General features: G+C 45.1%; 79 protein-coding genes and 1 pseudogene (2 of these 80 running past the window's edge). 42 read left to right on the top strand and 38 right to left on the bottom strand.

Going from position 1 to position 115,343, the window contains the following annotated elements:
• On the bottom strand, nt 1-107 hold the 5' portion of the coding sequence (locus tag ACFOEK_RS20400; RefSeq protein WP_386723336.1) for a DUF1653 domain-containing protein. The gene continues 136 nt to the left of window position 1, outside the view; the window shows 107 of its 243 coding nt (coding positions 1-107); the start codon lies at nt 105-107; its stop codon lies beyond the left edge, outside the window.
• Between the two features lie 184 nt (nt 108-291).
• On the opposite strand from ACFOEK_RS20400, the gene ybaK reads away from it, so the two are divergent.
• From ybaK to ACFOEK_RS20385, 3 genes are all read left to right on the top strand, one after another.
• Nucleotides 292-756: a Cys-tRNA(Pro) deacylase gene (gene ybaK / locus ACFOEK_RS20395; protein ID WP_386723335.1), complete on the top strand. Its 465-nt coding sequence runs from the start codon at nt 292-294 to the stop codon at nt 754-756.
• A 78-nt stretch (nt 757-834) separates the two neighbouring features.
• Entirely contained in the window at nt 835-1,914 is a 1,080-nt protein-coding gene (locus ACFOEK_RS20390) for a mechanosensitive ion channel family protein (protein ID WP_386723334.1), read from the top strand.
• A complete protein-coding gene (locus ACFOEK_RS20385) occupies nt 1,914-2,273 on the top strand; it encodes a translation initiation factor Sui1 (protein ID WP_386723333.1) in 360 nt (119 codons plus the stop codon). The genes ACFOEK_RS20390 and ACFOEK_RS20385 overlap by 1 nt, the downstream gene beginning before the upstream one ends.
• Before the next feature lie 27 nt (nt 2,274-2,300).
• Here the strand turns inward: ACFOEK_RS20385 and mnmC are convergent, their stop codons facing one another.
• The 5 genes from mnmC to ACFOEK_RS20360 form a co-directional block, all read right to left on the bottom strand.
• On the bottom strand, nt 2,301-4,316 hold the full coding sequence (mnmC, locus tag ACFOEK_RS20380; RefSeq protein ID WP_386723332.1) for a bifunctional tRNA (5-methylaminomethyl-2-thiouridine)(34)-methyltransferase MnmD/FAD-dependent 5-carboxymethylaminomethyl-2-thiouridine(34) oxidoreductase MnmC: 2,016 nt from the start codon (nt 4,314-4,316) through the stop codon (nt 2,301-2,303).
• A 178-nt stretch (nt 4,317-4,494) separates the two neighbouring features.
• Nucleotides 4,495-5,040, bottom strand: coding sequence for a peptidylprolyl isomerase (locus ACFOEK_RS20375; protein ID WP_386723414.1), 546 nt, complete (start codon nt 5,038-5,040; stop codon nt 4,495-4,497).
• 159 nt (nt 5,041-5,199) lie between these two features.
• Nucleotides 5,200-5,880, bottom strand: a complete 681-nt coding sequence (locus tag ACFOEK_RS20370) for a TIGR04211 family SH3 domain-containing protein (RefSeq protein ID WP_386723331.1) — start codon at nt 5,878-5,880, stop codon at nt 5,200-5,202.
• A gap of 60 nt (nt 5,881-5,940) precedes the next feature.
• Nucleotides 5,941-6,240, bottom strand: coding sequence for a YciI family protein (locus tag ACFOEK_RS20365; protein ID WP_386723330.1), 300 nt, complete (start codon nt 6,238-6,240; stop codon nt 5,941-5,943).
• A gap of 75 nt (nt 6,241-6,315) precedes the next feature.
• Complete coding sequence (locus tag ACFOEK_RS20360) at nt 6,316-6,891, bottom strand: septation protein A (RefSeq protein WP_386723329.1); 576 nt, start codon at nt 6,889-6,891, stop codon at nt 6,316-6,318.
• A gap of 115 nt (nt 6,892-7,006) precedes the next feature.
• Between ACFOEK_RS20360 and ACFOEK_RS20355 the strand changes: the two genes are divergently transcribed.
• The 6 genes from ACFOEK_RS20355 (at nt 7,007) to rluB (ending at nt 13,617) form a co-directional block, all read left to right on the top strand.
• On the top strand, nt 7,007-7,900 hold the full coding sequence (locus ACFOEK_RS20355) for a PHP domain-containing protein (protein WP_386723328.1): 894 nt from the start codon (nt 7,007-7,009) through the stop codon (nt 7,898-7,900).
• Between the two features lie 161 nt (nt 7,901-8,061).
• A complete protein-coding gene (locus tag ACFOEK_RS20350; RefSeq protein ID WP_386723327.1) occupies nt 8,062-8,682 on the top strand; it encodes an L-threonylcarbamoyladenylate synthase in 621 nt (206 codons plus the stop codon).
• A gap of 188 nt (nt 8,683-8,870) precedes the next feature.
• Entirely contained in the window at nt 8,871-10,079 is a 1,209-nt protein-coding gene (locus ACFOEK_RS20345) for a tryptophan--tRNA ligase (protein ID WP_386723326.1), read from the top strand.
• A gap of 123 nt (nt 10,080-10,202) precedes the next feature.
• The gene (locus ACFOEK_RS20340; RefSeq protein WP_386723325.1) at nt 10,203-11,240 is read left to right on the top strand and encodes a segregation and condensation protein A; all 1,038 of its coding nucleotides are present in this window, start codon (nt 10,203-10,205) and stop codon (nt 11,238-11,240) included.
• Entirely contained in the window at nt 11,230-12,717 is a 1,488-nt protein-coding gene (scpB, locus tag ACFOEK_RS20335) for an SMC-Scp complex subunit ScpB (protein WP_386723324.1), read from the top strand. The genes ACFOEK_RS20340 and scpB overlap by 11 nt, the downstream gene beginning before the upstream one ends.
• A gap of 57 nt (nt 12,718-12,774) precedes the next feature.
• Nucleotides 12,775-13,617: a 23S rRNA pseudouridine(2605) synthase RluB gene (rluB, locus tag ACFOEK_RS20330; protein WP_386723323.1), complete on the top strand. Its 843-nt coding sequence runs from the start codon at nt 12,775-12,777 to the stop codon at nt 13,615-13,617.
• Nucleotides 13,618-13,697: 80 nt separating this feature from the next.
• Here the strand turns inward: rluB and ACFOEK_RS20325 are convergent, their stop codons facing one another.
• The 6 genes from ACFOEK_RS20325 to ACFOEK_RS20300 form a co-directional block, all read right to left on the bottom strand.
• Nucleotides 13,698-14,633, bottom strand: a complete 936-nt coding sequence (locus tag ACFOEK_RS20325) for a GGDEF domain-containing protein (protein ID WP_386723322.1) — start codon at nt 14,631-14,633, stop codon at nt 13,698-13,700.
• Nucleotides 14,634-14,879: 246 nt separating this feature from the next.
• Nucleotides 14,880-15,632 carry a substrate-binding periplasmic protein gene (locus ACFOEK_RS20320; protein WP_386723321.1) on the bottom strand — a complete coding sequence of 251 codons (753 nt, stop codon included), beginning with the start codon at nt 15,630-15,632 and terminating at the stop codon, nt 14,880-14,882.
• A 122-nt stretch (nt 15,633-15,754) separates the two neighbouring features.
• The gene (locus tag ACFOEK_RS20315; protein WP_386723320.1) at nt 15,755-16,495 is read right to left on the bottom strand and encodes a YciK family oxidoreductase; all 741 of its coding nucleotides are present in this window, start codon (nt 16,493-16,495) and stop codon (nt 15,755-15,757) included.
• Between the two features lie 70 nt (nt 16,496-16,565).
• Nucleotides 16,566-17,216, bottom strand: a complete 651-nt coding sequence (locus tag ACFOEK_RS20310; protein WP_386723319.1) for an HAD family hydrolase — start codon at nt 17,214-17,216, stop codon at nt 16,566-16,568.
• A 10-nt stretch (nt 17,217-17,226) separates the two neighbouring features.
• Nucleotides 17,227-17,943 (bottom strand): bifunctional 2-polyprenyl-6-hydroxyphenol methylase/3-demethylubiquinol 3-O-methyltransferase UbiG, encoded by a 717-nt coding sequence (ubiG, locus tag ACFOEK_RS20305; RefSeq protein ID WP_386723318.1) that lies wholly within the window; start codon nt 17,941-17,943, stop codon nt 17,227-17,229.
• A gap of 51 nt (nt 17,944-17,994) precedes the next feature.
• Entirely contained in the window at nt 17,995-19,320 is a 1,326-nt protein-coding gene (locus tag ACFOEK_RS20300; RefSeq protein WP_386723317.1) for a TRZ/ATZ family hydrolase, read from the bottom strand.
• Between the two features lie 337 nt (nt 19,321-19,657).
• Here ACFOEK_RS20300 and gyrA point away from each other — a divergent pair, with 337 nt between their 5' ends.
• The 9 genes from gyrA (at nt 19,658) to ACFOEK_RS20255 (ending at nt 32,320) form a co-directional block, all read left to right on the top strand.
• The gene (gene gyrA, locus ACFOEK_RS20295; RefSeq protein ID WP_386723316.1) at nt 19,658-22,294 is read left to right on the top strand and encodes a DNA gyrase subunit A; all 2,637 of its coding nucleotides are present in this window, start codon (nt 19,658-19,660) and stop codon (nt 22,292-22,294) included.
• Between the two features lie 92 nt (nt 22,295-22,386).
• Nucleotides 22,387-23,466 carry a 3-phosphoserine/phosphohydroxythreonine transaminase gene (serC, locus tag ACFOEK_RS20290; RefSeq protein WP_386723315.1) on the top strand — a complete coding sequence of 360 codons (1,080 nt, stop codon included), beginning with the start codon at nt 22,387-22,389 and terminating at the stop codon, nt 23,464-23,466.
• Between the two features lie 116 nt (nt 23,467-23,582).
• Nucleotides 23,583-24,674, top strand: coding sequence for a prephenate dehydratase (pheA, locus tag ACFOEK_RS20285; protein ID WP_386723314.1), 1,092 nt, complete (start codon nt 23,583-23,585; stop codon nt 24,672-24,674).
• Nucleotides 24,675-24,715: 41 nt separating this feature from the next.
• Nucleotides 24,716-25,837: a histidinol-phosphate transaminase gene (gene hisC, locus ACFOEK_RS20280; RefSeq protein ID WP_386723313.1), complete on the top strand. Its 1,122-nt coding sequence runs from the start codon at nt 24,716-24,718 to the stop codon at nt 25,835-25,837.
• Nucleotides 25,830-28,067, top strand: coding sequence for a bifunctional prephenate dehydrogenase/3-phosphoshikimate 1-carboxyvinyltransferase (locus ACFOEK_RS20275; protein WP_386723312.1), 2,238 nt, complete (start codon nt 25,830-25,832; stop codon nt 28,065-28,067). The genes hisC and ACFOEK_RS20275 overlap by 8 nt, the downstream gene beginning before the upstream one ends.
• Before the next feature lie 67 nt (nt 28,068-28,134).
• Nucleotides 28,135-28,812 carry a (d)CMP kinase gene (gene cmk / locus ACFOEK_RS20270; protein WP_386723311.1) on the top strand — a complete coding sequence of 226 codons (678 nt, stop codon included), beginning with the start codon at nt 28,135-28,137 and terminating at the stop codon, nt 28,810-28,812.
• 136 nt (nt 28,813-28,948) lie between these two features.
• On the top strand, nt 28,949-30,625 hold the full coding sequence (gene rpsA / locus ACFOEK_RS20265; RefSeq protein ID WP_386723310.1) for a 30S ribosomal protein S1: 1,677 nt from the start codon (nt 28,949-28,951) through the stop codon (nt 30,623-30,625).
• 175 nt (nt 30,626-30,800) lie between these two features.
• Nucleotides 30,801-31,856, top strand: coding sequence for an amidoligase family protein (locus ACFOEK_RS20260; RefSeq protein WP_386723309.1), 1,056 nt, complete (start codon nt 30,801-30,803; stop codon nt 31,854-31,856).
• Nucleotides 31,857-31,867: 11 nt separating this feature from the next.
• Nucleotides 31,868-32,320, top strand: a complete 453-nt coding sequence (locus ACFOEK_RS20255) for a YqaA family protein (RefSeq protein ID WP_386723308.1) — start codon at nt 31,868-31,870, stop codon at nt 32,318-32,320.
• Between the two features lie 14 nt (nt 32,321-32,334).
• Here the strand turns inward: ACFOEK_RS20255 and ACFOEK_RS20250 are convergent, their stop codons facing one another.
• A complete protein-coding gene (locus tag ACFOEK_RS20250) occupies nt 32,335-33,291 on the bottom strand; it encodes an alpha/beta fold hydrolase (RefSeq protein ID WP_386723307.1) in 957 nt (318 codons plus the stop codon).
• 118 nt (nt 33,292-33,409) lie between these two features.
• Here ACFOEK_RS20250 and ACFOEK_RS20245 point away from each other — a divergent pair, with 118 nt between their 5' ends.
• A complete protein-coding gene (locus tag ACFOEK_RS20245; protein WP_386723306.1) occupies nt 33,410-33,547 on the top strand; it encodes a hypothetical protein in 138 nt (45 codons plus the stop codon).
• On the opposite strand, the gene ACFOEK_RS20240 is transcribed toward ACFOEK_RS20245, so the two are convergent.
• From ACFOEK_RS20240 to ACFOEK_RS20230, 3 genes are all read right to left on the bottom strand, one after another.
• Nucleotides 33,540-33,965: an SRPBCC family protein gene (locus tag ACFOEK_RS20240; RefSeq protein WP_386723305.1), complete on the bottom strand. Its 426-nt coding sequence runs from the start codon at nt 33,963-33,965 to the stop codon at nt 33,540-33,542. The genes ACFOEK_RS20245 and ACFOEK_RS20240 overlap by 8 nt on opposite strands.
• A gap of 168 nt (nt 33,966-34,133) precedes the next feature.
• On the bottom strand, nt 34,134-35,681 hold the full coding sequence (locus ACFOEK_RS20235) for an SPOR domain-containing protein (RefSeq protein ID WP_386723304.1): 1,548 nt from the start codon (nt 35,679-35,681) through the stop codon (nt 34,134-34,136).
• Between the two features lie 15 nt (nt 35,682-35,696).
• Nucleotides 35,697-38,258: a hypothetical protein gene (locus ACFOEK_RS20230; protein WP_386723303.1), complete on the bottom strand. Its 2,562-nt coding sequence runs from the start codon at nt 38,256-38,258 to the stop codon at nt 35,697-35,699.
• A gap of 416 nt (nt 38,259-38,674) precedes the next feature.
• Here ACFOEK_RS20230 and ACFOEK_RS20225 point away from each other — a divergent pair, with 416 nt between their 5' ends.
• From ACFOEK_RS20225 to ACFOEK_RS20210, 4 genes are all read left to right on the top strand, one after another.
• Nucleotides 38,675-39,385, top strand: coding sequence for a SapC family protein (locus tag ACFOEK_RS20225; protein ID WP_386723302.1), 711 nt, complete (start codon nt 38,675-38,677; stop codon nt 39,383-39,385).
• A gap of 96 nt (nt 39,386-39,481) precedes the next feature.
• A complete protein-coding gene (locus ACFOEK_RS20220) occupies nt 39,482-63,067 on the top strand; it encodes a leukotoxin LktA family filamentous adhesin (RefSeq protein WP_386723301.1) in 23,586 nt (7,861 codons plus the stop codon).
• On the top strand, nt 63,068-64,732 hold the full coding sequence (locus tag ACFOEK_RS20215) for a ShlB/FhaC/HecB family hemolysin secretion/activation protein (protein ID WP_386723300.1): 1,665 nt from the start codon (nt 63,068-63,070) through the stop codon (nt 64,730-64,732). It abuts the gene before it with no gap.
• Between the two features lie 298 nt (nt 64,733-65,030).
• Entirely contained in the window at nt 65,031-66,071 is a 1,041-nt protein-coding gene (locus ACFOEK_RS20210; protein ID WP_386723299.1) for a radical SAM/SPASM domain-containing protein, read from the top strand.
• A gap of 101 nt (nt 66,072-66,172) precedes the next feature.
• Here the strand turns inward: ACFOEK_RS20210 and ACFOEK_RS20205 are convergent, their stop codons facing one another.
• Nucleotides 66,173-67,072 carry an alpha/beta hydrolase family protein gene (locus ACFOEK_RS20205; RefSeq protein ID WP_386723298.1) on the bottom strand — a complete coding sequence of 300 codons (900 nt, stop codon included), beginning with the start codon at nt 67,070-67,072 and terminating at the stop codon, nt 66,173-66,175.
• Nucleotides 67,073-67,101: 29 nt separating this feature from the next.
• Nucleotides 67,102-67,896, bottom strand: a complete 795-nt coding sequence (locus tag ACFOEK_RS20200; RefSeq protein ID WP_386723297.1) for a crotonase/enoyl-CoA hydratase family protein — start codon at nt 67,894-67,896, stop codon at nt 67,102-67,104.
• Between the two features lie 276 nt (nt 67,897-68,172).
• Here ACFOEK_RS20200 and ACFOEK_RS20195 point away from each other — a divergent pair, with 276 nt between their 5' ends.
• Nucleotides 68,173-68,757, top strand: coding sequence for a TetR/AcrR family transcriptional regulator (locus tag ACFOEK_RS20195; protein WP_386723296.1), 585 nt, complete (start codon nt 68,173-68,175; stop codon nt 68,755-68,757).
• A 92-nt stretch (nt 68,758-68,849) separates the two neighbouring features.
• On the opposite strand, the gene ACFOEK_RS20190 is transcribed toward ACFOEK_RS20195, so the two are convergent.
• Nucleotides 68,850-69,803: a hypothetical protein gene (locus tag ACFOEK_RS20190; RefSeq protein ID WP_386723295.1), complete on the bottom strand. Its 954-nt coding sequence runs from the start codon at nt 69,801-69,803 to the stop codon at nt 68,850-68,852.
• A 608-nt stretch (nt 69,804-70,411) separates the two neighbouring features.
• Here ACFOEK_RS20190 and ACFOEK_RS20185 point away from each other — a divergent pair.
• The 3 genes from ACFOEK_RS20185 (at nt 70,412) to ACFOEK_RS20175 (ending at nt 74,809) form a co-directional block, all read left to right on the top strand.
• Nucleotides 70,412-73,570, top strand: coding sequence for a hypothetical protein (locus ACFOEK_RS20185; RefSeq protein ID WP_386723294.1), 3,159 nt, complete (start codon nt 70,412-70,414; stop codon nt 73,568-73,570).
• A 154-nt stretch (nt 73,571-73,724) separates the two neighbouring features.
• Nucleotides 73,725-74,285, top strand: coding sequence for a sugar O-acetyltransferase (locus ACFOEK_RS20180; RefSeq protein WP_386723293.1), 561 nt, complete (start codon nt 73,725-73,727; stop codon nt 74,283-74,285).
• 23 nt (nt 74,286-74,308) lie between these two features.
• A complete protein-coding gene (locus ACFOEK_RS20175) occupies nt 74,309-74,809 on the top strand; it encodes a YqiA/YcfP family alpha/beta fold hydrolase (protein ID WP_386723292.1) in 501 nt (166 codons plus the stop codon).
• Between the two features lie 191 nt (nt 74,810-75,000).
• Here the strand turns inward: ACFOEK_RS20175 and ACFOEK_RS20170 are convergent, their stop codons facing one another.
• The gene (locus tag ACFOEK_RS20170) at nt 75,001-75,801 is read right to left on the bottom strand and encodes an ion transporter (RefSeq protein ID WP_386723291.1); all 801 of its coding nucleotides are present in this window, start codon (nt 75,799-75,801) and stop codon (nt 75,001-75,003) included.
• A gap of 206 nt (nt 75,802-76,007) precedes the next feature.
• On the opposite strand from ACFOEK_RS20170, the gene ACFOEK_RS20165 reads away from it, so the two are divergent.
• A complete protein-coding gene (locus ACFOEK_RS20165) occupies nt 76,008-77,153 on the top strand; it encodes a GNAT family N-acetyltransferase (protein ID WP_386723290.1) in 1,146 nt (381 codons plus the stop codon).
• A gap of 37 nt (nt 77,154-77,190) precedes the next feature.
• Here ACFOEK_RS20165 and ACFOEK_RS20160 read toward each other — a convergent pair whose 3' ends face one another.
• From ACFOEK_RS20160 to ACFOEK_RS20150, 3 genes are all read right to left on the bottom strand, one after another.
• Nucleotides 77,191-78,546: a DUF1329 domain-containing protein gene (locus tag ACFOEK_RS20160; protein WP_386723289.1), complete on the bottom strand. Its 1,356-nt coding sequence runs from the start codon at nt 78,544-78,546 to the stop codon at nt 77,191-77,193.
• Nucleotides 78,539-80,251, bottom strand: coding sequence for a diguanylate cyclase (locus ACFOEK_RS20155; protein WP_386723288.1), 1,713 nt, complete (start codon nt 80,249-80,251; stop codon nt 78,539-78,541). Before ACFOEK_RS20155 ends, ACFOEK_RS20160 begins: the two co-directional genes overlap by 8 nt.
• A 130-nt stretch (nt 80,252-80,381) precedes the next feature.
• Nucleotides 80,382-80,957 carry a TetR/AcrR family transcriptional regulator gene (locus tag ACFOEK_RS20150; RefSeq protein WP_386723287.1) on the bottom strand — a complete coding sequence of 192 codons (576 nt, stop codon included), beginning with the start codon at nt 80,955-80,957 and terminating at the stop codon, nt 80,382-80,384.
• Nucleotides 80,958-81,136: 179 nt separating this feature from the next.
• Here ACFOEK_RS20150 and ACFOEK_RS20145 point away from each other — a divergent pair, with 179 nt between their 5' ends.
• Nucleotides 81,137-82,411 (top strand): serine hydrolase domain-containing protein, encoded by a 1,275-nt coding sequence (locus ACFOEK_RS20145; protein WP_386723286.1) that lies wholly within the window; start codon nt 81,137-81,139, stop codon nt 82,409-82,411.
• Between the two features lie 77 nt (nt 82,412-82,488).
• On the opposite strand, the gene ACFOEK_RS20140 is transcribed toward ACFOEK_RS20145, so the two are convergent.
• From ACFOEK_RS20140 to ACFOEK_RS20110, 7 genes are read right to left on the bottom strand one after another with little or no spacing between them, the layout of a single operon-like run.
• Nucleotides 82,489-83,745: a transglycosylase SLT domain-containing protein gene (locus ACFOEK_RS20140; protein ID WP_386723285.1), complete on the bottom strand. Its 1,257-nt coding sequence runs from the start codon at nt 83,743-83,745 to the stop codon at nt 82,489-82,491.
• A gap of 35 nt (nt 83,746-83,780) precedes the next feature.
• Entirely contained in the window at nt 83,781-85,526 is a 1,746-nt protein-coding gene (locus tag ACFOEK_RS20135; RefSeq protein ID WP_386723284.1) for a BatD family protein, read from the bottom strand.
• Between the two features lie 27 nt (nt 85,527-85,553).
• Nucleotides 85,554-87,653: a vWA domain-containing protein gene (locus ACFOEK_RS20130; RefSeq protein WP_386723283.1), complete on the bottom strand. Its 2,100-nt coding sequence runs from the start codon at nt 87,651-87,653 to the stop codon at nt 85,554-85,556.
• Nucleotides 87,653-88,711 (bottom strand): VWA domain-containing protein, encoded by a 1,059-nt coding sequence (locus ACFOEK_RS20125; RefSeq protein ID WP_386723282.1) that lies wholly within the window; start codon nt 88,709-88,711, stop codon nt 87,653-87,655. The genes ACFOEK_RS20130 and ACFOEK_RS20125 overlap by 1 nt, the downstream gene beginning before the upstream one ends.
• Complete coding sequence (locus ACFOEK_RS20120) at nt 88,708-89,253, bottom strand: DUF4381 domain-containing protein (RefSeq protein WP_386723281.1); 546 nt, start codon at nt 89,251-89,253, stop codon at nt 88,708-88,710. The genes ACFOEK_RS20125 and ACFOEK_RS20120 overlap by 4 nt, the downstream gene beginning before the upstream one ends.
• Nucleotides 89,253-90,374, bottom strand: a complete 1,122-nt coding sequence (locus ACFOEK_RS20115) for a DUF58 domain-containing protein (protein ID WP_386723280.1) — start codon at nt 90,372-90,374, stop codon at nt 89,253-89,255. The genes ACFOEK_RS20120 and ACFOEK_RS20115 overlap by 1 nt, the downstream gene beginning before the upstream one ends.
• A 15-nt stretch (nt 90,375-90,389) precedes the next feature.
• A complete protein-coding gene (locus ACFOEK_RS20110; RefSeq protein WP_386723279.1) occupies nt 90,390-91,346 on the bottom strand; it encodes an AAA family ATPase in 957 nt (318 codons plus the stop codon).
• Nucleotides 91,347-91,617: 271 nt separating this feature from the next.
• On the opposite strand from ACFOEK_RS20110, the gene ACFOEK_RS20105 reads away from it, so the two are divergent.
• The 10 genes and pseudogenes from ACFOEK_RS20105 to ACFOEK_RS20060 all read left to right on the top strand — a co-directional run bounded on the left by ACFOEK_RS20105 (nt 91,618) and on the right by ACFOEK_RS20060 (nt 101,465).
• Complete coding sequence (locus ACFOEK_RS20105; RefSeq protein WP_386723278.1) at nt 91,618-96,411, top strand: NAD-glutamate dehydrogenase; 4,794 nt, start codon at nt 91,618-91,620, stop codon at nt 96,409-96,411.
• 55 nt (nt 96,412-96,466) lie between these two features.
• Entirely contained in the window at nt 96,467-96,694 is a 228-nt protein-coding gene (locus tag ACFOEK_RS20100) for a DUF2835 domain-containing protein (protein WP_386723277.1), read from the top strand.
• A 155-nt stretch (nt 96,695-96,849) separates the two neighbouring features.
• On the top strand, nt 96,850-97,896 hold the full coding sequence (locus ACFOEK_RS20095) for a quinone-dependent dihydroorotate dehydrogenase (RefSeq protein ID WP_386723276.1): 1,047 nt from the start codon (nt 96,850-96,852) through the stop codon (nt 97,894-97,896).
• A gap of 76 nt (nt 97,897-97,972) precedes the next feature.
• A complete protein-coding gene (locus tag ACFOEK_RS20090) occupies nt 97,973-98,215 on the top strand; it encodes a hypothetical protein (protein ID WP_386723275.1) in 243 nt (80 codons plus the stop codon).
• A 122-nt stretch (nt 98,216-98,337) separates the two neighbouring features.
• Nucleotides 98,338-98,589 (top strand): hypothetical protein, encoded by a 252-nt coding sequence (locus ACFOEK_RS20085; protein WP_386723274.1) that lies wholly within the window; start codon nt 98,338-98,340, stop codon nt 98,587-98,589.
• 36 nt (nt 98,590-98,625) lie between these two features.
• Nucleotides 98,626-98,886, top strand: a pseudogene (locus ACFOEK_RS20080) (2OG-Fe(II) oxygenase); the annotation flags it as partial.
• 113 nt (nt 98,887-98,999) lie between these two features.
• Nucleotides 99,000-99,407: a hypothetical protein gene (locus ACFOEK_RS20075; RefSeq protein ID WP_386723273.1), complete on the top strand. Its 408-nt coding sequence runs from the start codon at nt 99,000-99,002 to the stop codon at nt 99,405-99,407.
• A gap of 32 nt (nt 99,408-99,439) precedes the next feature.
• On the top strand, nt 99,440-100,246 hold the full coding sequence (locus ACFOEK_RS20070; protein WP_386723272.1) for a substrate-binding periplasmic protein: 807 nt from the start codon (nt 99,440-99,442) through the stop codon (nt 100,244-100,246).
• A gap of 81 nt (nt 100,247-100,327) precedes the next feature.
• Complete coding sequence (locus tag ACFOEK_RS20065; protein ID WP_386723271.1) at nt 100,328-100,741, top strand: PaaI family thioesterase; 414 nt, start codon at nt 100,328-100,330, stop codon at nt 100,739-100,741.
• A gap of 115 nt (nt 100,742-100,856) precedes the next feature.
• The gene (locus ACFOEK_RS20060; protein ID WP_386723270.1) at nt 100,857-101,465 is read left to right on the top strand and encodes a MarC family protein; all 609 of its coding nucleotides are present in this window, start codon (nt 100,857-100,859) and stop codon (nt 101,463-101,465) included.
• 79 nt (nt 101,466-101,544) lie between these two features.
• On the opposite strand, the gene ACFOEK_RS20055 is transcribed toward ACFOEK_RS20060, so the two are convergent.
• The 6 genes from ACFOEK_RS20055 to ACFOEK_RS20030 form a co-directional block, all read right to left on the bottom strand.
• Nucleotides 101,545-103,707 (bottom strand): TRAP transporter large permease subunit, encoded by a 2,163-nt coding sequence (locus ACFOEK_RS20055; RefSeq protein WP_386723269.1) that lies wholly within the window; start codon nt 103,705-103,707, stop codon nt 101,545-101,547.
• Complete coding sequence (locus tag ACFOEK_RS20050) at nt 103,704-104,852, bottom strand: putative solute-binding protein (protein ID WP_386723268.1); 1,149 nt, start codon at nt 104,850-104,852, stop codon at nt 103,704-103,706. The genes ACFOEK_RS20055 and ACFOEK_RS20050 overlap by 4 nt, the downstream gene beginning before the upstream one ends.
• Before the next feature lie 223 nt (nt 104,853-105,075).
• Nucleotides 105,076-106,296: an OmpA family protein gene (locus ACFOEK_RS20045; protein ID WP_386723267.1), complete on the bottom strand. Its 1,221-nt coding sequence runs from the start codon at nt 106,294-106,296 to the stop codon at nt 105,076-105,078.
• A 198-nt stretch (nt 106,297-106,494) separates the two neighbouring features.
• Entirely contained in the window at nt 106,495-108,204 is a 1,710-nt protein-coding gene (locus ACFOEK_RS20040; RefSeq protein WP_386723266.1) for a putative 2-aminoethylphosphonate ABC transporter permease subunit, read from the bottom strand.
• A 19-nt stretch (nt 108,205-108,223) separates the two neighbouring features.
• Nucleotides 108,224-109,489: an ABC transporter ATP-binding protein gene (locus ACFOEK_RS20035; protein ID WP_386723265.1), complete on the bottom strand. Its 1,266-nt coding sequence runs from the start codon at nt 109,487-109,489 to the stop codon at nt 108,224-108,226.
• Nucleotides 109,490-109,644: 155 nt separating this feature from the next.
• A complete protein-coding gene (locus ACFOEK_RS20030) occupies nt 109,645-110,712 on the bottom strand; it encodes a putative 2-aminoethylphosphonate ABC transporter substrate-binding protein (protein ID WP_386723264.1) in 1,068 nt (355 codons plus the stop codon).
• Between the two features lie 566 nt (nt 110,713-111,278).
• On the opposite strand from ACFOEK_RS20030, the gene ACFOEK_RS20025 reads away from it, so the two are divergent.
• The 3 genes from ACFOEK_RS20025 (at nt 111,279) to ACFOEK_RS20015 (ending at nt 114,228) form a co-directional block, all read left to right on the top strand.
• Nucleotides 111,279-111,857, top strand: coding sequence for a hypothetical protein (locus ACFOEK_RS20025; RefSeq protein WP_386723263.1), 579 nt, complete (start codon nt 111,279-111,281; stop codon nt 111,855-111,857).
• 133 nt (nt 111,858-111,990) lie between these two features.
• Complete coding sequence (locus ACFOEK_RS20020) at nt 111,991-112,749, top strand: substrate-binding periplasmic protein (protein ID WP_386723262.1); 759 nt, start codon at nt 111,991-111,993, stop codon at nt 112,747-112,749.
• Between the two features lie 225 nt (nt 112,750-112,974).
• Nucleotides 112,975-114,228 (top strand): hypothetical protein, encoded by a 1,254-nt coding sequence (locus ACFOEK_RS20015; RefSeq protein WP_386723261.1) that lies wholly within the window; start codon nt 112,975-112,977, stop codon nt 114,226-114,228.
• Here ACFOEK_RS20015 and ACFOEK_RS20010 read toward each other — a convergent pair.
• Together ACFOEK_RS20010 and ACFOEK_RS20005 are read right to left on the bottom strand one after the other, a co-directional pair.
• Nucleotides 114,216-114,929 carry a UTRA domain-containing protein gene (locus tag ACFOEK_RS20010; protein WP_386723260.1) on the bottom strand — a complete coding sequence of 238 codons (714 nt, stop codon included), beginning with the start codon at nt 114,927-114,929 and terminating at the stop codon, nt 114,216-114,218. The genes ACFOEK_RS20015 and ACFOEK_RS20010 overlap by 13 nt on opposite strands.
• Before the next feature lie 108 nt (nt 114,930-115,037).
• Nucleotides 115,038-115,343, bottom strand: the final stretch of a protein-coding gene (locus tag ACFOEK_RS20005) for a TIGR03364 family FAD-dependent oxidoreductase (protein WP_386723259.1). It continues 825 nt past the right edge of the window; 306 of the gene's 1,131 nt are visible here — the last part of the coding sequence; its start codon lies off the right edge, out of view; it ends in the stop codon at nt 115,038-115,040.

The following is a 115,343-nucleotide window of genomic DNA, read 5'->3' as shown; positions in this document are numbered from 1 at the left end:
TCACTGTGCTGAGCGGTTCCGAAAACTCGATACTGAGGGCCTTTGTAGTGTTGATAAAGTCCTGGTGAAACTTGATGGTGGCCTTCAGGAAGTGGTAATTCATTCATTTGGAGATCCCGTCTATAAGAAGCTGATTTGGAATTTTTGGCTATTGTAGCCTTCTATGAAAGCAGAACCTACGAATTCAGCTATGACTTCCTTATAATGCGAGCTCTTGTATGGCGGTATTAAATTGTCAGCTGGGCTGGCGAGTGGATTCTGGTTTTTAGTAGTAACAGTTAGGTTAAGGATATGACCCCAGCAATTAATGCAGCAAAGAAAGCAAAAATTTCGTTTCAGACTCACCAATATGAGCATGACAGCACTGCTGAATCTTATGGTGAGGAAGCCGCAGAGAAACTCGGTATATCTTCAAATCGTGTTTTTAAAACGTTGTTAGCGGAAGTTGATAAAGAATTGGTTGTGGCTGTGTTACCAGTAAGCCATTTGTTGAATTTGAAACGATGTGCTGCTGCCTTCAAAGGCAAGAAAGCGGTGATGGCTAATCCTCAGGATGCGGAAAGAGCAACAGGCTATGTAGTTGGCGGCATCAGTCCGTTAGGTCAGAAGAAACGTCTGAAGATGGTTATCGATGAATCTGCCCAGACGTTCGAAAGTATTTACGTGAGTGCCGGACGCCGAGGATTAGAAATTGAACTGTCTGCGGGCGATCTGGCTAAGCTAACCGGTGCCATTTTTTCCAGTGTCTGTGCTTAACTTTAAATGTTCCTAGTTAGAGAATAGGTTTGATCATTACAGCAGTTTTTGTAATGCCTTTTTATTGATGGAGTTTACATGGACGTTTTTACTAATTATTTTGAGATCGCGCGTGACTTCCTACCGATGTTATTCGGAATTGCGTTGGTCTTTCTTTTGCTCTCTTTAGCGAACTGGTTTTTCTTGGGCAAACGCTTAAGGTTGGGGGCTGAAGCTAAATTACCTCGTCAGTTATTGATGATGCTGCTTAGCATAAGTGCTGTATTAGCCATCATCTTATTGCTGCCTATGTCTGATTCTACTCGCGGTCAGGTGTTAAGCTTGTTAGGGGTGGTGTTCACGGGTGTAATCGCACTGTCTTCGACTACCTTTGTGGCTAATGCCATGTCTGGTTTGTTACTTCGTCTGGTTAATAGCTATAAACCGGGCGATTTTATTCGAATCAATGGCAGCTTTGGTCGAGTGACTGAGCGTGGTTTATTCCATACAGAAATTCAAACAGAAGATCGTGACTTAACGACGTTCCCAAATCTCTATCTGATTTCTAATCCGGTCACGGTTGTCCATAGCTCGGGTACCATTATTACCGTTGAACTGTCTCTAGGTTACGATGTGGCAACCTCGAAAATTGAACCGCTATTACAGGAAGCGGCCATTGATACTGGGCTAACCGATCCGTTTGTATTGGTTACCAATCTTGGTGACTTTTCTGTGGGCTACAAAGTGGCGGGCTTTTTAACGGATGTGGGCCAGCTGGTGACGGTACGTTCATTACTTCGAAAAAATGTAATGTCGATTCTTCACCGTAATGGAGTCGAAATTGTTTCGCCGGGCTTTATGAATCAACGAGCGTTAGATCCTAAACAAAAAGTGATGCCCAAAGGTCGAAGCAAATCAGAGTCGCGTGAAGAGTTGGATGCAACGCCGGAAAGTTTGATGTTTGAGAAGGCTGAAGGTGTCTCGGAGCTTGAACGACTTCGACAGCATCGTCAGGAACTTACCGACCAGCTGAATGCATTGGAAGAAATTAAGTCAAAGCTTACTGATGCAGAAGCAATTGAAAAACTGGATAATCAGCTAAGTACGATCAAGCTGGAAACCAATCGTACGCAACAAGCGATCGATCTAATCAAATCTAAGTCAAAAGAGGCGTCTTAATGGCACGACAGAAAAACTCCAAGCTGGTTTTTTCAACAGAATTTGGACGAGCTTGTCCCGAATGTGGTCAACCGGTAGAACAGTGCATTTGCGGACAGGACGATGGTATACCAGAAGGCGATGGTATTGTTCGTGTTAGCCGGGAAACTAAAGGGCGTAAAGGAAAAGGTGTGACTTTGGTGACGGGCGTGCCGGTTGCAAAAGATGAGCTTAAAAAGCTGGCTAAAGAACTTAAACAGAAGTGCGGCACGGGTGGTGCCTTGAAAGATTGTGTAATTGAAATTCAAGGTGATCAGCGCGATCTATTGGTTGAGCTTCTCAAAGCGAAAGGTTTTCAGGTTAAAAAAGCAGGAGGCTGATAATCTCGCCTCCTTGTCTTTCAATGGTTAGAATTTTTTCTTTATCAGGCCGCTGATGGTAAAACGGCTAGGGTTGAGAGCATCCACTAAATCTTGTGTTAGCGGCAGTGGTGCACTCTCAATCAAAGCACACAACATCTCAGAGCAAAGAGGAATGGTTGTCAGTCCTTTTGAGCCATGTCCGAGATTCACGTACAGCCCTTGATGATAACGTCCTGATTCCTGATAGGGCCATTTCCGGTCTTTTCTTAATTGCTGATATTGTTCAATCATGGCGTGGTGATCATTGAGCATACCCACAACCGGTAGGCGGTCGTTGGTAATACATCGAACAGACGCTCTCCCCGAAACCTCAGACTCATCCAGCTCATGCAGTGATTCAAACTCGTTAGAGATACTTGCAAGCTTGGAAAGGTTGGTTTGTACATCTTCTGAGCGATAATCCATTGCTGAATCTTTCAGGTCAAACGTAGCACCGAAGTTGAGCATGTTTTGGTCGCAAGGCGTCACATAAGAGTCAGAGCAAATAACCGTGTTGGGTGTTTTAACGGATGGTATTGATGCGGTCTTAACTTGGCTCACTTGACCGCGAATCGGAGTTAACGGCAGGTGTTCTGCTTGAGTAAACTGATTGCTTTCCCAGGCACTGGCAAGAACAACGATGTCTGCTGAAAGTGGAGAGTTTGTAGGCTCACCTTGGGTGTGAACGATCCATTTTTGATCGGTTTCTTCCAAAGAGCTGACTTTGGTATTACAGATGACATCAATGTTCGGGTGATCGAGTAATGCCCGGCAGGCTGCTGCTGGATTGACCCAGCCAGAATCTGGATAGAATAGGGCTGAGTAATCTGTGTTTAGTTTAACGCCGGTAATTTGATGGGCTTCTTCCAAAGGCAGTGCTTTATTAAATCCAGTACCTTGGTATTTTTGCTCGACTCGGCTTAACTTTTCGGACTCTTTCTCTGATTGTGCAAGCTGAAGTAAGCCCGCTTGTTGCCAGATATTCGTATCAGAAAACGCTTGCTTATAGTGCTGAACGGCATACTGAAAAGAGGCCAGATAAAAGCTGTCTTCCTTCGTTTCCTGAACCGAAGGCTTTGTGTATAAAACCCCTTGGTAATTGCCTGAAGCACCAGAGGCAACGGTTTTGCCTTGCTCCAGAACGGTTACCTTCCAGCCGCGCTTTGCTAATCCATTTGCTGTATGAGCTCCGGATAATCCCGCTCCAATAATTAGGGCTGTTTTCTGGGATTTGTTTGAAAGTCCTTCTGTTGGGTATTGAAACCACACGTCCGTATTGGCTGGGGTATTATTAGTTATGGCGGCTTCAATTCCAGAAGAGAACTGCCCTTGCAACATGTCCCGTTTGCGACCAAACCCTTTTGCTTTTTTGTAGTTAAAACCGTGATTTGTTAATAGGTCTTTAACCAGGCGTGCAGCGGTAAAGGTAGCAAAGGTTGTATTGGTGCCACTGAGTCGTTGAATTTGCTCGAATAAGTGATCAGACCACATTTCCGGGTTCTTTGATGGAGCAAACCCATCCAGAAACCATGCATCCACCTGTGCATTGATTTTGGAAAAGGAGTCTGCTGCATCGCCAAAGGCAATGATTAAGCGAATTCTAGGTGTGATCATCAGGGTTTGAAGCCCTGTACAGACTTTGGGATAGGCTTCCAGTAGAGGCTCTGACCACTCTTTTAATTCGGGCCAAACGTCTAACGCTTTCTTTAGGTCGTGAGGTGTAAGAGGGAATTTCTCGGTTGAGATAAATACCAGCTCGTGTTCGCTGTTCGATAAATACTGTTGCCAGAGCTGGCAACAGGCTAAGAAGTTTAAACCCGTACCGAAGCCGGTTTCAGCCACTACAAAGCTGGTGTGAGTTTTCTCTTGTGCCAGTGCTTCAAAGCGTTCAGGCAGCTGATTGTGTTGTAAGAAAACATGCCTTGTTTCATCCAGCCCGCCAACTTTGGAAAAGTAAACGTCATCAAATTGAGTGGAGCAGGGAGTTCCTGATTCGTCCCAGATTAAATCAGCATGTTGCATAAGGCACTTCTTAACTATCGAATGGAAGCGCGATTATAAGACTGGACGCCGTGAAAGAAAATGAGAGTTAAAAGGCGGCGGGTAAAGGAAGCGCAATACTATGGCCGTGACACTTGAGAGTAGCGAAGAGCGAGTGGGGGTTGAAGATTCAGGCCCCACTCATTTTTCGAGACTGACCTTAAGAGTCTGCTGGTGCAGACGCGTCTACTGTAGCTGCTTCTTCGATGACTTGATAAGCACGCTCAATCACGATGTCCGAAACAGGTACGTTTTGATGACCTGATTTAGAAGTGGTTGGCTGTTGTGAGATTTGGTCAACCACTGACAGGCTATCATCCGTTACTTTCCCGAAAACAGCGTAGCCGTAGGTGCGGGTGCTCTTGCCTTTATGATCTAAAAATAGGTTATCAACGCTATTGATAAAGAACTGTGATGTTGCGCTGTTGATGGCTTGTGTACGAGCCATTGCAATGGTGCCACGAGTGTTGCTAAGGCCGTTGGTAGCTTCATTTTCAATCGGTTGATTCGTCGCTTTGCGAGACATGGATTGAGTAAAGCCACCCGTTTGAATCATAAAGTTAGGGATAACACGGTGGAAAATTACGCCGTTATAGAAACCGTCGTTAACGTACTTTAAGAAGTTCTCAACGGTTTTCGGTGCTTTGTCTGAGTACAGCTCGATGGTGATGTCACCCTTGTTGGTTTCAAGGACAACCGTTGGCATGGTGTCTGAGTAAGTTACGAAAGATGCTGCCGTAAGAGCAAGTGCTGTAATAAAACGAGATGCGTGTTGTTTGAATAGTTTCATACCAATTCCAATCTTAATAAATAACGAACAGTAAAAAGCCGAACGAGAAGTTCGGCTAATAATAAAAAGTTAAGGTTAGAGGCCTGAGTTACCCCAGCCTGAGTCTTTACGCTTACGAGTGGCAATGATCCAGCCTAAACAGGTAAATACAAACGCAATGGACGCACCTGTTAACCACATGCTTTTCGTTCTGTCGTTTTGAAGGCGTAGGTTATCCGCTTCTAGAAGATCAATTTTGTTTTTTAAGAGCTGAGTGCTTTCAGTCAGCTTGCGATTGTCTTCATTGAGCTTGATGGCGTTCGCTGAAATTTCAGTGATGCGCTTCAATTCAGACGATAATTCAGCGTTTTCATTTTCCAGAATCACAACAGACTTTTGCAATTCACTCTTACTACCAGACAGCTCACTGCGTCGGGTGTTCAGCTCTTTGTTCTCGGCGGCTAATTTGGCCAGCTGTGCTTCTGCAGCTGCAAGTTTAATACTTGCCACTGGCTCATAACTCAGATATTGGCTCTGAATCCAGCCCTCAATGCCTCTGGACGTAACGACTTTGGTGTACTTTTCGTCTTCTGAGACCTCAAGAACATTGAGTTTTGATCCCGTTTTCAGCCCCTTGTGAACAATTCGAAAGCTTGTGCCTTGACCACTGCGCAGAGGGACATACAGGGTATCTCTAATGTAGGCTGTTTGTGCTGCTGCAAAATCCATAGCCAACATTGAGCCAGCTAGGGTTAGAATTTTTATAAGTTGTTTCATTGCTTTTGTGCCTTTTCCATATGCCAGGTGATCACTAAAACGATCAACTTTGAGTTTCCATTAAGGCAGTACTTTCTTAAAAGGTTTAACCATTACTGATTGATATACACCCGCAGATACATAAGGATCTGCATCAGCCCAAGTCTGAGCTGCTTCCAAACTGTCAAATTCAGCAATTACCAAACTGCCTGAAAAACCGTTTTCACCTGGATCTTCAGAATCAATGGCAGGATGTGGCCCTGCAACTAAAAGTCGGCCTTGCGCTTTCAACTCTTCTAAACGTGCAAGGTGGGCTGGTCTGGCTTCCTTACGAAGAGGAAGACTATTTTCAATATCCTGACTAATAATTGCGTAATACATATAACAAGCTTTCCTTAAAAATTAAAGTTTTGCGCCAAAAAAACGAGATGGATCATAAAAGTAGGCGATAGATTATTAATCTAGTTTGTCTGCATTGGCTTCTTTGCTAGGTAGTTCTTTAAGGTCTTTCATGTGTCGAGTCATATAGATACCTTGAAGAATTACAAATATGAAGGTCATTCCAAGCAGACCGAACAGTTTGAAATTAACCCAAGTGTCTTCGCTGAAGTTATAAGCAACGTATAAATTTACTGCACCAGCAATGATGAAGAATGCTACCCAAGAGAGGTTAAGGTTTTTCCAGACAGGCTTTGGTAATTCAACATTGCCGGACATCATCATTTCGATAATGGTACGTTTTCCTATGAATTGGCTGCCAAGGAAGGCTAGAGCGAACAACCAGTTAACCAGAGTAGGTTTCCATTGAATGAAGGTCTTATCATTTAACGCGATGGTTAATCCCCCCAAAACCAGTACAAGAACCAATGTCACGATGTGCATTTTTTCAACGGTTTTGGTCTTAATCCAGGTATACAAAATTTGAAGGGCAGTTGCTGGAATCAGTATGGCCGTCGCAAGGATAATATCGTTGGTATACTTATAGACAGCAAAGAAAATTACAATAGGGAAGAAGTCGATCAGAAATTTCATAGTAACGGCACACAGCTTTATTAAAGTATGGATGATGAAACAGTTAGCCTGAAAATCAGGTTGATGGCAAAATGATAAAGGTTTTTAACTGGAAGTGAAGGGGTTAACCGCTGAAATGCAGCAGTTTCGACATAATATTGATTTGCATTGCCATACGAATGTCTCCGATGGTGCACTATCTCCAGCGGAACTGATTGATTTGGCTAAGCAAAATAGCATTGAGGTGTTGGCCGTTTCTGATCATGACACGCTGAATGGTTATCGCAAATGCAAACCGTTAGCAGATGAGGCAGGAATTACGTTAATTCCTGCCGCAGAGTTTTCTGCTCGAATTGATAAAATAAATGTTCACTTGGTGGCTCTAGGTGTCGATGTTGAGCATCCAGCGATGATAAAGGCGGAAGCCTTTCAGGATGCAATTCGAGCGCAGCGGGCTGAAACGATTTCTGCCAAGTTAGAAAAACACCTTGGCTTAACGGATGTTCTTCAGCGAGTGCAAGACATTGCAAATGGAAGTGTGATAGGTCGTCCTCATTTTGCCAAGTTGTTAGTTGATAGTGGTGTAGTTCCTGATTTCGAAAAGGCGTTCGGCAAATACCTTGGCGCTGGAAAAATTGGCGATATAAAACTGATTTGGCCAAACGTTGGTGATGTCATTGAATGCATCCATGAAGCCGGAGGTAAAGCCGTTTTGGCTCATCCAATGAAGTATAAAATGACCAAAACGAAATTATCTCGTTTGATGGATGATTTTTGGGACATGGATGGTGATGCCATTGAAGTGGTGAGTAGTCGTCAAACCAAAGACGATACGGGATGGTTGTTGAGACAAATCCAGAAGCGAGATATGCAGGCCTCTTTTGGCAGTGACTTCCATGCTGCCGCCAGTTGGTCTGATTTGGGAATGTTCAGTCATATACCTGAGGTTGGGCTAGACTTTGTTCATAACAGTTTACTGAAAGAGCCAAAAGCGCTTTCTCAAATTCAGCCGATGGCAGAAACGCAATAATAAGTCTGTCCAATAAGGCATACATCAATATAACTAACTAATTTTAATGTATATTCTGTTTGTACATGTTATTTCTTTTGAATAATCCAGATGTTGTTATGTGATTGTTGATTCCAAAAGATAACGGTATTGAACATTAATGTACTTCACGAGTAGACAGAATGACCCAGTTCTTTCAGATTCACCCCGATAATCCTCAGAAGCGTTTAATTACGCAGACGGCTGAAATTTTGAAAAAAGGCGGGGTGGTGGTGTATCCCACTGAATCCGGCTATGCATTAGGTTGTCACTTAGGGGATAAAAAGGCGCTTGATCGTATCCGCATGATTCGTCGTCTCGATGATAAGCATAACTTTACACTCATGTGTAAAGACTTATCTGATATCGCGACTTATGCTCGTGTTGATAATGATATGTATCGAGTACTAAAAGCTCATACGCCAGGGCCTTATACTTTCATCTTGCGAGCCACTCGTGACGTCCCGAGGCGAGTGCTTCACCCTAAGCGTAAAACCATCGGTATCCGTGTTTCTCAAAACCTGATTTGTCATGAGATGTTGATGGCCTTTGATGAACCTTTGATCTCGACCACGCTGATTCTCCCCAATGAAGATATGCCAATGACTGATCCCTATGATATTCGAGACACCATTGGCAATCAGGTGGACTTAATTATTGATGGCGGTTTTTGTGGCTTTGAAGCGACTTCCGTGGTCGATATGTCAGACGATGAAGTTCAAATTATTCGGGAAGGCGCCGGAGATCTAAGTTCATTTCAATAGGCTTATGAAAAAGCCGTAATAAATTCTAATGTATTCCCCAGAAAACTCATGATTCCAAATAGATAATCGCGCTATAATGCGCGCTTTATTTATTTTGGTACCAAAATTTTGAGTTGTTTTAGTCATGATTTTGGCATTATTAGAAGAGTGAAAAACTCTACGATTAGCTGTTAAAGGAGTTAAACACGGTGGACTCGCAACGCCGCATCTTGTCAGGTATGAGACCTACGGGTCGTCTGCATTTAGGTCATTACCATGGTGTATTGAAAAATTGGGTAAACCTGCAGCACAACTACGACTGCTTTTTCTTTGTCGCCGATTGGCATGCATTAACTACGCACTATGCAGATCCTAGCGACATTGAGCATCATACTTGGGATATGGTTATTGACTGGTTGGCTGCGGGAGTAAATCCTGGTTCATCCACTATGTTTATCCAATCGAAGGTTCCAGAGCATGCAGAGCTGCATTTGTTGTTGTCTATGATGACACCATTAAGCTGGTTGGAACGTGTTCCTAGTTATAAGGATCAGCAAGAGAAACTTAAAGACAGAGATCTGTCTACCTATGGTTTCCTTGGCTATCCATTGCTGCAGAGCGCTGACATTTTGATGTATCGCGCCGGTCAGGTACCGGTGGGTGAAGATCAGGTGTCACACATCGAATTGACGCGTGAGCTAGCTCGTCGTTTCAATCATATCTATGGTCGTGAACCTGGCTTTGAAGATATGGCGGAAGCTGCCATTAAAAAGATGGGCAAAAAGGCGGCTAAGCTATACAAGTCCATGAGAAAGAGTTTCATGGAGCAAGGTGATACGGAAGCACTTGCTAAAGGCCGTGCATTACTGGACGATCAGCAAAACATCACCTTGGGTGATAAAGAACGCTTACTTGGTTATTTGGAAGGCAGCGGCAAGGTTATTTTACCTGAACCGCAAGCTCTGCTTACCCCGGAGTCTAAAATGCCTGGTTTGGACGGACAGAAAATGTCCAAGTCGTATAACAATACGATTGCTCTGCGTGAAGAGTCTTCAGTGGTTGAAGAAAAGATCAAACGCATGATGACCGATCCTCAGCGAGTTCGTTTGACTGATCCGGGCGATCCTGAGAAGTGTCCTGTTTGGCAGCTTCATGAAGTCTATTCTGATGAAGATGTAAAAGATTGGGTACAGAAAGGGTGTCGTTCTGCTGGCATTGGTTGTTTGGATTGTAAGAAACCGATCATTGAATCAGTACTAAAAGAGCAAGCGCCAATTCATGAGCGTGCAATGGAATATGAAAACAACCCTCAATTAGTGAAAAACATCATTAAAGAGGGCAGTGAGAAGGCTCGCGAAGAAGCGCGTGCGACTTTGATTGAAGTGCGCGATGCAATGGCGCTTTCATACCGTAGTTAATCAATTTATTGAACCTAAAGCACTCTAGGTCGGCAGTTATTGCTTTCTAGGGTGTTTTTCTTTTTTAAAATTGTATTCAATTGATGTATTGATCAATGATTGTTGGGAAACAATAGGAATACTATGTCCGACCTACCTGAATCTATCGAGCAAGTAGAAGAGCTATCAGAGACCGAATTAGTCTCTGAGACTTCTGCAGGTCAGTCAGTTGCGGCTGATTCTGCTCAATCTGATGTGCCAAGTCAGCAACAGCTGCCTTTAGCGAAGGTAGGTGGACAGCCTGTTACTGAACTTCCTCAAGATCTATATATCCCGCCTGAAGCTCTCGAAGTGTTTCTTGACGCGTTCGAAGGGCCACTTGATCTTCTGCTTTATCTGATTCGCAAACAGAATATCGATATTCTGGACATCAATATTAGTCAAATCACGGCCCAATACATGGAATATGTGGAGCTGATGAAGGTGACCCGTTTTGAGTTGGCGGCTGAATATTTGGTGATGGCGGCGATGTTAGCGGAAATTAAATCCCGTAGTTTATTGCCGAGACACAATGAAGATATAGAAGAAGAGGAAGACCCTAGAGCTGAATTGATTCGTCGCTTGCAGGAGTATGAGCGTTTCAAAGTGGCTGCAGAAAATCTGGATGATATTCCAAGAGTGGGTCGAGAGGTGATTACGGCCCCGGTTCGGGATGACGAATTTGAACATGTAAAACAACATCCGGATGTTGATTTACGTGAAGTCTTACTTGCGATGTCGGATGTATTGAAACGGGCGGAAATGTTTGAACATCACCATATTTCTCGTGAGGTTTTGTCGACGCGTGAACGGATGTCTCAGGTGTTAAATCAGCTGAAATTTGGTCAATTGGTTTCTTTTAAGGCCTTATTCAGTGCTGACGAAGGGAAGATGGGAGTTGTGGTGACTTTCCTTGCGATCATGGAGTTGGTTAAAGAATCGTTAGTAGAGTTGTCGCAAGCCAATGTGTTTGGAGAGATTCATGTTCGTGCCAAGCAAAATGTAATGGAAGACGAGTCTTCTTTGGATGTGGATTCTGGCGCAGAAATGGAAGCGGTGACTGAAGTCTATGATTCTGATAGCGATATTTCAGAAGATGGCGATGTTGCATTGGAAAGACAGGACGATATCGATGACGAATAAAATCACGGCGAAGCTATTGGAGCAGATTATCGAGGGTGCACTTTTAGTCTCAGGTAAGGCCATTACGATATCTGATGTGAAAGGCTATTTTGGTGAGGATGATATTGTTCCTCATACGACGGATATTCGTGCGGCTTTTCAAAAACTGGCGAAACGTTATAAGTCACGTGGTATAGAATTAAAAGAAGTCGCTTCTGGTTATCGTTTTCAAGTGGCGGAGCAAGTGGCTCCGTATGTTATTAAGCAGTGGGAAGAAAAGCCTCAGAAATATTCTCGTGCGTTATTAGAAACCTTGGCTCTGATCGCTTACCGGCAGCCAATCACACGTGGTGATATTGAAGATATTCGTGGAGTCTCGGTAAGCAGTAATATTGTTCGGACGTTACTTGAGCGCGAATGGGTTCGAGTGGTAGGGCATAAAGATGTGCCTGGTCGACCGGCGCTTTATGCTACTACCAGTAAGTTCCTGGATTACTTTAATCTGAAATCTCTCACTGAGTTGCCTGAGCTTTCTGAGGTTCGGGATCTTGAATCGATTAATCCTGAATTCGACTTTGGTGATGATTATCAGCCACCGATAGCGTCTGACTCAAAAGATGAGGGTGCGGAGTTTGATGGTGAGTCTGCGGATTTGATTCCGGAAACTGAAGAGCCAATTGATGCTTCGATTGAAGAAGTCTCAGAGGCGGATAAAGAAGAAATTCGTTTAGCTAAAGAGGCCGCTCAGAAAGAGAAAGAGCTTCAGCAAGAACTGGCGGCGAGAGAAGAGTTGAAAGACATTGATCGCTTTAATACAGCGTTTGAAAAAATGATTCGTAACCCAGAGGCTCAAAAAGGCAGCGAAGCATCGGATGAGCCTCAATTCCAAAATAGGGGCTTACAAAATGAAAATCTACAGGGTGAGGAATTAGAAGGTCAAGAATCACAAGGTTCTGATATGCCAGGTTGGTGGCTCCAAGCTCAGCAGGCAGAGACGGAAGCGCCTTCTGATGAGTTGAGTGTTGAGTCGTCTCGTTCCGAAGGTGATCTAATAAAAGAATATGAGAATGAGGCTGCTGCTCGTGATAAAGCTCTGGCTGATAAGGGTGAGAGCTTTAAGTCCCGTTTTGCCCAGTGGGCCGATAAGTTAGAAGCTTCTGTCGAGGAACTAGAGCAACAAGAGTTGTTGGCTGATCAAGAATCAATAGACGAAGAGGCTTTAGAGCCACCTGAATTTATATCCGTAGGCGATGACGAAGTAAATCCGGAAGTAGATCAGCAGTTCGGTGCCGAGGTTGATCGAGAAGAGGAAGCTCAGGAGCCGATTGATAACTCGGCAGCAGAGAGTCAATTGACAGAGCGGGCATTTGGTCAGCAGATTTCAGGCGATCAAATGTCTGAAGCAGATATTCAGGCGCTTATTCAGCAGAAATTAGCTGAGCAGGCTGCTATTTTGAATGAGCGTCCTTCAGAAGAGGATTCTGAAGAAAATAACTAGTTTTATAGAAAATTCATATCTGCACGTTGGATAAAGCAGGTATCTAGAGGTTGAGTAATGAAAGAAAGAATACAAAAGGTGTTGAGCCAAATTGGTGTTGGTTCTCGCCGTGAGATAGAGCGATGGATCACTGAAGGGCGTATTAAGGTGGGTGACCAGGTGGCCCAGCTTGGGGATCGTATTGATTCCAGGGATCAGGTATTTGTTGATGATCGTCGCGTCGATTTAAAAGCTTTGGAAGAAGGTCAGTGTCGAGTTCTGATTTATAACAAGCCTGAAGGTGAAGTGTGTACGCGAGATGATCCTGAAGGTCGTCCGACTGTGTTCCAGCGATTACCTAAGATTAAAGGGCAGCGTTGGATCAGTGTTGGTCGTTTGGATGTGAATACGACAGGTTTGTTGCTGTTCACGACGGATGGCGAGCTGGCCAACAAGTTAATGCATCCGTCTACTGGTATTGATCGTGAGTACTTATGCCGTATTCATGGTGAGGTGGATGAGCCAATGGTGAAGCGCTTATTAGAAGGCGTGTTGCTGGATGATGGTAAGGCTCAATTTACCGATGTGGTTCATGGTGGCGGTGAAGGGCGAAACCAATGGTTTTATGTGTGCTTGATGGAAGGTCGTAACCGTGAAGTTCGTCGTTTGTGGGAATCTCAAGGCGTAGAGGTTAATCGCCTGAAGCGTGTTCGTTACGGCTCTGTGTTTATGCCATCGGAATGTAAAGTGGGCACCTGGGTAGAAATGCCAAATAAAGAAGTAAACGAACTTCGTGCTCGTTTGGGGATGTCAAAAATAGCCTTTACGCGTCGAACGCAGCAAGAGAAGCTGGAAATGGGCAGGCGTAAGCGTCAACAGAAACAGGCTCAACGTCGAACGCCAAAGAGAAAACGGTTTTAATTAGTCGTTTTTTCTGGGATAAAAACAAAAAAAGAGTGGCGATGACCACTCTTTTTTTTGTTCTGGATTATTGCTGTGAATTAGCTGTTGCCAGTTAATTCTCCAGATTGGGTTTGGTTTCGCCCTGCAATTTTAGCTTGGTAAAGCGCTTTGTCAGCTCGACCAACCAAGTCTTCCGTCGAATCTGTGCTTCGGCAGCTGGCAACACCTATGCTTGAAGTGACCGTGATCTCAGATTCGCCACATTTTACGGCATGAGCTTCAAGTGCTTGGCGGATGCGTTCTGCAATAATGGTGGCGCCGTTATGATCTGTTTTATTCAGGACTAATAAGAATTCTTCACCGCCATAACGGAACAGTAAATCTGTTTGGCGGCTTGCGTGGTTAATGATCTTCGCTGTTTCCTGAAGGATGATGTCACCTGCACTGTGGCCGTATCGATCATTAACTGCTTTAAAGTGGTCAATATCCAGCATCAGGATCGACATAGGTTGATTGTGGCGCTTAGAGAGTTCTACCTCACGCGCTAGAGTTTCATCCATAGCCGCGCGGTTCCAAGTATTCGTTAGTGGGTCTTTTCGGGCTGCCATAATGGCTGCGCGGTAAGCTAAAGAATTCTTGAGAGGGAAGTACAGTGTGCTGAATAAGCCTTCCAGAATAGTTAACTCTTCTTCGATAAAGCGTTTGGAGCGAGATAGGGTGATTTCGCCCATTGCTTCTGTTTCTGAAGAGAGCTGATAAGTACAGCGGTGCGTGTGCTGCTGACCTAAGCTGACTGTTAAATTGTCTTGATCGCTAATTTGATAAACGATGCCGCCTACCTGAACAACCTGCTGAACTTCTTTATAGAAGATAGTTAGAAGTTTCTCGACATCCAGAGTGGTCTGTAATTGTGCTGTTAGTCTCTGGCGAACTTCCTTTTGGCGCTCTTGTGTTTTTACAAGGTTCGTAAACGCAGAAAAAGATTTTGCATCTTTCAAGGAAACTCGTTGTCTTGGTTGAACTGTTGTAACCATAACTACCTCTGGCTCTTAACAATCTGGTCTAAATCGACGGTCATGAATTTTAGTTAAGGAGGTAACAGCTAAAGATGTGCCAGAATATTTAATGTTAATTAAATCAATAGGTTATTATCATTTTTGGTTGTAGGTGTCGGCTTTGTGATGTTTTGTTGACGCTGAATCAATCGGGCGGCAAATTTTTGCCGTCATGGTTCTGACGCTGAAGGTGGTGTGTTTTTGTAGTGATGGCTTTTTGACTTTTTAGTGTTGGTTATGGGTTAAGTGTTTTTGGATAAGGTGTTCTAGCTGTTTGCTGGTTTTTAATGCAGAGAGTTCTTGATTGAATTTATTTAGGAGTTCTTTGTTGTATGGGCTTTTTTTGGAGATGGCAATAAAGGTTTGTTCTTGTTTAAGTGCAGGATAGGTTGGTTTTAATTCTTGGCTGAGAAGCTTGTGTTCGTGTTTGTTTAGCAGGTATTCGATGACTAGTTGATCTCCGATCATAAAATCAAGACGGTCGAGTCGTAACATCTCTAAACCTTGGAGATAGTGATTGATAAAGAATAGTCGTATGTTTGGGTTGTTAGATAAGCTTAAACGAGTGGAGGTGCTTCGAATTAGTCCTATTCTTTGGTCTGATAGGCTGTCTAGTGAGTCATAAGTTAGATTTCTGGTGGAATGTTGGTATAGCAGGATGTCGGAGGTAATGAGATTGTCTGTGTAGATAAGGTGTTTTTCTCGTTCTTTGGTCTGATAGAGAGCTGAAATAATGTCGGCTTTTCCTTCTTTGGCTTCGGACAGGGCTCTGGCAAAAGGTTTGATTTTGAATGTAGGTAAAAAGTCGCTGTCTTTAAGTGCTAATTGAATAATCTCTCCGGTAATGCCATACAGCGGTGGCTGATTGGTGAAATAGGGTGGAAATTGAGCACCTACGACTGTGATTTCAATCTTTTCTGCAAAACAGAGGGAGGGTGCAAAAACTAAAAAGCATGATAGAAGTAGATGCTTGGTCATATAGAAGTTTAGCCATATTCAATTTAGACGGCTTCTATTGAAGCCTTTGGTTCAGTCTAGAAGAATATGGCTTTTCTATCTGCTTCAATAGCTTGAATTAATGCTATTGAGAGCTGTTTCTCTTATTGTGCGTTCAGTTGTTGGCCTGTGGTGCCAATGCTGTCGTCGCTCATTAGATAGAGGTATACGTTCATGATGTCTTCAGGGGATGGGTTGTCATTTGGGTTTTCACCAGGATATGCCCAAGCTCTCATTTGTGTTTTGGTTGCGCCAGGGTTGATTGAGTTAACGCGAACTTGTGACATTCCTGAAAGCTCGTCAGCAAGGGTTTCCATAAGTCCTTCGGTAGCAAATTTTGATGCCGCATAGGCGCCCCAGTGTGCTCTGCCTTTTCGCCCTACACTTGATGAGGTGAGGGCAATTGATGCAGGTTTGTCGTGTTGCATAAGTGGCAACATGGCTTGAGTCATCATGAAAGAGCCATTAACGTTGATATGCATTACTTTCATCCATACGGAAGGGTCATATGACTGAATCGGTGATCGCACGCCAAGAATGCTTGCGTTGTTCAGTAGGCCGTCGATGGTGCCAAATTCTTGTTCAACAAGGGCAGCCAGTTCTTCGTATTGTTCCGGTTGGGCGAATTCCAGATCAAGTGGGCATATTGCGGGTTCAGGATAGCCGGCCTTTACGATTTCATCGTAAACAGGGTTGAGCGTTTTCTCTTTGCGTCCATGAAGAAGTACGGTAGCGCCGTGCTTTGCGTATGTTAAGGCAGCTGCGCGGCCTATGCCTGCTGCTGAGCCAGTAACTAAGATCTTTTTGCCTGATAAGCAATTTTCTGGGGCGGTGTAGTCAAACATAGGGTTATTAAATCTCAATCAAATTGTTGGCGCATTATAGCTAAGATTAGAGGCTCTATCTAAGGGGTTCTTAGAGTAGTGTTAATAGATCACTTGGTGTGTTGAGTATGTGAGTGGCGTTCCATTGTTGGGGGTTATCTCCTGGTTGCAGGTAGCCCCAATTTGCAACAGCGCTCGGCATCTTGGCGTTATGGGCGGCCTCAATGTCTCTTTGGTGATCTCCAATATAAAGGCATTCTTCGTTTGCAATTGATAGTGTATTGCTGCAAATGTTGAGTCCTTCAGGGTTTGGCTTGATTTCAGATACGTCATCCCGAGTGATGCCAATAGCAATCTGTGCAATAGGATTGATCTGAGGTTCAATGTGTTGGTAGAAGCGTCGCCCTTTATTGGTAATGATTCCAATCGGGATTTGTTTGTTGGATAGCTCTCTGAGCAATGTTTCTACTTCATGAAATAGCGGACAGCTTTTGTGAACTTCGATGTCGTAAAGTTCTAGAAATCGATTGCACAGTATCTGATGCTTGTCTGAATTTGCTGGGACTTTCAGGCACTTTTCAATCATAACTGCGGCGCCATTAGAGGCCCAGCTTCGAACGTGCTCAAGACTGGGTGCTGGAAGGTTGGTTTCGCTTGCTAGTTGAGCAAGGATTGAATGGAAATGGACGGCTGAGTCCAGTAGGGTGCCGTCCAGATCGAATAATATGGCTTTATACGTCATCGAGAAGAGTCTAATTATCCAGCGTTGTATGAACCATGTAGTTTACATCGACATCGCTCGAAAGCTTGTAGTCTTTGGTTAATGGGTTGTAGGTTAATCCAACTGATTCGTGGGCTTTTAGTTGGGCTTGGCGTGTCCATCGAATTAATTCTGATGGCTTTATGAATTTCTTAAATTCATGTGTGCCTTTAGGCAGCATCTGTAATATGTATTCTGCGCCAACGATGGCAAATAAGAAGGATTTAGGGTTGCGATTTAGTGTCGAAAAGAAGACGTGTCCGCCGGGCTTAACAAGTCTGGCGCAAGCTTGAATAACTGAAGATGGATCTGGAACGTGCTCCAGCATCTCCATACAGGTAACGATGTCGAAACTCTGAGGTTGCTCTTCTGCTAACTGTTCAACAGGAACCTGCTTATAATTTACGTTATCTACGCCCATTTCCAGAGCATGAAGCTGAGCTACCGAAAGCGGTGCTTCGCCCATATCAATGCCGGTAACGTCTGCACCGCGTCTTGCCATGGATTCGGCTAGAATTCCGCCACCACAGCCAACATCAAGCACTCGTTTACCATTAAGAGGTGCTTTTTCGTCGATGAAATTCAAACGAAGTGGGTTGATTTCGTGTAGAGGTTTGAATTCGCTGTTTGGATCCCACCAACGGCTTGCGAGGGCTTCAAACTTTGCGATTTCTTCTCTATCTACATTTAATGGTGTCTGTTGGCTCATTCTACTTCCTGAGGCATGTATTTAAATTGTTTTCTTCGCTGGCAGATTTGATCAGGATGCTGATCGAGACGCCTGTATTTGTTCTTTCCAATTATTTGCTTTTTGAAGGATTTCGCGCGTATCCATTCGAGTCAGTTGGCGATCTCGGACTAATAAATTGCCTTCAGACCACACGTTAGTGATTTGATCGCTTCGGGCGGTGTATACAATTTGTGAAATTGGATCATAAACGGGCTGGCAGTGTAAGTGAGACAAATCAATGGCGATGATGTCTGCGAGTTTACCTTGTTCTAAACTGCCGGTTCTAGAATCAATATTGAGTGCTTTGGCGCCGTTAATGGTTGCGGCTTTCAAGGCTTCAATTGCGCTTAATGCAGTGGCGTCTGAATCGACGGCTTTCGCAAGCATGGCTGCAGTTCTTAGTTCACTGAGCATGTCTAGGTCGTTGTTACTGGCTGCGCCGTCTGTGCCTAATGAGATGTTGATGTTCTTTGCTTGAGCTTTGTTGATGGGGGCAAAGCCGCTGGCCAGTTTAAGGTTGGACTCAGGGCAGTGAACAATGTGAGCTCCGCTTTCAGCAACCATCTTAATGTCGTCGTCATTCAGAGCGGTCATATGGACGCATTGAGTGTTATGGTTTAGTGCTCCAAGCTGGTTTAGGCGTGCAACAGGCCGTGAGTTGTGTTCTTTTTCTGCTTCATCAACTTCAAACTGTGTTTCATGAAGATGAACTTGGATCGCGCAGCCTGTTTCTTGTTGTAGCTTGATGCACTCTTTAAACGTGTTGTCTGACACGGTATAAGGGGCGTGTGGGCCTGCTGCAATAGTGATTCTTGGATGCTCTGAGTATTGAGCGAGTAGCTTTCGGGTCTTTTCTATGTATTCTTCCGGACCACTTCCCCAGTTGGTTGGGAATTCCAGGATTGGTGTACAAAGTTGCGCCTTGATACCGGATGTTTCAATCACTTCCGCAGCGGCTTCAGGGAAAAAATACATATCACTGAAGGTGGTGGTGCCGGATAGCAGCATCTCGGCAATAGCTAGTTCGGTTCCGTCTTTAACAAAAGCGTGACTTACCCATTGGCCTTCGGCTGGCCAAATGTGCTCATTTAGCCATGTCATTAAAGGAAGGTCATCGGCCATGCCTCTGAATAAGGTCATGGCTGCGTGATTATGGGTGTTAATGAAGCCAGGAATTAGTGCGTGTTGATCGAGTGTGATTCGTTCTATGTCTGGATATTTCTCTCGAGCAGATTCGGTGGGAAGAATATCATGAATTGTCTCGCCTGCTATGATGAGGCTGTGGTTTTCAAGAGCATATGGGGCGGTATATTGAATTATCCATTGTGCTTCAAGCGCTTGTAGTGTGCTTGTCATGATATTTGATTCCTTGACTCGTAAGTCTTTTGGCTACTGACTTTGTTCTTTCTTTATTCAAAAAGAATCGCTGCGATATTGTCTACCATTAAGTGATGTTTTTCTATAAAAAACAGCTTGCTTGGTGTATGATTTCGATCTTATTTTCAGACAGTTAACTTCCCATTTTATGGAAACTTCTGATCAGGCGTTGCGGATTGCGCATGTCCTAGCTGTTGTTATTGAGTTTTCAGAGCCCGATATTTAAAAGAATGAATAGTGGTTCTGAATTCAACATGATTTTAGTCGCTGACACATAAAGTGCGCATACTGTGTGACGACAAGGGAATTAGGTTATATGGTTGAATTTGCCAAACAAGTAAGCAATATCAATATTGAGGAAGAGTTGCAGCAGTCGTATTTAGACTATGCAATGAGTGTTATCGTTGGTCGAGCTTTGCCCGACGTACGAGATGGTTTGAAGCCAGTGCATCGTCGAGTGCTATTCGCGATGAATGTGCTTGGTAACGATTGGAATAAACCTTATAAAAAATCTGCACGTGTTGTAGGTGATGTGATCGGTAAATATCACCCGCATGGTGATTCTGCTGTATACGACACTATTGTGCGGATGGCGCAGCCTTTCTCAATGCGCTACATGCTTGTCGATGGGCAAGGAAACTTCGGTTCGATTGATGGCGACGCAGCTGCTGCGATGCGTTATACCGAAGTTCGAATGAATAAGATTGCACATGCAATTCAGGCAGATCTTGAGAAAGAGACTGTCGATTATGTACCAAACTATGATGGTACAGAACAAATTCCAGAGGTGATGCCAACTCGCATACCAAACTTGTTGGTTAACGGCTCTTCAGGTATCGCGGTTGGTATGGCAACGAACATTCCTCCGCACAACCTAACAGAAGTAATTAGTGGTTGTTTGGCGTTAATTGAAAATCCAGAGCTTGATGTAGATGCCTTAATGGAATACATCCCTGGTCCTGATTTTCCTACGGGTGCTTATATTAATGGCCGTGCAGGGATTATTCAGGCATACCGCACTGGCCGTGGCCGCATTTATATGCGCGCGCGTCATCATGTTGAAGAAGATTCTAAAACAGGTCGTGAGACCATTGTTTTCACCGAAATCCCTTACATGGTTAACAAAGCTCGCTTGATTGAAAAAATCGCCGAGCTTGTAAAAGATAAGAAGATTGAAGGTATTTCTGAACTTCGTGATGAATCAGATAAAGACGGTCTTCGTATTGCGGTTGATCTTAAGCGTGGTGAGAATGCGGATGTTGTTGTAAATAACTTATTCTCTCAGACACCGCTTGAAAATGTGTTTGGTATCAATACCGTTGCACTGGTAGATGGTCAGCCAAAAACACTAAATCTTAAAGAGTTGCTTGAAGCCTTTATTCAGCATAGGCGTGAAGTAGTCACTCGTCGAACTATCTATGAGCTACGTAAAGCGCGTGAGCGTGGTCATGTCTTAGAGGGCTTGGCTGTAGCGCTTGCGAACATTGATCCGGTCATCGAAACCATTAAGAAATCCGACACAGCTGCCGTGGCTAAAGAGCGTTTGATTGAGACGCCTTGGTTACCTGGCAATGTTTTGGATATGTTAGAGCGTGCTGGATCGGATGCGTGTCGCCCAGAAGAACTTCCGGAAAAATACGGTTTGAGAGATGGTAAATATCATCTTTCACCAGAGCAGGCTCAAGCAATTCTTGAATTGCGTCTACATCGCTTGACTGGTCTAGAGCACGAAAAACTGATCAATGAGTACAAAGAGAAAATTGATCTGATTGCTGAGTTGTTGGAAATTCTTGGCAGTCGCGAACGTTTGATGGAAGTAATTCGCGAAGAGCTTGAAGCCATCGTCGAAGAGTACGGAGATGAGCGTCGCTCTGAAATTATCGCTTCTCGTCAGGATTTGACCGTCGCTGACCTTATTCCTGAAGAAGAGATGGTGGTGACCATTTCTCATGGTGGTTACGCGAAAACTCAACCGCTGGATTCTTATCAGGCTCAGAGGCGTGGTGGTAAAGGTAAGTCTGCCACGGATATGAAGGATGAAGACTATATCGAGCACTTATTGGTGGTTAACTCTCATGAAACCATCATGCTCTTTACTGATAAGGGTAAGGTGTACTGGTTGACCGTCTTCGAAATTCCTTCTGGAAGTCGACAAGCCAAAGGGCGTCCAATCGTCAACCTATTGCCTTTGGATGAAGATGAAAAGGTTTCTACGATTCTTCCTGTACGTGAATATGTTGAGGGGCACTATGTATTCATGGCTACCCAACGCGGTATTGTTAAAAAGGTAGATTTGACAGCATTTGCTCGTCAGCGTAGTTCAGGTCTGATCGCGGTTGAACTTCAGGATGATGATCGTCTGATTGGTGCGGCGATTACTGATGGTGAACGTGACATTATGTTGTCGGCGAACACGGGTAAAGTGGTGCGTTTCAGTGAGTCTGATGTTCGTGCTATGGGCCGTACTGCACGTGGTGTTCGTGGTATTAAGATGCCAGAAGATGCCCGTGTGATTTCACTTATTATTCCTGATGAGGAAGGTTATGTTTTAACCGCCAGTGAGCGTGGTTATGGTAAGCGTACGCGTGTTGATGACTTCCCAACGTACAACCGTGGCAGTCAGGGCGTAATTGGGATGCAGACTACGGAACGTAATGGTGAGATGGTTGGTGCAACCCTTATCCATGACAGTGATGAGATGATGTTAATCAGCGATCAAGGGACTCTTGTACGTACTCGTATCGATGAAGTTTCAGTATTGGGTCGTAATACTCAAGGTGTTCGCCTGATTAACCTGTCTGAAGGTGAGCGTTTGGTGCGTGTTGAGCGTATTGCAGAACCTGAAGAGCAAGAGGGTGATCTTGAGGACGAAGCTGTTGATGGTGAATCTTTGCCTGCAACTGATAGTTCTGTAGAAGGATCCACTGATCAAGGCGATGCTCCTCAGGAGTAATTGTTTGAGCCTGTCGAATTTCGGCAGGCTTTTCTCTCCTTTATACGAACCTCTTTTTAGTAACTCGTTTTAAATTATTTGCTGGAATTCTAATGGCTAGAGCATTTAACTTTTGTGCAGGCCCGGCAGCGTTGCCGGAAGAAGTGCTATTTCAAGCGCAAGAAGAAATCGCGAACTGGAAAGGTGTGGGTTGTTCCGTAATGGAAATGAGCCACCGAAGTAAAGAGTTTGTATCTATTGCAGAAGAAGCAACTCAGGACTTTAGAGATTTGCTTGCCATCAGTGATGACTATGAAGTCTTGTTCTTACAGGGTGGGGCAAGTTCACAGTTCAGCATGGTGCCGCTAAACTTATTGGGTGATAAAACCTCTGCGGATTATGTAAATACAGGGCAGTGGTCGAAGAAAGCTATTGCTGAAGCCAAGCGTTACTGTGATGTGAATGTGGTCGCTAGCAGTGAAGAGCAAAACTTTTCAACGGTACCTGATTTCGGTCAGTGGAATTTGTCGAAAGATGCGGCTTACCTGCATTACACACCGAATGAAACCATCGGTGGTGTTGAGTTTGATTATATTCCTGAGGTGGATGTGCCTCTGGTTGCGGATTACTCGTCGAGCATTTTGTCAGAGCCTTTGGATGTTAATAAATTTGGTTTGATATATGCCGGAGCTCAAAAGAACATCGGTCCTGCTGGTTTAACCATTGTTGTCGTGCGTAAAGATCTGCTTGGTAAAGCTAAGAGCTTTGCACCTGCAATGTTTGACTATCAAGTGCATGCGAAAGCGGGGTCTATGAATAATACTCCACCTACCTACGCATGGTATTTATCTGGCTTAGTCTTTAAGTGGCTGAAGCGCCAGGGTGGATTGAAAGCCGTAGCAGAGATTAATCAGCGTAAAGCAGAAAAATTATACGGCTATATTGATGCCAGTGATTTCTATTCAAATCCTGTGGAGCCAAGATATCGTTCTCGTATGAATGTGCCTTTTGTTTTGGCCAACAGTGATCTTGATGCTAAATTCCTTCAAAAAGCAGATGAGGCGCGTTTGCTTAATTTGGCTGGTCACCGTTCTGTGGGTGGAATGCGTGCAAGTATTTACAACGCTGTTCCTGAGCGTGCAGTGGATGCGCTAATTGAGTTTATGAAGTCCTTCGAAAAAGAGTATGCATAACAGCAAGGGTTAGCTTCTGAAGCATTCTGTCTGAATTAGACGGGGTTTTATTATTGGGAGCTAAACTGGGAAGTGAATAGATAGCTTCCGTTAATGATAAAGACAAGGTATTTAAGGTGTCTACAGAAAAAGAATTACTCTCACTTAGAGATCAGATTGATTCACTGGATAAGCAGATTCTTAAGTTGATCAGCGATCGTGCAGGGTGTGCGCAGCGGGTGGCTGAAGTTAAGACGGCTGCTGGGGCAGATTCTACTCAGTTCTACCGTCCTGAGCGTGAAGCGCAAGTATTGCGTAAAATTATGGATTTGAATGAAGGGCCGCTTGACGATGAAGAAATGGCTCGTTTGTTCCGTGAAATCATGTCTGCTTGTCTTGCCTTGGAAGACCCTGTCAAAGTTGCTTTTCTAGGGCCTGAAGGCACCTTTACTCAAGAAGCCGCATTGAAGCATTTTGGTCATTCGGCGGTTACCGTTCCTATGTCTGCGATTGATGAAGTTTTCCGTGAAGTGGCTGCAGGTTCGGTTGCTTATGGTGTAGTTCCGGTTGAGAACAGCACAGAAGGCGTTATTAATCATACGCTTGATAACTTTATGGACAGCAATATCCATATTTGTGGTGAGGTGGTTCTTCGTATCCATCATCACCTTCTAATGAGTGATGTAACCAAAGAAGATAAGATTTCTCGCATTTATTCGCACGCTCAGTCGTTGGCTCAGTGTCGTAAATGGTTAGATGCAAATTACCCTCATGCTGAGCGAGTGGCCGTAAGTAGTAATGCTGAGGCAGCTAAACACGTTCGTGGTGAGTGGAATGCGGCTGCTATTGCCGGCGAAACGGCGGCAAATTTATATGGCCTCAAAAAACTGTCTGAAAAAATCGAAGATCAGCCAGATAACTCGACTCGTTTCTTGATTATTGGTAGTCATCCAGTGCCTGAAAGTGGCGACGATAAGACGTCGATTCTGGTTTCAATGCGTAATAAGCCGGGTGCTTTGCATGATTTACTTGAGCCGTTCCATCGTTTAGGTATCGACTTGACTCGAGTTGAGACGAGACCGTCTAAGTCTGGTGCTTGGAATTATGTATTCTTCATTGATTTCAAAGGGCATGCTACTGATGAGTTGATTCAGACAGCGCTTAAAGATGTTGGTGAGCGAGCAACTGATCTGAAGATTCTAGGCTCTTATCCATGCGGTGTGCTTTAGTCGTTTGATTCTGCTCAGGTAATAAAAGTAAGGGAATTTGAATGTCATCTGGCTTAACTAAACTAATAAATAATGCTGTTCCTGGTGTGGCTAAATTGCATCCCTACCTTCCAGGGAAGCCGGTGGATGAATTAGCAAGAGAGCTAGGGCTGGACCCAAAAGATATTGTTAAGCTGGCCAGTAATGAAAATCCATTAGGGCCATCAAAAGCTGTTTTGACGGCAATTGAAGCTGAGTTATCAGAGCTGACTCGATACCCTGATGGTAATGGTTTTGAGTTGAAGTCAGCACTGTCTGAGCATTTTGCCCTGACGGCAGAACAAATTACTTTAGGTAATGGTTCAAACGATGTGCTTGATCTAATTGCTCGAACCTTTCTTCAGTCAGGTACGAATGCAGTTTTTTCTCAATACGCGTTTGCTGTTTATCCTATTTCAACTCAGGCGGTTGGCGCTGACCTCAATATTGTTCCTGCACGGGATTATGCTCATAACCTAGATGCAATGGCTGCGGCGATTAATGCTCAAACACGAGTGGTATTTCTAGCCAATCCAAATAACCCGACGGGTACTATGTTTGATGTGGCTGAGTTTAAGTCGTTCATGAGCAAAGTGCCTGAGGATGTCGTCGTTGTGCTTGATGAGGCCTATTCTGAGTATGTTTCTGATGAAAATTACCCAGATGGTATTGAGCTCTTGCCTCTGTATCCAAATTTGATCGTAACCCGAACTTTTTCTAAAGCCTATGGCTTGGCTTCGTTGCGGGTTGGTTGGGCGGCGTCTGCACCTGAGATCGCAGATTTGCTTAATAGAGTTCGTCAGCCTTTTAATGTTGATTCATTAGCACTAGCAGCAGCTAAAGCTGCTTTGCAGGATGAAGAGTATTTGGCTGCTAGTAAAGAACTAAATAGTAAGGGGATGGCACAGATAATTCAGGCGCTTGAGGCAAGGGGCCTGGGGTATATTCCAAGTAAAGGTAATTTTATTACCGTTGATTTTGCACGAGAGACTTCAGAAATTAACCAATCTTTCTTAAAGCAAGGGGTAATATTAAGGCCTGTTGCTAATTACGGGATGCCGAATCATCTTAGGGTGAGTATTGGTACTCAGGAAGAAAATCAGCGCTTTATTGATGTTTTGAACGAGATGGAACTTGATGGCTAGCCCGGAAAAAATCATTCAAACATTGCCTGTTGAGAATATTTTTGTTGTTGGTTTGGGGTTGATCGGCGGGTCATTTGCTAAAGCGGTTAAAAAAGCCAATCCTGACCTTCATATCATTGGATTTGATCGTAATCCAGATGAGATGGAAGCAGCACTTAGGTTGGGGGTGATTGATGAAATTGCTCAGGATCTGCCTAGTGGTGCTCAGCGCGCTCATGTGATTATGTTGTCTGTACCGGTAAAAGCTATGAATCCGGTATTGCGTGAAATGCGGGATTTTGTGGCAGATCAAACCATAATTACCGACGTTGGTAGTGTTAAGGGAACAGTGATTGACTCTGTTGCTGATGCGTTTGGTTACTTGCCGCGTTGCTTTGTTCCTGGCCATCCTATTGCTGGGTCTGAAAAGAGTGGGGTGGCATCGGCGGATGCCTCTCTTTTTGTAAAGCATAAAATTATTATTACGCCTCCTCCGGGGGTGTCTTCCAAGGCCGTGAATTCCATAAGGAAACTGTGGGCGTCTACTGGCGCTGAAGTCTTGGCGATGTCTCCTGCGTATCATGATCAGGTGCTTGCTTCCACGAGTCACTTGCCTCATTTGTTGGCTTTTTCGTTAGTAGATACCTTAGCTCGTGAAGATCAGAGCTTGGATATTTTTCGTTATGCGGCGGGTGGTTTTAGGGACTTTACGCGTATTGCAGCCAGCGATCCGACCATGTGGCATGATATCTTTTTAACCAATACGCGCGCAGTGATGCGTTCTCTGGAGCACTTTGAACAGGGTGTGCAGCGGGTTAAAGAAGCTATTTTGAATCAGAATAGCCAGGAAATGCTTGGGATATTTACCCGAGCAAAAGCGGCTAGAGAACATTTTAATCGAATATTAGACGGTACTCCGTACTTAAAACCTATGACTACAAAAAATCTTGAATACCACGTAAAACCGGGTGGGACTGCTCAGGGCTCGATTCGTGTGCCTGGAGATAAGTCCGTTTCTCATCGCTCTATCATGCTAGGTGCGCTAGCGAAGGGCATTACTGAAGTGGAAGGGTTTCTTGAGGGAGAGGATGCATTGTCCACTCTTCAGGCATTCCGCGATATGGGTGTTGTTATCGAAGGCCCTTACGACGGTAAAGTAAAGATTTATGGTGCTGGGTTGCATGGGCTTCAGGCGCCTCCAGGGCCTCTGTATATGGGGAACTCTGGAACCTCTATGCGTTTATTGTGCGGTTTGTTGGCAGGTCAGGATTTTGATGTGACTCTGACGGGTGATGAGTCACTTTCAAAGCGGCCTATGGAGCGAGTCGCCAAGCCTTTGCGTGATATGGGTGCGGTGATAGAGACAGGTGAAGGTGGTCGTCCTCCTGTTAAAATTAAAGGCGGTCAGTCACTCAAAGGTATTCATTATGATTTACCGATGGCGTCTGCTCAGGTTAAATCCTGTGTATTGCTTGCAGGCTTGTACGCGGAAGGTCAAACCAGCACTACTGAGCCTGCGCCGACACGTGATCATACCGAGCGAATGCTAAATGGCTTTGGTTATGAAGTTAAAATAGAAGGTGCGACGGCAACATTACAGTCGGGTGGGTCTTTAACCGCGACCAAGATTGATGTGCCTTCGGATATTTCGTCGGCTGCGTTCTTTATGGTTGCAGCGTCGATAGCACCGGATGCTGATCTTACCATTCGTCATGTTGGAATGAATCCGACTCGTATTGGCGTGATTAATATCTTGAAAGCCATGGGAGCTAATATTGAGCTTCTTAATGAAAAAGAAGTGGGTGGCGAGCCGGTAGCTGACATCCGTGTTCAATCCGCTCAGCTAAAAGGCATTCACATTCCGGAAGATCAGGTTCCATTGGCAATTGATGAATTCCCTGTGCTGTTTATTGCAGCTGCGTGTGCAGAAGGTGAAACGATTTTAACTGGGGCGGAAGAGCTTCGAGTTAAAGAAAGCGATCGTATTCAAGTGATGGCGGATGGCCTGATAGATCTTGGGATTGACGCAAAACCAACGCCAGACGGTATGGTCATTAAAGGTGGTGAGATGGGCTCGGCAACAGTTGTCAGTCACGGTGACCATCGAATTGCTATGTCGTTCACAGTGGCTGGTTTGCGTGCCAAGGGTGATATTGTTATCAAAGGTGCGGAGCATGTCGCTACTTCGTTCCCGAATTTTGTTGAGCTGGCTCAGCAGGTGGGGATGAATATTACGGCTCAGGAAGTCTAAAATTCCGTTATTTAAGAGGCCTCTTAGGAGGTCTTTTTTATAGGTAAATTAGGGAAAGTTAAGAAAGATGTTGAAAGTTCTGACAATTGATGGGCCAAGTGGCAGCGGGAAAGGAACAGTGGCAAAAATTCTGTCCCAGAAGCTGGGCTGGGAGTTGCTGGATAGTGGTGCTTTGTATCGTTTGGTTGCCTTTGGGGCATTGAAGCATGGCATTGAGCTTGATGATGTAGATAAGCTTGCTGAGCTTGCATTAACTCTGGATGTTGAGTTTAAGCTGGAAGAGGGTAATGAGCTTCTTGTTCCTGTATTTGAAGGGGAAAATGTTGCCTCTCAAATTCGCACTGAAAAGTGTGGGGATGCAGCCTCCAAAGTTGCTGCACTAACACCAGTTCGCGATGCTTTACTGGATCGTCAGCGAGCCTTTGCTACTGAGCAAGGTTTGATCGCTGATGGACGAGATATGGGGACGGTTGTTTTCCCTTCGGCGCCAGTCAAAGTCTATTTGTCAGCTTCTGCGGAGGAACGGGCTGAACGGCGCTATAATCAGTTGAAGGCAAGTGGTGAATCTGTTAGTATTGCCGCCATTTTAGACGAGATCAAAGCGCGCGACGACCGGGATATGAACCGCTCTGTGGCGCCATTAAAGCCGGCGAATGATGCTATTGAAATAGACAGTACGCATCTTTCTATCGATGAAGTTGTCAGTCAAATTTCTGATGCGCTCTCTGAAGTAGGCTTGATCTGAACTTCCTGAATATGCCAGAAATTCCAGTCAAGGCATGTATCGGGATTACATAAGCAGACCCATGTAGACTGGTGCATGGTGAGTGGTATGACCGGTTTAGGCTGGGAGTAACCACACTTAAACATTAGGTATAAACATGAGCGAAAGCTTTGCTGAATTATTTGAAGAAAGCCTTAAGTCCGTAGACATGAAACCGGGTTCAATCGTAACCGGTATCATCGTAGACATCACTGGTGACTGGGTAACAGTTCACGCTGGTCTTAAGTCTGAAGGCGTTATTCCTCGTTCTCAATTCGTTAGCGAGAACGGTGACTTCGAACTGAACATTGGTGACGAAGTTCAGGTTGCTCTTGAAGCAGTTGAAGATGGTTGGGGTGAAACTCGTCTATCTCGTGAAAAAGCTAAGCGTGCTGAGTCTTGGATTGAGCTTGAAAAAGCTTACGACGCTGGTGAAATCGTTAAAGGTATCATCAACGGTAAAGTTAAAGGCGGCTTCACAGTTGACGTTAACAGCATCCGTGCATTCCTACCTGGTTCTTTGGTTGATGTTCGTCCAGTTCGCGATACTGCGCACTTGGAAGGCAAAGAGCTAGACTTCAAAGTAATTAAGCTAGATCAGAAGCGTAACAACGTTGTTGTTTCTCGCCGTGCAGTTCTTGAAGCTGAAAACAGTGCAGAGCGTGATGCTCTATTGGCTGAATTGGCTGAAGGTGCAGAAGTTAAAGGTATCGTTAAGAACCTTACTGATTACGGTGCGTTCGTTGATCTTGGTGGTGTTGACGGTCTTCTTCACATCACTGATATGGCTTGGAAGCGTATCAAGCACCCAAGCGAGATCGTAAACGTTGGTGACGAAATCAATGTTAAAGTTCTTAAGTTCGACCGCGATCGTAACCGTGTTTCTCTAGGTCTTAAGCAGCTAGGTGAAGATCCATGGCAAGCAATCACTGACCGTTACCCAGAAGGTGCGAAAGTGACTGCGCGCGTAACTAACCTAACTGACTACGGTTGTTTCGCTGAGCTTGAAGAAGGCGTTGAAGGTCTTGTTCACGTTTCTGAAATGGATTGGACTAACAAGAACATCCACCCATCTAAAGTTGTTCAGGTTGGTGACGAAGTAGATGTTATGGTTCTAGACATCGACGAAGAGCGTCGTCGTATTTCTCTAGGTATCAAGCAGTGTCACACTAACCCATGGGAAAACTTCTCTGGCAACTTCAACAAGGGCGACAAAGTTACTGGTAAGATCAAGTCTATCACTGACTTCGGTATCTTCATTGGCCTTGACGGTGGCATCGACGGTCTAGTTCACCTTTCTGACATCAGCTGGAACGAAGCTGGTGAAGAAGCAGTTCGTGCTTATAAGAAAGGCGACGAAATCGAAACTGTTATCTTGTCTATCGACCCAGAGCGTGAGCGTATCTCTCTAGGTGTTAAGCAGCTAGAAAGCGATCCGTTCGTTGAGTTCGTAGCTGAGAACGACAAAGGTGCAATCGTTAACGGTACTGTTAAAGAAGTTGACGCGAAAGGCGCTGTAGTTGAGCTAGCTGCAGACGTTGAAGCGACTCTTAAAGCTTCTGAGATCAGCAACGATCGCGTTGAAGATGCTCGTAACGTACTGAACGAAGGTGACGCGGTTGAAGCTAAGATCGTAGCTGTAGATCGTAAGAACCGTACTATCAGCCTTTCTATCAAGTCGAAAGACACTGATGATGAAAAAGCAGCGATGAAGAAGATCCGTGATCAGGAGCAAGAGCAATCTGGTCCTACCACTATTGGTGATCTTATCAAGCAGCAGCTTGCTGATCAGTAATAGTTACAAGAGTAGCTGTTACTTAGCAATCGAGAGATTGCAGAAAAAACCCGCGCATGTCGCGGGTTTTTTTATGTCATAAATAACATGCTCTTCAGTACCCCTGGTCACTCTAATGACATAAAGCCTAGCTAGTCTGGTATATGACTTCTATGGGTTTTCTGAGTGAAGCTATATGGATATGCCATCTAATATCCGAACAAGCCAGGGTGACATTCGACGGGTTGGTGTTGAGTTGGAGTTTGTTGGGATTGATTTATTAAGCGCTGCTGAAGCGGTTCGAGATGTATGTGGTGGTGCCATCAACCGGCGTTCTGATTATGAAGTTGCCGTTGATTGCAGTAGTTATGGTTCATTCCGGGTTGAATATGATTCAAACTATTTGAAGCAAGTTCAGAAAGGTACGTCCTTTGAATCAGACGGCATAGTTTCTCGTTTGTTTGGTAATAAGCCTGAAGTTCTTCTGTCGATGGATCGTGATGAACAGATAGAGCCGGGAATCATAGAGAAGCTTCTACGTTCTTTAGCATCATTAGAAGTCGTGTCGCCACCAATTAAAATAACCGAACTCTACACTTTGAATCAGTTAATTACTGGATTACACCGACGAGGTGCCAAAGGAACGCGTAATCAGCCGCTTAGGGCACTAGGGCTGCACTTTAATCCTGAGGTAGTATCAAAGGATGTTAGCAATATTTTACCTGTTCTAAAGGCCTTCTTGTGTCTTTATGATCGTTTATTGGTGTTAGAGAGCGTTGATATTGTTCGAAAGATATATCCATACATACAGCCGTTTCCGCTGGATTATGTGAAACTGGTGATTAATCCCCGATATAATCCGCCGCTGGATATTGTGATTATGGACTATCTCGAATTTAATCCGACACGAAATCGGCCATTGGATTTGTTACCGTTGTTTATGACGATTCTTCCTGACTTGGTGCAACGAAAAGTGGACTCTTCTTTGGTGTCTTCCAGGCCGACCTTTCACTATCGTTTGCCTAATTCAGAGGTGGATGATCCTGCATGGTCTTTGACGGGAGCATGGAATAACTGGGTTATGGTAGAAAAGTTAGCGTATGATGCATCGCTATTGGATAAGTTATGCCGCGCTTACTCTGATCATTTGGAGCGAACTCAGCAATTATCGTCTGCAGGATGGATTCACATACTGGATGCATTAGTGACTCCTTCTGGAGCTATTTCTAATTTTTTACCTATTGGTTCATAAGTTTTATCGAGATGTTTTGGGATTATTTGCTTCTGTTTCTTTCGGCGTTCGGTGCGGCGACTATTTTGCCTTTCTATTCTGAGGTGGTTTTGGTTGGTTTGTTGATTAAATCGCCGGATCAATGGGTAACTTTGTGGTTCGTGGCTTCGCTGGGAAATACCTTGGGTGCCTGGGTTAATTGGTATATTGGTTTGTATTTGCTGCATTATAAAGACTCAAAGTACTTTCCTTTTAAGGGGAGGGCGTTGGATACCGCACAGGCGTGGTTTCAGAAATATGGCGTGTGGTCGTTGTTGATGGCCTGGGCGCCAATCGGCGGTGATGCCATAACTTTTATTGCCGGAGTAATGCGGGTTAAGCTTGGGGTTTTCTTAACTCTGACATTTATTGGTAAGGCGCTTCGATATCTGATTTTGGTGGCAGCAACCCTAGAATTAGGGCTGCTTGAATTGTTGAGTGAATAGCTCTTAAGTCGGATCTATAACTGATGCTTTTCCAGGAACTGTTTGATGGTGTTGGCAGTGAGTTCTGGTGCTTCAAGCATGGGGGCGTGACCCATATTAGACATCATCACTGTATCTGTTTGAGGGCGTTGCTCTTTGATTACTCTTAGGCCATCAGCTGCAAGAATACGATCATCATCACCCCAAACGACCAATAGTGGATTTGGATAGGCTGTCAGTGACTTTTCTATCGGATGGCTAAAAGCTATTTTCCCGTCTTTTACTTTATGAATCTCAAAAGCAATTCTTGAATTAGATTCATAGTGTCGTTGAAAGTCTTCATTTAACGCTCGAATTGCAAAATCAGGCGTTAATGGTTGTTCGAAGAATACTTTCGACATCAGGAGTCTAAACTCCTTTTCGTTCCTCGGTAGAACATATGGATGATGCCCTTGAGCAAACATCTTAAACATTTCGCTGGGTTCAGCTGATTCAATACCTAGTGGGTTCAGTAGCCAAGCAGATAGAGTGTTTTCAGGGTATGTGCTGGCAAAGTGAGCCGCGATGTAACCGCCCATGGAATTTCCTGTGATGTGTAGTTGTTCCACGCCTAATGCTTCCATCATCGACTTAAGTCGCTTTGTTTGATGGTCTACATCGTATTTTGCTGTTTCTAAAATAGTTGATTCACCAAAACCAGGTAAGTCAGGGATGATCAAGCGGTAGTCATTAGAGAAATACTTAGCCATTCTGATCCAGTTATCTTTATTGGCGCCAAAGCCGTGAATCATAAGAATGACAGGGCCGCTACCTGCTTCAAGATATTCAATTTTGTGATCGTTAATTTGAATGCTTTTCTGTTCTAAGCCGGCAATGGCTCGCTCAGCTGAAACTGCCAACGAGAGCTTTGTTTCATCCTTGATACTATAGCTGAGCCCTACTAACACTAACATGAGGGCTATGAGAGAGATAAAGAGAGGTTGCTTTTTCATAATTCGATCTTCTTAAAGGTAAGTTCAGCTCAGGCAAAAAATACGAGAAAAGTATTGAATAATTATACAGTACTGTATATAAATGCAATATTGTTGGCTTTATACAGTGGTGATTCAAATGAGTGTTTCTCTTTCTGGTGATGTAGTTTGTGTTAAGTATCCTTCTGATGCGGGTGAATTTACTTATTTTTACAAGCTGATTGATAACCAGCTTGTAAAATATAAGCGTTTATATCACGCTGTTTCTGCTATTTGATTTTGTTGAGTCCTGAAGAAATCTGAGATTTTAGGACTTTTGCTAATCCCGTTCCTAACAATGGAATAGGCAATTTCATGTCAAAATCAATGGTATATCTCAGTAGAGTTTTATCATGAGTACTGCTGAAGGTTAGCTTCCCAATATGATTTTTGATTGGGCTACCTTTAGTAATTTTGTATTCAAAATACTGGTTTTCTTGGTAATTCGTTACCGTCTCTTCGAAAGAGGGCAGAGGGCTGGCTACAATTTTTCGAATTGAGCCAAGTCCGTTAGTAATGCCATCTTCTCCATCCTTTGTTCTGACGATTTTTGCGCCGATTAACTTGCCAAAATTTTCATGGTCGCAAATGGCTTGGAATACTTCCGGTAAGCTGGATTCAAACTCTTTCTCAATAAGTATGTGATGTTTTGGCATTTTCCGTTACCTAATTGTTTTTATTGTCATTACCCGAACGATGCCAAAATGTGAGCAATATCTCAATGTTTTAAAAGACAACACGGGTTTAATTTTCTGAGAAAAGATAAAGCAGTGGGAACGAATGATAAAGAAAGTCGCTGAGAGAACTCAGCGACTTAGGTTTGATTACAGTTTTACGTCTTCAATTTCAAAGTCAAAGCTGAAGGTTTCATCGGATGCTGCCGGTGCTGTTTCTTTTGGTGCTGGCGCAGGTGCTTTTTGTACTTCAGGCGCAGAGGCTACGGAATTACGCTTTGGAGCTGATGTTGTACTTGCTGCTAATTGTTTCGGCTCTTGTTGGTTGGTTTTAGTTGGTTGAGCTTTTTCAGTAGCTGCCGTCTTAAGCTCTTGATCTTTAAGCTGAAGTTGCTCTTGAGCTAGCCGATGAGCTTCACGAAGTTTAGTCAATTCCAAAGAGGCTTTCTCTAGATCCATTTGAAGCTTGTTGCGTTCAGCAAGGGCTGTATCTAGCTTTTGTTTGTGAGTTGCGGCCAATTGTTTTTTCTCTTCCTCAAAGCGTAATTGCTCTTCTTGTTTGGCCTTGGCAACAGCTTCGTTGGTGGCTGTTGCATTTTCTTGAAGCGCTTTGTTGTGCGTGCCTTCAAGTTTCTTTTTTAGCTCCGCTGACTGCTGGTCAGCAATTTTCTGTGCTTCAGCTTTGATAGTGGCTTCATCTAAAGAACTTACTTCTTTTTGAAGACTGCTTTTTAAGGTGGTTACAAGATATGAATACTTACTTACCTGATCCTCGAATACCAATTCGGAGTGATCTTCTTTTAGGATATTCGGGAACGCACGGTCCATAGGTTTATGATAGCGAAGCACCACATGTTCCAGGCCTTTGTTGGTATTTTCGTCAATCCAGTTGATCTCTTTCAGTGTGTTCTGGGCACGAGCTAATGCTTTTAATGCCTCTTTCTGGCGGAGTTCAATGGTTTCCATTGCCCGAGGTGTTGACTGAATGGTGTTTGATAGGGTTGTCAGGCGCTTTTGAGCTTCTTTGTATGTGACAGGAAGGGTGTCTTCTGGCAACTCATCGAGTTCTTTTTGAGGATGGCTATAGTATTTTTCTCTGATGACGGAGACTTCAAAGGCTCGTAGGTCATTAAGAACTTTAAGCTTGTCATCTTCAAGACCCTGAAATTGTCCTGTTGTTTCCAGATCTTTAAAGAGTCGTTTTACATCAGACTGCAGTCCTTTGTATTCAGGTTCGAATTTGCTCAAATCCAGACCTTCGATATATTGCTGGTTGTCCAGAATCTCTTTTAGATGCGTGATAATAAGCTGCTTGGTTTTAACGGCTTTTTGAGTGTTGTTATTTGCTTCGGTGGCCTGTTCTTGAATGTCTTTCAAGCTGTAACCTGAATCAAATAAACCTGATTTCTCAGGGTTAAACTCTTTCTGCATTTCCTTTAGCTTAGCGATGTCTTTTTCCGCTTTTTGAAAGAAAAGTTGAGAGTATATAGCAACCTGATCCTGTTCGGCGGCTTTAAACTTTCCTATGGAGCTATCAATGATGGAGCCAACTTGGTCCTGAGCTTGGGCAAGTTGGGCTTTTTCAGCAGCTGACATTGCAGATACAGGTTTAGTTTGTTGGCTACCACAACCCGTAACAGCCAGACCTATGCATACTGACAGAGCAAGTGTTCGAAAATTAGTCGTGCTTAAGTTCATGTTCAATCCTATGAGTTATGGTGCTGGAATGTCGAATGAAACGGTTTGGGCATCTTGGTTTCCACCGAACGGTGAGGTGACTGAGCCGGGTGTGGTTGACTCCCGTTTCATGGCAGCAATTTCCTGGTTTAGATCAAATGTAGGCAGCTGAATGCTAGGGCGTGCTAGATATGCAAAGGTACTGGCTTCTTGGGCCGCTTTTACTTCGATGTCACTTAGGGTGTAGCTTTGTTTTGCAAAGCTTTGGTAACTCTTGTTTGAACCGTACTTAGCAATCATGTCCGGAGTGAAGCCCATGTAGTCCTGAATGGCTTTGTTGGCGGCAATAATTTCTTTGCTGTTTCCTGAGGACTTAGGGGCCAAGGCAACACATTGCGAGAATGCATCGGCAGAGGCATGAACCAGTTTTTTCTTGGCTAAAGCTTCACCTTGATAACAGAAGCGTTTCCAGTTGTGATTCTCTAGGAATATGGCCATCTGAGCTCGAACGTGTTTGAAGGTTGATTGCTCTTTCTTCTGAACTTCGTCTTCAATGACTGGTACGTTCTTTTCACCATTCTTGAGGCCATTTACATCATCGTGTTTGACGTTTTTAAGAATAGTCCCACTTTTGTTGATGGATAATTTGATCGGTTCAAGTTTTATCTTTTTATTGTTGCGGCGGTCATAAGCATAAAGATCAGCAACTAACTCGCCTTTTACAGAAACAGTGTACTCATCATAGCGATAACGTGAAATTTCTTTTTTCTCAATTTTGCGAGGTGTGTTGTGATATTGATCTCTGGCATCGTTTAGACCAGTCAGTGCTGCTGTCAGTTCGTTGGTACCTATCCGACAGCCAGCGCCTGCAAGCATGCCACCCAGAGGTCCAGCTTGTGCTAGAAGGCGTTCTGCCTCACGCTTACAGGCTCTGTATAGATCTTCGGCAGCGACTTTTGCATCTTCGTGTGCTTCTTTAGCGCGTTCATAACTTTCTTTAGCGCGATCCCATTGCGGGTTATGAACCATGTAGCGTTTAGATACATATTTAGAAGACTTACGTTTCGGGCGATCGCGTCCCTTTTCCTGGAAGTTGTAGCGTTTTACATCCAGCAAGAAGAGAACTTCTGTATGGTCGAATGGGATCACGGTGTCGTTAAATGCAAGGCTCTGATTAATATTCTTGCCTTGATTCGGAAGGTCATACGCATCTGCGGCTTTTACGTTCTGGATACCCAGTTTAGGGATGCTAGAGAAAATTTCTTCGTTCATCCAGTCTTTGAAATCTGGGTTGCGCGTGGCATCTCGACCTTCGGTAGCGAACAGTACGGGAAGCGCTAGTTTCTCTTGAGAGATTTGATTTGCACGGTAGGCCATTTGTTTGAATGGAATGGCAGCTTTTTCAGAGAAGCCATGCGCGCTGCTCAGTAAGCTTGAAATGTTTGATGAATAGGCAAAAGCGTTTTTCGCATTGAGGACAATAGCGCGCTCAGTTAGGTTGCGTGCTACTTGATCCTGAAGTTGGCCAATCGCTATGTTGACTTTTGCAGTCAGTGGCTTGCTCGGCTGGGCGATAGGTAATAGTTCGTGGTAGATGTTGAATGCGTCGGCTTTGTCATTGATAGAGCTTGATAGAGTGAGTTTTTTAGCACGAACTAACCCACGATCGATAACTTGCGTTCGTACTGTATCAATGTGCTTTTTATAGAACTTACTATCTGTATGGGTTTTGTTGATTTGTTCTAACGACGTAAAGGCGTTTTCGTATTCACTTTTGTTGATTTGCTGTTTGGCTGTAACGGCAAGTAATCCGGCAGTGGCTTGATGTGATGTGTTATTAATTTTTTGCGCGGCTTTGAAATCTTTTGAGGCCATTGCAAAGGCGTTTTTGGAAACATAATACAGGCCGCGAGCTTCGTAAAAATTGACTGCTGTCTTTTCTACCGCGTTCTTAGCCTTTTTGGCTTTGGCCATGTATTTCGAATATTTGTCGTAGGGTTTGTAGGCTTCATACGCCTGAATAGGGCCGTCTGGCTTTTTCTTCATTAAAGCGATGGCGTCTTTTAGACCCTGAACAACCTTAGCTTGGTTGTTCTCTTCTTCCATTAAGGCTTCAGCGGTATAGGCTTTCAGTTTGGTTAGTGTCTTTTGGTATAGCTTGATCTGAGCCGTATATTCCATTTCATCGCCATTGGGCGGCAGGAGTAATTGGCCAGGGCGAGAACTTGGTGCTTTGACCTCAGGGTTTAATGGCTCAAGAACAACGATTTTTGCTAACACTTGTTTAGCATTGGCATTCGCTGTTTGTGCTTTCTTATAGAGATCGATTTTATTATCGATGTCTTCAGTAGGACGAGATTGTGCATCTTCATAAAGAGCAACCGCTTTATGAGAGTAGGCCTTAATTAAGCCTTGTTTGATATGAACGTTATCAGGAGACTCACGGTCTGCAGAAAGATAAGCGTTTACAGCCCTATCGTATTGCTTTGCAGTGAAATGGGTTTCGGCTTCGTCATATTGTTTGGGAAGCAAGAGTTTACAGCCTGTCACTAGCGTTGCTAGAAATAGGCAAAGCAAGACATGTCGGGTTATCTGCACCGATGTTCTCCTTCGTTAGTTTCTTCTTTGCTCGCTTATTTTTTATGCACTCATAGGTGCGATGCGAGTTCTCGATCCATAGTTTTGATTGGAATTTATCCAAAAACGTAAGTTTATCATGCTATCAGTAAACTTGTGTATGTTAAAAATTTGTGTTGTGTAAGTTACTGTGCTGTCTAAAAAACAACCATTCAAGTTAGATGTTTTCATCATTAAATGAGCAAATTTGCATTCAAATGTGAAAAGAATGAGCAAGTTCACGTTTTATTCTCGCTTATCCGATGAAATTAATCATAATTGCTTTAATGAATTGTTATTATATATGCAACATATTGTCCAGCTTTTGCGTACGATAAGGTCTGTTTTGTATGTAGGAAATTTGGCTGGATGAATCAAATATACAAGTAGGGATCGAGATGGCTGAACTATTGTTTTATAAAAAACCTGTGGCACTTAACCGCGAAGAGCATAAGAATTTTAAATTTTTGCCTGTTAAGGATTTTTCTTTTACCAATGGTATTAACTCAGTTCCTTTAACGGGTATCGAGTTTTTCGAAGCCAGTCGTGAATTACCCGTTTTGTTTAGCAAAGACGGTCAGGACAACTTTTTCCCATTAGCATTACTGTCTTTAATGAATAATGGCCATAAACTGATTTCTGATGAAGGCGAGTGGCAAGGTAGCTATGTCCCGGCTTTTATTCGTCGTTATCCATTTGCGCTGACAGAAGAAGGCACTGTGTGCTTTGATTCTGAATATGCGCAAATCAATGCCGATCAAGAAGAGGGTAAGCCGCTATTCAACGAGGAAGGCGAAAACAGTGAATCACTGGCTAATATCGTTAACTTCCTTCAGCAATTTGATCAATCGACTAAAGCCACGGCTGAATTCACTAAGAAGCTGGCTGAACTGGATCTGTTCAAACCTTTCACAATTCAAATCATGACACCAGAGAAAAAGCCTCTACGTATGGAAGGCTTGTACGTTATTGATGAAGCCAAAGTGGCTAAGTTGGATGACGAGATTGTGTTGTCGTTATTTAAAACCGGCCAACTAGCTTGGGTGTATGCACACCTTCACTCGTTAGGTGCACTTAGACATTTATCTAAGAAACAACAGGAAGCATAGGTTGTTGTGAGCAGGCGTTTAGCCTGCTTTTCCTATTCCAAGGCAGACGTTTTTTAAGCAAACCGACAACGACTTAATCAAAATCAGGGATTAACGATGAAGCCATTTCGCCGACAACTTTTGGCTAACGCAATCAGTCATGTTACTCGTAACGCTTACGGTAAATCTGATCATCAACGATTAAAGAAAACATTGGGAGGCTTGGTATCGCTCAGTGCAGTTGATGCGATGGCTGCAGATGTTCATAACATTACGCCCGATGCAGACTTTACGACGATAACCACCTCGGGATCATCCCACTTGGTGCAGAGCACAAAAACCTCTGGCTCTGTTTCAGTTAACGTCTTTGATGATTTTGTTGTTGGTTCGGGTAATACCGTTAACCTTGAAGTGCCTACGACGTCTGATCAGTTGGTTAATATTGTTCGTTCATCCAAACCTGAGATTCACGGGACTTTGAATAGCTATGTCGGCAGCTATCAAGGTAATTCGTCGGATCAGTTAGGTGGTGATGTTCTTTTTGCCAGTTCACACGGTTTCCTTGTCGGCCCAACCGGTATTGTGAATGTAGGCAAACTGACTGTTCGTACGCCAACCAGCTCTGAAATTTCTGGCCTGATTGATGGCTCGTCAGTTGATGCTTCTAAGTTAGCGGATCTAAGAGACGGAAGTATTTCTATTTCCGACTCCGGCTTGGTTCAAATTCAAGGCAAGATCAATGCCTCTGAAGGTGTTGAAGTCCAAGCCGATGCCATTGAGGTTAGTTCAACCGGTACCATCATTGTCGGTAACGCTTATCAAGGCGTTTATGGTGATTTGGCTGCAGTAAACACAGGTGATTTTTCTGCGGTTACGGATCTTAAAACGGATGGTGGTACCATCGTTTTATCGGCTTCGGAAGAGGATGATTCAAATAACAATGCCTACATTACCATTGATGGGGACTTGTTAGCGGACGGCGGGATTACCATTACCGCAGAAGAAGTAACTGTCGGCTCAACAGGGCTGTTGGATACTCGTGATGCTGATACTACTGCTGCCAGTGGAGATGTGACCATTACCGTTTCCGAATCTGAGTCTGTGTATTACGGCGAAGCGGAAGCAAATACCACGATCAGTATTTCTGGTGACGTTTATGCCAACGATGTAACGGCGACTGCAACCAGTAAAACGGTGAGCTCCTATTATGAAGACATTGGCGCAACCATAGGTTTGAAATCAGTCGCTCAGTTGGGCGGTGTGGATTTTAACTACATGGATGCCGATTCTGATGCAACGGTTGAAGTCCTTAGTGGTGCCTCGATTACGGCTTCAGGTAATGTGACTTTAACTACCGAATCGCACGCAATGACTGAAGCCATGGCCGTTGCTGCTTTGGGTGATGCGACTACCATCTCTATGGCGGGGATTTATAACCACAGTGCCGCCGATTCAACTACTAAAGTTCATGATGGCGCGTCTATTGATGCAGAAGGGGACTTGACCGTTTCTGCGCATAATGAAGCGTATGTATCCGCATCGGCCTTCGTGCTTAATGCCGAAAAAGCGAATAACGCGGTATTAGCGGGTGCCGTGGGTGAAGCAGATGTTAATGCCACGGCTATCGTCGAGACAGGTGCCACCATTGATGGTGACAATGTTGTTGTCGCTGCAGAAAACCAGGGCCGTTATTATGTTTCTGCAACCACCTATGGTTTGAAAGATACCCGCTACGGTATGGCTGTTGCGGTGGGCGATTTTGATACCAATGCTACGGCTGAGTTTGGCGCGGATTTGGGTGAAAGTGCCTCGGACGGTGATAAAGCTACTAATCTGGTGGTCGCGGCAATTGATCGTACCGTAGAGCAGCGTGTTCACTCTGGTGTAACCGTAGGTAGTAACCTAATCGCACGTACTTTGGGGTCTCAATTGATTTCGGGTCTGAGTGCAGTTCAAGGCGGTGTAACGTCGTTATTGAATCGTTACAACGCCAGTGGTGAATCCCCAGCATCTGTTGATTTTAAAGGCGGTTTGTCTTTCTCTCTAAACCTGTCTGATCATGAAGCTTACGCAACTATCGGAACGAATGTCGACGGTAAAACCGATGCGCCTAAAATCTACGCTACAGGCAATGTTGTTGTTGCAGCATCGACAGCATTAGGAACGGACAACGAAGCCGTTGCGAACGGTAGCGATTCCGGTGCTGTGGGTGGCGATCAAGGGGGTTATCGTACCAGTGCAGAAACCTCTGTTGTTGCCCCAAGTGAAAACACCAGTGGTGGTAACCAAACCCCTCGTTCAGAAACCTCTTTAGCTATCGCATTGAATCTTGCGGTGAATGAAAGCGATGCGGTGGCCGAGATTGGTGATTACGTTACCATTGAGGCGGAAAATGTGGGTGTATTGGCTGAACAAACGCTGCCGATTGTTTCTACCTATGACCGCTGGGAAAGTTTCAGTGATGCTGTCAGTAAATTTAATGGTGTCGGCGGCATTCAAAACAATATTCTAACGTCGTTCGCCAATGCCGGTGCGGCTGCAGACAAAGAAGCCTATGGTGGTTCTTTGAATGTAGTAGTAAACGACATGGATACCAAAGCCTGGATAGGTGATGGCGCTTATATCAAAACCACAGGCTCTGGTGCCTGGTCAGTAGATCATGAAGTTGAAGGCAACAGTAAAACGCCTGGGTTATTGAGCGACTTCAGCCCGTTTAAAGACATTGACTACTCTTTCAGCTTTGATGATTCGCTGGAAGTTCAAGCCTATAACCTTATCGAAAGCGCACACGTTGCCGGTAATATTGGCTCGCTTGGTTTGCTCCCCAACGGTAATGGTACCAATGAACAGGGTAAATCCGTCGGTGCCAGTATCAGTTTCATTCAGCAGACTGGCTCTGTGGTTGCAGGTGTCGGTGATGCAAGCTTGATCGCCGCAGGTGATATCAATATTACAGCTCAAACCGATGAACGCCATTTCTTGGTGACGCCATCTTCAGGCATGGGCAGTGGCTTTGGTTTCAATGGCGTTGCCGCCATCCTGAATTCTGAAACCCTGACTCACGCGTCACTAAGCAACGATGCTTATGTAAATACCGACGGTTTGAACGTACTTGCCCAACATGAGATGGGCAACTGGGCGGCATCCGGTGCAGTGAACTGGTCGGACGAAGAGTCCGTAGGCATTGCCATTGCGATTAACTTAACGCAGGGCGATACCAAAGCCTTCATCGGTGATAACGAAGACGAATACGACAAGGTCGACTTTAAATCAGATCACCTTCCATCACCGTCTGCACCAACAACACCTGCGCCTCAGGAAGCTTCTATTACCGCCCGGAATGTCACTGTACGCAGTAAAGCGTCTGGTACGAATGGCGCATTAGCCGTTGCTGGTGCGCTTACGACAGAACCATCAGACGAACCAGGTTTTGGTGACAAGTTTGAAAACTCCTGGAATGGTCTATCAAGCAAATTAGCGGCGAATTACACCGCGTCTTCTTCTGGTTCGAGCGATACCTCGGCCAGCGGTGCATCCAGCGCTGGAAGTAATGATGACAGCGATGACGATGATTCAAGCAGTGATAGCGTTGCTGAAGTAAATACGACGGATTGGTCTGCGGCTGGTAGCTTCAATGTTGCCTTCAGCAATATCGATGCAAAAGCGCTTATTGATGGTGCGACCATCAAAGCCCATACGGATACGGTTGATACTGATGAAGAAGTGAATGTCACGGTTCAATCGCTTGAAAAAATTGTTGCCATCAGTGCCTCTGGTTCTGCAGCCTTAACTCTTTCAGGTGGTCAATCTGCACCGAGCAGTAACACCGTTGCAGGTGCAATCGCTTATCAAATCAGCTACAACGATTCTTTAGCCTGGCTTCAGAATTCCACCATTGAAGAAGCCGGTGCTGTCAATGTTCAAGCGTTGCATGGGGGTGAACTAACCTCTATTGGTTTGGCACTGGCGGCCACCAAACAAGACGGAACAACGCTTAACAGCAATACTGCGGCATTGTCTGTTTCCGGTACTACGGTTAGAGACGGTACGTCAGCACGAATCGATAGCAGTTCGATCACTGGTAATGGCGATGGCTCAGATTCTTTGGATGTCTCTGCTTATAACAACACCGATATCGGTGCCGGTGGTGGTTCTTTGTATGCGGGTGGTAAACAAGGGTATGGCTTGGCCATTACCTTTGCAGACATCGACGATCCGGAAGATATGGAGGGGTATTTAAACCCGGATGATAACAATACTTTGAGTACGGGCTACGGAGAAGACGTTTATTCTGGTAAAGCTGTTGAAGCAGTAATCTCTGGTGACAGTAGTACTCGCAGTGATATTGAAGATATAGATGCCATTACCGTCAGTGGTGTAAGCCTGAATCGTATTGGTATTGGTGCTGCAGGTATTGGTGTGACTGATGCTGGTGGTGCGACTGATTTCTCAATCAGCTTCCTGGGCAGTTTTGCCATTGGTGAGATCAGTAGCGAAAACAACGCCATCATCAAAAAAACGGATATCGATGGTGTTGATACCCTATTAGTGAACGCCTCGGGTACTAAAAACGGTTCCCTGGATTCTGATCTTGATGGTTTAGGTTCGAGCAGTCTCGACAGTGGCATTGATTTCTCTGGTGGCGATGTTATCGACAACACCGAAGTTCATACCACGGATGACGGCACCGGCGCTACTTACGGTTATTCCAGTGAAGGTGAGCGTATCATCGCCGTTGCAGGTGTTGTGCAGGTGGGCAAGAAAAACCTTGGAATGTCTTACGCCCATGCCAAAGTTCAAACTGAGAAGAAAGCTCAAATCGTTGACGCCAATATCAACAGCACAACCAATCCAACCGACAGCTCAGTGACCGTTAATGCTCGCAGTGAAGCCTTGCTTTATTCCGTAGCGATTGGTGTCAGTGTTAGTACCGGCAGTTTGTCGGGTATCGGTTCGGTTGCCGTTAATGAATTGGATAATAAAGTTACTGCGCTAATTGGTGATTGGGGTGCTGGCTCTAAATCTGGTTCAGTGACGTCTGACAGTGTTGCGGTACTGGCAGAAAATGAAATGGACATGATTAACGTGTCTGGTGCTGTGGCGGTTGCTACGGGTGGTTCAGAAGGTTCTGCTAATGCCGGTGGCCTTGCGGTAGCACTTAACCTGGTGGGAACGGCCGAACATTCCACAACAGCACGTATCGCAAATACTGATTTGTCTTCGGATGGCGATGTCACGGTTAAAGCCGGTAGTGGTTTATCGAACGATCACAATTTATTAGTGGGTAATGCCATTGCCGTAGGTGCCTCTACGGGGAATACCGGATTGGCATTTGCCGGTGCCATTGGCGTCAATAATGTGGATCAATCCATTGATGCGGGCATTAAAAATGTAGGTACGGTAGACAGCGCTACGGCAACTTCAGGCAGTGGTGATATCACTGTGATGGGGTGGGATTACACCGACAGCGTTGCAACGGCTTGGATGGGCACTTTGTCTACGAATGGTTCCGGCGGTGGTATTGCCACGGCAACTAACCGCGTGGATTCTGATGTAACGGCTGAAGTTTTAGGTGATGACTCAACCCGTGGCAGCACCACCATCAATGCCAATGATGTTGTAGTTGATGCGGCTCGTGATAATTGGCTACTGACTATCAATGCCGGTATTGCGGCATCTAAGCAAGTGGGTATTGCTGGTTCTGTAGGAACGGGTGTTGTAGACGGTAATGTTACGGCCCGTATCTCTGATGATGCGACAGTAAATGCTTATAACAATATTCTGGTGAATGCAGACGCCAAAACAGTCAATGAAGTGGGTGGTGGTTCAATTGGTGTAGGCCTGGATGCTGGTGCAGGTGCCATCGCAATTTCTACTTCTTTGGAGTACGGCGAGACGATTGCCTACATTGATGACTCAACCGTTTCTGCGCTTGGTAAAGGTTCTCAGATGTCTGTGGATTCAGGCGATTTGAGTAACTATGGCGACTTGCCGGATCTTTCTACCTCGGGTCAAAGCGAAGACGATGGTGATGATAGTAATGCCGATTCCGTGAGCATGGACGATCTAACCACCGGGTTTGACTTGCTTGATATCGCCAAAACTTCAGAGAAGGTTGATGGCTTGGCGGTGAATGCAACCAGCCGTTCCAAGATGTTGGCGATTACAGTAGGTGGTTCAGGTGGTAAATACGGTGCGGTTACTGCCAACGTTGCAACCAACGTTACCTTCAATGACACCAAAGCCTATATCCAGAACGCCACCATCAATAGTGGTGTTTCGGGTGAAAACGGTGCCGATGTTCTGGTTCGAGCAAACTCTCATGAAGCTGGATTAGCCATTTCAGCGGGTGTTGCTTTGTCTGGCGGTGGTGAAAGTGGTAATGCGGGTATCGGTGGTTTCTCTACCAACAGTCAAAAACGTGGTGCTTACGCAACCATTGAAGATTCTACTGTTAATGCCAACGAAGTGACCATTGATTCCAACAGTTCTAAAGTGGCTCAAGCGGTTTCAGCGGGTGTGGCTGCCGGTTTAGGTGCTACCAGTGGTATTGGTGGTGCTGCTTCGGTAGTCATTACTGAACAATTTGGTACCACGCGTTCTTGGTTACGTGGTGGTACTGTGACGGCTGACGACCTAGTGGTTGTTTCTGATCGCCGTCAAGAAGCAAATGTAGCAGCGGGTGCTGCGGGTATCGGTACGACTGTGGGTATTGGTGCCGGTATTGCGGTCAATATCATTGGCGGTAACAGTCAGGCGTTGATAGGTAATGACCTGTCTGACAATAGTGATACGGACGACACACTCGTTTATGTGGATGACGTAACCGTAGATGCAGATCGTGTGTCCAGCGCTAAAAGCTATGCCTTTGGTGCCGGTCTATCGGCTGGTTACGGCATTGCGGCCATGATCAATACTACGGAATTCCGTGGTGAAACACGTGCAGCGATTCACGGCAGATTAGATAACTCAGATCTTACTACCGACATCCGTAACAAAGACGGTTCTTCTGCTGCGTCAAATGTCATTGTTGATGCGCAAGAAATCATTGGTGGAGAGCAGTGGGCTACCGGTATCGGTGCCGGTGCTTCAGTGGGTGTTGGTGCCGTTGCCAACGTTGCATTGGGTAGAAGTCAGGTCTACGCCGAAGTGGTTGGTTCAGACGTTAAAGCGGATCTTTTAGACGTTGATGCTGCGGCGCAACGCGAAGCAGAACTAATCAGTGTGGCTGGTGCGGCAAGTACCAACGCAGGCATTGCGGTGAGTATCGGCGTGGCTATGTTCGGTCAGGGTGATAGTACTGCTGATGATGGTACCAATGCTGAAGACGAATTCGATCCATCACGTTCAGAGGTGAACAACGTACTCGCTGAAGATACGGCAAGCTACAACTCTCATTTATCCGATGATGATATTGCTGCGATTGAAGCTGAATCTGGTACTACCATTGAACGTGGTGATACACCAACCACAACAACGACGACCGAATCGGGCGAGTCTCTGTCTATCTCGGGTGAAAGTGTTACTGCCGCGCGTATCTCTGGTGGTCTGATTGATGTCGATACCTTGGAAGTCGATGCCAAGACACTTCAACATACTTACCAAGGCCTTGGTGCTGCTCAAATTTCTTCTGTTGGTATTGCCGGTGTGATCGGTATTACTCGTTTGTACGATATGAACATTGCCACAGTGGATAGCAATGTCAGCGCAGATACTATGACTGTTGCTTCATCTGTAGCAGATGTGAGTGATGACGCTGCCGCTGGCGAAATGTTGTCCTTCATCGTAGGTTTAGGTGGGACTACGGTTGTTGTTAATTACAACGACGTGCGCAGTGAGCATCGTGTTGTTGCCGGGGTAACGTCTGCGAGCGGTTCTGATACCGGTGACCTGACGGTTAAGGCGATTGACTCTTCAGAATTGCGTATCGGTGATGTCGATTCAGGTACGCCAGATTCAGATACGGATGGTGCATTAAATCTGAATATTGGTGCGGCAGCGATTGGTGTCAGCATCGGTTATGTTGAGAAAAATGCAGATGTTGATGCCTGGTTGGGTGAAACAGGCAAGCTTGTTGATGGCTATGACAACATTACTGTCGATGCCCAGAGCTACGGAATGACCAAATCAACAGCCTTTGCGTTAGCGGGTGGTTTGTTAGCGGGTGTTCAGGGCGTTATCACTGAAGTTCATGACGACTCCAATGCTAATGCAACGGTCTATGGCACCATTGATGCGAGTGCTAATGGCACCGTAAACATTAATGCTCAGTCTACACCGGAAATGTATTCGAATTCTTATGGGGTTACTTTGGGCGGCGGCGCTTCTATGGGTGGCTCGTTTGCTTATACCATTACTGACACAGAAGCCAAGGCTGAGGTGGCTGATGGTGTGATCTTTACTGGTTCTGGTACTGTGATTGTCCGTTCACAAACGGGTAGTAGCGATAGTGACTATGTGACGGGAAGTGCCAATGCGTTTGCTGCTTCTGGTGGTTTATTAGCAGGGCTTGCCGGTAGTGAAGCACGTTCAACCAACAATGCACAATCCACTGCACAAATCGGTGATGGTGTATGGATTCCTGATGGCGATTTTGAGGTTTATGCTCGAAACACGGGTATTCAGATTGCTGATGCTGATGGGTATTTTGTTGGTTTGGTAGCGGGTGGTTATCAGACAGGCTTGGCTCAGTCTTTTACCTCTACGCGAGTACTGTTTGGTTCAGATCCTAATGCCACACTTGAAAGAACCGGTAGCTTTATTCTTGATGCCAGCAGCTACAACCAGAACCAAAGTTTCACAACTGCTGGTGGTGGCGGTTACTACGCAGGCAGTGCAGCTGAATCAGTTGTAGAAGCCGGGGACTATAATGACAGCAAATACGCGGCGGCTGTTGAGTTTGACGATTGGTCGTCTAATTATGCGGTGCTTCCAGTAGACGCAAGCACGGTACAAATTTCTGCAACCAACGAGACAGAATTCTTTGCAGCGGTTGATTCTACCGTTGTATCCGTTGTTGGTGGCTCTGGTGCTGAATCAGACGTTGAAATTGATAACAATGCCAAAGTTATCATGGGCGATAACGTTAGCTTTAGTGCTTACAACATCGATATTGATGCGCAAAATATTGCGTCTCAAATTCAATCACCTTTCTATAGCAGCTTTGAATCCAGTGTCTTTGGTGGTGCGGGTGGTGCGGCGAATGGCAGTGCGGCATTGTCTTATCAGAACATTAAACATCTAGCCGCTGAAGTTCATATCGGTTCGGGTTCAGTATTGAAGATTACTGATTTGGCATGGCTGGATACGACCTACGATCACATGATCGAAATCGACGCCAATACCGAGTTCTATGTTTACGACGAATCCAAATTGGAAGTGGGTGGTGCCTTGCAAGGTGCCGGTGCTGAATCCGATGTCGATGTAAACGCACGCAACAAAGTCTATATTGGCGACGATGCGAGTATTGAAAACTCGGTGGGTGAAATTGCCATTGGTACCTTCTCAAAAGGTAGTGCAAGGGCACAAGCAAATGTCAGTGTCTGGGCAGTGGCCGGTGTAGCTGGTGGTGTTTCTGATGTGTATGTTGATGTTGATAACCTGATTGATCTGGGTGAAGACGTTACGATCAATGCTTTTGGTGAGATTGGCATTTATGCCGGTCGTGGTTCGAACTACATCTCTGAAAATCAGCTGGTTTCCCAAGCCAATACCAATGTTTATAACTGGACAGTTGTTCCAATTCCTGCGGGTAACAAGGCAAAAGCAGATGTAGAGTTGGATAACACCATTATCTTTGGTGATGACTTCAATATCGGCAGTGACAGCCACATCAACATAGAAGCTAATGAAGGCTCTGTGTACGCTGATGGCGATGGGGTAGAGAAGAACCCGTACTTAGAACTCTTCAACAGTGAAACCACGTTTGGGTCCGGCGATACAGATACAAGTAATGTTCTAACATTTGAAGGCTCAGGTCAGGTAACGGCAGGACAATATGCCTATCAGTGGGTGAGCATTGATGAAGACGGTTCCATCAGCAGTCAATTATATCGTTATGCGACTGCTGCTCAGTTAAGTGATAAGTACTCTTCTCAACAAAGCTTGATAGATTACATTGCCGACTTACAGGCACTGGTTAATACGTTAGAAGCCTATGATGGTTCAGAGACAGTCACGGACGGTACTGAACTAAGTGATGGTGCAGATGAGGACTCTGCGGGCTCAAGTTCAGGTACAGAAACGACGACAACAACTTCGTCGGGCACTAATCCGTATCAAGATGAAATTGATGATTTAAAGACAGAAATCGTTGCATTGTCTGCGATTCTTGATGATCTTTCGTCTGAAGAAAATTTTGTTATAGAAGTAGCGGACATTCGGGCTTCCGCCGGTAATGTAAACCTCGTAGCGGATACCATCAATCTGGATGGTTCTTCCAATAATCGTCCGACCTTCACCGCTAAAGGTGATGCCTACATCAGTGTTGAAAACAAAACCGACAACCACTTGATGATTGATAATTTTGAGATCGTGAATCAATCCGGCGGTAACGTGTTTGTGACCGGTGGAGCAAGCCTGTCGGACACTTATATTGATGAACAAACCAGTAATAACTCTGGTGTCCATATTTCTCATGCACCGACCGGAACAAATTACCTAGATTCAGACGTTATCATCAACGGTGACATCACTAACTTGCTGTCGAGTGTGAACATTGATGTGGCTGAAGGGGACTTAATCCAACAAGCAACCATCGAAGCAAACGCCATCAATTTGAACGTTGAAAACGGCAGTTTGTTGTTGAATACCGATGGTGATCAAACTTATGGCAGAGACCCTGATGCTTTGGTGAACTTTACGGATAAGTGGAAGCCATCCAGTGCCATTAATTTTGTTCACTATTACATCAGTGATAAATACAACACCGCCATTGATGATACAGGAATAGATGCCTTCAATAACTGGTTCTATGGTCGAGCAATTCGCCATACGGGGGATCAGATTGATTACTACACCAATTCATCCAGCTGTAAGTCTTGTGATTATGGTTACGATGAGATGAACATCTATTTCAACTGGGGCTTTAGCGACAGTGAAGAATACACGGGTTCTGGTTACATTGACTTTGAGATGAAGACAGGTAGCGATTCTCGTGGTGGTCGGCATTGGAAGTTTCGTCCAGTCGATGATAAGACGGGTTCTCTTAAACAGACTGCATCATACAGCGATGTGAAGAGTGATTTGGGCACCACCGGTACGTCAATTATCGGTGAGAAAGTGGTTATCAATGCTGATCGCTTAGACATCAATAGTCATATTATTGTTGGCAGTGATAATTCTTACTCGGTGGACGTTGGATCTGACTTTGATTCTATAATTCAGCAGTACATTGAAGATGCAGGCCTGTCTTCAGGAGATACCATTAGTATTTCTCCGGGTGAAGTACTGACACTAACAGTAGATAATCCTGACTATTACAATAATCCGTTTGCTAGTTTTCAGGGCATTAGCCGAACCATCACCAAGACTTATGACTTAGATGTTTCAAAAATCTCAGGCTATACCGATATTGATCTCACTTACGATGTAGGTTCTGGCCAGTTGTATGTAGAGGATATTCCTGTGAGTGGTGGGGGATACGTTTCTATTACAGCGAAAATATCATCCACCGGTGAAGACGGTATGATTACCGTGAAAGATGGTCTTGGCCAAATTTCAATTAACAATGATTCGAACACGTCATTAGTGATCAATTCGTTGAGTGCGGGCGATGATGCGACCGGTGTGATTCGTATTACTGATCTCAACTACTCTGACGATGTATCTCAATGGTATGTCCATTCTCCTGGCAGCAAAATCAAGCAATACACTACCGATGCATGGGCTGTGAGCTATACCGATTCTGATTATGTTGGTAGTCATGGTGGTACTGGCACGACTTCGACCATGACTTACTCACCAGAAGCCGGACAACTCTATTACATCCGTGAAGGCGCAACCATTGAGCGTTCTTTTGATTCGCCTGATGATGGTTATTTTGCCAAGTATCCAAACACAGTAGGGGATTGGTACTACACCAAAGATTGGACTACAGAGACCAGTTACTTTACGTCTTGTGCTTCAGTGAGCTCAGTATGTACTAATGGTACAGCCACAAACTATCTGGTTCATGAGTATGACTATGACAGTTATTCAGGTTGGGGTACTACCTGGGGATTAAGTTATAACAAATACTATGGCAGCAGCATGACGGATACCGATCCGTATGTATATGTTGCCAAAAAACTTGATATGGATACTCATACCTATATCAAGGCTGATAATAATATTACTTTCAATTTTACTGGTCTTTCAGAAGGTAACATTGATCTGTCATCTAATGGCACCATTCAATTAACCGGTAATATTTATAACCCGAATGGTACGACGGATATTTATACGGGCAATAACTTCATCACTTCAACAGAAAGTTCGATCACTTCTGATATCTTGTCTATTGAAGCTAAGGGTGACATTGGTACGGAAACCGATGCACTGGCAATCAGCACCGACCAATTGTCGTTGGTCTCTAATAATGGTTCTTTGTACTTCAATGTCACTGGCACTGATGGTGATGTAGAAATTGGTGAGTTGTCTGCTAAATACGACATTGTTGGTGTCGTTGATAAGAGTATTAAAGCACTTAACAGCAGTACTTTGATCAGTGCCGACACGCTTGATTTAACCAGTAGCACTGGCAGTATCGGTTCGGTAGGTACGTTCGGAAATACTGCGACTTACGACTATGTAAACATCTCGACAACAGGGTTGGTTACGCTAAGTGCCGCTGGTGATATTGCGGTGAATCAAGCCAATGGTGACCTTGAGTTAAATACCATTACCTCGGCCGGTGATGTGGTTATTAAGTTGGGTAATGGTTCTCTAACCAATGGTATTAATCAGTTTGAGAAGACTGATGAAGAATTGGCGTATCAGGCGTCTGTTTGGGACTCTCTGCATCTTCAGGATGATAACGCGGGTGAAATTACCGTTAACGCTTATGAGAACCAATTTACCAACAAATACCATACCTATTGGTTGATCAAGCAGCGTTTGGACGATGATTCAGACGCAGGCTTCACTATCAGTGCAGATTTTATCGAAGCACTTAAAGTTCGTTATGGTGAAGATGATGAAGCCGCATTAACTGAGTTGGTGAAAGCGGATTATCAAGAACTTAAATCTTGGTTTGCTGATCAAATTGCTGAACCAGATACCTATGCAAATGAAGCTGACGCCATAGGTGTTGAACAGAAAGGTACGCTCTACGGCTACGACTACGCTGATCTATTAACCAGTAGTTACGATGATTCTTATCAGTTAAGCATTGATGAGAACTCAAGCTGGTATGCGGATATGGTGGACGGTGCTAGATGGTCTGATAGCCAGCTGGAAATCACCATTGCAGCGACCGAAGTTGAAAGTAACTCCACTGACCGCCCAGCGTTGAGTACGCGTGAATCAAACATCACGGCTTCTAATCTGGATTTGATCATCAGTGGTGGCATTGGTGAGAACCTGGATGATCTTGAAATCGTGGTGGCTTTGGATGGTTCTACATCACTTAGCGATGCTGAAAAAGCTGCGTTACTGGAAGCTGGCTCTGGTGACATTGAAACGATAACAAGCAACGATTCCATTACGCTTTATGTGAATCAGGTCGATCCAGTGAAATTTGATGTGTCAGGTATCGTGGACTTGTCTGCGACCAGTGACGTGTTTATTGAATCTGCATCAGATTTAACCATTGGTGAATTCACGACGACCAATGACAACATTCGAGTGAATGTGAATGGTCAGATTCAGGGCGAGGCGAATACCACCAATATTACGGCTAAGAACCTTGATTTGTTCAATAGTCAGGGCGATGTTGGCTCGCTTTCTAATAAGCTTGATATTCAGCTTAGTGGCCAGTTATTGGCTTCTGTTGCGAATGACATGTATCTATCACACACGGGTGGTGATCTGTACATTGATCAGGTCGCTGCGGGTGGCTTGTTGTACATTTACAACAACAATGACATTTATGGCAGTGCTTCTGACAGTTTCTTATCTGCGGGTACATTTAATCTTGATGTTAATGCCAATAACTTGGGAAGCACCTCTAACTACTTGAACTTGGTGGGTGGTGCTGACGGTGTAACACTGGATGCTTCCAATGCTTATCTAAACGTTTCAGGTACAACCACCTTTACCTTGGATCAAGCAGCAATTGATAACACCTTTAATGTGCTTTCAACGGGCGGTATTGATCTGGCAGGAAATGTTTCTGCAACGAACTTAATGTTTGATTTAGACGGTGCCTTTACGTCTTCTACTACGAACACATTAAGTGTGTCTAATCTTGCTGATATTGATGCATCGAGCATGGATATTCGCAGCACTACGATCAATGCAAAAGAAGCCGATCTATTGGCAGAAACTGGCGCGATGTCGGTAGGGGATATCACCATTTCGACGGGTGATTTAACCTTACTGGCAACGGGCGACTTGAACATCGACGGTACGATCAAGGTTCAGAACTCTGGCCTGCTTGCAGATGCTCAGTCCATCATCATGACCTCTGACAGTGCGATTCAATCAGCGGCAGATATCGACATGACGGCTGCCGATCACATGGCTCTTTACGCGTTGACGGCTAACTCTGGCACTATTGATTTGGCGGCAACCAACGCCTTCGACTCAAGTTTAGGTAGTATTACAGCCTCTGGTCTCTACGCAACAACCTTAGACTTGGATGCACAAACTGATATCGATGTAGCTCTGGTTGATATTGCTCAGTCCGCAACGTTGGATGCTGACACAGTAACCTTCAGCGGTCTGACTCAGGTTGATAATCAACTGACCGTTAACGCAAGCAGTGGTATCACTCAATCCTCGACGGTTGAAGCTGCGTCAGCAATGTTTGATGCTGGCAGTGGTACCTATCTTGTAGATGGTGATTTAACGGTTTCTGGCAACATGAGTTTACTTGGTGCTTCTTTGATGGATGTGAAGGCGGGTACTTCGATCCAGGCCGCAAATGCGACGTTTGCTACCGATGCTTATCAAGCCGATGCTTCATCGACGCTCTCTGTTACTAATACTCTAGATATTTCGTCAGCGGTTGGTGATGTTGATCTTGGAAGAACGACAGCGGGCACGCTGAATGTAAACAGTGCTCAAGATGTGTCTTTCTCTTCACAAGTCATTGCCGGTGATGACAGCTCAGATGCAGGTGATACCTTCAATATCACAGCGGTAGGCGATGTTAACGTTAACGATGCCGTGACGCATGTTGCGTATGACAACCTGAATATCACCGCAGCCGGCTTGACTATGGTTGCAGGCAGCCAGTTCAGCGTAGATGACAATCTGGATCTCAAGACTTCATTGGATCAGCAGTTGGCCGCACTAGTTGTGGGTGGTCAATTCACCACTGAGTCGGCAGACATCAGTTTCATTGATGATGTAAGTGTTAGTGATTTGGTATCTGTAACGGCTGATGCCGTTTCCTTAGCCAATGCCAAGACCATTTCTTCTGGCAGCACCTTCACTTTGGATGCAGCAAGCTTCGAAATGGCGGATCAATCCAGTTTGGATGTGGAAGACGCTATTTCACTATCGACCGATGGTGCATTAACCATTGAGGCTATTGATGCGGAAAGCTCCATCTCTGCTAATTCCGGTGCTGAATTAACGATTAATGGAGTAGTGGATTCCGAAAGTTTCATCGACTTCAACAGTGTTGCCTCTACGACCATCAATGGTTCTGTGAATGCGGCGGGTGATGTGGACATCGACTCCACCACCAATACCGAAATCAACGGCACGGTTAATTCTGACGCCAACCTCACCATCAATGCCAAGACCGGCTTGGTATCTAACGCGGCCTTGTCTTCCACTGAAGCCATGGTATTGAGCGCAGCGAACGGTGTGGTTACGACTAACAGCACTTTGACATCGAACGGCTTGTTGAGTGTTACAGCTCAGTCTGACATCGAACTGAATGACGAAGTGACGGTGGCCGGTACAACGATCTTAGATGGCGACAACATCACCATCAACGATGTGCTGAACAGCACGGGTGTTACGCAATTGTTGGCGGACGCCGATGTTGAAATCAACGCGAATGTTGAAACTGCGGATGACCTAACCATTGCCAACGGCAACGACCTGTCCATCAACGGCAACGTGACCGTGGCAGGGTTGTTGGATATCGACACCACCAACGCAGTTGTGGTGACTGACGGTCAGTTGATCAAAGTCGGTAACACGACCAACCTGGATGCCACGACCTTGGCGATGGCGTCTAACTCAACGCTCGAGTCTCAAGGTGCCATCGTACTGAATACGTCTGACGACATGACGTTGTTCAATATCGATGCAGCTAACACTCTAACGGCCAACGCTGGTAACAGTTTGGTTGTGAACGGTGTAGTGGATTCCGAACGCTTCATCGATTTCGACAGTGTTGCATCTACGACCGTGAATGGTTCGGTGGATGCGGCGGGCGATGTGGACATCGACTCCACCACCAATACCGAAATCAACGGCACGGTTAATTCTGACGCCAACCTCACCATCAATGCCAAGACCGGCTTGGTATCTAACGCGGCCTTGTCTTCCACTGAAGCGATGGTATTGAGCGCAGCGAATGGTGCGGTTACAGCTAACAGCACTTTGACATCGAACGGTTTGTTGAACATTGCTACTCTGAACGACATCGAATTGAATGACGATGTGATGGTCGCAGGTACAACGACGCTTGAGTCGGACAGCAACATCACCATCAACGACGTGCTGAATAGCACAGGTGCTACGCAACTGTTGGCGGACAACGATGTTGCAATCAATGCCGATGTTGAAACTGCGGATGACCTAACCATTGCCAACGGCAACGACCTAACAGTGAACGGCAACGTGACCGTGGCAGGTCTGCTGGACATCGATACCACTAACGCGATCGTGGTAACTGACGGTCAGTTGATCAAAGTCGGTAACACGACCAACTTGGATGCCACTACCTTGGCGATGGCGTCTAACTCGACGCTTGAGTCGCAAGGTGCCATCGTACTGAACACGTCTGATGACATGACACTGTTTAATGTGGACGGTGAAAACAGTCTAACGGCCAACGCTGGTAACAACCTGGTTGTGAACGGTGTAGTGGATTCCGAACGCTTCATCGACTTTGACAGCGTTGCCTCTACGACCATCAATGGTTCTGTGGATGCGGCGGGTGATGTCGATATTGACTCAACCTCCAATACCGAAATCAACGGCACGGTTAATTCTGACGCCAACCTTACCATCAATGCCAAGACTGGCTTGGTATCTAACGCGGCCTTGTCTTCCACTGAAGCCATGGTGTTGAGCGCAGCTAACGGTGCGGTTACAGCTAACAGCACTTTGACATCGAACGGTTTGTTGAACATTGCTGCTCTGAACGACATCGACTTGAATGACGATGTGATGGTCGCAGGTACAACGACGCTTGAGTCGGACAGCAACATCACCATCAACGACGTGCTGAATAGCACAGGTGCTACGCAACTGTTGGCGGACAACGATGTTGCAATCAACGCCGATGTTGAAACTGCGGATGACCTAACCATTGCCAACGGCAACGATCTGACCATCAATGGTAACGTGACTGTGGCAGGGTTGTTGGATATCGACACCACCAACGCAGTTGTGGTGACTGATGATCAGTTGATCAAAGTCGGTAACACGACCAACCTGGATGCCACTACCTTGGCGATGGCGTCTAACTCGACGCTTGAGTCGCAAGGTGCGATCGTACTGAACACGTCTGATGACATGACACTGTTTAATGTGGACGGTGAAAACAGCCTAACGGCTAACGCTGGCAACAACTTGGTTGTGAACGGTGTAGTGGATTCCGAAAGCTTCATTGACTTCGATAGCGTTGCCTCTACGACCATCAATGGTTCTGTGGATGCGGCGGGCGATGTGGACATCGACTCAACCACCAACACAGAAATCAATGGCACGGTGAATTCTGACGCCAACCTCACCATCAATGCGAAGACTGGCTTGGTCTCTAACGCGGCCTTGTCTTCCACTGAAGACATGGTGTTGAGCGCAGCGAACGGTGCGATTACGACTAATAGCACTTTGACATCGAACGGCTTGTTGAACGTTGCTGCTCTGAACGACATCGTATTGAACGACGATGTTAACGTAGCTGGCACTACCACATTGAACGGTGACAACATTCTGATCCGTTCTAGAGTGAATAGCCTTGGTACGACTCAGCTTGTATCTGATAACGATATAGCGATTAATTTCGATGTAAATGTTGGTGATGATCAGAATGAATCTGATCTAATCATTACATCAGGTTCTGATTTTACTTCGGAGTCACTGGTCGATGTGTCTGGTGATGTAGTTATTAATGCAGTTGGTGAAGTTAGTTTAGATTGGAGTTTCTTAGGCACTTTATTAATTCCTGCAATTGAGAATGACCAGCTAATTCCTGGTAATTTGTCCTATGACCCAACACATTACGTTGGCAGATTAGCCGCTGAAGGTAACGTCTCTATTTCAGCCAACAGTGTTGATATGGGTGACTACACCTATATCAATGCAGGTGAGGATTTAACGGTCACAACTACAAATAGCCAATTCCTGGCAACGTTGAATGTTGGAAATACTCTAATCAGTGATGCTGGTAACTTAACGCTGAATGAAGAAGTGTCGGTCGCAGGTACAACGAAGCTTGAGTCGGACAGCAACATCACCATCAACGACATGTTGAACAGCACAGGTTCTACACAGGTAATCGCGGACAACGACGTTGTAATCAACGCCGATCTTGAAACTGCGGATGATCTAGTCATTGCTAACGGCAACGACCTGACAGTGAACGGAAACGTGACTGTGGAGGGTCTGCTGGACATCGACACCACCAACGCGGTTGTAGTAACTGACGGTCAGTTGATCAAAGTCGGTAACACTACCAACCTGGATGCCACTACCTTGGCGATGGCGTCTAACTCGACGCTTGAGTCGCAAGGTGCGATCGTACTGAACACGTCTGATGACATGACACTGTTTAATGTGGACGGTGAAAACAGCCTAACGGCTAACGCTGGCAACAACTTGGTTGTGAACGGTGTAGTGGATTCCGAAAGCTTCATCGACTTTGACAGCGTTGCGTCTGCGACCATCAATGGTTCTGTGGATGCGGCAGGTGATGTGGACATCGACTCCACCACTAATACTGAAATCAATGGCACGGTTAATTCTGACGCCAACCTTACCATCAATGCGAAGACTGGCTTGGTAGCAAACGCGGCCTTGTCTTCCATTGAAGCGATGGTGTTGAGCGCAGCGAACGGCGCGATCACATCTAACAGCATTTTGAATGCCGGTGAACTGCTGAATGTTACTGCTCAGTCTGATGTTGAAATCAATGGTGAAGTGACTGCCGAAGACTTTGAGTTAGAAACGGCTTCTGACTTGAATGTGAATAGCTTTGTAACCATCGCTAATGATCTTTCATTTAATGTGGCAGGCCATACCAGTACTACTGAAAGTCTCTTAACTCTAAGTGATCAGGAAGTCGGGGCTAACGGTGAGTCTGATTTCTACGGAAATATTAATGATCAATATTTTGCATACTCTCGCAATTTGATCTCAGCAGGGAATGATATTTCGATCTTCTCTGGCTCAGCTGAATTGTTGTCTGATATGCAGAGCGGTGGTGAGACCAATATCGAAACCACAGGTCTGTTGAGTGCCAAGTCTATTGAAGCAGTTGGTGCTATTTCTCTGATCTCCAATGATATCGTTGCGGTGAACGGCAGAGTGTCTTCCAATGCTGATGTGATCTTGCAGTCTGGCAATCACATGAGTGTTCAAGGTTGGGTGACCAGTGGGGCAGATATTCAACTGACTTCAGGTAATGACTTGCTTCTTGAAGCTGGGTTATCAGCGGAGCAAAGCATCTTGCTATCTGCTATGTCTGATCTGACCGCTTCTAAGCAAGCACATTATCAGGAGTCTTACGAAGGGTTTGAGACTACAGACTACATTGTCGATGCCAGCCTAAGTTTTGCTAATGAAGCTGTACTGAATGCGGGTGATAGTTTCGTCGCAACGGCAAATGCGATGGTAATTGATTCTGCAGTTACGGCTGGCGGGGATGTCACCCTAACATCCGTTGAAGATACTGAAATCCGAGATGTGAGCGCTGATTTAAATATCCTTGTCGATGCAGGATCGGACATCTTGGCAACCGGTGTTATTCAGGCTGGTAATGACATCACTTTCAACAGTGGTAGCAACTCTACTATTCAAGGTACTTTGGATGCGGGTAATGATGTTGCGATTGCAGCGGGTGACAATATCCTGATTAGCTACCAACCAGACTCTTCTGGTGCTGTAGAGTTGAGTGATGGTACTTCGGTTAATGTGGATATTCAGCAAGAGATGGATAGCCTAAACATCGTTGTTACTGATGCCGGTCTTTCCCTAACTCAAAGTTATGATCTGGATAACAGTGTTGTTGCTAGTCCAGACGGAACAACCATCACGAGCGGTAATGTATCCAATATTGATGCTGGCTCTGTGGTGACTACTGGTGATGTTGTCATTATCGGGTCGGTGGATCAAATCTCGACAGATTTGGATCTGTCAAACATCCAAGAGACAGTAAGTGCAGGCAATAACCTTTCACTGGCTTCTAACCAAAATATTACCTTGGATCAGAAGACTGTTGCTCAACATAGCTTGCAGGTTAATGCACAGGGCGATTTAGAGTTGAATGGCGCGCTAGTGTCTGGTACCGATACCGTTATCAATGCAAATGATATTGTGTTTAACGGTTTCGTTGATGCTGATTCAACGTTGACTGTCTCAGGCGATGAGATTCAAATCACAAGTGATAAGAGTCTGGTTGCTGATGGTGATCTGGGTATTACAGCAACGACGTTGAACATGGCTGATGCTTCTAACCTTGTCACTTTGGCGGATCTTTCAATCGCTACGGCAGAGTCCTCAGTTCTTGAAAATCTGTCGGCTTCGAGTGATATCACTGTGAATGCCGGTGATACATTGACCACCAACGGCGCAGTTGTGGCGTTAGGCAATGTGTCGCTCGACAGCAACTCAACCACCACCATCAATGGCATTGTGTCTTCGGGTGCCGACACCACAATGAATTCAATGGCGAACCTTGTTGTTAATGGTTCATTGAATTCCGATGCCAATATAAACATCACGTCTGCACAAGAGACAGAGATCAATGGTCTTATCTCAGCCGCAGCAGATGTTGTATTCAATAGTGGTATGGACATCGTCTTTAATGCCAATGTAAGCGCTGGTGATGATCTGCTTGCTACGGCAAACGACGACATTACCAACAATGCAACCTTGTCTTCTGGTGATGAGCTATCTCTGAATGCAGTAAGTGGTGCTTTGATTGTTAACGGCTCTTTGGTAGCCGGTGGCGATCTAACCTTGGATGTAGCTGAGACCTTTAGCATCACTGAAGGTAATCAAGTTGAGTCGCAAGCGTCTTTAAGCTTGTCTGCAACTCAAGTTGAGATGGCAGATAATGCGGTGATTTCTGCTGACGAAGATTTGTCGATTGCGACGACTCAAGATCAGATCTTGGCAACCATTGTTGTTGGCAATGATGCATCCTTCACCACAGACGGTAACGTTGATTTTAATGAAAACGTGAACATCGGCCACGATCTTGCTATCACCACTGCTGGCGATTCAGTGTTGAGTTCTGCTCAAATCATCACGGTGGGTAATGATGTTGCGATCTCTTCGAATGAATGGGAGATGGAGCCAGCGTCGCAATTGATCGCAGGTGGTGATGTCAGCATTGATACTGTTGCCAATATGACCATGGCTCAGTTAAGCGCGTCTGGTGATGTTGCTCTGAACAGCGGCGCGAATATCTACTTCAACGAAGATGTTGCAGTTGGCGGCTCGATGGACATTGCAGCAACCGAGAATGTGGTGCTAGCAAACGGCCAAACCATTGCAACGGAAGGTGCCTTGAAAGCACTGGCGCGACGTTTCGAAATGAACAGCTCTGATGCTGCTTCTGGAGACGCACAAGCTTCGGAAGGCTCTGGCGAAAGTTCAGTATCGGCTGGGACGAACCTTGAACTTGAAACTGCAGAAGACATGGAGCTTTACCTAGTGTCTTCAGGGGAAGAAATGCTTCTGAACAGTGGCGGCGACTTGGCTCTTAATGGTGACATTGATGTTGGCCAAGTATTGGATGCCTTTGCTGCAGAGCAGGCAACGCTTGCGGATGGTCGTGTTATTTCAACCGACGAAGCAATTCGTCTTGAAGTTGGCACTCTGGAAATGGGTGAGGGCTCAAGCCTGACTTCCCTTGGCGACGTATCCGTTATTGCAACTAACGATGTGGACATGGGCAAAGATGCTCAGTTGATTGCTGATGGTGCGGTATCGATTCTAACCAATGCTGCGTTGACTATGGGTCAAGATACTTTGATTCGTTCAGCGGATTCGGTATTTGTCGATGCTCAACAGGATGTAACTGTCTCAACCATCGAAAGTACATTGGACGGTGATGATGCGCTGATCATTACCACAGCCGGTGAGTTAATTGCTCGGGAAGATTCTGAACTTCACCTGAAAGCGACTCAACCGAATTCACGTACCTATCTGAATGCTGCGACAGGCATTGGTGATCCATTAGTGACCGAGTTGCCATGGGTAGAAGCGGTGACGGCAGATGGTGACGTTAACATTATTTCTAACTCTGACTTGTACGCTTCTTTGGTGTCAGCTGAGAACGGCAAGGTTACCTTAACGACTATCGGTGATTTGACGATCGAGCAGATCATCGGCGATGCCTGGATCTATGTGGACGGCTACTTGGCGGCTCAGGAAATGTCGTACACCCAGGGTACGTTGGTAGCACGCGACGGTGTTAGTGTGGATCAAGTGAACCTAAGCGGTGATGCAGAAATTTCTGTATTAGCTCCAAGCATTGATATGTCGGTGGTATTGACCGAAGGCGATGAAGCGACCTTCTCAATCATGGGCTACAACGGTGAAAGTGCTGAACTTCTGGATCTGGACGTAACTAATGCGGAGTTCACAACCATCGACACCATGCTGATTGATCAAGGTCGAATCTCTGTGAGCGGTGATCTTTCTGTTGAGAGAGGTCTGGTTAACGATGATCTAGACATCACCACCGAGAAGATGACGCTTGCGTTTGATAACAACGATCCTTCTGCACAAGACGTATCAGCTCAGATGATGACGCCGTACGGGGAGTTCTGGCTGAATACTGATGGCAATAAGCTATCTACCGATGCCATGGTGACGCGTTATCAGTTCCCAACCATCCTGACCTACAGTGGTGAAGGGAATGATGAGAACGAGCAAGAGAAGTTTGATCGCTTGAGTGTGGAACAACAGAAACAAGCCACCTCGCAACTTCAAGAAATCGAGCCTCGTATCGCTAAGTCGAACTGGTTTAATAGCCTGCTTAACTTTGTTGGTATTGAGACTGATACTGCAATCGGTGGCAGTGTGAATATTAATCCTGGTAAGGGGCCTGAGCAGAACCAAAATGCCAAGGACGAAGAAGAAATCAGCATTGATTTATTAAGCGATGCGGACACGGATCATCAGGAAAACGGGAAATCATAAGTGCAATTTGTTAAATCTAACCTACTGCCGCTGGCAGTAGGGACATTCATCTCGGCTGTTTCTTTTATTCCTGTAAGTTCGGTGGCGGCGGATTTGCCGAATGCGTTGCCACAAAGCATTGATCCCGGGGCGAGAGACAGAGAACTCCAGCGTCGTGAAGAGCGTTTAGAGCAGAAGCAGCGTCAGGATAATTCTCCGGTGATTGACGATGGCAGTGAATCTTCTGAAGAGGCAAGCTCAGATACCGCTGAAACCACCTTTAAGCTCAACAGCATTCGCTTCACTAAGTCTGAGTTATTAACGCGCGATGAGCTAACTGCCATTGTGAAACCTTGGCTGGGGAAAGACGTCAGCTTGTCTGATCTCAATAAAATCGTTGATCAGGTGAATAAGCTCTATCGTGCAAAAAGTATCTTCACTGCCACGGCCTTGCTTCCGAAGCAAGAAATCAAAGACGGTGTCGTGATTATCCGCATTGTCGAAGGCAAGTTAGGCAAAGTGGGTGTTGAAGGTAATGGGTATTTAAGTGAAGACTATGTTCAGTCTTGGTTGGAAGATCAAAAGAACAACACCAACATCGACATCAAGTTCCTTGAGAAAGACATTCAACGCTTTAACCGAGTTAATGATCAGCGTTTGGTGGCGGAACTAAGAGCCGGGGAAACCTTCGGTCTAACGGACATCGTGGTGAATGTTCAGGAACCGGAACGCAATACCTTCCAGCTGTTTGCCGATAACTACGGGTATGAAAGCTCTGGTGAGAATGAAGTCGGTTTCTACTACCAGCGTCAAAAGCTGTGGTTGGATGGTGATCGCTCGTTGTTTTATACCACTCGCACCAAAGGCGCATCGTCGTACAGTGTCTCTTACAACGCTCCGGTAAAGAACACCGGCTTGCGTTTGGGGATGAGCGGTTCGTACTCGGACACTGAGGTGGTCGAGGGGGATTTCGCGGATGTTGAAGTAAAAGGGGATTCCCAAGCTCTAAACTTTGATGCCAGCTGGCTGGCGTTTTCTAGCAGTAACTTCTGGCTAAATCTGGTTGCGACGGCAGGCCATACTTGGTCTGAAACGGAAGTAGAAGAAGTAGACCTAAGTAAATACAAGCTGGTACAAACTCAAGGTGGTGTTCAACTGACGTGGTTTGGCCCAAGTTGGCAGGTATCGGCAAGACAGACTATTGGTTTCTCTGAGAACCAAGATCAGCTGTTGGATAAGTCTCGTCAATTCATGCTGTTGAAAGGAAACCTAACCGCGATCAGCCGTCCATTACCAATCAACGTCTATGGTCTCTTTCAGTCGGACTGGCAGTTTGTGGATGAAGAAGGCCTTCCGGGGTCGGTATCCTATTCGTTAGGTGGTCCGGCATCTGTTCGCGCCTATGACCCTGGTTTTGTCAGTGGTGACGAAGGTTACTATATTGAATCGGAACTGCACTACGATGGCTTCACGTTGGCTCAAGGAACATTTGATACCTATTTATTCTACGATTGGGGGCAAGTGAAATCACTGAACCCAACCGAAACGTTAGCGGCGTTAGGTGCGGGCGTAGCGTGGCAAAGTCAGGGTTGGGCCTTTGACTTTACGGTAGCTCGAGCCATGAAAGAGGTTGTGCCAGGACAGGATGATTGGGCTTCCTTTGGTCGTGTGAGTGTGAGTTTCTAGTCTCATTCCTTATCAAAAATAGCCTCGCTTGTGAGGCTATTTTTTTGCCTTCGATTTGCCGCTCTAAAGGCGTGGTGTTGCTTTGACTAATACCCCTAAATCCCAAATGGTGATTAAAGATTAATCGGCTGAAAGTTAACGGTTTTTTCGTTTCTGGTCTTTTTTATGCTGATAAGTATCGCTGAATGGAATCTTGGCAAGCTCTTGATATAGATCAATTAATTTCGGCAACTCTTGCCGATAGAGCTTTCAAGACAAACATAAAGTCAAACAGAATTCAGCGCCGAAGGTAATCATCATGAGTGTTACAGCAGAACAAATATTATACGGAAATGACTCGCCAAATATCATCGCAAAAGACTCCACCTGCCGAGTGAAACCTAACTCCAAAATTGACCGCAAGATCACCAATAAAATCGACAGCATTACTGGCATTCGTGAAGAGCAAAAGCAAATTGCGCCACCTTGTCCTAAGTCGGTAAAGATTGAGCTAACAGCACGTTGTAATTTTAACTGTGCCTTCTGTGCGACGGGTTACAAATTGCGTGATAAACGCGATATGGATTGGGATTTCTACGTGAACCTGCTTGATCAGTGTAAAGAAGCAGGCGTAGAAGAAGTGGGCATGTTTTATTTAGGCGAGTCTTTTATGTTGCCGTGGTTGCCTAAAGCTATTGCTGCCGCCCGTGATAAAGAGTTTCCTTACATCTTTCTGACTACTAATGGTTCGCTTAGCACACCGAAGAAAGTGAAAGAGTGTATGGATGCTGGCTTAAATTCGTTGAAGTTCTCTTTGAACTACGCGGACGAAACTCAATTCATGGAAGTGGCACGCGTGAAAGGCAGCTTGTATCAGAAGATGCTGGATAACATCAAAGCGGCGTATGAAATTCGTGAAGAGGGTGGTTACGATTGTGGTCTGTATGCATCTTATATCCGTTACGACGGTGAGCAAGGCGAGCGTATGATGGATGTGTTGGAAGACGTTAAGCCGTATTTGGATGAGGTCTACGCATTGCCTTTGTACTCTCAAGCGGATCTGACTGGTCAAGAAAATCAGGATCGTGGTTGGGATGTGAAAGCAGGGAACCCGGGCCGTGCGGATAACATGCGTGCGCCACTGCCATGTTGGGCGGTATTTACGGAAGCACGTGTTACTCACGATGGTTTCTTGAGTGCGTGTTGTTTCGATCACTCTCGTGATTTCAATATGGCCAACTTAAATGAGGTAAGTTTTATGGAAGGCTGGCACAGTCAGGCATTCCAAGGCTTACGGGATGCGCATTTGAGAATGGATGTACGTGGTACGGCGTGTGAGTCCTGTGCGGCGTATAACTAAGTACTCCTAATTAACTTTTTAGTAATGAGAGACTGAAAAAGCCCGAAAACTCGGGCTTTTCTTTTTTCGGTTCTTTATTTGGCTCTTTATAAGAGAAGTTGTTAGATCTTTGGACTGCTGACTTCTCTAAACCAGTTCAACATGCCTTCCCAATATGGAAGACACTCCTCTCTAAAGTACCCCATGTGACCTATGGTCTGGTTTCGAGTAGGGCTAATATCGAGGTAGCCGATATTAGAATTAACGTAGTGTTTGCAGAAGGCATCTCTCGATTTAGGTGGAATCCAGGCGTCATCCGTTGAGGTTGCCGCAATGTAAGGGACTGTGACCTGGGCAAATGCGGATCGAATATCGGAGGACAGTTCTGGGTCATCAAAGAAATAGTATGGATATTGGCACCAACGCTTCCAATCTTTGTAGATACCGATGGGCAGATCTTCGCCCATGCCCAGTTTGCTCCACGCCATATAGCCTTTCCACTTAACGAGGGCTGGAAGCACCAAATTCCAAAGTGCTTTTACTTTCAGCGCTTCGACCTTAGACATCCAACCGCCCCAACCAGCACCAGAACCAAAGCTGTAGGCAGCCGTTAACAGGTGATGGTTGGGTATCAAGCCTAATGCTTGTCCTCCAAAGGAATGCCCAACCAGAAACAGAGGGACATCGTCTTGATGCATTGCATCGACGGCGGCGGCAACATCGTATTTCCCCCAATCAAGGAAGGTGGTTGTTAGGCTTTTCAGGCTTCCATGTTTTGATTGTCCAATACCGCGATAATCAAATGTCAGAACATTGAACCCTTGATCGGATGCATACACGGCAAACCGACGATAAAACCCTTGATGAACCCCTGTGGCTGCTGCAACCACAATATTACCTTTGACCTCTCCTTGGGCTGGGTAGCGTGTTGCTCCTAAGGCATAGCCATCAAGCGTTGTTAAAGAGATTGCCTGGGGGGTGGCTACCTGCTTTACGGGTTGAGAGGTGAGGGAAATACGCATTCTTTAACTCTCCAAACGTAGAATGGTGCTTAGCAACCTTTAAATACCGGCTCACGTTTTTGCATCATAGCCATGACGCCTTCTTGAACATCTTTGGATTTTAATAGCCCAAACAGATGGTCATTTAGGGACGCCAATGCGGTTTCTTCGTTGTCACTTGCTGCTTGTCTTGCTGAAGCCAGAGTAGCTTTAATTGCCAGCGGAGCAGCTTTTGCGATTTTTTCTGCAAGCTCGATCGCTCGCTCACGAAGCGCTTCCGGTGCTACCACTTCACTGATGAGCTTCATGTTCAACGCTTCTTCTGCATTGAATTCTTCGCCTGTCAGCATGTACTTCATAGCATCCGACCAACCCGCCGCTTTAGGGAATCGAACCGTAGAGCCTGCTGATGGCGGAATGCCTCGTAACACTTCGACATGAGCATAACGTGTATCATTGGCAGCCAGTGCAATATCCGCCGTTAGCATAAGCTCGATGCCTGCTGTCCAGCACATACCTTGCACTGCCACAATCAGTGGCTTGGTTACTCGACTGGTGGTAGCCCAAGGATCTATGCCTTCTTCCGGGTATTGAAAACTACCACTCATCAGCTTGGGTGTTAATTCCATAAGATCCAAACCAGAAGTGAAATGTTCACCTTCGGCAAAGATAACCGCACATCGCAGATCATCATTACGTTCGTATTCGCCCAGTGCAAGAGACAGATCCAGCATCATGTGGCTATCAAAGGCGTTTCGCTTACCTGCGCGATCCAAACCAATTAGAAAAACATGATCTTTGATTTCACGTGTTACTCGTCCAGCACCAGCATTTACTTCTTTCATACACATTTCTCCAAAATTTCTAACTATAACGAGTGTTATAATTTGAAGATAGGTTAAACTATAACGAGTGTTATAGTAAAGTGCTTTTCGTCGCAAGAATTTCAAAGTTTGTGTTCAGCAGTAACTTGTAGATACGTTTTAAGTACGTTTTTGATGCGCGAGTTCTGAGGATTAAACCGTTAAAAATTCGCGTATTAATAAAGGATTAAGACACTTGTTATAGCGCTTGATGTATTATTCCGTCACTTGGCTCGGCGACAGCAAAAGAGGGGCAACATGGCTCGAACTAATCCAGAAACCAGAATTCGATTGGTATCCACCGCAGCGGATATGCTGAGGCGAAGAGGTTTGAATGCGACCAGTATCCGCGAATTAGCAAAGGCGGCGGAAGCACCTCTTGGTTCAACGTACCATTACTTTCCTGATGGGAAGAAACAGGTGGTGCTTGAAGCACTTGAGTTTGTCGGGCAGAAAGTCTCTGCAATGCTTCAGGATGCAATTCAGAAAGATGCCGTTGATGGTGTTCAGACGTTCTTAGGCTTGTGGAGTGGCATTCTTCAGGAGACTGAGTTTCGTGCTGGGTGTCCAGTTATTTCCGTGGCGATGGAAGAGGCAACGACAGAAGATATAGAACTCATGCACAGAGAAGCCTCGAACATATTTAATCGTTGGCAGGCAATTCTTCGAGATGGCTTTGTTGATGATGGCATTGAAGCTACACAAGCTGAACAGTTGGCGACTATGGTGGTTGCTGCCTCAGAAGGCGCGCTGGCGATGTGTCGTGCAGAAAAATCGCTTAAGCCTCTTGAGAACGTAACTGCTCAACTGCTTGTGTTGATTCGCAACGCTAAAGGGCAATGAGTTGAGAGTCTTAACTGACGCCTAAATAACAGAGTTAGAAAGCCCGAAAGAATCGGGCTTTTCTGTATTTGTAGTTCAGTAAATCTAAGGCACTAGAGTTCCAGAGCTAACTGCTTCTCTGGCGCTTTGTATGGCTGCAGCATGACCTTGAAGGCAATGACCATAAAAGCCCATTTGATCACAGGCGCAAGAAACGTCACAACAATGAATATCCAAACGTTATAGAAGTAAACTTCTAAATAAAGCCAGCTAATTAAAGCTGATATTAGTGAGGGTACAATCACTAAAAACAGCATCCAAGGGAGGGGGGACCAGCCTAGGTTCCTTAATCGTTTTACTGCATACCAAAGGCTTAGAATCATTGCGCCGACACTGATGATCAGGTTAAGAATCATCATAGGTTCTTGGCTCGCATGACTTCCAAAGATTGCGAAAAGGATGTTAATAAGCAACATGACTACCATCACGCCCACATTAAGAATCAGCATTTTATGTAGGAATGCTACAGGGGTAAGTTGCATATCGGGGGCAAGATTCGGGTTCTGTGTAAATAAGTTGTGTTCGGGGTGATTCTCTCTTAATCCCGGGCTGAAAAGCATAAAGAGTACTGGAATTAGCCAAATGCCACTGACGATCGCTAATGCAAGTACTATTTCATCAGGAAAACTGTATCCATAAAACTCTTGGATGCTCATTAGGAGTATTCGTAAGCTGCCAATGGTTGCGATGAAAGAAATTAGACCCAGAGGAACACCCAACCAACGACCAAACGCCCGCGCAGCTAATAAAACATGGAGAGCCAGAAAGATAGGATCTATAAAAATGTCCATTCGAATCAAGGCCCAATACACACTGATGATGGGACCATCTCCTTCATCGAAGAAAAGGGAGTCAGGTGGTGGCATCAGTAAGCTGTTATCCAATAGCAAACAAGTTTGAAAGTAAATCAGTGCCATTAGACCCAGTAGGTATCTGTCTCGATCCAGTAAGACGGCATCTCGCTTGAATGCACCTTCCCAGAATATTTCCTTTAACAATGTGAACATGCTTTTCCTTGTCTCCTAGTCAACTATTTGCAAGTTTCAAAGGCGGCGAGTATATAGCGCGACACCAATCAAAAACAGTAGACCGAACTATTTATATTGTTAAAAGACGTAAAAAGCTGACCGGTTGGGCGTATATATGAATATACTATTCACTTTGCTTAAATTGATAAATTAAAGGGATTTTTGAATTTCCCGCACTTGTTAGTATAGCGATCCGATATGTATGCAAAAAATTTGGGAACCTCTGAATAAGTCCCTCTCTGCTCAGGCCTTTAAGAGAAATGTCTATTTGAGGCGCGGTTTTGAAGGCATAACGGGTTACGTCAAAAAGCCGCAACAAAAAAGAGACATTTCTCTTAAGGCCCCGCAGGGCGGGGCTTTAAAAATGTTATAACATCGTTGAACTTCTTGAAAAGGTCTCGGACTGAAGGTCTAGACATTCTCTACGAAGCTCGCCTTGTTCTAACATTTTTCTAGCGCCCGCTGAGCTAGAGCGTACTTGTTCAGAGGTTCCCAGGCCTTATTTAATATTCGACCTTTAAAAATTTACGTTGGCTTGACGTGGTTTTTTGCAGTTCTTGTTGTTTCTAAAAAAGGACTTTTCATCTATGAATCAAACGATTGGCACCCACTTTATTTCAGTTAATCCTCATGACTCGGCCAGCATCAAAGCCGCGTTGGAGCAATATATAGCGTTGATTCGCAGCGGCGACGCGTTTCGTCATACCTACTGCAAATACTATTTTAAATTTACTCAACCCGTGGATTGGGCAAAATACCCGAATCAACCTTTGATTAAAGTCTTGATGGAAGAGGGCATACTCGAATACCCATACAAAGAGGAAACCCTAGCCAACATAGAGGATGTATTTACCTCTGAAACCTTATTGGTGCTACAAGCGATCCGACATGAAGAGCTCTTCGATACTTTAGTGGCGTTGGCGGAAGCGATGCGTGATCGCGGTCGTTTGATGAATAATTGGTACAACTTGTTCATTGCGGAAAGTGAATTCTTTGGCCTATACAGCTTGTTTATTATTGCCTTGAAATATCCTAAGTTGGGCTATTTATTTACTGGGTTTATGCCAAGTGCCGATGAATACTTCCCTCCGAGTGTCCCTATGTTAGCAAATATTTGGGCGGCTCAAGTGGGGATCTGTGAAGACAGCATTAAGGCCTGGTGTTACTGCGATCACCCGGTGGTTCGCAACCTCATTTTTGCGTCGGGCATTGATGTTCATGATGAAGACTTACACGACGAGCCTATTAACGGTTTGTATGCTTATCTTGCCAAAGATGAATCAGCGATCCATGAATTAAAAGCTGCCTTAAATGAACGCTTTGTCAATCAAGGCTTTTTGCCCTTTGAAGAGCACCTTGACCCGTATGATAATTGGGGTAAAGACATTCAACCTCAGACACAAGCGATCAAGCCACTTCATTACTTCTACTACAGTCTGGTTGCTCGTGGTATTCGTGAATTTGATGGCTCGGCTTATTCTTTTGATTTTCCATTTCTCAAAACATCCGTTTCAGAGTTTGCAGATCAGCATCAGCAGCAGTTAGAACATTATCTGGGTGAGCCTTTGTCGTCTCGCATTGACCCTTGGGCTGAACAACGCAAAAAGATTGTTTACCTTGCAAGTTATACCGGGTCTTACTGCTGGAGCGAACTGCTGGAACGAGGCCTCAGTAACGGTGACGCGGTTTGGAAATATGTGATCAATGGTGAAACCCCTGAACTTCTTAATTCCATTCCCTCGGTTAATCTCTATAAGTTCAGTGAAGACAATTATGGCTTAGGTGAGTTGACGGACTTGGCTGGCATTGAGTCTGCTGAAGACATGGATGCCAAACGCTTTGAGTTAGTCGAAGACTTAATCGACGACTATATGGATTACCAGATACAGGAAGAACGAAGACCCGACACTGTATTGCGCTTCTTTGATGTGTATTTCCGTCTGTGTGGTGGTGAGCCATTATCCGATGACATTAAGACTCGATTGGTTGATGACTATGGCGTGATTGATTCCGATGGCTTCGATGAACGTTTCCGTTGTGAAATTGAAGTTAATGAAGCTATGTCCTCACTCCACGATTTACAGGAGCTGTTTGACGAACCGAATCAACTGAAACTCGATAAGGCTTATGAGCTGATATGTGAGCATCGAAGAGGGGCGCTGGATTGGTTTGAAGACCTGGACGATGACAGAGTGCGTTATGCCTTTAGCTGCCTGGTGATTGGCCGTGAAGGGGTAGACCCAGAGGATGCCGATGTACTTCACGAAGAGTGCTTGGACTTTGTTGAAAATGATGTTGTCGATGCTTTGTTGGAGGAAATGAAAGGCAGAATTTCCACCAACTACCTCAGAGGCGAGAACGAGACCTTGTGTTATCAGCGTTGGGAAGACCTGAAGTCCTTTGTGTATGGTAGAAATACTGCACTTACCGCTCAGCAAACAGAAGCACAAATGAAACCTTTCTATTCGCCTGAACGCGAATTTATCTGGGACCTTCAGCTGCGTTTTGAAGGGGCGTTCCAGTTCGATGACTATTATTACTTGCTGACTGCATTCTGGCAGCTTCTGGACTTACCTCTGAAATGCGCGCCTGCCTTGCGACGTGTGCTTGATTGTTTGATCGAGACAGAAGCACCTCATTTGGTCGAAGCGTTGAATGATTTTTATCTGGCCAAACCCGTTGTTGAGAGTGAAGACGAAGAGGACGACGATGATCTCGAAGAGCCTTTCGATATCGCGCTTCATCAAGACAATGAAAAGCAGTTGTTGGCAATCATGGCTCGTCTGAATATTCCTTCCGCCAACTACTACGCTTGGGTGCTTGATAAGCGAAGAGACTGTTGGGCCTACTTTGCTGGACACTATGGTTTACCAGGGTATGAGGCCTTATCCAACGGCATCGACGAAAGTATGCACATTCTTGATCAGTACGATCGCGTCCGATTCTTACGAGAATCTGAAGCATACGCTGAAGAGCGTGTAGAAGAGCAAGGGGCTACGGAAGCTTCGTCCGGCCAACAGCAGCTTCAAAACGTACGTCAACGTTTGCAGGAAGAATGTTTCTGGGCGCTGAAACGTTGGTTGGAACGCAGCTTGGCCACACCAGAGAAGCGTTTGTATCAGCGTCTGACGAAAGAACAGCAGATTGAAACTAAACATCAGGCCAGTGATATTACCGAGAATGCCAAGGCGTATCATAATTTCTTGTATTCGTTGACGTTTGACTCGTCGCTAGCGGACTTTTCACTCGAAGGCATGCATAAACACCTTTTGGACGAGCGTGTGTTTCTGACTCATCACTACTTCATGGTTCAGAGATTGGCTGCAGATGGGCAAGACTATCAAGTATTAACGAAACCCTGGTTGGTAGAAGCGATGAGAACCAGCTCGCCTTTGATCAACACGTATGAAGGTTTTTATCCAGGCCTTTATGCCATTGATGAGACGGTTGATCCGCAAGCCATTCAACAAATGCAGCAAGAGGTCGAAACCGGCGTATTCAAACAACAGGTCGCAGATGTTTTAGCCTTTCTTCGTGGTGAAAAAACAGAAGCTGAAATTAAGCCGGCTCTTGAGCACGCTACATTCATGCCTTTAAATTATTTGCCTGAGGGTGGTGAAAATTATTCCGTTGAAAAGCTGATGGAATATCTGAGTGACGAGCAAATGAAGCGATTGGAATGTTTGCTGCAACAGGGCGCTCATCCTAGCCTTATAACGCGCTTTAAGCGCTTGTTCCGTCGTTAGTTTTTCTCAATCGGTTAGCCCTGTGTCATCCTGGCCATGACATGAACTAAATTTCATGTTGTGGTTCAGGAACCTCTTTTGCTGTTTCAGCATCGAATTGTCTTTCATTCTGTGGGTCAAATGACCCACCTTCATGCTAATAGCGAAAGACATCATGGCAAAGACGGAAAAAGAGAAAATGCTCGCAGGGCAATATTATGACCCCAGCGATGCAGAACTTGTCGAGCTTAGGCTGAAAGCCCGGTTGGCCACTGAACGGCTCAATCAAACTAGTATGGTCGATTTAGAAAAAAGAACGGCGCTCTTGAAGTCTTTGTTCGGCTCCACGGGTGAGTCGATTTATATCGAGTCCTGCTTTCAGTGTGATTATGGCGAGAATATTCATGTAGGGGAGAACTTCTACGCGAATTTTGGTTGCGTGATTCTGGACGTTGCAGACGTTCGCATTGGTGATAATTGTTTTATTGCGCCTCAAGTGGGTATCTATACCGCGACACATCCGATAGATCCGGTTGAACGGGCCAAAGGCATTGAGTTCGCCAAGCCCATCACTATTGGCAATAATTGTTGGATTGGTGGTCATGCCACGATCAATCCAGGGGTGACCTTGGGTGATAATGTGGTGGTTGCCTCCGGAGCGGTAGTGACCAAGAGCTTTGGCGACAATGTGGTGATCGGTGGTGTGCCTGCTAAGATATTGCAGTCAGTTCCTTAATTGATTCCTTTATTGAGAATGTCATGAAAGTCTATTTCGCACACGGTAAGGAAAGCGGCCCTTGGGGGGCGAAAATCAAGCTTCTGGCGAGCCGGGCTGAAGAGCAAGGCTATTCTGTTGAGAGCATTGATTATTCGGATCTCATGAACCCGGAGCAACGAGTGCAGCGGTTGGTGGATGCTCTGAAAACTGAATCAGAGAAAGTTTTGCTGGTGGGTTCCAGTATGGGGGGTTATGTGTCTTTAGTGGCGTCTGAGAAAGCGTCAACAGAGGGTGTGTTTTTGTTGGCACCGGCTTTGTACTTAGAGGGGTATCAGGTACAAAACTATCAGAATAATACGAACGTCACCATTGTACATGGTTGGTCAGATGAGGTTATTCCATTCGAGAATTCAGTGAAATATGCGCGGCAAGCGGATTGTACGCTGCATCTAATTTCCGGAGATCATCGTCTTAATGATTCTCTGGATCAGATTACGATTTTGTTTTCTCAGTTTCTGGAGGCTCATCATGATGGTCGGTAGTATTTCCAACTGAGCAAGATCGGGCTTCAGTTGAAGTTATGGTGAGTCGGCTTAAAGGCTTAAGGGATGAATTACTGAGGAAATTGCATAACATCCTGATCAGAAGAAAAAGCCCATCGACAAGGAAATTGTGAATGGGCTTTTTACTATCTATGGTTGTCGACGGACTCTTTACTATCTAAGTAAATTAATCAGGATTTCATATCCTTCAGTTCTCGCACCATTTGCTTTAATTCAGCAATGTCTTTGCCGAGCTCTGCACGACTTGGTTCGCCTTGCTCGTGTTCTTGCGCAGCGTTCTCTTTCTCAATCACACTGACCACGATACCAATCACCATATTCAGGAAGGCGAAGGCGGTTAAGAAAATAAAGGTGAGATAGTAAATCCAGCTTAACGGATACACCGTCATGGTTTCGTACATTACGTCAGTCCAGTCTTCGAAGGTCATGACCCGGAAGAGCGTTAATAATGCAATCGATATGTCACCCCACAGCACTTCGTTGATGTGAGCAAACAGGGTCGCGCCGATGGCCGCATATATGTAGAAGATGATAAACATCAACAGCATCACATAACCCAACTGAGGCAGCGCTTTTAGCAATGAGTTCAGCAGCAACCTCAGTTCCGGAATAATAGAAACCATCCGTAGTACCCGGAAGATACGCAACAGACGACCAATAAAGGCCATATCGCTTTCTTCTACTGGCACCAAACTGGCAATGACAATGATGGTGTCAAAGATGTTCCAGCCTTGCTTGAAGAAGTCTCGTTTCCTTTCTTCGCCTGTAAATCGAATAAGAATTTCAGCCAGGAAGATGGCGGTAATCAAATTATCTAACCATCCTACGACCGTCAGAAAGCCCGTAGGAAGTTCATACGTTTTAATACCGACAACAATGGCGGAAAAGACGATAACGCCAATCACAAAGAGCTCAAAGGCTTTGTTGCTTCTTAGCTTCATGAACGACTGTTGTAAGCTGGCCGTTTCCATAGATGTTTGTTACTCCAAATAGAAAACCGTGAGGTAAAAGTGATTAAGTCAAAAGACTGAAGCGAGATTATAAAGAAGGGTGTGCTACCAGACTATGAAAAATAGTTAATTGAAGCATTAAGATTGTTCAAAGCGTTCAGAGTTTTGTTTACTCTTAGCCTAACCTTTTTTAAGACGAGCATAGTTGGAGGATATGGTTGCCACCCATGATTGATATTCGATTCATCCCTTCCGTCACAGACATTTCATCTGCCGAGTTGAATTGCCTAGTCGGAAATTACCCGTTTTTATCTTATGAATTTTTGTCATTACTGGAATCGTCCGGCGTAGTTGGGAAGGGAACCGGATGGCATGTTAGCCATTGTGTATGTTTTCAAGGCGATCGTTTAATTGCTTTTCTGCCATTGTTCTTCAAATACCACAGTTATGGCGAATACGTGTTCGATCAGACGTGGGCAGAAGCTTACTATCGGTATGGCTTTGATTATTATCCCAAACTGGTGTCGTCGGTTCCTTTTACACCAATCACTGGCCCTCGATTTTGTTGCGCATTACCTGAAGATCAGTGGCAATCCTTGCATTACGAGGTCGTTCAGGCGATTAAATCGTTAGCCGTTCAGAATGAAGCGTCGTCTTATCATTTGCTGTTTCCAACTCAGAGTGAGATGGAGAAGAGCATCTCCACGTTCGACTTTTCTCGGCGTGCCGTACATTTTCAGTGGTTTAATCGGGATTACCAAAGCTTTGATGACTTTCTTGCTCAATTCAGTTCTCGTAAGCGCAAGAATGTAAAGAAAGAGCGCAAGGCACTAGTAGATAAACAGATTGAATTTGAGCTATTGAGTGGGGATCAAGTCCAGCCCGGACATTGGGATGCGTTCTATAAGTTTTATGTCATTACCTACGCCAAACGCAGTGGTCATGGTGGCTATCTCAATAAAGCATTCTTTACATCACTCTCCGAAACCATGGCGAATCAAATTGTTTTGGTGATGGCGAAACGAGACGGTAAGTACATTGCGGGGGCGCTAAATTTCAAAGACGGTGAGAAACTCTACGGCCGTTACTGGGGCGCGATAGAACATCATGAGTTTTTGCATTTCGAAACTTGTTACTACCAGGGCATTGAATACTGCATAGAACATGGGCTGGAAGGTTTTGATCCGGGTGTTCAGGGCGAACATAAAATCCAGCGAGGCTTTGAACCTGTGTTCACCTATTCAGGCCATTGGATCAGAGACGAAGCCTTTCGAATCGCCATTGAAAAAGCCGTGGTGGAAGAAGGGTCGTATATTCAGGCGTATTTTGATGAAACAAGTGATGCAGTGCCGTTTAAGAAGCCACAAGGCTAGTTAAGAACATTCGCGAGCATTTTCAATACCCGGTGAATTATCGAGTGGTATGTCGTCTCAGCCCTACAGGGTTGAAGTGTGACTTATCTGGTAGTGTGTTCGAAAATTCAATCCATCGACCATTATCTTCAATCAGCGATTGTACAAAGTAGCTCTTGCTGTGAAGATCATGAAAGACATCGGCAACCTTCATAACGCCAGGCAATTCCGGCATGTACTGAGAGTGAGAGATGCTTACTCGCCAGAGTGAATCGGTATGATCATACTGTTCAGCTATTAGCGCTATCCAACTGTCTTCATCCAAATAGAGCTTTCGTTGAGTATAGATATGATGTTGATCTTGTTTGATGGTCGCTTCTAACTCCCAGACTCTGTGTAGCTCATAACGTGTAGGCTCTGTTTTGAGATGATGAGGCGTAAGAAGAGATTCGAAGTCTTTGGTCGATTGAGCCAAGACCTTGGAGTTGTAAGGAATATAGACGTTTTTTTTCCCTTTTAACTCCCAGTTATATCGGTCTGGTGAACCGTTAAATAGATTGACTTCATCCACAACTCTAATGTCATCTGAGTTCATGTTTGGCGTGTCGTAACCTAAGAAGGGTAAGCGGCGTACTCTTCGCTGAGAGACGTTATAAATCCAAGATTGTCTTTGGCCCATCTTAGGGTTCATAGAGTCATGAACCAGTGTTGCTCCTCCTGCAATACGTGACGGTGAGAGAATGCGTGTCAGATAATAGGTCAAAATAATATTGTCGGTAACCGCTGCACGGTCAGGTTGATAATAGGGCATTGCAATCTCGACATTGGTCTTAATTACGTAAAACGGTTGTTCTGGATGAATAGTGGCTTCAACAAAGGTGCCTTTTGCAGAGATGCTGCGCCAGGCAATCAAATGGTTCCAAAGCACTTCTAAGGCAGTGTCTGGAGTCGGAAATGGAATGCCAGGCCAGACGTTGGTGATGCCATTGCCATCGTCAATTAACTTTGCGTCAGTGTCATTTTTAATTGTTGCTTCTTTAAGCCATTCAGGAATGCGGTGAAGACGCTTACTTTGGTAAATGGGCATTTCAAAGGTGCTTGGGTACTGTTCAAATAGGGCTATTTGCCCTTGGGTTAGATGTTGCTGGTGCTCTTTGTAGTTACTTCCGTTTATAGTAAAAAGAGGTACGTCTTGCTCAAGGGTTTGCTGACGTTTGTCTGCTTCTTCTTTGCTTGAAATCCAAGCGGGAATTTTACCATCTGATGAACCGTTTGCATTGGCGCCGGTGGGGGTGAGTGATGTCCCTAACGGGCTGCTAATAGTATAAGAGCTAACGCTAAGTAACAAAGCTAGAAGGCAGCTAGAGTGTGCTTTCGGAATCATTTTATACAAGACGGTGATTTTTCTAATCATGACTGCTGACCCAACGATTTCTCCCTGCTTCCTTAGCCAGGTACAAGGCATTGTCTGCTTTGGTGACTAGCAGGTCATCGGTACAGTCTGGTATTAAGTTGGATGAGGCAATACCTATACTGATGGTCACTGGGATTGTTTGCTGGTCATAAACAATAGAGAGGTTTTGGATTTTGGAGCATAAGGTTTGCGCTAGTTTTTTGGCACCATCAAGGTCAGTCGCTGGAAGCAGCACAGCAAACTCTTCGCCACCATAACGGGCAACTTCGTCATTGGGACGAGATAAACTGTTTTTCAACGTTTGAGCGACTTCAATCAAACATTGATCTCCGGCCTGATGCCCATAGTTGTCATTTATTTTCTTAAAGAAGTCGATGTCTATGAGCAACAGACTAATCGGTTGATCGATTCTTTCTGAAAGGGATAGGTTTTTAGTCAGTGTTTCGTTGAAATACTTTCGATTTCGGATTTTGGTTAAGCCATCAGTAATGGTGATTTCAATCAGTTCTTGCTCTCGCTCCTTTAATTGATTGCGCATTGAATCAAAAAGCATGGCTAAGCGACCGATTTCATCGTTCGATGTGATCTCAATGGTTTCATCTAATTGACCGTCAGCAACGTGTTTGGCAGCAATGGATAGATTATGTATGGAGCTGCGAAATGCCATAACAAATGCGAAGAATAGGTATCCAAACAGTAAAACAAGAAATCCGATTCCGGCAGTATAAGAAAAATTCTGTTGTTGTAGTTGTTGTTTCCTAACAAGGTAGTAGCCCTCTAAAAACTGCCCCACGCTCAGACGAAAGTTATTAAGTTGTTGTATTTCAGTCGATGTTTCCAGATAGAAGTCTTTCCAATTGGTAAGAAAGTCTGGATCAAGCATGATTTTATCTTCTACTAAAAAGGCTAAGTTGCCTAAGCTGTTAATGTTCTCGGACAGAATCAGGGAGTCTTGTTTTAACTCAGGATAGGTAGATACCAGAACGATGAGACGTTGCTGTAATCGCTCTTGATGGCTGAAGAGTTTATGGATCGTGTCTTCAAGTAAGTTAATCCCAATGGATGTCAGGTTTGATAAGGTCAGGAAGTAGCTTCCGAATGAACGGGCACGACCCGCAGAATCGAAAATAGGCTGTATTTCTTTATTTAATAACGAGATTAATTGTGTACTCAGAAGGTTCGAGTCGGAATAGAGTCCAAATTCATTCATTAGGATGGATTGCAGGGTATAGGCACTGTCTACCAGACGGTTGCTGTTTTCATACAGGTTATTAACGATGTCGCCTTCGGAGCCGGTACTGACTCGTGTTTGTAGAAGCTTGTCATGAAGGTTTTTAGCGGTCAGTACAAGTAGTTGATCGTTTTGAATTGCCGCATGTTCGCTAAATTCTACAAGGAGCTTTAGTGTTTTATCTCTTTGTTGAGTGTAGTTAGTAATGCCTTTATTTCTTTGTTCAGAGCGCGAGAGTACGGTCATATCTCGCAGCTGTTCTAACTCGATGATGACGTACATGAATTGATTGATAAGCTCAATGCCTAGATGTTTCTCTTTAATGGCATTCATTTCTTGTTGTTGATACCTCATTGTATCAAACAAGTTCAGGGATAATGGCACTGCAAAAAGGGCAGAAACGAGAGTGAGTTTAGATGGGTAACTTAGATTGTTCATCAGCGCTAAGGCTGGGCCGAAAAGTATCTTGAGCATAAATACGTCTTAGCCAAATTTATTATTAGTTTTGGCTAAGTGTAGCAGTTAACTCATGGAACGTAGGGTAAAATTCGATTTACTTGATACTCTAAGTAATTGATTTAACGCTTCGAATTCCCAAAAAAATCTAACATTCAGTACAGGAAAGTTTGGCTAGATTTAGGATATCTTTGGCTACTTTGTCGTTTCGTTTCTCACCAAATCCCAGCTTTTTCGACCAGTCATGCCCAATGATAAAACACATCAACATGTAACCCACATGATCGGGTTGAGTGATGCCAGCACACTCTAGGTAGTTAGTAATTTCTTGGTGGAAGTGTTTATAAACGGATGACAGCTTTTGGAAGGTTTGGTCGTCATGACCGCCTTGGCCAATCATTGAAAAGAAGACTTCATTTTGACGACTGATTTTGTGGAATTCTTCTGAACACACGAATTGAATGACATTTTCCAAGCTGGGAGTATCTGACGCTTTAACAAATTGCTCCAAAGCATCGTTGTATCGTTGAATGATGCGATTAAGAAACGCATCCAGAAGCTCATTGCTGCCTGCAAAGTAGTGGTGAATCATCGGCTGATTAAGGTTTGCTTCTTCAGCTATTTTTCGTTGCGATGCTTTGGCAAAGCCTTCTCTTAGAATGATGCGCTCGAAAGCATCTAAGATCTGTTCGCGTCGTTCTTCACTCTTACTTGGGCGTCCCATGACTGTTAAATATTCCGTCTCTCAGCGTGTGCTGTCATTCATGTGTTAAAGCTGCGGTATTGTCTTTAAAAAGTAATGATAAATATAGATCTAATTTAAAAAATAGTTGATTTATCATTTGATAAGTTTATATTGATTTATCAAGTGATAAATATAAAAAACAACTTTTGGGGGTAGATATGGCTAAAGTCATCAAACTCAGTGCGTCTCTTTTAGGACTGCTATCGGCTGTGGTGTTAATACTGGCTGCATTCAATTGGGGGAAGGTCACTCAACTGTATAACGTGGTTACTTTGTTCGAAGAGGATGTGATTGTAGAAAACTTTGTTCAGATGGATCAGCTGTTCGATACCAAAGAAATTAAGGGCGAATTAGCGCCGTTCTCTTTCCCTAAGAACGAGAAACCGCTGCCATTGAACTATGTCTACAATGGCGAAAAAATCTCTCTGGATAGCTTTCTGGATCGCACCAGTACAACGGCGTTGTTAGTTCTGCAAGGCGATAAGATTACTCATGAATCTTACTATCAGGGAACTAACGCTGAAGACAAACGCATTTCCTGGTCTGTGGCGAAATCGTTTCTATCTGCAATGTTTGGGATTGCGTTAGAAAAAGGTGAGATTAAGAGTCTGGATCAAGCCGTTACTGACTATGTGCCAGAGCTGAAGGGCAGTGGTTACGATGGGGTAAGCATCAAGAACGTACTGCAGATGTCCAGTGGTGTGCATTTCAACGAAGACTATCAAGACTTCAATTCCGACATTAACCGCTTTGGTCGTCTAATGGCACTGGGTGGTTCGTTTGATGAGTTTGCCGCAAGCCTACATAACGAGCGTGAGCCGGGAACTTACATGCATTATGTGAGCATGGATACACATGTTCTTGGCATGGTGCTCAGAAGTGCGACAGGGCAGTCCATCGAAGAATACTTCAATACCAACCTATGGACGCCATTACGCCCTGAAGCCAGCACTCATTACATTGTTGACTCGGCAGGCGAGCCTATGGTTTTAGGTGGCTTGAACATGCGTACTCGTGACTTTGCTAAGTTCGGCAAACTGTATCTGGATAACGGTAAGTGGTTGGGTAAGCAGTTGGTGCCTTACGACTGGGTTCGTGCCTCTGTGACACCGGATGCACCACATTTGATGCCTGGAAAGCGTGATACCGCAGATCTTGTACTTGGTTATGGGTATCAGTGGTGGTTGCCCGTGAATGCAGACCAAGAGTTTATGGCGATAGGGGTCTACGATCAGTTCATCTACGTTAACCAAAAGGCCAATGTGGTGATCGTGAAAAACTCAGCGAATACCCATTTTATGGATAATAACTTCGAGTCGGCGTTGGAAACGGTTGAAGCCTTTAGAGCCATTGCTAATTCGTTGATGGCAGAGCAAGCGAGTGAAACAGTGTCTGTTTCAGATCGTGTTGAATCGAGTGAGTCTGAGATTTAAGGGCAGTTGCTTGAGCGTTTCCCGAACGCCATCATTTCTTTGGCGTTCGGGCTTTTTCTAGGTCTACTGAAAACCTGTTACAAAGTCCCTTTCTTATAGGCTTCATATCTGGAGCTGACGCGTTCCAAATAATCCTTCGTTTCTTTGTGCGGTAGATTTCTCAATAAGTGGTTGTACACCTGGAATGGCGTCATGCTGTTGATCTTACGTGCCGCTTTGGTCACAGAGGTTGTGCCAGTAAACGCCCGAGCCACATTACCAGCACCTGTGTTATACGCTGCGATCATGCAGTAAAGACGGGATTCCGGGTTTTCAATTTTGCGTAAATAACGGCTGTTTAGGATATGTAAGTAAGCCGCACCAACGTTGATGTTTTTAGCGGGGGTATACAAATAGTTGGCTGTCAGCATACGTGCATTACCGTATATGAGCGCTGATGCATCTTGCCCGGCAGAACGTGGCACGATTTGCATAAGACCATAGGCGGGAATATGTGAACGCGCCATTGGGTTAAAGCTACTCTCGGTATGAATGACTGCAGTCACCAAGGCGTCGTCTATCTTCCACTTGGATGCTGAATTGGTGATTGGTTGCTTAAAGCGTTCAGCCTTAGAGGATATTGCCGTTTTAGACATTGGAACTGTGATGACAATGCGATGCTTGTTCTTTGTCGTTTTTGTCTGCTTGGCTTTTGGTTTAGTTGTCTGTACTGGGGTAGGCGCAGGCTTAATTTCGACTTTTGCGGTCTGCACTAACTTTTCGATTTCTTTCTTACCGTCTCGAGTATTTACGGGCTTTTCGATGATTTGAATAACCGGTTTCAGATCCGGTTTGTACTCTGGCGGTAGTTTCGGGGTTAAAGCTTTTGGTTCAACAATTTTTTGTACACGTTGCGATATTGGGTCTTCCAGCTGGGCTTGGTTTACCGAAGTGTCGGCAATCTTGGTCAACTCTTCGGTGAGTTTTACTTTGATTTTGTCATCGGGTAGATCTGCATCGACGACTAGAGTGACTCGAATCTCTTCTTGTTCAAAGTCCACTTCGTTTCGTGTCGTCAGATCGTCCGAGTGGGTTACCCAAGTGGTTTCGTCACTGACTGCAATGTCGTTACCCCAAACTTCAGCAAGCTCTTTCTTATATTCGCTAAATGCTTGGCGATAAGCTTTCAGGTAGGCTTTGAACTCATCTTCCTGAGCTTGTTGATATTGAGCAGCTTCACCAAGATGTTGCTGCTTGAATTGTTCAAATTCGTCGGTTGCGTAACTGACGCTTGTGGCGCTTGTAAGGCCTAGAAGCGCAAAGGGCACAAGGTGCTTTAGTGAAACAATGGCCATAGCTTTATCATCCTGATTTTATGTTCACCCTCTAACTATTGTGGGTAGAGGGTCGGTCCTTGATTGGGTTGTGAATGCTTGTCAAAAAACTGTTTCAACTGCTGACGTAATTCTTCTCGATCATTAGCTGTGAATGATGCATCTGATTTAGATGAACCATAGTGCGTTGCGCGGAATCGATCAATCAAAGATTGAATAGCTTCTGGCAAAGACTCGCGGGATAACTGATGGTCTTGCAGGGCTTTCTGTATCAGTCTGAAGCTACTGACAAAGTCTTCCGGTAAAGCTTCGTCCCAGTTCTGTGATGCAATGACCTGATGTTCATCTTCTTCGATATTTGGTGTTCTCTGATAAAGACGCCAGATAACACCCGTTTGGAGTACCACGATGCCGCACACTAGCCCAAAGATAAGAAGGAACCAAGTTGGAATGGATTCTTTAGTGTCTATCGGTGATGAGCCCGTCATGCTCTCAGACGATTGATTGTTGAACTCATCACTAGCTGATTGGTTTGCGAAAGGAGGTGGGGTTTGATCTATCGCTACTTGAGGCGCGGCTGAAGTACTGGATGTTGTATCAGGCAGCTGACCATTGGCACCCAAAATCTTAATGGTACGAGCGGGAAGCGTCGCCACTTCGGTTTTACCTGTGGTTGTGTTGAACCAAGGGACTTGAATTTCAGGTAATACCAGTTGGCCTGGTTTCTTTGAAATTAACGCGATGTTGTCCATTCTGACGCCGGTGACGCCTTCCGGAGAGATTTGATCATTGAGCTCCGGTGCATCGGTATAAACACTGATAATGTCAGAATCTATTTCTGGCATGTTTGGAATGACGGCGGCTTCCTGGCCGTAAACCGAAACCACCAGATTACGGTTTAGGGAATCCCCAAGTTCCAGTTCAACAGTGTCAGCAAGATCGTCCGAGATTTGTAAGTCTCTGGCCGGAATCCAGGTTGCGGAAGGGTAGTCCTTCGGTACGTCTTTTACTGTGACGGTAATGGCCTCTGATCGTGCTTCTAAACGCTTGCCATAACGAGACGCGCGGGTTGGCATTTGGCCTTCAAAGATAAATTCAGGCAATTTAAAGGTGCCTGGGGTATCGGCAAAGAGTACGTAGTTAAGCTCAGTAACATGATAAGTCACGTTTTTGCGCTTGGCCTGGTAGGTTTTGTTTTCACCAATCTTTTCAACGGTCAGCCCCATTTGTTGAAGCTCTTTCACGCCCAGTAATTCGAGATTATAAAGTTCGACGGACTGGAAGAGTTTTATCTTGAGCAACATCTGAGCCTGAACCCAGGTGTCTGGATTATCCAGCGTAACTTCAATGTCGACAGGTGATGCCTGATTAGGATCGGCTGAAATGGAGTTGTTGGCTTTGGTGACTTTTAGCTCAATGGCTTTGCTGCTTTCGCCTTCTATGCTGATTGACGGAATCGTTAGGATACCCGCACGTTTAGGTTCGAGTGTTACCGTTAGCGTGGTTTGAGCAGTGAAGCTGCCGTTGATGTATTGCATGTTAGTGCTGCGACGGTTATCGAGCACTCGGAAGTCTTTTTCCAGTGGCGATAAATCAATGCTGAGATTAAATGCACTGAAGCTTCCTGAGAGTTCCAATTGAAGCGTTTCGTTCAAAGGTAGGGTGGTTCTGTCGACCCGCGCTTCAAGTGCTGAAGCAAGAGAGCTGAGCATCAGCAGGCATAAGGATGCCATCAGCAGGACTGCTCGATGGAAGACGCTTGCTGTTTGTTGTGGCGTTTTTTTTAGTTTGAGCGTTTTCATAGCCTTGTTATACCTATCCATAGTTCATTACCAGACCTGGGCTTCGTTTTCAGGTTTATTCCGCTGGTAATGCTGAATTCTGAACTTGTTTTCCAAAAGGATGGAAGGGTCTGTTTGAACCTTCCTTAGAATCTGTTGGTACTTCTGTTCTTCAACGTCTTCAGGGCTTGGTTCCATCGTGGGGGAAATGGCTTGTGTCTTGCCGAAATCCTCAACCCCTTGTTGATCGTCGTCCTGCATTGCTTGAGTGGCTTGACCAGAAACGTCTTCGTCTTCTGATGCTTGCGCGTCGGATTGCGATTGGCTCATGGCGTCCTGGTTTTGTTCCGCTTTCTCAGCAGCGCTTTGGGCTTGTTGCTCATTCAAGTTTGCATCACTTTGCCCAGATTGAGATTCTTGATCTGACGCACCCTGATTTTGCTGTGAAGACTGAGATTGCTGTTCTGAGCTTTGATTTTGTTCAGAGTCGTTTTGCGAGCCTTGTTGAGAATTTGGTTGAGAGTTTTCTTGAGAGCTCTGCTGATTCTCTGAGTTATTGCTATTCTGCTCCGAAGCATCAGACTGATCTTGATTTGAGCCTTGGTTGTTCTGGCTCTGATCACCTTCTTGGCCGTTTTGATTTTCACCACTTTGCTGATCTTTGTTCTGATTATCTTGGCCGTCCTGACCATTTTGTTGCTGATTATTTTGAGCTTGCTGTTGCTGCTTCATTTGTTCAATGATGCTTTTATCCTTCTGAGCTCGCTCTAGGATATCTTGACGATTTTCTGCTTTAGCCGCTTCAATGGCTTGGTCATAGCTCTTTTCGGCGTCTTCCCACTTCTGTTGCTTTGCCTGGACGTTTGCCAAATTGTATTTGGCGGTCGCCGAAGGTAAGCCTTGGTAGGCGGATTCTGCGTCCTGCCATTGTTTGTTTTTGGCATAGGCATCGGCTTTTTTGATGGGATCATCAAACAACTTCGCTGCAGTAGCGTAGTTTTTCATGTCATAGGCTTTCTGAGCTTGCTGAGATTCATTTAACCAGAGCTGATCCCAAACTGAACTTTCGTATTTTGGACTTGAGACACTTGGTTCTGTTGTCGAAGTATTGGCTTGCGCTGCGTAAGTATCGACGGGTTGCAGGATGATTAAGCCTAATGCCAGCAGCCAGCCTTTACGGAAGGAAAGCAACATCATAAAGAATGCCGGGATCAGCAGGAGATAGCCGTAATCTTTAACAGCCGCCAGTTTTTGTAAATCTTCCTGAGATTCTTTGCGATCCGGTTTGAATGATAAGGCGTCGGAGATATCTGAGTCATCCACGGACAACATATTGAAGCTACCGCCGGTTTCTTTTGCCAGCGTTTTAGGCTGCTCTTCAATGAACTTGGTGACAACGATGTTTTGTTTATTGTCTTTCAGTAGTTTTCCATCCGGCAGGGGAATCGGCGCGCCAGACGGTGTACCCACGCCAATCACGTACGTTGGGTACTTTGCAATGGACAGGGTCTTGTCGAGCTGTTGCTCAGAAATCTCGTCCGTAAAAAGCAAAATACGGCTGTTGCTGCCAGGGTAGGCTTGGAGCAGATTGTTTGCTTCTTCCATCGCTCGATGTAGTCGACTGCCCTTGGATGGCACCATCCACGGCGAGAGGGATTTGGCTAAATGCTGAATGGTGTCAGAATCTTTCGTCAGAGGGACAACCACATGGGCATCACCAGAATAAACGACCAGAGCGGTGTAGCCGGTTTGGCGTTTTTCTAACAAGTCTTGAAGCTTGAATTTCATGCGCTGTAAACGAGAAGGTGCTACGTCTTCTGCCATCATGGATAGCGATAAGTCCATGATGATAACGAGCGTATCATCCGTTTGCAGGGTTTGAACGTTCTCGGATTTCATCGACGGGCCAGCGAGGGCAACAATAAGCAGTAACAGTAGCGCAGACATTAAACCGGCAAACATTAATGACTTGCCTGTGCCGGTTTGCTTGTCCGTCAATTGGCTCAGTAGCTCAGGAGAAATGTGTTTGCTCCAAAGCTGAGCACTTCTGACCTGATTAATGAAGTAATAAAGCGCAAGTGCTGCAGGGATAATGGCTAGGAACCAAAGTGGTCGTGCAAAATGGAATGAATCGAATAGCGTATCCATCACTGATTTCCTCCGTCTCTACTGGCTTGCGGAGAAGTGAATCGGTTGAAGCGTTCGGCGATCTGATCAAAATATTTGATGCTGAAGGCCAATAAATAGAGTGCAAAACACACGGCCAATGGCCAATAGAACCATTCTTTAACGGGATGAATAAACTGTTCGTCCTGATCAATAGGTTCTAGCTCATTGATCTTTTGATAAATACTTTCCAATTGCTCGGGGTTCTTTGCTCGGAAATACAAACCTGATGTGGTCTTTGCGATGGCTTTCAGCGTTTTTTCGTCCAAATCTTTGGACGGGTTAACCGTGTTATTAAATAAACCAAACAGACTGCTTCGGGTCATGCTGTCTGCGCCGATACCAATGGTATAAATTTTAATGCCGTTCTTGGCGGCAATTTCAGCGGCAGGCAGGGGTTGGATTTCACCTGCAGTATTGGCACCGTCGGTGAGAAGCACCATGATACGAGCTTCTTCAGGCTGATCACGCAAGACATCGGTGGATTTAATAATGGCGTCACCGATGGCGGTGTTTGGCCCGGCCATTTCAACTTGCGCTTCCATCAATAGCTTACTGACAGATTCTAAATCGCGTGTCACTGGGGTATGGATAAAGGCAGCATCGCCAAACACCACCAGTCCAACCCGGTCACCTTGACGCTCTTTCAGGAAGTCACGAACCACCAGTTTTACTGTGTTTAGTCGATTTAGACGCTTGTTCTGATAGACCATGTCTTCCAGGTCCATACTACCGGAAAGGTCGACGGCTAGCAGTAGATCGTGTCCTTGCGCGGGAAGAGGAATAGGGTCGCCAACCCACTGTGGTCTTGCTAATGCAACAATGAAGCAAATCCAGCTGGCAATCATAAAGATCATGATCCATTTGGCTTGAGCTGCCGAAGACACTCTGCCAGAGACTTGGGCATTACCGAGTTGCCATTGGCTGGCGCCAGGCACATAAATAGGTGCTTGGGTGTTGTCTTCGACCGTTTTTTGATAACGCCAAAACAGCAGCGGAAGAGGTAATAACAGAAGGGCGAGAGGCCATGCAAATGTCATTGGCAAACCTCCTTACACCAAAGAATACAGACTTCTTTTAGATGGGTTAGATCGGGGGATTTCGGACGTTCTTTTTGATATAACCCTTGGCCGAATACTTTACCTGCACCGTTTTTAAAGTGATTGCAGTTGCCACTGCGATCCAGGAAGGTTAGCCAACTTTCGCCAGACAATGGCGCTACTTGGGAGTGACCGTATTTTTCGATGGCAATGGCTTTTAAGGCTCGATTCAGTTGCTTAATAAATTCCGTTTTGTCGGTTTCAGGCGCAGAGTCACTAGGAACCGTTAACGAGTCTATCGCAGAACTTAGATAGTGATATTCTGCTCGTTTCCTAAGAACCTGTTTGGTTTTCTTAGCCACAAAAAAGATTGCAACCAGCAAACAGGCTGCTATTAGCCACCAGCCCAGCGCAGGTGGCCAAACGAAAGGGCTGGAATCGATAGCAGGGGATTCAATAATTTCACCGAAAACTTCAGTTAGATCGGGTGTACCGGGTTGCGCGGTGTTAAACCCTTGAGGCATTGAGGCAAGTGAGCTCATTATCGATTGCCTCCTGATGTGTTCGTGGATGTGCCTGCAGAGGATTGAGTGTTAGAAGCGCCCTTGGATTGGCCGCGATGTTTGCTGGCCCTGGCGTTAAATAAATCCACTGGATTATCCGTCGTACTTACCTGAATCAATGGAATATTCCAATTGTTTAAGTAGCTCACTACCTGCTGATAGTGTTCCTGATAATGATCGAGAATGCGTTCTTGCTGATGTTTTGATAGAACGACTGAGAGTACCTGGCCACCTAAGCTGATACGTGTTTGCCCAGTGCAGGGCGGCTCTATTTCTAACGGATCATTAATTGCAAATAGAGTAATTTCCGTATGCGCTGAGATCTGACCTAAGGCTTTCAAGGCATTTGGAGTGAAAGCGTAAATATCCGATAAAATATACAACCGCGTGCCTGGGGTGATCATGTATCTTAGCTGATGAAGCTTTTCAGCCAGCGTCGTGTAATTGGCTGAGCAGTGGTTATTGAGCTTCTGATTCATCTCTGTGGTTTTTTCAAGAAACTGCAACAGACGAGAACGGTTTCTTGATAATTTGAAAAGCTCGGACTGGCCAGACTCGCCTAAGATCTCCCCACCAAATCGGTCGCCTTGTTTTAAGCTGCTCCATGCAATCAGGCTTGCAAGGTTAGCGGCTTGAACGCTCTTGAATCGCACTTGACTGCCAAAGAACATGTAAGGGCTTTGATCACAAAGCACAAAAACCGGTTGCTCACGTTCTTCTGCGAACACTTTTGTGTGGGTTTTACCAGTACGCGCGGTGACTCGCCAATCAATGCTGCGAATGTCATCGCCAGGCTGATAATGACGAGACTCCAGAAACTCCATACCACGACCACGTTGATTGGAGTGGTGTGTGCCTGAGTTCCGGCTCAACGCATAGGTGGCTTTGGCAAGATTGATCTTGCTGCCCACGGTGGCAAGTCTCAGCAGGGTTTCCTTAGTGACATAAGGGCCTTTGGCCGACAGGTCTTCGGCTTCGCCTTGTTTATGGCTAGGAGTGTAGCCAGAAGAATAACCCACAGTCGAAGCATGTTTGGCGCTCGATTCCGCTGAAACCGACGAATCTACCGATTTATGCTTGTTAAAAATGTCGAATAACATACGCACATTCAGCTACTAAGCGACTGGTACAGAATCAATGATCTTATCAATCACCATGTCCGTGACTATGTGCTCGGCTTGGGCACCATAGGTCAGCAGCAATCTATGTCTGAATACATCCGGTAGAACACTGATGACGTTATCCGGAGCCACAAAGTCCTGGCCGTTCAACCATGCGTGTGCACGAGACACCTGATCCAAAGCAATAGTGGCACGAGGGCTGACGCCGTATTCGATCCAATGAGCCAGATCTGAATCGTATTTCTCTGGCGTTCGGGTCGCCATGGTGAGATGCACAATGTAATCCTCAACGGCATCTGACATGTGCAGTTCTGCAATGTCTTTACGTGCAGTGAAGATTGCCTCTTTGGTCAGCAGTACCTCCGGTTTTGGAAATTCTGCCGTTTGTTCGCCTCGAACCAAACGTAAAATTTGTTTCTCGTGTTCGGCATTGGGGTAATCCACATTACAGTGCAACAGAAAGCGGTCTAACTGAGCCTCTGGCAGAGGATATGTGCCTTCCTGCTCAATCGGGTTTTGTGTTGCCATCACCATGAACAATTCATCAAGCGGGTAGGTTTTGCTGCCCACACTCACTTGTTTTTCGGCCATCGCTTCAAGCAATGCCGCCTGAACTTTTGCTGGTGCGCGGTTGATTTCATCAGCCAGAACCAGATTGTGAAAAATCGGGCCTTTCTGGAATTCGAACGTAGAGGTTTGTGAACGGTAGATTTCCGTGCCTGTGATATCAGACGGTAATAAATCAGGGGTAAATTGAATTCTTTGGAAATCGCCTTCGAGTAAATCTGAAAGGGTTTTGATGGCTTTGGTTTTTGCCAGGCCGGGAGCACCTTCAACCAAAAGATGACCACCGCAGATCAGGCAGATAAGAAGACGATTGACGAGTTGTTCCTGACCTAGAATTTGATTGCTTAAATAATTTTGAGCGTCTTTAAAGTTAGCTTGAGCCATAGGGATTCTTTGTATTTTTTATCAACGAATGATCGACTGAATAATTATTTAGGTTTACTCAGCCAAGAAAGATTCTACTTTATTGTCCTAATGTAAGGACTGTGACCAAGATTACAACCGTTTAGTTCATAACAATTTTCTTTTAAATCAGTGTATTTGGTCTAACCTTTAGAAATTGGTTGAACGTTGGACAGTTGGCCTTGTAGGAGACTGGATCAAGGGTTCCGTCGAACAGTCGTAATTGAAATTTGCGTGTATTGGAGCAAGATTCGTGGAAAGAACATTGGATAAGTTTGCTGAAATTGTTCAGGAACGACTTCAAGGGAAAAAGTGCCAAGAGGTTGAGGCATTTGGCAGACACTTTATTCGAAGTGCACCAAGGGAAGATATAGAAGTACTTAAACCCTCTGATTTATACGGTTTGGTGTTAGATACTTGGCAATTTATCCAGGATTTTGAGGATAATCACTTCAAAATCCGAGTGTTTAATCCAGATTACGAACAGAACGCTTGGCAGTCGACGCACACGATTATCCAAGTGTTGGGTCAGAATATGCCGTTCATGATTGATTCCATGCGAATGGAGTTAAACCGTCGGCACATTACGATTCACTCAATCTATTACAACCTGATTGCAACACAACGGGATGACAACAAGCTGCTGAAATCCTGGAATCCACCAGAAAATGACAATATAGATAAAGAAGTCATTATTCATCTGGAAGTGGATCGCCACACCGCTAAAAAACAACTGACTGAGCTTCAGAAGTCGCTGTCTAAGATTCTTAACGACGTTGAGTCGTGTGTGCATGACTACAAGAGCATGCGTGACAAGGTCACCGATATTTCTGAAGAGATTAATCAGTCTGTCAAAGGTTTGACCAAGAAAGATCAAAAAGAAGCGTGTGAGTTTTTGTCGTGGTTGGATAACAATCATTTCACCTACTTAGGTTATGACGAATACGGCTACGATGAAAAAACCAACACGCTAAAGCGTCAGAGAGCGAATCAGTTAGGCTTGTTGAAACACTATCGTCGTGATGAGCAGGAAATTGAATTCTGCTTAGGAAAAGATCTAAAAGAGGTTTATGGCAGTCCGATTCTGCAATTCCTTAAATCCGGTGTGCGTTCGCATGTACATCGTCCGGCGTATCCAGACTACATTATCGTTAAGCGCTTTGATGAGAAAGGAAAGCTGATTGGGTTAGCTCGGATTTTGGGGGTGTATACGTCGGAAGTCTATACGGCCGATCCGTCGACCATACCTATTGTACGCAACAAAGTAGAAAGCATTTGCGATAGCTTTGTCGAACACGGCAACATGCAAGAACGCAATATGCTGTTGCGTATTCTGGCGGTCTATCCTCGTGATGAACTCTTCCAGTCCAGCGTAAAAGAACTGGGAGAAATTGCAGTGGGTGTACTGCAAATCCGTGAACGTCGTAAGATTCGTCTGTTCGTTCGTCAGGGCCGATTCGGCATGTTCTCGAACTGTTTGCTCTATATGCCTCGGGATTTGTATTCCACTGAATTGCGAGAGCGCATTCAGAATATTTTGGTGGAAGAGCACAATGCCACTGATATTGAGTTTACGACTTATTTCTCCGAATCCATTCTGGCAAGAACACACTTCATTGTCCGTTTGGATTCTTCCAAAAAAGCTGCACCGAATGCGAAAGAGCTGGAACAGAAAGTCATCCGGGCCTGTTCCGATTGGGAAGATGATCTCGACCACGCCTTGATCGACCAGTTTGGTGAAGAAAAGGGCAGTGCACTTGCGCTTCGTTTCGGAGAGGCGTTCAGAGCCGGCTATAAATCGGATTTCCACCCTAGAACCGCAGTGGCCGATATTGAGCATATCCGCGAGTTGGACAAAGGCAAACCACTGGCAATCAGCTTCTATCGTTCGCCTGAAGATGAAGATCATCAGCTGAGATTACGTTTGTTCAAACGCAACAGCCCGTTACCACTTTCGGATGTGATGCCGATGTTGGAACAAATGGGCTTGCATGTGCTAGGCGAGCATCCCTATAAGGTCCATCCGAAAGATGAAGAAATCGTTTGGTTGCATGATTTCCGTATGCGTACCAAAGAAGATTATGAGCTGGATGTTCCACAGGTTCGCGAAAACTTCGAAGAAACCATTTATCGCGTGTGGGAAGGGGAAATCACCAGCGATACCTTTAACGAACTGGTGCTGAAAGGTGGATTAAATACCTTCCAGGTGAATGTGCTGCGTGCGTATGCCGCGTACATGAAGCAGATTCGTTTTGGCTTCTCTCAAACTTACATCAGTACGACGTTAGCTAACCATCAGGGCCTCACTCAAAAGCTGGTTAAGCTGTTTGATCTTAAGTTCAACCCTAAGCTAACCAACAAAGACAAAGCAGAGGCTCTGAAAGAAGAAATTCTTAAAGAACTGGAAGACGTATCGAACCTAAATGAAGATCGTATTTTAAGACGCTATATCGATCTAATTTCGGCAACCTTACGTACCAATGCCTTCATTCGCAATGGCGATGGTTTGGCACGCCCGTATTTGTCGTTCAAGTTCCTACCTGCATCGATTCCGGACATGCCGTTACCGCGACCAATGTTTGAAATCTTCGTTTACTCGCCACGAGTCGAAGGGGTGCACTTGCGTGGTGGCCGTGTTGCACGGGGTGGTTTGCGTTGGTCAGATCGTCCTGAAGACTATCGAACAGAAGTTTTAGGCTTAGTAAAAGCGCAGCAAGTTAAAAATGCGGTGATTGTGCCTGCGGGCGCGAAAGGTGGCTTTATTGCTAAGAAGCTGTCTTCTGCAATGACTCGAGATGAATTCCAGAACGAAGGCATTGCTTGTTATCAGCACTTCATTAGCGGTTTGCTAGACATCACTGACAACCTTGTGGAAGGAGAAGTGAAACCACCTGCGGATGTTGTTCGTTGGGACGAAGATGATACCTATCTTGTTGTTGCCGCCGACAAGGGGACGGCGACCTTTTCGGATATCGCCAATAAGATTGCCATCAGTTATGGCTTCTGGTTAGGGGATGCCTTTGCTTCCGGTGGTTCCGACGGTTACGACCATAAGAAAATGGGAATTACCGCCCGTGGTGCTTGGGTTTCGGTTCAGCGTCACTTCCGTGAACAGGGGATTGATGTTCAGAAAGATAACATCACCGTTGTAGGCATTGGTGATATGGGCGGCGATGTATTCGGTAATGGCATGTTGCGTTCGCGGGCAATCAAGCTGGTGGCTGCGTTCAACCATATGCACATCTTTATCGACCCACACCCGGACCCGGAAAAGAGCTTTGTTGAACGTGAACGCATGTTCTATCTACCGCGTTCTACCTGGGAAGACTTCGATGCGAATTTGATCTCCCAAGGCGGTGGTATCTATTCCCGTTCTGCTAAATGGATCAAGATCACACCGGAGATGAAAGACGTCTTTGGTATTAAAGCAGATCGTCTGTCACCGAACGATATGATTCAGCATTTGTTGAAAGCCGAAGTCGATCTTCTCTGGAACGGCGGTATCGGAACGTACGTGAAATCGTCCGAAGAGACTAATGTGAAGGTCGGGGATCGAGCCAATGATTCCGTTCGTATCAATGGTAAGTCGCTACGAGCTAAAGTCATTGGTGAAGGCGGTAACCTTGGCTTCACTCAAAAAGGTCGTATTGAGTACGCCTTGAATGGCGGCGCATGTTACACCGACTCTATCGACAATGCTGGTGGTGTGGACTGTTCTGACCATGAGGTCAATATCAAGATCCTGCTTCAACACTTGATGGAGCAAGGCGAGCTGACCTTAAAACAGCGCAATGACATGCTGGTGGACATGACGGATGAAGTGGCGCATTTGGTGCTGAAAAACAACTACCGTCAGGCCACGTCTATTTCTAATGCATCTCAACGTAATTTCGCTAAGGTTAACGAGTACATGCGCTTTATGGCTCATCTGGAAGACAGTGGTCGTTTGGATCGTGATCTTGAATCCTTACCGAATAACGAAGTTATGGACGAACGCCGTAAGCAGGAACTAGGGTTAACTCGACCAGAACTCTCTGTGGTGATCTCCTATGCGAAAAATGAACTCAAAGACACCTTAGCTGATGCTGAAGGTTTTGATGATCCGTACGTGTTAAAAGAAGCGCTTCAGGAGTTCCCTGAGCGCTTACAAGAGAAATACTACGAGCAAATCATGTCGTTGCGCTTGAATCGTGAAATCGTTGCGACGCAATTGGCGAATGAAATCGTTAACCTGATGGGCGATTTGTTTGTTCACCGCATGCGTAATTCAACGGGATTACCAGACGGTCAAATTGCCAAAGCCTTCATTGTGGCGCGTGATGTTTTCCGTTTACGTGAATGGTGGCAAGCCATTGATGATTTGGATCACACGGTCAACAGCAAAATGCAGTTTGTTTGCCATGAGCGATTGATGCGTTTGATTCGTCGTGCAACCCGCTGGTTCTTACGTAACACCAATCTGGATCTGCCGTTGGAGCAGGTAGTTAGTACCTATCGTCCTGTGATGGATTCCTTGTTTGATCACTTGGACGATCACCTCAGTGATACCGTTCGTGATGAATGGATGAGCCAGAAACAAGAGTTCATCGAATCCGGTGTGCCTGAAGCACTTGCTCGATTTGTCACTGGCACGCCATCGCTTTACGGTGCGCTTACTATTTGTGATGCAGCCAGAGAAACAAACACCGATGTGGATACTACCGCAGGGTTGTTCTTCAAGCTTCGCGAGAAGTTGGGGCTGCACTGGTTTATCCAGCAAATCAATGGCCTTGAAGTGGGTAACCATTGGCAAGGGCTGGCGCGCGAAGCTCTGATGGATGATATGGATTGGCAGCAAAAAGCCTTGCTGATTCATATTATGAATTGCGAAGCGCCTGAAGGTGCCGAAAGTGATGTGAAAATGTGCTTGGTGAATTGGTTTGATGAATCAAGCCCACTGGTTCAGCGTTGGTTGTCCTTACTGGATGAAGTGAATAATGCCGACAAACCTGAACTGGCTATGTTTACCGTAGCCATGCGGGAGTTAAGTAATTTGGCTCACGTTTAGATTACCTATTTGAAATAGTTAAATTTTTTAAATTTCTATAGTAATCTTTAGCCCCATGAAAGGGGCTAATCACATCATCGTTAAATTGAACATCTCGCCGGAAGAGTATACCTATTGGTATACGGGAACGGCGCGCACCGTTTTGGCGACCAGTATCGATGGTCGCTCGGTTCGTTTTCCGGCGAGTATCCTTCAACCTTTCGTAACTCGTACAGGTATTCAGGGTACGTTCTGCATCTTCTTTAAGCCGGATGGCAAGTTCGATCGAATAGAAAGGCTTTAAGCGTCATAAGCGATTTTGAGTAAAGGCCATGTCTTTTAAATAACAACAGCACTTTTGAATAAATATGCGTTCTGTCCTTGATGTAACGTGTAAAAGCCTGAAGAAATGGCTAAAATAACGCCCAATTTCCAAATCACACACTAGGAAAACCGTTAATGATTTATCCTGCCTTGCGTTCTCTGCTGTTTAAACTGTCTCCGGAAACCGCTCACGAATTGTCCTTAGAAGGTTTACAAGCGATGAGCCGAATGGGGATTGCTGGTTTGATGGACCAAAATATTCCGTTTAATCCGGTAGAAGCGATGGGTATCGAATTTCCGAATCCGGTGGGTCTAGCGGCTGGCTTGGATAAAAACGGTGACTGCATTGACGGCTTAGCCGCGCTTGGTTTCGGCTTTATCGAAATTGGTACAGTGACTCCAAGACCGCAACCGGGTAACCCTAAGCCTCGTATGTTCCGACTGCCAGAAGCGCAAGGCATCATCAACCGCATGGGTTTCAATAACAAAGGCGTTGATTACTTGGTTGAACGAGTTAAGAAAACCAAGTTTGAAGGTGTGTTGGGCATCAATATCGGTAAGAACTTCGATACTGCTGTAGAAGACGCGAACAGTGATTACGTGAAGTGCTTGCAGAAAGTCTATGATCACGCCTCCTACGTGACTGTAAATATCTCTTCCCCAAACACTCCAGGGCTACGTGACCTGCAAATGGGCGATTCTCTTGAATCTCTAATCGTTGCAGTCAAAGAAGAGCAAACCAAACTTGCAGGTAAAGCCAATCGTTATGTACCGATTGCAGTAAAAATCGCGCCAGACATGGACGACGCTGGTGTTGAGTGGGTTGCCGAAACGCTTGTGAAGCACGAAATCGACGGTGTGATCGCAACCAACACGACCATTGCTCGCGACAAAGTTGAAAACCTTCAATACGGCAATGAGCAGGGCGGTTTGAGTGGTGCACCTGTGTTTGAATCTTCCACAGAAGTGACACAGAAACTATCAAAAGTGTTGGATGGTAAGCTGCCAATCATTGGTGTAGGCGGCATCACCAACAAAGAAACCGCAGCGGCGAAAATCGAAGCCGGTGCCAGCTTGGTTCAAATCTACAGCGGCTTCATCTATGAAGGCCCTGCGTTAATCAAACAAGCTGCAGAAGGCGTAAACGAAGCAAGGCGTGCGTTGATACAAGCCAAAGGCTAAGATCGTAACTGATCTGAGTGTTCTGAAAGCCAGTACTGAGTGCTGGCTTTTTTGTACTCTTTATCTGTAAAGAATTATGAATATCACAATAATTTTTCTTGAAGACTCTATGTTGATCTCTAAAGTAGAGTATAAGTCTTGGCGGGAAATACAGGATGAATATGAAGGCTACAAGGCATCACTTGGGCCTTGGGATGCTGATGACGTAGTTGAATATTTAGAAGATGAATACACTGACCTGAATCCTGAAGCGAAAATTCAAGTTGAGAATTTACTAAGTGCTTCTGAAAAAACACGAAGGCTAACTTTCAATGCTTAGAATTAGCCGAATGAACTATTTGTATTCAATGAGTTAGACCTCTTAAACGGAATTTAAACTGTGGAAGTTGATTGCATTAAAAGGATCATTCCATATGTCCAAAAAGTGTTATGGAGATAATGATGAAAATCCAAAAATTTGGTGCAGGGGTTTTCACAATAGAAAACTTCTTATCAAAGAAAGAGTGTGATGCGTACATTCATGATAGTGAAAGCAGAGGGTATGAAGTTGCTACAATAAACGCTATTTCAGGCCCAGAGATCAATAAAGAAATTCGAAATAATGATCGTGTGATATTCGATGATACAGAATTAGCTAATGCTCTTTTTCAGAGGGCTAAAGGCTTTTTACCTGCTTCTTTACATGGCTGGTGACTCACCGGTTTTAATGAACGCTTTCGTTTTTACCGATATCGAGACAATCACTACTTTAAGTGGCATCAAGATGGCTCATATATTCGTAATGCAACAGAAGAAAGTATGCTCTCTTTCCTCATTTACTTAAGTGATGATTTCGAGCTTGGTTATACCGAATTTGCGTGGGAAAAGATTTACCCCAAATTAGGTATGGCGCTTGTGTTTCCTCATAAGTTGCGTCACAGGACGGTTAACGTAGAGAATGGAACCAAATACGTTTTACGTACTGACGTAATGTATCGAGAAAGTCCATAACTGTTATTTGATCGGAGGCTATTAGGCTTAAAAGCTATAGTTTCCGACATCACCACCACACACTGCTACAGTTAGTAGTACGCCGTTCAGGCTTATTTTCAGAGTGTGTAACTATGAAAAAAGTGTTGTGTGTGGTTCTTCTATTCTTTGCCTCTTTCCTCGCCAATGCTAATTCCATTGTTGATCAATGGAAGTCAGGGTTGGCAGGTTCTCGGCTAACGTCTTATTCCGGTTCAGCCATAAGCTCAAACAGTACACTGACGATTATCAATTTTTGTCGAAACGGTCGTTATTCCTATTACAAAGAGGGAAGTTGGTCTGTGCCGGGGACAGCGGGAGGCGCATCCAATAACACGGTGACAGGCATTTGGGACGTTCAATCCTTAAATTCAATCACCTATTTAACCTACAAAACGGACAGAGGGGAGCAAGGCGCATTCCCCATTTATCTTCAAGCTAATGGACGGGTCAATATTGGTGGGGCTGCCTATGCGGTTGAACGAGGTAAGTCCGGTTGTTAATCATACCCATTAAGTAAAACGGAATTCATTCAATGAAAGGTCACTTTCACGGTAGCCACGTTTTCTTTATTGCTTGTTTGCTTAGTGGTTTCCTGCTTTTATCTGACTCAGTAGCCGCAGAAGAATCCGTTTCGATTGCTTCTGATATCTGGTGCCCCTTTATTTGTGGCGACGATCAAGAGATAGATGGTGGGCTTTTGGTTGACGTGGCGGATGAGATATTCGAAAACGTGGGTATGCGTCTAGAGTCGCCTTTGATACCACTCAATAGAGTGATGATGTTGGTAAGTAAGAGTCAGGTCGATGGCATCTATGCGCCTGCCATCACTGATCAGTTAATGATGAGTGAGGTCATTGTGTCATCTCGGGCTTGTCTTTATACCCACATTAATGATGACTGGAAGCTTGAAGGTATTGAATCACTATCAGCGGTGACAGTTACTGTGATTGATAGTTACGGTTATGCCAATGGTGAGTTTGATCAGTATCTTGCTCAGACTAAGAGACAAGGTTCAACAGCTATTGATGTTCGTGTAGGGGATACAGCTGGAATAACCAACGTAAATATGCTGCTTGCTAAACGGATCAAGGTTCTCGTTGAGCATGAATCGGTTATGGCGTATTTGATGGATCAAGTTGCTGGTAATGCCTGGAAGAAGGTGCGTAAGGCAGGTTGTTTGAAAACGCCGTTGCCTTTGAATATCGGTTTTGGGGTGAATAATCCATCTGCTGAAAAACTGGTAGGGATTGTTAATCAAGGCATTACTCAGCTCAAGGTCTCTGGTCGATTAGATGAGATCAAGGCTCGTTATGGGTTAGGTATGAACAACAAGAAATAACTGCATTTATCGAGTTGATAAGTTAATTTCTTATTTAGTGTTGAACATATTGGAAGACCATGATTCAGGGAGAGAAAGAAAATGGATGATTTATTTGCATTCGGAAAGTCGATTTTAGCGGCTCAACCGTTTAGTCAGTTGATTGGGGCAGAGTTAACCTTATTTGAACCTGAAAGAGCTGAAATAAGTGTGTTGGTCAGGGATGATCTCAAGCAGCAACATGGTTTTGTTCATGGTGGGGTTGTCAGTTATTTAGCGGATAATTGTCTGACCTATGCCGGAGGTTCGGTACTGGGTGACAGTGTGACCTCTGAATACAAAATAAATTATGTTCGCCCGGCCATCGGTGAAAAACTGGTAGCGAAGGCCATGGTAATTTCATCAGGAAAGACGCAGGCCGTATGTGATTGTAAGGTATTCGCTATCAAAGATGATAATGAAGTTTTGGTTGCTGTTGCTCAGGGGACGATTAGCAAAGCGAATAAAACTAGCTGATTCAGTGTTTTGCTATATAGTATCCAGGCTCAATAGTATCGGGGCTCAGCAATCGTTGCTGTTTAGAGCTTCGATCGTTGTATAAAGACATGTACTACACATTTTAGAGACTTAAATGATCGATTTCTTAGCAACCTTCATCGTATTTTTTGCTGTTATTGACCCGGTGGGAACGGTTCCGGTATTTATTGCTGCAACCAGAGGGTATGACACAAAAGCGAAAAGAAAAATTGCCTTAATCTCGACTGGGGTGGCGGCGATTGTATTACTGTTTTTTGTGGCCGCGGGCGAGTTAATTCTATCGGCTATGTCGATTCCGTTATCGGCATTCCAAATAGCCGGTGGCATTGTGCTGTTTTTGTTTGCGCTGTCCATGATATTTGGTGAGAGTAAGCCAGAAGAGGAAACTCGTTTGGCTGAAAGTCATCATGAAACTGCTATTTTTCCTCTTGCGGTTCCTTCCATTGCAGGCCCGGGTGCTATGCTCGCTGCGGTTTTGATGACTGAAAATACCAAGGTAGGCCTTTGGCAACAGGTCCAGATTTCTGCTGTTATGATGTCGGTGGTATTTCTTACTCTGATTCTGATGCTTATGGCGAGCAGTATTCATCGGTTTATTGGTAATGCTGGCGCGAGTGTAGTGAGCCGGGTGATGGGGCTTATTCTTGCGGCTGTGGCGACTACCAATACCCTTGCGGGGATTAGCAATTACTTTAAGTTGTAACGTTTCTTGTTAAGTAGTGATGCGTGTTAAGCAGTGGTGTGTGTTTAGTGCGAGATGGTGGAACGGCCATAAGTGGCACTCAATAAAACCAAATAGGCACAAAGGTCACTATTAAGAGACTGCTTCCTAACACCAATATTGGAAGAAGTACTCGTTCATGTTTTAGGTAGAAACTTCGTATTCCTGATGCCGTTGTCTCTGATTCCATGGTATCTGATTCTATGGTATCTAACTGGAACCATTCGGATTCTGACACTTGTTGTCGTGTTAGTAAGTGATTCATTGCCACTGGTGGTGTGACATAGGCCAGTTCGAAAGCGACCAATGTGATCATCCAAAAATGAATGGGGTTGATGCCTTGTTCATAGGCAAAGGGTGCCAGTGTCATGCTGACCAGAATCAGTGCCCCAAACGGGTCTAGGATCATTCCGATCACAATCAACAGGATAAGCAACATGCTCAGTGTGCTGAACAGCGATACACCATTCAACGCTAGACTATCGAGCCAGCCAGGATTAAAAGACGTATTCCCCAGAGAGTAAGAGCAGAACATCACGAGCAAAATAGCACCGCTGTGTTCGAAACTTTCTGCAATCGCCTTTCTTACCTTGGTGAAGGTTGTATTGGTGTATGTTGTATTAGTGAACGTTGTTTTAGTAAATCTGATTTCATGTGAACTGATTGGCTTGTGCCGGGTGTGTTTTCGATCACTGAAGCTTTCCATCACTAATAAGCCAAGCAGTAAGAGAATCAAAAAATAGGGCGCAGTGAACTCGTTGAACGAAAGCCCAAACAAAAACTGCAAAGCGAGAGTAATTGTTGTGCCTGTTAGTAGGTAGGGAAGGCATGCTCTAAAGACAGCTGATGTTTTAGTAGCGGTTTTAGTGATGTTTGTATTAGTAGGGTCTGTATTGGCTCTGTTTGTATTAGCGCAATCAGTAACCGTTCGTGTTTGATTAATGGTAGGCGCGGGCAGCAGTTTTACTATGAGGATCAAGAGACTCAGTGTTAGGCCAAATACAAAACTGCCCCAATAGAACAGTTCTCCCGTGGTGACTTCTTTATTTAGAAAGGCGATGGCAACAATCAACAAGCTGGGAGCAAGAACTACCCCAGTGCTACCGGTCATGGCGGTAATGGCTAAGATAAATTGCCGTCTCAATGGTAGCTTCTTAAGGCTTTGATACACCAAGCCGCCCATGGCCAGAATGATGATGCCGGATGCACCCGTGAAGGCCGTTGGTATTGCCATGAACGCCACTAAACAGATGGCAATGGTTTGTGGTTTCCGGGCCAGGCATACAACCAAATCTATGACGGTCTCACCCAACTTACTGTGTTTGATCAACATGCCTAACCAGATGTACAAGCCAATTTGTAAATACACCAATGGCATCTCATAGATCTGTCCGATTAGGAGCGCCAGTTCGTGATCGGTTCGTTCCTTATCCAATGCGACCGATAGAAGAATCATCCAGCTGTAGATGGGGATGGATTTTAGTGTTCGTATGACTCGTTTGGATCGAACTGGGGTTTTATCTAAGGGTTGAGCAATGGCTAGATAGTAACAGCACAACAAAGCGTTTAAGCCAAATGCGAGGGCCAGAAGTAAATAGGCGTAGGCGTTGTCGCTCAGATAGTTTCTATTTAACAGGTGCAGGGCATATTCAAAACAATCGTGTGTGATCAGTAAGCTACTCAGGATTTGAGCGATCAGCGATGTTTTAGATCTTTGTTCGTCTGGAGCAAGGCATAAGTGTTTTTTATGTCGAGTAGCTGAGAGCAAGCTAACCAGAATGAAGACAGATAGGATGAGTGATTGATGCCCGGTTAGCCATAAATTGAGTGATTGCAGATTTTGTTCTAAGCCTTTCAGCCAGTGTGCGTTTGATTGTTCTGGATAGGCTGGATCCTCATAGGAGTTTGTCTGATGGCTGGCAACGGAGGGCTCAACGCAGTGCTGGGGAGTTGAGGTGGAGAGCGGCTCTGTTTCAGTGGCGCCGAGCAAGTCATCCAGAAGAAGTTGATCTTCCTCACTGGTTAACGCGGATGGATTACATGAAGGATGATCCGTCGCGTCAGACCTTGTTGTCGATAGCTCAGCATAGTTTGGCCACAAGTAACTGCCGAGACTGAAGAGGCGTTCTTGCAAGCCGCTGGAAATGCCGATTAAGAGGACACAGCTTAGTGCTAGCCCTCCCAAAAACTGCAAGGTATTAGAGGAGAGGTGTGTATGGTTCATTCTTTATTATTGGCGGAGCATTCGGTTAACGATGGGGTTAATTTGCAACGTACTTTTCTGAACAACGTCAGTGCCGTTGGGTGATAAATGCCTTGGTTTCTAAGGTGTAGGCGGGATGCGCGATGCTTCTCGCTCCATTTCTCCTTGATATCTGAGTTCACCGCAATCCAATATTTAGCCGGGATGTTCTGTTCGAAGGTATTCAGTAACTCAAAGCTGTGTTCAAGTTGCTGTTGTACGTAGCTTCTGGACAGTTGCCCGAAAGATTCAGGGAGTTTGGATTTTCGAATGACCAACTGCATGGTGCTTTGGTGAAGTGGCCAATTGATGATGCCGCCATCGGGTTCTAGCCCACGATGCATTTCCAATAATTCAAAGGCCACAGCCGGAGCGCCTGTAATATCGACCAAGTGGTTGTTGAACTTTTGAATGGCGTTGTTGATGGTGGAAGGTACGGGTATAAGTCCGGTTTGTTCAATTAAATACTTGGTTTCCGGGGTGTTGTCTAAGACGGTAATCTTCTTGCCGGAGAGCTTATCTGGGTGGCTAAGTTCTTTGTCTATCACAAACCCGAAGAGCGCTCCGGTTGGAACAATCGCGGCGATCTCATACTCGTCTTGCTGCATGAACTTAGCGGCCTTGGGTGACGATAAGGTATTTAAAATGAGTTTAAGGTGTTGGTAGTCAGGAATGGCGCCAATGGCATTCAGTGTGCCGGTGAAATGATTAAAGCTGCGTGCTCGAATACCGGGTAGGTTTACCAAGTCACAATGGCCGGACTGAAAGTCTTCCAACGCCAAGCGATCACTGGCGTAATGTTTAAACTCAATATGAACGCCCCAGTTCAGCGCTTGCGTTTGGTAATCCTTCATAACAGACGTCATTGGGCCATTCTGACCAATCAGATCATACAGGCACATGTTAGTGCTTTGGATCGGCTGGTCTTGCGCTCTTGATTCTATGGCGGCTGATGAAGGGAATGAAATTAAGAGTGCCGCACTCGAAATCAGCAGGGTTGCCAGAAGCCAAGATTGTCGAAAGTAGCCTGTGGGGTTGCGCCTAGAATTGGTACGAAAGTAACCTGTAAAACACTTAGAAAAGTACCCAAAGAAATATCCCGCAGAGAACAGTTGTTGATTTGTCATGATCGGCTCTTTATATCGTTCGGTTTATAGTTGTTGTTATGGTTTAGAGCCTAACGGGTTGAAGAGAGTATCACGTCCTTCTTTCGGTTGATTTAGGGGATGAGAAACCGTTTTCCGCAGATCTGAAAACGTGCTGAATAACACAAAAAAAGCGCCTTTTGCCTTTAAGAAAACTCTTGAAGAGAAAAGGCGCATTTAGTTGATTATGAACGTCTTGTATCGGTTAATTCACAATCGTTTCTTTGATTTCAGCGACAACACGACGGTTTTCTGTACGGCCAGCCGCTGTGCTGTTATCCGCAATCGGTTGTTCTTCACCATAACCCACAGCGTTTACTCGATTGCTTTCAACCCCATAAGTGCCTGTCAAAATTGCCATCACTGAATTGGCACGGCGCTGAGACAAGGATTTGTTGTACGCTGCGCTGCCGCGATCATCGGTGTGACCTTCAATGGTTACTTTGGTAGTTGAGTGTTTCTTCATGAAATCAGCTACGCGTTTGATTTCGCCATAAGAAGATTGAGGCACTTCTGCCGAGTTATTGGCGAAGTTGATGGCCAGATTAATCGAGACCGTTTGTTGAAGTGGAATACGACAGCCTTTTTCGTCCACTTGCACGCCTGACGCTGTGGTTGGGCATTGGTCTTTGTAGTCTGGTACCCCATCGTTATCTGTATCCAGAGGGCAGCCTTTGCCGTCAACGGGTGCGCCTGCTGGAGTGGTCGGGCACTTGTCCATTTCATCTGAAACGCCATCGTTATCGGAGTCCACCACCATCGGGGCAACGGCCATGGTTTCTTTAGGCGCGGGCTCTGTTTTCATCGGTTCGGCCGCCATAGGTTCGGCCATTAAAGGTTCCGATTTCTTCGGAGCAGAACCACCAAAGGCATAGCTTAGACCGATGCTGACGAGCGCATCCCAATCTTCTTCGTCCAAACTATTGATGGCACGGGCTTCAAGACGGGCAGACCAATCGTCATTAAACGAATAACGCGCACCGCCACCCAATTGCAGCTGGGTTTCGACATGATCTGAGTTGTCGTACTCGAACTGAGCTTCACCAATCGCCGCACCAAGGAAAGGCTTCCAATTACCAGATTCAGGCAGGTAGTAAAGGGCACCTAAGCGAACTTGGTCGAGATCAGCATCTTCGTTTCCGTCGTCACCATCAGGGGAGGACATCATATAGGTGGCTTCAACGCCCCAATCACGAGTCAAAACATACTCACCACCGAGAATCGCCGTAATGGTATCGTCGTGGTTACGTTCACTATCAAACATTTGATAGCCAACGGCCGGGTTGATGTAAAAGGTGCCAGGCTCTTCAGCGAGGGCTTGGGTCGAAGTACAGGTAATGGAGGAGATGAGTAGAAGGCGTGAAAGCCGTGAGAAATGTGATGGCTGTGAAAATTGCGCAAATTGCAAAAAGTGCGAGCGTTTCATAGGGACTCCCATGTCTTAAATGAACGTCAATTTTATGTTTCCAGATCAAATATTTATCAGAATAGACTACATAGGTTAGAGCTCCATGACAAAGTTCTGATAAAGCGTTGGAGATACGCAAGATACCTCTTATCCGCTGAAAGCATATAAGAGGCATCTAGAATGAACGATCAAACACTTGGGAATACGAAGAAGTTATTACTTTGCTCGCCAGCTTTGTGTTTTGCTGATGATCAGTTGGCTGACCAAGCTATACAGAAGTTTCACGCCAAGGGCGCTCACAAAAATTAGCATTGCCATCGCTGCGGCTGGAGCCGTATCACCGGCATCGTCCATGTTCAGTACTGCTACTGAGGCCAACATGGTGTCCACACTGTACAAGAACACCACCGCAGAAACTGTGGTCATCGCGTTTACGAACAGATAAATCCCCACTTCCAGAATGGCTGGTATCGTCATGGGTAAGGTCACTCGACCCAAGGTTACATAGAAAGGCACTTTCAATGATTCGGATACCGACTCAATCTCTCCCGGCAGTTGTTTGAACGCCGTCACCATGGTGAGGTGGCCCACCGTTAGGAAGTGAACGACAGATGAAATCATCAGAATCAGGAAGGTGCCGTAAATTACATTCAATGGGTTATTGACCTGATTGAAGAAGAATATGTAACTCAAACCAAGCACAAGGCCAGGCACCGCTGCCGGAATTACCGACAGCATGTGAATGACTTTTCGAACGCTCGGCCACAGCTCAATCTTTTGACAGGCATACGCTGATAGGAAGATAAAGGCTGTTCCAAGAATCATAGTGCCAGTAGCCATGATCAGGGAGTTTTGATAGGCCGCCCAACCGCCGCCGTCCATGAGTTCAAATTGGTAATTGCTGAAGGATAGGGAGAGATCATAAGGCCAGAAGGTCACCAGTGATGAATAACCGGCCATACCTATGATGCTCAAGATAATGATGGCTAGGAATGAGCAGAAGATGAATGCAACGCTGTCTCGATATTTTGACGGTACGGGTTGGAAGGTCACAGACTTACTGTCGAACATGTTTTGTTGTTTACGCTGAACCCATTGATCGACGAAGAAGGTAATCAAGGCCGGGATCAACAACATAATGCTCACCACCGCTCCCATTGAGAAATTCTGTTGCCCAATTACTTGCTTGTAGATGTCGGTCGCCAAGACGTTGTACTGACCACCAATGACCTTTGCCACACCAAAGTCGGTTACGACCAAAGTAAAAACAACAGCCGTCGCTGAAATCAAACCGTATTTACAGCCCGGAAGCGTGACGGTAAAGAACGTTTTAATTGGGCCAGCCCCCAATACTTCGCTGGCTTCATATAAGCGTGCGTCTTGTTGTCGTAGTGCCGTAGTCAAAATGATCAAGGCATGAGGAAAGGCCCAGAACGAAATACCAAAGACGATGCCGGGTAATCCGTAGATACTTTCGAACGGCCAGAAGTCTTTTAGGACGCCTTGATTGCCAAACCAGTAAATCAAGCTGATGGCAGAAAGAAGAGACGGTGTTAGCAGCGGAATGTAGGCGATACCTTTAAACAAGGTTTTACCCGGCATGTGAGAACGGGTGAAACACCATGCGGTAGTAAAGGCTAAACTGATCACGATCACGGTAGAAACCAAACCGAGATACAAGGTGTTAGTGATGGAGTAGGTCAATGCCGGATTGCTGAGGTAACTGATGAAGTTTTGTAATCCGACAAAGCTACCGTCTTTATCTTCCACACTGTGAATCAGCAAGGAGTAGAGAGGGAAAATCAAACAGGTCAGTAACGTTGCAAGCAGTAAGAGCAACCAGACTCGCTTGATGATGGACTCTTTATCCAGCGTAAGAGAAACAAAGAGGCCGGATTTATTGGGTAAGGTATTTGAACTTAGCATGGCTATAAATCTTTGTTCCTTAATGCTGCGGAGTACACAAGTCTTCGTGAACGATTTCAAACCACACCGCTTGGTTCAGTTCAAAGCCTGTTTTCTTGCAGCCAGCTGTCGGGACATCCACTTCAATGGCGTCTTGAGAAATGTCTTTATCGACCATGCCTAAAGTCAGGCGAGTAGTAGCGCCACGATATTCCATGCTCTCAATAACGGCTGACATACGGTTTTCATCTGGCGTATTAAAGACTTCAATCCACTCTGGGCGAACGATTAACGGCTCATTGCTGTTAGGTAACTTGATGCGATTGATTGTACCGACAAACTCGGCCACAAATTCCGTGGCAGGCGTTGAGTAGATTTCATCAGGTGTACCGATTTGTTCGATTCGGCCGTGGTTTAATACTGCAATACGATCTGAGATGGCCAGGGCTTCTTCCTGATCGTGCGTCACCATGATGGTGGTGATTCCGGTTTTTTTCTGAAGATCTTTTAATTCTTGTCGCAGGTTGTGACGAACTTTAGCATCCAGCGCGGAAAGCGGTTCATCCAGTAACAACAATTGAGGGTTCGGTGCCAAGGCGCGGGCTAACGCCACTCGCTGTTGTTGACCGCCAGAGAGTTGGGCAGGGAAGCGATCAGCTAGATCATTCAAGCCAACAAGTTCAATCAGTTCTTGAACGCGAGCCTGAATATCTGCTTTTGATGTGCCGCGGGATTTCAGTGCATAACCAATGTTTTCTGACACCGTAAGATTCGGGAACAGCGCGTAAGATTGAAATACGATGCCGAAATCGCGCTGACGTGCTGGCTTCTGCGTTACGTCTTTGCCTGAAAGTAGGATGGTGCCTTGGTTGCATGTTTCCAACCCGGCGATGGTTCTTAACAGTGTGGTCTTGCCACAGCCAGAAGGCCCTAAAAAGCTAATGAACTCACCGTCTTCAATCGTGAGATTGATGTCTTTCAATGCGTGAAAATCATCGTAGTACTTGTTTAGCTCGGTAAGTTCAACGCTCTTAACTGAACTGCTTAACGAAGTATTGTTTATTTGGGAGAAAGATCTGTTTGTTTTGGAAGAAGATCTGCTTGTTTTGGAAGAAGATCTGCTTGTTTTGGAAAAAGAGCTGTTTGCAGCTTGATTCCCATTCGATGCATTTGGTGACGTGTGTTTTGTTTTGGAAAAAGCGGGGGCCGAAACAGACACGTTTGACGTTGCAATCGTGCTTTGTGTACGTTGTACCAGCTTGTTCAAAGATGAAAATAGGTTCAAACGTGTTAATAAATTGCCCATCGTTCAAACTCCTAATGCGAGATAAATTTAAAAAAGGGCAGAGTAACCATTACTACCCAATGGACTCTGCCGAACTCATGCTAGGCCAAGAGGCGTTAGCACTTGCGATAACTGTGCGGTGTAACCTTAATTCTTATAATATTTAGTACCCAAAGTTAGCCTTTAGGCTCAGACTTAGAGTCGTAACGCTTCTGCCACTCAGATAGGATTTCGTCGCGGTTTTTAGCCGCCCACTCAAAGTCATTCTTGATCATCTTCTCACCTACTTCAGCAGGGAAGTGCTCAACCGGTTTTGCAACACCTGGGTAAGCAACAACGGCATAACCTTGGTTGTAAAGTTCGTTAGCCGTTTTGGTGATTGACCAATCAACGAGCTTCTTAGCTGCGTCCATTTTCTTAGTGGTATTCAAGATTGCAGTTGCTTCGATTTCCCAACCGATGCCTTCCGTAGGAATAACCAGCTCAAGCGGTGCACCTTTGTTAATGAGTTTGGCGCCACGATATGCGAATGAAATACCTACCGCTGTTTCACCTGCTGCAGCCAACTTACATGGCTTAGAACCAGAGTGCGTATAACGGCTGATGTTTTGGTGTAGACCGTCCATGAACTTCCAACCGTCTTCTTCACCGAAGGTTTGCAACCAGCTTGATACATCTAGGAAACCAGTACCTGACGAGTTCGGGTTCGGCATGATGACGTGGCCCTTGTACTCTGGCTTAGTCAGATCTTGCCAAGAGCTTGGTTTCGTCAGGCCGTGTTTTTCAGCTTCAACCGTGTTGAAACAGATGGCTGCAACCCAGGCATCCATACCCACCCATGATGGTGTGCTGCTGTTGTCGCGGAATTTTTCATCAAGCTTTTCAACTTGTACTGGAGAATACGATTGAAGCATGCCTTCGTTTTTCATTTTAAGAAGGCTGGTGCCCGCAAGACCCCAAACAACGTCTGCGCGTGGGTTTTCTTTCTCCGCTAATAGTTTTGCAGTGATCGTACCGGTAGAGTCACGAACCCAATTGATCTTGATGTCCGGGTGCGCTTCGTTAAATGCTTTACCATAAGTATCTAGCAAGTCTGCTTCCAATGCTGTGTAAACGGTTAGCTCAGTTGGCTCGTTTGCTGCCTGAGTTGTTTCGGCGGAATCGTTACCACATGCCGTTAGCAATAGTGCAGAACTTGCCAGCGCAGCGCCGCAAAGGGCTTTAAGTTGTGTGCTTATGCTCATTGTCTTCCTCGTCCTGAATCGTTATTTGAGACTGATTTCGTAAATTCTTGCTCTTTATAGGTGGTCTGGTTTGTACCAGATATCTATAAGCTATCAGCAGAATAAGACAGAAATATTTCAAAATTATTAATCTGGTTTATACCAGATTTGTACGCGAAAAATATGCCAGTGAAGGGAGGTGAATGAAGAAGGCTTGCCAAAGTGCATGGCTACGCCGTTTAGAGCAGATGGAAGGGGCTTATTAGTGCTCTTATGATTGAACCATTAAAAGAAAAAGTGGGCGTTCTTTGTGCAAAGATTAAAAAAGTTTAATCGAGTTGGGGCAACAGACATATTTAAGTAGTGATCATTTTAACCTGCTTCTTCGCATTAAGGAGGAGGATGCTTGTGGTGGAATTGGAGCGCTTAGGCGTGGGATCAGTACCTTTCTGACAGGTGGAGCCATCAAAAAATTTACTATCTAATTAATTCTCACTAGTATTGCGTCCCGGTGAAAAGTCACCCAATTTAATCTGTCGTTGATTCAACGATTTAGGTTCATTACAGATATCATTCCAGGGTTTTACATGAAGTATTTGGTCGTTTCTCTTGCTCTCTTAATTTTAAGTGGGTGCTCAAACATATACACAAAACCGCATGAAGGTGTTGAAAATGCGAAGCTAAGATTAGCTTCTATTCCTAGTAATAATAACTTTGTACACGAGCCGAAAGCTAAGTCTTGTATTTATGGGAATGGTGATGCGCAAATTACCATTCTAGGATCAAAAGCAAATTTGTTCAGAAGTTTGGATCGGAATGGGGTTCCTTTATATAACTCCGAGATAAGTGATTCTCATCAGAATGAGGTGTATGTTCCTGCTGGAACGGAGTTTTCATTTCAGTTCAATAGTGTCGGGTTTGCTGGATTTTCGCCGGGTGTTTATGACCCTAAATATGGTGCCATGTATGCGTGGTGTAGAAAAATTGTTACCTTTACACCAGAACCTAACGGCAACTACGAAGCACTTTTTGATTTCGTAGAGTTACCTTCTGGTAAAGAAACTTGCGATGTTACTTTGTTTGAAATTACTAAAAACAATCAAGGTGATTATGTTAAGTCAGAATCACAAGACTACAATGTTGTTGATAGATACTGTGGCTCATAAATAAAGTTTCAAAAAGCTATACTGTTCAAGGCCTGCTTTCTTGCAGGTCTTTCCCCCTCTTAAATTAGGAATCGCCATAGGTTTGAACTAGCTTTGTATTAAAGCAAAACTGATTTGCCTTGGAGCTAACAGCGTGTTCAAACCATCTATCTTTTCACTCGCTAAGATTATTTCGTTTCACATCCTCTTTTCAGCTCAAGTGAACGCATCCGAACACGATAAATTGATCGTTCTTACTGAGGAGTGGGCTCCCTACAATTATATGGAAGATGGGCAGTTGACGGGGTTCTCTGTAGAAATCGTCGAACACCTTATTCGGGATTTAGGTGCGAATGCAACGCTGGAGCTTTACCCCAGCATGAGAGCGTCTTACATGCTCAATCATGAACCAAGACGTTTGTTCATCTCCATGTTCAAAACCAAAGAACGTGAAGATCAATATCAGTGGGTTGGGCCGCTGGTGGATTCTTCCATCTACTTCTATAAGAAGAAAGGGAACCCGTTAGTCATTGAAACACTGGAAGACGCAAAGCAAGTTGAAATGATCTCAACTCGCCATGCAGGGCTTGTTTTCGACACGCTTAAAAAGGCAGGATTTACCAACTTAGATAACGTTTCAGTTCACGCCAAGACTGTGTATGAGAAGTTACTGCACGGCCGAACGGATTTGGGAATCAGCGAGTCACCTCTAGGAACTAAACACATTTTGAGAGAAATGGATTATCCGGTCGACGCCTTGGTTCAAACAAAAGTCAAAGTCGTCGATTCCGCATTGTACATTGCTGCGAGTAAGGATATTCCTGATACCGAAATTGCCTTGTGGCAGGCGTCTTTAGATAAGCTGAAGACTTCGGGTGTCTATGATCAGGTGTTGCGGAAGTATCATGAGTAGGTAGAGATAAATAGCCAAGCAACCACTTTCTATCTAATAGTGATCGACCCATCTCTTTTTCTTTTCCTCTAATTTGTAAGAAATTGCTTACAGAAAAATAATCTCAAGTTTCAGAGAAATCACCTTTTTATTGGTCAAGACTATAAAGTCTTGTGTCGATAAGAATATAACAGCTCTTTTATTTACCGTATTGATTTTTAGCTAATAGGCAAAGGAAAGCCCCTTATGATGGATGACTATTTTGGCGTATTTAGTAGGGTTTCACCCTATGGTTCAAAAAGTGTTTTGTTGGATAGACGTTTGTTAGCAAACGATCAGCAGTCTCTGCTTAATCTTAGTGGTGCTGAACGAGAGGGCATTCTAGAACGGTTTCGATCTGGTAATTCTAGCCTCAATGGTGTTAATACGGTAGGGAGGATGCCAGCGCGTTCACAGCCTGACGATGCTTTGGTTCAGGTAACTCTAACAGAGATTGATATAAATACTTTGCCAAGCTATTTCTCTAATATGGCTGATGCGACTTACTTTCCGAGTGAGGGCATCATTGTTGAAAAGAGTACTCCCTACCTCAGTGATCACCCGGATATTCATCAACAAATTACGATGGCTGAAATCTCTAATAATCTCTCTAAACCAGACTCTGAATCATTAGAGAATATTGCTAGCTTATCTCGCCAGAAAAATATTCAACTCAGTTCGATGTTGGAAATGTCAGGTGTTTTTGAAACAGGGATAACGGAGGCTAACATTCATACCAAAGTCGAAGTGGGCAATTATCGAGGGCTGGATGATCCTTCTCGATTAAAGGTAATTAAAGGGTATACGGATTTCAAAGCATGGGATCCAAAAGATCATAGTGGTGCACAGTACATAAGCGCGCCTGCACTTGAACTTACTTTGCAGACCAAGGAAGGGAACAGTATCCATCTGAGTGTGCAAGTTGAAGAACGAACGAATAAAGACACTTATAAAGGCTTTTCCAGAGAATTAAATGTTCAGTTTTCGGCTAGTGAGGAATTGACGCAAGAAGAGGCCATGGTAATTCAAGAGTACACAACTACCCTGGATGGTCTTTTAAATTCGTTTAGCAAAGATCATTCTGTGTTAGCAACGGATTTAACCGAACTACAACAAACTCTGGCAAGTAACAGTGATGCCATTGTTCAAACTCATTTATCACTGAAGCATGAGGTTGGGGCGATCGAGCGTAATATCGATATTACGTTTGATAACGATATTGGGTTTGAGGTATCCGTCGAGGAAGAAAACATGGCACTGCAATACAAGCTCGATATTGCAAGGGCTGTAGATGTGCAAAAAAGCCAAGATGGACTTGATGTACTGAACTCAGACTATTACGGATTTGCTAAGTTTGATGGGGGGATGAACTCAGCACAATTCTATATTCCCGCGATTGTGGACTCGATCGAACATAAATACATCCCTTTGAATCATTACAGCCGATCTTATTTGGTGTGATTCAAACTCATCCTCAACTCGACCGCATCGTGTCGCCAATACTCAATATCGTATTCCAGCACCCGACCTTCATCAGTAAAACGGCAGCGTTTGATTTCTAAACAGGGGCTGCCCGTCGAGACTTGCAGTTCTTGAGCGGTTTGTTCGTCCAGTGAGGTAGCGAACATGTGAACGTCGGTTTGGGTGACTTCTTTTTGGTAGTGAGTTGCGAAGATTTCAGTCAGTGATTGGCTGAAGTCATGTTTGAGCAGGCCAGGGCAGAGGTTGGCATCCACATAGATTTGCTCGATGAGAATCGGTCTGTGTTCGACGCTTCTTAGGCGTTTGATCAGGTACACCGGTGAGCCTTCCGACAATTCCATAACTTCGGCAATGGCTTTGGGGGCTTCGGTCAGTTCACAGCTGATCGGCGTGGTTTCCCCAATGCGATTCTGGCTTGCCAGCATTTGATTGAAGGTGGCAGGTGAGGTCGGATCATAGACTAATCGCGTTGGACTAACAAACCAGCCTCGGCGGTTTAAGCGGTAAATAACGCCTTCTTTTTCCAGTTGCAGTAAGGCTTCACGAGCGGTGATACGAGACGCGTTGAATCGATCACTGAGTTGGCGTTCAGAGGGAAGCTTGTCTTGTGTCGAAAGCTTTCCGGCTGCGATTTGGCTCTTCAGGTGATCTACGATGGTTTTGTATTGGGGTAAGGACATACTGCTCGGCTACTTGTCTGGCGTGTTTGTCTAGAATCGATGTTTAGGTTCTAAGTCTGGATGCGTTTTAGCTATGTATTATATTGCAGCGTGGGCTTGAGAGAACGTCTAGGCGTTCTCTAAAAACCATTCTTCGGCAATGGCGAAACTGGTGCTCATGCCGGTACCACCTAAACCAGTGACTAAAAATACATGATCTTGCGGTTGAGTCCAATAGACATGGTCGTCTTGGGCTTTGCTATAAACGCCCATCCATTGTTCTTTGATTTCCCAACTTGGCAACTGCATCACTTTCTTGGCGTATTGAGTGATCAGGTAATTTACTTCCTGATCAATGAACGGATCAGGATCATCACCGTAATGATGGGAGTCGCCCAAGGTGATTTCACCTAACTGGTTTTGCGCAGCCAAGAT

It is taken from the genome of Litoribrevibacter euphylliae, assembly GCF_042646085.1.
Classification (GTDB): Bacteria; Pseudomonadota; Gammaproteobacteria; order Pseudomonadales; family Litoribrevibacteraceae; genus Litoribrevibacter; species Litoribrevibacter euphylliae.
Note: the sequence above shows the minus strand (reverse complement) of the source record. Positions and strands in the feature narration are given on the sequence as shown.

Excerpts from the sequence above, each read along its gene's own strand:
- ACFOEK_RS20365 (WP_386723330.1), bottom strand. The coding sequence starts at position 6,240 with ATGTATTACGCAATTATTAGTCAGGATATTGAAAATAGTCTTCCTCTT.
- cmk (WP_386723311.1), top strand. The coding sequence starts at position 28,135 with ATGTTGAAAGTTCTGACAATTGATGGGCCAAGTGGCAGCGGGAAAGGA.
- rpsA (WP_386723310.1), top strand. The coding sequence starts at position 28,949 with ATGAGCGAAAGCTTTGCTGAATTATTTGAAGAAAGCCTTAAGTCCGTA.
- ACFOEK_RS20045 (WP_386723267.1), bottom strand. The coding sequence starts at position 106,296 with ATGAAACGCTCGCACTTTTTGCAATTTGCGCAATTTTCACAGCCATCA.
- ACFOEK_RS20355 (WP_386723328.1), top strand. The coding sequence starts at position 7,007 with ATGCAGCAGTTTCGACATAATATTGATTTGCATTGCCATACGAATGTC.
- ACFOEK_RS20015 (WP_386723261.1), top strand. The coding sequence starts at position 112,975 with ATGATGGATGACTATTTTGGCGTATTTAGTAGGGTTTCACCCTATGGT.
- ACFOEK_RS20320 (WP_386723321.1), bottom strand. The coding sequence starts at position 15,632 with ATGACCAAGCATCTACTTCTATCATGCTTTTTAGTTTTTGCACCCTCC.
- ACFOEK_RS20300 (WP_386723317.1), bottom strand. The coding sequence starts at position 19,320 with ATGACAAGCACACTACAAGCGCTTGAAGCACAATGGATAATTCAATAT.
- ACFOEK_RS20165 (WP_386723290.1), top strand. The coding sequence starts at position 76,008 with ATGATTGATATTCGATTCATCCCTTCCGTCACAGACATTTCATCTGCC.
- ACFOEK_RS20225 (WP_386723302.1), top strand. The coding sequence starts at position 38,675 with ATGGCTGAACTATTGTTTTATAAAAAACCTGTGGCACTTAACCGCGAA.
- scpB (WP_386723324.1), top strand. The coding sequence starts at position 11,230 with ATGACGAATAAAATCACGGCGAAGCTATTGGAGCAGATTATCGAGGGT.
- ACFOEK_RS20115 (WP_386723280.1), bottom strand. The coding sequence starts at position 90,374 with ATGTTATTCGACATTTTTAACAAGCATAAATCGGTAGATTCGTCGGTT.
- ACFOEK_RS20120 (WP_386723281.1), bottom strand. The coding sequence starts at position 89,253 with ATGAGCTCACTTGCCTCAATGCCTCAAGGGTTTAACACCGCGCAACCC.
- ACFOEK_RS20360 (WP_386723329.1), bottom strand. The coding sequence starts at position 6,891 with ATGAAATTTCTGATCGACTTCTTCCCTATTGTAATTTTCTTTGCTGTC.
- mnmC (WP_386723332.1), bottom strand. The coding sequence starts at position 4,316 with ATGCAACATGCTGATTTAATCTGGGACGAATCAGGAACTCCCTGCTCC.
- ACFOEK_RS20085 (WP_386723274.1), top strand. The coding sequence starts at position 98,338 with ATGAAAATCCAAAAATTTGGTGCAGGGGTTTTCACAATAGAAAACTTC.
- ACFOEK_RS20350 (WP_386723327.1), top strand. The coding sequence starts at position 8,062 with ATGACCCAGTTCTTTCAGATTCACCCCGATAATCCTCAGAAGCGTTTA.
- ACFOEK_RS20195 (WP_386723296.1), top strand. The coding sequence starts at position 68,173 with ATGGCTCGAACTAATCCAGAAACCAGAATTCGATTGGTATCCACCGCA.
- ACFOEK_RS20145 (WP_386723286.1), top strand. The coding sequence starts at position 81,137 with ATGGCTAAAGTCATCAAACTCAGTGCGTCTCTTTTAGGACTGCTATCG.
- ACFOEK_RS20235 (WP_386723304.1), bottom strand. The coding sequence starts at position 35,681 with ATGAACTTAAGCACGACTAATTTTCGAACACTTGCTCTGTCAGTATGC.
- ACFOEK_RS20135 (WP_386723284.1), bottom strand. The coding sequence starts at position 85,526 with ATGAAAACGCTCAAACTAAAAAAAACGCCACAACAAACAGCAAGCGTC.
- ACFOEK_RS20140 (WP_386723285.1), bottom strand. The coding sequence starts at position 83,745 with ATGGCCATTGTTTCACTAAAGCACCTTGTGCCCTTTGCGCTTCTAGGC.
- ACFOEK_RS20370 (WP_386723331.1), bottom strand. The coding sequence starts at position 5,880 with ATGAAACAACTTATAAAAATTCTAACCCTAGCTGGCTCAATGTTGGCT.
- ACFOEK_RS20125 (WP_386723282.1), bottom strand. The coding sequence starts at position 88,711 with ATGACATTTGCATGGCCTCTCGCCCTTCTGTTATTACCTCTTCCGCTG.
- ACFOEK_RS20205 (WP_386723298.1), bottom strand. The coding sequence starts at position 67,072 with ATGCGTATTTCCCTCACCTCTCAACCCGTAAAGCAGGTAGCCACCCCC.
- serC (WP_386723315.1), top strand. The coding sequence starts at position 22,387 with ATGGCTAGAGCATTTAACTTTTGTGCAGGCCCGGCAGCGTTGCCGGAA.
- ACFOEK_RS20310 (WP_386723319.1), bottom strand. The coding sequence starts at position 17,216 with ATGACGTATAAAGCCATATTATTCGATCTGGACGGCACCCTACTGGAC.
- ACFOEK_RS20055 (WP_386723269.1), bottom strand. The coding sequence starts at position 103,707 with ATGAACCATACACACCTCTCCTCTAATACCTTGCAGTTTTTGGGAGGG.
- ACFOEK_RS20325 (WP_386723322.1), bottom strand. The coding sequence starts at position 14,633 with ATGGTTACAACAGTTCAACCAAGACAACGAGTTTCCTTGAAAGATGCA.
- ACFOEK_RS20155 (WP_386723288.1), bottom strand. The coding sequence starts at position 80,251 with ATGCTCAAGATACTTTTCGGCCCAGCCTTAGCGCTGATGAACAATCTA.
- ACFOEK_RS20385 (WP_386723333.1), top strand. The coding sequence starts at position 1,914 with ATGGCACGACAGAAAAACTCCAAGCTGGTTTTTTCAACAGAATTTGGA.
- ACFOEK_RS20060 (WP_386723270.1), top strand. The coding sequence starts at position 100,857 with ATGATCGATTTCTTAGCAACCTTCATCGTATTTTTTGCTGTTATTGAC.
- ACFOEK_RS20340 (WP_386723325.1), top strand. The coding sequence starts at position 10,203 with ATGTCCGACCTACCTGAATCTATCGAGCAAGTAGAAGAGCTATCAGAG.
- ACFOEK_RS20180 (WP_386723293.1), top strand. The coding sequence starts at position 73,725 with ATGGCAAAGACGGAAAAAGAGAAAATGCTCGCAGGGCAATATTATGAC.
- ACFOEK_RS20210 (WP_386723299.1), top strand. The coding sequence starts at position 65,031 with ATGAGTGTTACAGCAGAACAAATATTATACGGAAATGACTCGCCAAAT.
- ACFOEK_RS20100 (WP_386723277.1), top strand. The coding sequence starts at position 96,467 with ATGAAAGGGGCTAATCACATCATCGTTAAATTGAACATCTCGCCGGAA.
- ACFOEK_RS20030 (WP_386723264.1), bottom strand. The coding sequence starts at position 110,712 with ATGAGCATAAGCACACAACTTAAAGCCCTTTGCGGCGCTGCGCTGGCA.
- ACFOEK_RS20390 (WP_386723334.1), top strand. The coding sequence starts at position 835 with ATGGACGTTTTTACTAATTATTTTGAGATCGCGCGTGACTTCCTACCG.
- ACFOEK_RS20220 (WP_386723301.1), top strand. The coding sequence starts at position 39,482 with ATGAAGCCATTTCGCCGACAACTTTTGGCTAACGCAATCAGTCATGTT.
- hisC (WP_386723313.1), top strand. The coding sequence starts at position 24,716 with ATGTCATCTGGCTTAACTAAACTAATAAATAATGCTGTTCCTGGTGTG.
- ACFOEK_RS20025 (WP_386723263.1), top strand. The coding sequence starts at position 111,279 with ATGAAGTATTTGGTCGTTTCTCTTGCTCTCTTAATTTTAAGTGGGTGC.
- ACFOEK_RS20260 (WP_386723309.1), top strand. The coding sequence starts at position 30,801 with ATGGATATGCCATCTAATATCCGAACAAGCCAGGGTGACATTCGACGG.
- ACFOEK_RS20070 (WP_386723272.1), top strand. The coding sequence starts at position 99,440 with ATGAAAGGTCACTTTCACGGTAGCCACGTTTTCTTTATTGCTTGTTTG.
- ACFOEK_RS20185 (WP_386723294.1), top strand. The coding sequence starts at position 70,412 with ATGAATCAAACGATTGGCACCCACTTTATTTCAGTTAATCCTCATGAC.
- ACFOEK_RS20250 (WP_386723307.1), bottom strand. The coding sequence starts at position 33,291 with ATGAAAAAGCAACCTCTCTTTATCTCTCTCATAGCCCTCATGTTAGTG.
- ACFOEK_RS20190 (WP_386723295.1), bottom strand. The coding sequence starts at position 69,803 with ATGTTCACATTGTTAAAGGAAATATTCTGGGAAGGTGCATTCAAGCGA.
- ACFOEK_RS20375 (WP_386723414.1), bottom strand. The coding sequence starts at position 5,040 with ATGCCAACGGTTGTCCTTGAAACCAACAAGGGTGACATCACCATCGAG.
- ACFOEK_RS20075 (WP_386723273.1), top strand. The coding sequence starts at position 99,000 with ATGAAAAAAGTGTTGTGTGTGGTTCTTCTATTCTTTGCCTCTTTCCTC.
- ACFOEK_RS20065 (WP_386723271.1), top strand. The coding sequence starts at position 100,328 with ATGGATGATTTATTTGCATTCGGAAAGTCGATTTTAGCGGCTCAACCG.
- ACFOEK_RS20050 (WP_386723268.1), bottom strand. The coding sequence starts at position 104,852 with ATGACAAATCAACAACTGTTCTCTGCGGGATATTTCTTTGGGTACTTT.
- ACFOEK_RS20245 (WP_386723306.1), top strand. The coding sequence starts at position 33,410 with ATGAGTGTTTCTCTTTCTGGTGATGTAGTTTGTGTTAAGTATCCTTCT.
- ACFOEK_RS20170 (WP_386723291.1), bottom strand. The coding sequence starts at position 75,801 with ATGGAAACGGCCAGCTTACAACAGTCGTTCATGAAGCTAAGAAGCAAC.
- rluB (WP_386723323.1), top strand. The coding sequence starts at position 12,775 with ATGAAAGAAAGAATACAAAAGGTGTTGAGCCAAATTGGTGTTGGTTCT.
- ACFOEK_RS20315 (WP_386723320.1), bottom strand. The coding sequence starts at position 16,495 with ATGTTTGACTACACCGCCCCAGAAAATTGCTTATCAGGCAAAAAGATC.
- ACFOEK_RS20095 (WP_386723276.1), top strand. The coding sequence starts at position 96,850 with ATGATTTATCCTGCCTTGCGTTCTCTGCTGTTTAAACTGTCTCCGGAA.
- ACFOEK_RS20010 (WP_386723260.1), bottom strand. The coding sequence starts at position 114,929 with ATGTCCTTACCCCAATACAAAACCATCGTAGATCACCTGAAGAGCCAA.
- gyrA (WP_386723316.1), top strand. The coding sequence starts at position 19,658 with ATGGTTGAATTTGCCAAACAAGTAAGCAATATCAATATTGAGGAAGAG.
- ACFOEK_RS20160 (WP_386723289.1), bottom strand. The coding sequence starts at position 78,546 with ATGATTAGAAAAATCACCGTCTTGTATAAAATGATTCCGAAAGCACAC.
- ACFOEK_RS20275 (WP_386723312.1), top strand. The coding sequence starts at position 25,830 with ATGGCTAGCCCGGAAAAAATCATTCAAACATTGCCTGTTGAGAATATT.
- ubiG (WP_386723318.1), bottom strand. The coding sequence starts at position 17,943 with ATGAGCCAACAGACACCATTAAATGTAGATAGAGAAGAAATCGCAAAG.
- ybaK (WP_386723335.1), top strand. The coding sequence starts at position 292 with ATGACCCCAGCAATTAATGCAGCAAAGAAAGCAAAAATTTCGTTTCAG.
- ACFOEK_RS20110 (WP_386723279.1), bottom strand. The coding sequence starts at position 91,346 with ATGGCTCAAGCTAACTTTAAAGACGCTCAAAATTATTTAAGCAATCAA.
- ACFOEK_RS20150 (WP_386723287.1), bottom strand. The coding sequence starts at position 80,957 with ATGGGACGCCCAAGTAAGAGTGAAGAACGACGCGAACAGATCTTAGAT.
- ACFOEK_RS20240 (WP_386723305.1), bottom strand. The coding sequence starts at position 33,965 with ATGCCAAAACATCACATACTTATTGAGAAAGAGTTTGAATCCAGCTTA.
- ACFOEK_RS20130 (WP_386723283.1), bottom strand. The coding sequence starts at position 87,653 with ATGGATACGCTATTCGATTCATTCCATTTTGCACGACCACTTTGGTTC.
- ACFOEK_RS20255 (WP_386723308.1), top strand. The coding sequence starts at position 31,868 with ATGTTTTGGGATTATTTGCTTCTGTTTCTTTCGGCGTTCGGTGCGGCG.
- ACFOEK_RS20200 (WP_386723297.1), bottom strand. The coding sequence starts at position 67,896 with ATGAAAGAAGTAAATGCTGGTGCTGGACGAGTAACACGTGAAATCAAA.
- ACFOEK_RS20090 (WP_386723275.1), top strand. The coding sequence starts at position 97,973 with ATGAATATCACAATAATTTTTCTTGAAGACTCTATGTTGATCTCTAAA.
- ACFOEK_RS20035 (WP_386723265.1), bottom strand. The coding sequence starts at position 109,489 with ATGGGCAATTTATTAACACGTTTGAACCTATTTTCATCTTTGAACAAG.
- ACFOEK_RS20175 (WP_386723292.1), top strand. The coding sequence starts at position 74,309 with ATGAAAGTCTATTTCGCACACGGTAAGGAAAGCGGCCCTTGGGGGGCG.
- ACFOEK_RS20040 (WP_386723266.1), bottom strand. The coding sequence starts at position 108,204 with ATGCTAAGTTCAAATACCTTACCCAATAAATCCGGCCTCTTTGTTTCT.